The 99,794-nt window shown below is 60.3% G+C and carries 84 protein-coding genes and 5 pseudogenes; 20 read left to right on the top strand and 69 right to left on the bottom strand.

All coding sequences use genetic code 11. The features are described 5' to 3' along the window. Positions 1-619: 619 nt before the first annotated feature. Positions 620-3,697, bottom strand: coding sequence for an autotransporter outer membrane beta-barrel domain-containing protein (locus FUU19_RS20675; RefSeq protein ID WP_230490578.1), 3,078 nt, complete (start codon positions 3,695-3,697; stop codon positions 620-622). Between the two features lie 195 nt (positions 3,698-3,892). After that, positions 3,893-4,207 carry a putative periplasmic lipoprotein gene (locus tag FUU19_RS20670; protein ID WP_025303891.1) on the bottom strand — a complete coding sequence of 105 codons (315 nt, stop codon included), beginning with the start codon at positions 4,205-4,207 and terminating at the stop codon, positions 3,893-3,895. A gap of 175 nt (positions 4,208-4,382) precedes the next feature. Between FUU19_RS20670 and FUU19_RS20665 the strand changes: the two genes are divergently transcribed. Further along, entirely contained in the window at positions 4,383-5,015 is a 633-nt protein-coding gene (locus FUU19_RS20665; protein ID WP_141967240.1) for a response regulator transcription factor, read from the top strand. Further along, positions 5,012-6,793, top strand: a complete 1,782-nt coding sequence (locus FUU19_RS20660) for a hybrid sensor histidine kinase/response regulator (protein ID WP_197836267.1) — start codon at positions 5,012-5,014, stop codon at positions 6,791-6,793. Before FUU19_RS20665 ends, FUU19_RS20660 begins: the two co-directional genes overlap by 4 nt. A gap of 14 nt (positions 6,794-6,807) precedes the next feature. Here the strand turns inward: FUU19_RS20660 and FUU19_RS20655 are convergent, their stop codons facing one another. Continuing rightward, complete coding sequence (locus tag FUU19_RS20655) at positions 6,808-7,641, bottom strand: enoyl-CoA hydratase/isomerase family protein (protein ID WP_141967236.1); 834 nt, start codon at positions 7,639-7,641, stop codon at positions 6,808-6,810. Between the two features lie 122 nt (positions 7,642-7,763). Here FUU19_RS20655 and FUU19_RS20650 point away from each other — a divergent pair, with 122 nt between their 5' ends. Beyond that, positions 7,764-8,126, top strand: coding sequence for a winged helix-turn-helix transcriptional regulator (locus FUU19_RS20650; RefSeq protein ID WP_141967233.1), 363 nt, complete (start codon positions 7,764-7,766; stop codon positions 8,124-8,126). A gap of 96 nt (positions 8,127-8,222) precedes the next feature. Here the strand turns inward: FUU19_RS20650 and FUU19_RS20645 are convergent. Then, positions 8,223-8,357 (bottom strand): annotated as a pseudogene (locus FUU19_RS20645) (type II toxin-antitoxin system RelE/ParE family toxin); the annotation flags it as partial. 192 nt (positions 8,358-8,549) lie between these two features. On the opposite strand from FUU19_RS20645, the pseudogene FUU19_RS20640 reads away from it, so the two are divergent. Together FUU19_RS20640 and FUU19_RS20635 are read left to right on the top strand one after the other, a co-directional pair. Further along, positions 8,550-8,741, top strand: a pseudogene (locus tag FUU19_RS20640) (hypothetical protein); the annotation flags it as partial. Positions 8,742-8,962: 221 nt separating this feature from the next. Next, positions 8,963-10,945 carry an ORC-CDC6 family AAA ATPase gene (locus tag FUU19_RS20635; protein WP_230490576.1) on the top strand — a complete coding sequence of 661 codons (1,983 nt, stop codon included), beginning with the start codon at positions 8,963-8,965 and terminating at the stop codon, positions 10,943-10,945. Positions 10,946-11,031: 86 nt separating this feature from the next. On the opposite strand, the pseudogene FUU19_RS20630 reads toward FUU19_RS20635, so the two are convergent. The 3 genes and pseudogenes from FUU19_RS20630 to guaB all read right to left on the bottom strand — a co-directional run. After that, positions 11,032-11,169 (bottom strand): annotated as a pseudogene (locus FUU19_RS20630) (type II toxin-antitoxin system Phd/YefM family antitoxin); the annotation flags it as partial. A 226-nt stretch (positions 11,170-11,395) separates the two neighbouring features. After that, on the bottom strand, positions 11,396-12,973 hold the full coding sequence (guaA, locus tag FUU19_RS20625) for a glutamine-hydrolyzing GMP synthase (RefSeq protein ID WP_019452367.1): 1,578 nt from the start codon (positions 12,971-12,973) through the stop codon (positions 11,396-11,398). A 101-nt stretch (positions 12,974-13,074) separates the two neighbouring features. Then, entirely contained in the window at positions 13,075-14,538 is a 1,464-nt protein-coding gene (gene guaB, locus FUU19_RS20620) for an IMP dehydrogenase (RefSeq protein WP_033635581.1), read from the bottom strand. A 170-nt stretch (positions 14,539-14,708) separates the two neighbouring features. On the opposite strand from guaB, the gene xseA reads away from it, so the two are divergent. Beyond that, the gene (gene xseA, locus FUU19_RS20615) at positions 14,709-16,085 is read left to right on the top strand and encodes an exodeoxyribonuclease VII large subunit (protein ID WP_197791351.1); all 1,377 of its coding nucleotides are present in this window, start codon (positions 14,709-14,711) and stop codon (positions 16,083-16,085) included. Positions 16,086-16,090: 5 nt separating this feature from the next. On the opposite strand, the gene FUU19_RS20610 is transcribed toward xseA, so the two are convergent. Both FUU19_RS20610 and FUU19_RS20605 read right to left on the bottom strand, forming a co-directional pair. Continuing rightward, positions 16,091-18,457, bottom strand: coding sequence for a glycoside hydrolase family 31 protein (locus tag FUU19_RS20610; protein ID WP_230490575.1), 2,367 nt, complete (start codon positions 18,455-18,457; stop codon positions 16,091-16,093). Positions 18,458-18,468: 11 nt separating this feature from the next. Beyond that, complete coding sequence (locus tag FUU19_RS20605; protein WP_141967225.1) at positions 18,469-19,779, bottom strand: MFS transporter; 1,311 nt, start codon at positions 19,777-19,779, stop codon at positions 18,469-18,471. 358 nt (positions 19,780-20,137) lie between these two features. Between FUU19_RS20605 and FUU19_RS20600 the strand changes: the two genes are divergently transcribed. The 3 genes from FUU19_RS20600 to FUU19_RS20590 all read left to right on the top strand — a co-directional run bounded on the left by FUU19_RS20600 (position 20,138) and on the right by FUU19_RS20590 (position 22,649). After that, positions 20,138-21,220 carry a LacI family DNA-binding transcriptional regulator gene (locus FUU19_RS20600; RefSeq protein ID WP_230490574.1) on the top strand — a complete coding sequence of 361 codons (1,083 nt, stop codon included), beginning with the start codon at positions 20,138-20,140 and terminating at the stop codon, positions 21,218-21,220. A gap of 62 nt (positions 21,221-21,282) precedes the next feature. Then, entirely contained in the window at positions 21,283-22,308 is a 1,026-nt protein-coding gene (locus FUU19_RS20595; protein WP_230490573.1) for a M4 family metallopeptidase, read from the top strand. Beyond that, a complete protein-coding gene (locus tag FUU19_RS20590; RefSeq protein ID WP_033648911.1) occupies positions 22,308-22,649 on the top strand; it encodes a protealysin inhibitor emfourin in 342 nt (113 codons plus the stop codon). The genes FUU19_RS20595 and FUU19_RS20590 overlap by 1 nt, the downstream gene beginning before the upstream one ends. A gap of 4 nt (positions 22,650-22,653) precedes the next feature. Here FUU19_RS20590 and FUU19_RS20585 read toward each other — a convergent pair whose 3' ends face one another. The 22 genes from FUU19_RS20585 to trmJ all read right to left on the bottom strand — a co-directional run bounded on the left by FUU19_RS20585 (position 22,654) and on the right by trmJ (position 42,748). After that, positions 22,654-22,875: a zinc ribbon domain-containing protein gene (locus FUU19_RS20585; protein ID WP_230490572.1), complete on the bottom strand. Its 222-nt coding sequence runs from the start codon at positions 22,873-22,875 to the stop codon at positions 22,654-22,656. Between the two features lie 12 nt (positions 22,876-22,887). Then, positions 22,888-23,844 (bottom strand): AEC family transporter, encoded by a 957-nt coding sequence (locus FUU19_RS20580; protein WP_230490571.1) that lies wholly within the window; start codon positions 23,842-23,844, stop codon positions 22,888-22,890. A gap of 98 nt (positions 23,845-23,942) precedes the next feature. Then, positions 23,943-25,433, bottom strand: a complete 1,491-nt coding sequence (der, locus tag FUU19_RS20575) for a ribosome biogenesis GTPase Der (protein ID WP_230507337.1) — start codon at positions 25,431-25,433, stop codon at positions 23,943-23,945. A gap of 255 nt (positions 25,434-25,688) precedes the next feature. Continuing rightward, positions 25,689-26,870, bottom strand: a complete 1,182-nt coding sequence (gene bamB / locus FUU19_RS20570; RefSeq protein ID WP_141967215.1) for an outer membrane protein assembly factor BamB — start codon at positions 26,868-26,870, stop codon at positions 25,689-25,691. An 11-nt stretch (positions 26,871-26,881) separates the two neighbouring features. Then, on the bottom strand, positions 26,882-27,502 hold the full coding sequence (locus FUU19_RS20565) for a YfgM family protein (RefSeq protein WP_230490570.1): 621 nt from the start codon (positions 27,500-27,502) through the stop codon (positions 26,882-26,884). A gap of 13 nt (positions 27,503-27,515) precedes the next feature. After that, complete coding sequence (gene hisS, locus FUU19_RS20560; RefSeq protein ID WP_025159556.1) at positions 27,516-28,790, bottom strand: histidine--tRNA ligase; 1,275 nt, start codon at positions 28,788-28,790, stop codon at positions 27,516-27,518. A 139-nt stretch (positions 28,791-28,929) separates the two neighbouring features. Beyond that, on the bottom strand, positions 28,930-30,051 hold the full coding sequence (ispG, locus tag FUU19_RS20555; protein WP_016929756.1) for a flavodoxin-dependent (E)-4-hydroxy-3-methylbut-2-enyl-diphosphate synthase: 1,122 nt from the start codon (positions 30,049-30,051) through the stop codon (positions 28,930-28,932). A gap of 45 nt (positions 30,052-30,096) precedes the next feature. Further along, positions 30,097-31,071, bottom strand: coding sequence for a cytoskeleton protein RodZ (rodZ, locus tag FUU19_RS20550; protein ID WP_141967213.1), 975 nt, complete (start codon positions 31,069-31,071; stop codon positions 30,097-30,099). Continuing rightward, on the bottom strand, positions 31,061-31,810 hold the full coding sequence (gene pilW / locus FUU19_RS20545; protein WP_141967210.1) for a type IV pilus biogenesis/stability protein PilW: 750 nt from the start codon (positions 31,808-31,810) through the stop codon (positions 31,061-31,063). Before pilW ends, rodZ begins: the two co-directional genes overlap by 11 nt. Before the next feature lie 99 nt (positions 31,811-31,909). Beyond that, entirely contained in the window at positions 31,910-33,106 is a 1,197-nt protein-coding gene (rlmN, locus tag FUU19_RS20540; protein WP_004941426.1) for a dual-specificity RNA methyltransferase RlmN, read from the bottom strand. 237 nt (positions 33,107-33,343) lie between these two features. Then, the gene (gene ndk, locus FUU19_RS20535) at positions 33,344-33,769 is read right to left on the bottom strand and encodes a nucleoside-diphosphate kinase (protein WP_004941424.1); all 426 of its coding nucleotides are present in this window, start codon (positions 33,767-33,769) and stop codon (positions 33,344-33,346) included. A gap of 162 nt (positions 33,770-33,931) precedes the next feature. Next, the gene (gene sseB / locus FUU19_RS20530; RefSeq protein WP_141967208.1) at positions 33,932-34,762 is read right to left on the bottom strand and encodes an enhanced serine sensitivity protein SseB; all 831 of its coding nucleotides are present in this window, start codon (positions 34,760-34,762) and stop codon (positions 33,932-33,934) included. Positions 34,763-34,850: 88 nt separating this feature from the next. After that, complete coding sequence (pepB, locus tag FUU19_RS20525; RefSeq protein WP_185742269.1) at positions 34,851-36,146, bottom strand: aminopeptidase PepB; 1,296 nt, start codon at positions 36,144-36,146, stop codon at positions 34,851-34,853. 83 nt (positions 36,147-36,229) lie between these two features. Then, positions 36,230-36,430: a Fe-S cluster assembly protein IscX gene (gene iscX, locus FUU19_RS20520; RefSeq protein ID WP_047574017.1), complete on the bottom strand. Its 201-nt coding sequence runs from the start codon at positions 36,428-36,430 to the stop codon at positions 36,230-36,232. Between the two features lie 32 nt (positions 36,431-36,462). Continuing rightward, positions 36,463-36,798, bottom strand: a complete 336-nt coding sequence (gene fdx, locus FUU19_RS20515; RefSeq protein ID WP_004941417.1) for an ISC system 2Fe-2S type ferredoxin — start codon at positions 36,796-36,798, stop codon at positions 36,463-36,465. A 2-nt stretch (positions 36,799-36,800) separates the two neighbouring features. Then, on the bottom strand, positions 36,801-38,651 hold the full coding sequence (hscA, locus tag FUU19_RS20510) for a Fe-S protein assembly chaperone HscA (RefSeq protein ID WP_025303914.1): 1,851 nt from the start codon (positions 38,649-38,651) through the stop codon (positions 36,801-36,803). 32 nt (positions 38,652-38,683) lie between these two features. Then, entirely contained in the window at positions 38,684-39,205 is a 522-nt protein-coding gene (gene hscB, locus FUU19_RS20505) for a co-chaperone HscB (protein ID WP_060439408.1), read from the bottom strand. Positions 39,206-39,267: 62 nt separating this feature from the next. After that, entirely contained in the window at positions 39,268-39,591 is a 324-nt protein-coding gene (gene iscA, locus FUU19_RS20500) for an iron-sulfur cluster assembly protein IscA (RefSeq protein ID WP_004941410.1), read from the bottom strand. A gap of 54 nt (positions 39,592-39,645) precedes the next feature. Further along, the gene (iscU, locus tag FUU19_RS20495) at positions 39,646-40,032 is read right to left on the bottom strand and encodes a Fe-S cluster assembly scaffold IscU (RefSeq protein ID WP_033635600.1); all 387 of its coding nucleotides are present in this window, start codon (positions 40,030-40,032) and stop codon (positions 39,646-39,648) included. 24 nt (positions 40,033-40,056) lie between these two features. Then, positions 40,057-41,271, bottom strand: coding sequence for a cysteine desulfurase (iscS, locus tag FUU19_RS20490; protein ID WP_015378780.1), 1,215 nt, complete (start codon positions 41,269-41,271; stop codon positions 40,057-40,059). 54 nt (positions 41,272-41,325) lie between these two features. Further along, positions 41,326-41,820, bottom strand: coding sequence for a Fe-S cluster assembly transcriptional regulator IscR (iscR, locus tag FUU19_RS20485; RefSeq protein WP_004941404.1), 495 nt, complete (start codon positions 41,818-41,820; stop codon positions 41,326-41,328). A gap of 193 nt (positions 41,821-42,013) precedes the next feature. Continuing rightward, on the bottom strand, positions 42,014-42,748 hold the full coding sequence (trmJ, locus tag FUU19_RS20480) for a tRNA (cytosine(32)/uridine(32)-2'-O)-methyltransferase TrmJ (RefSeq protein ID WP_025303916.1): 735 nt from the start codon (positions 42,746-42,748) through the stop codon (positions 42,014-42,016). 119 nt (positions 42,749-42,867) lie between these two features. Here trmJ and suhB point away from each other — a divergent pair, with 119 nt between their 5' ends. Next, complete coding sequence (suhB, locus tag FUU19_RS20475; RefSeq protein ID WP_025303917.1) at positions 42,868-43,671, top strand: inositol-1-monophosphatase; 804 nt, start codon at positions 42,868-42,870, stop codon at positions 43,669-43,671. 56 nt (positions 43,672-43,727) lie between these two features. Here the strand turns inward: suhB and FUU19_RS20470 are convergent, their stop codons facing one another. Beyond that, a complete protein-coding gene (locus FUU19_RS20470; protein ID WP_025303918.1) occupies positions 43,728-44,750 on the bottom strand; it encodes a nickel/cobalt transporter in 1,023 nt (340 codons plus the stop codon). Continuing rightward, complete coding sequence (locus FUU19_RS20465; protein ID WP_129993525.1) at positions 44,741-45,376, bottom strand: DUF1007 family protein; 636 nt, start codon at positions 45,374-45,376, stop codon at positions 44,741-44,743. Before FUU19_RS20465 ends, FUU19_RS20470 begins: the two co-directional genes overlap by 10 nt. Positions 45,377-45,558: 182 nt before the next feature. On the opposite strand from FUU19_RS20465, the pseudogene csiE reads away from it, so the two are divergent. Then, positions 45,559-46,824: pseudogene (gene csiE / locus FUU19_RS20460) on the top strand (stationary phase inducible protein CsiE). On the opposite strand, the gene FUU19_RS20455 reads toward csiE, so the two are convergent. Together FUU19_RS20455 and glyA are read right to left on the bottom strand one after the other, a co-directional pair. Then, on the bottom strand, positions 46,825-47,970 hold the full coding sequence (locus FUU19_RS20455; protein WP_141967200.1) for a 3-phenylpropionate MFS transporter: 1,146 nt from the start codon (positions 47,968-47,970) through the stop codon (positions 46,825-46,827). It lies immediately after the preceding pseudogene. A gap of 156 nt (positions 47,971-48,126) precedes the next feature. Next, a complete protein-coding gene (gene glyA / locus FUU19_RS20450) occupies positions 48,127-49,380 on the bottom strand; it encodes a serine hydroxymethyltransferase (RefSeq protein ID WP_047570908.1) in 1,254 nt (417 codons plus the stop codon). 357 nt (positions 49,381-49,737) lie between these two features. On the opposite strand from glyA, the gene hmpA reads away from it, so the two are divergent. Next, positions 49,738-50,928 carry an NO-inducible flavohemoprotein gene (gene hmpA / locus FUU19_RS20445; RefSeq protein ID WP_230490569.1) on the top strand — a complete coding sequence of 397 codons (1,191 nt, stop codon included), beginning with the start codon at positions 49,738-49,740 and terminating at the stop codon, positions 50,926-50,928. Positions 50,929-50,965: 37 nt separating this feature from the next. On the opposite strand, the gene FUU19_RS20440 is transcribed toward hmpA, so the two are convergent. From FUU19_RS20440 to purL, 15 genes are all read right to left on the bottom strand, one after another. Then, complete coding sequence (locus FUU19_RS20440; protein ID WP_230490568.1) at positions 50,966-52,150, bottom strand: c-type cytochrome; 1,185 nt, start codon at positions 52,148-52,150, stop codon at positions 50,966-50,968. After that, positions 52,147-54,057: an NAD(P)-binding protein gene (locus tag FUU19_RS20435; RefSeq protein ID WP_197834450.1), complete on the bottom strand. Its 1,911-nt coding sequence runs from the start codon at positions 54,055-54,057 to the stop codon at positions 52,147-52,149. Before FUU19_RS20435 ends, FUU19_RS20440 begins: the two co-directional genes overlap by 4 nt. A gap of 85 nt (positions 54,058-54,142) precedes the next feature. Further along, the gene (patD, locus tag FUU19_RS20430) at positions 54,143-55,567 is read right to left on the bottom strand and encodes an aminobutyraldehyde dehydrogenase (RefSeq protein WP_230490567.1); all 1,425 of its coding nucleotides are present in this window, start codon (positions 55,565-55,567) and stop codon (positions 54,143-54,145) included. A gap of 35 nt (positions 55,568-55,602) precedes the next feature. Next, a complete protein-coding gene (locus FUU19_RS20425; RefSeq protein WP_016929774.1) occupies positions 55,603-56,409 on the bottom strand; it encodes an ABC transporter permease in 807 nt (268 codons plus the stop codon). Then, the gene (locus FUU19_RS20420; protein ID WP_033644105.1) at positions 56,399-57,343 is read right to left on the bottom strand and encodes an ABC transporter permease; all 945 of its coding nucleotides are present in this window, start codon (positions 57,341-57,343) and stop codon (positions 56,399-56,401) included. Before FUU19_RS20420 ends, FUU19_RS20425 begins: the two co-directional genes overlap by 11 nt. Before the next feature lies 1 nt (position 57,344). Next, positions 57,345-58,373 carry an ABC transporter ATP-binding protein gene (locus FUU19_RS20415; protein WP_141967188.1) on the bottom strand — a complete coding sequence of 343 codons (1,029 nt, stop codon included), beginning with the start codon at positions 58,371-58,373 and terminating at the stop codon, positions 57,345-57,347. 53 nt (positions 58,374-58,426) lie between these two features. Next, positions 58,427-59,581, bottom strand: a complete 1,155-nt coding sequence (gene ydcS / locus FUU19_RS20410; protein WP_230490566.1) for a putative ABC transporter substrate-binding protein YdcS — start codon at positions 59,579-59,581, stop codon at positions 58,427-58,429. Positions 59,582-59,654: 73 nt separating this feature from the next. After that, positions 59,655-61,118, bottom strand: coding sequence for a gamma-aminobutyraldehyde dehydrogenase (locus FUU19_RS20405; RefSeq protein ID WP_141967186.1), 1,464 nt, complete (start codon positions 61,116-61,118; stop codon positions 59,655-59,657). 115 nt (positions 61,119-61,233) lie between these two features. Further along, on the bottom strand, positions 61,234-62,157 hold the full coding sequence (locus FUU19_RS20400) for a LysR substrate-binding domain-containing protein (protein ID WP_197781160.1): 924 nt from the start codon (positions 62,155-62,157) through the stop codon (positions 61,234-61,236). Positions 62,158-62,562: 405 nt separating this feature from the next. Continuing rightward, positions 62,563-62,901 carry a nitrogen regulatory protein P-II gene (glnB, locus tag FUU19_RS20395; protein ID WP_004847623.1) on the bottom strand — a complete coding sequence of 113 codons (339 nt, stop codon included), beginning with the start codon at positions 62,899-62,901 and terminating at the stop codon, positions 62,563-62,565. Positions 62,902-62,912: 11 nt separating this feature from the next. After that, on the bottom strand, positions 62,913-64,535 hold the full coding sequence (locus tag FUU19_RS20390; protein WP_049204912.1) for an NAD+ synthase: 1,623 nt from the start codon (positions 64,533-64,535) through the stop codon (positions 62,913-62,915). A 132-nt stretch (positions 64,536-64,667) separates the two neighbouring features. Further along, a complete protein-coding gene (gene glrR, locus FUU19_RS20385) occupies positions 64,668-66,008 on the bottom strand; it encodes a two-component system response regulator GlrR (protein WP_025303931.1) in 1,341 nt (446 codons plus the stop codon). After that, entirely contained in the window at positions 66,005-66,877 is an 873-nt protein-coding gene (qseG, locus tag FUU19_RS20380) for a two-component system QseEF-associated lipoprotein QseG (RefSeq protein ID WP_230490026.1), read from the bottom strand. Before qseG ends, glrR begins: the two co-directional genes overlap by 4 nt. 3 nt (positions 66,878-66,880) lie before the next feature. After that, positions 66,881-68,317 (bottom strand): sensor histidine kinase, encoded by a 1,437-nt coding sequence (locus tag FUU19_RS20375; protein ID WP_049200747.1) that lies wholly within the window; start codon positions 68,315-68,317, stop codon positions 66,881-66,883. A gap of 887 nt (positions 68,318-69,204) precedes the next feature. Then, positions 69,205-73,098 carry a phosphoribosylformylglycinamidine synthase gene (gene purL, locus FUU19_RS20370; protein ID WP_230490342.1) on the bottom strand — a complete coding sequence of 1,298 codons (3,894 nt, stop codon included), beginning with the start codon at positions 73,096-73,098 and terminating at the stop codon, positions 69,205-69,207. A 275-nt stretch (positions 73,099-73,373) separates the two neighbouring features. Between purL and mltF the strand changes: the two genes are divergently transcribed. Next, positions 73,374-74,834 (top strand): membrane-bound lytic murein transglycosylase MltF, encoded by a 1,461-nt coding sequence (gene mltF / locus FUU19_RS20365; protein ID WP_202670462.1) that lies wholly within the window; start codon positions 73,374-73,376, stop codon positions 74,832-74,834. Here the strand turns inward: mltF and tadA are convergent, their stop codons facing one another. Next, positions 74,835-75,341 (bottom strand): tRNA adenosine(34) deaminase TadA, encoded by a 507-nt coding sequence (gene tadA / locus FUU19_RS20360; protein ID WP_015378796.1) that lies wholly within the window; start codon positions 75,339-75,341, stop codon positions 74,835-74,837. A 117-nt stretch (positions 75,342-75,458) separates the two neighbouring features. Between tadA and FUU19_RS20355 the strand changes: the two genes are divergently transcribed. Beyond that, entirely contained in the window at positions 75,459-76,511 is a 1,053-nt protein-coding gene (locus FUU19_RS20355; RefSeq protein WP_202670461.1) for a DUF2157 domain-containing protein, read from the top strand. Between the two features lie 48 nt (positions 76,512-76,559). Here the strand turns inward: FUU19_RS20355 and yfhb are convergent, their stop codons facing one another. From yfhb to murQ, 3 genes are read right to left on the bottom strand one after another with little or no spacing between them, the layout of a single operon-like run. After that, positions 76,560-77,216, bottom strand: coding sequence for a phosphatidylglycerophosphatase C (gene yfhb / locus FUU19_RS20350; protein ID WP_202670460.1), 657 nt, complete (start codon positions 77,214-77,216; stop codon positions 76,560-76,562). Between the two features lie 3 nt (positions 77,217-77,219). Beyond that, entirely contained in the window at positions 77,220-78,587 is a 1,368-nt protein-coding gene (locus FUU19_RS20345; protein WP_230490023.1) for a PTS transporter subunit EIIC, read from the bottom strand. Positions 78,588-78,605: 18 nt separating this feature from the next. Beyond that, positions 78,606-79,499, bottom strand: a complete 894-nt coding sequence (gene murQ, locus FUU19_RS20340) for an N-acetylmuramic acid 6-phosphate etherase (RefSeq protein WP_230490022.1) — start codon at positions 79,497-79,499, stop codon at positions 78,606-78,608. Positions 79,500-79,666: 167 nt separating this feature from the next. On the opposite strand from murQ, the gene FUU19_RS20335 reads away from it, so the two are divergent. From FUU19_RS20335 to FUU19_RS20325, 3 genes are all read left to right on the top strand, one after another. Beyond that, positions 79,667-80,515 (top strand): MurR/RpiR family transcriptional regulator, encoded by an 849-nt coding sequence (locus FUU19_RS20335; RefSeq protein WP_141967166.1) that lies wholly within the window; start codon positions 79,667-79,669, stop codon positions 80,513-80,515. Between the two features lie 143 nt (positions 80,516-80,658). Then, positions 80,659-82,203, top strand: a complete 1,545-nt coding sequence (locus FUU19_RS20330; protein WP_230490021.1) for a phosphoethanolamine transferase — start codon at positions 80,659-80,661, stop codon at positions 82,201-82,203. Between the two features lie 91 nt (positions 82,204-82,294). Further along, positions 82,295-82,555 carry a YfhL family 4Fe-4S dicluster ferredoxin gene (locus FUU19_RS20325; protein ID WP_060441116.1) on the top strand — a complete coding sequence of 87 codons (261 nt, stop codon included), beginning with the start codon at positions 82,295-82,297 and terminating at the stop codon, positions 82,553-82,555. Between the two features lie 45 nt (positions 82,556-82,600). Here the strand turns inward: FUU19_RS20325 and acpS are convergent, their stop codons facing one another. From acpS to lepA, 7 genes are all read right to left on the bottom strand, one after another. Further along, entirely contained in the window at positions 82,601-82,981 is a 381-nt protein-coding gene (gene acpS / locus FUU19_RS20320) for a holo-ACP synthase (RefSeq protein ID WP_019452319.1), read from the bottom strand. Then, complete coding sequence (gene pdxJ / locus FUU19_RS20315) at positions 82,981-83,712, bottom strand: pyridoxine 5'-phosphate synthase (RefSeq protein WP_025303943.1); 732 nt, start codon at positions 83,710-83,712, stop codon at positions 82,981-82,983. Before pdxJ ends, acpS begins: the two co-directional genes overlap by 1 nt. A 71-nt stretch (positions 83,713-83,783) precedes the next feature. Further along, positions 83,784-84,515 (bottom strand): DNA repair protein RecO, encoded by a 732-nt coding sequence (gene recO, locus FUU19_RS20310; protein ID WP_004929165.1) that lies wholly within the window; start codon positions 84,513-84,515, stop codon positions 83,784-83,786. A gap of 6 nt (positions 84,516-84,521) precedes the next feature. Continuing rightward, positions 84,522-85,430, bottom strand: a complete 909-nt coding sequence (gene era, locus FUU19_RS20305) for a GTPase Era (protein WP_025303944.1) — start codon at positions 85,428-85,430, stop codon at positions 84,522-84,524. Further along, positions 85,427-86,107, bottom strand: coding sequence for a ribonuclease III (rnc, locus tag FUU19_RS20300; protein WP_004929158.1), 681 nt, complete (start codon positions 86,105-86,107; stop codon positions 85,427-85,429). The genes era and rnc overlap by 4 nt, the downstream gene beginning before the upstream one ends. A gap of 235 nt (positions 86,108-86,342) precedes the next feature. After that, positions 86,343-87,320: a signal peptidase I gene (gene lepB / locus FUU19_RS20295; RefSeq protein WP_033644122.1), complete on the bottom strand. Its 978-nt coding sequence runs from the start codon at positions 87,318-87,320 to the stop codon at positions 86,343-86,345. A 32-nt stretch (positions 87,321-87,352) separates the two neighbouring features. Continuing rightward, positions 87,353-89,152: a translation elongation factor 4 gene (gene lepA / locus FUU19_RS20290; protein WP_230490020.1), complete on the bottom strand. Its 1,800-nt coding sequence runs from the start codon at positions 89,150-89,152 to the stop codon at positions 87,353-87,355. Between the two features lie 519 nt (positions 89,153-89,671). Between lepA and FUU19_RS20285 the strand changes: the two genes are divergently transcribed. Next, entirely contained in the window at positions 89,672-90,508 is an 837-nt protein-coding gene (locus tag FUU19_RS20285; protein ID WP_141967092.1) for a hypothetical protein, read from the top strand. Here the strand turns inward: FUU19_RS20285 and rseC are convergent. Genes rseC through rpoE form a run of 4 tightly spaced genes read right to left on the bottom strand, consistent with a single transcriptional unit; the run spans position 90,505 to position 93,196 of the window. After that, entirely contained in the window at positions 90,505-90,981 is a 477-nt protein-coding gene (gene rseC, locus FUU19_RS20280) for a SoxR-reducing system protein RseC (RefSeq protein WP_141967090.1), read from the bottom strand. The two genes, FUU19_RS20285 and rseC, sit on opposite strands and share 4 nt — an antisense overlap. Continuing rightward, on the bottom strand, positions 90,981-91,937 hold the full coding sequence (gene rseB, locus FUU19_RS20275; RefSeq protein WP_141967088.1) for a sigma-E factor regulatory protein RseB: 957 nt from the start codon (positions 91,935-91,937) through the stop codon (positions 90,981-90,983). Before rseB ends, rseC begins: the two co-directional genes overlap by 1 nt. Continuing rightward, positions 91,937-92,590 carry an anti-sigma-E factor RseA gene (rseA, locus tag FUU19_RS20270; protein ID WP_230490019.1) on the bottom strand — a complete coding sequence of 218 codons (654 nt, stop codon included), beginning with the start codon at positions 92,588-92,590 and terminating at the stop codon, positions 91,937-91,939. The genes rseB and rseA overlap by 1 nt, the downstream gene beginning before the upstream one ends. A gap of 30 nt (positions 92,591-92,620) precedes the next feature. Then, a complete protein-coding gene (gene rpoE, locus FUU19_RS20265; protein ID WP_004929136.1) occupies positions 92,621-93,196 on the bottom strand; it encodes an RNA polymerase sigma factor RpoE in 576 nt (191 codons plus the stop codon). Positions 93,197-93,410: 214 nt separating this feature from the next. Here rpoE and nadB point away from each other — a divergent pair, with 214 nt between their 5' ends. Continuing rightward, entirely contained in the window at positions 93,411-95,012 is a 1,602-nt protein-coding gene (gene nadB / locus FUU19_RS20260) for an L-aspartate oxidase (RefSeq protein ID WP_230490018.1), read from the top strand. Positions 95,013-95,050: 38 nt separating this feature from the next. Here nadB and trmN read toward each other — a convergent pair whose 3' ends face one another. After that, entirely contained in the window at positions 95,051-95,830 is a 780-nt protein-coding gene (gene trmN / locus FUU19_RS20255; RefSeq protein ID WP_230490017.1) for a tRNA(1)(Val) (adenine(37)-N(6))-methyltransferase TrmN, read from the bottom strand. 99 nt (positions 95,831-95,929) lie between these two features. Between trmN and srmB the strand changes: the two genes are divergently transcribed. Next, positions 95,930-97,252, top strand: a complete 1,323-nt coding sequence (gene srmB / locus FUU19_RS20250) for an ATP-dependent RNA helicase SrmB (protein ID WP_141967080.1) — start codon at positions 95,930-95,932, stop codon at positions 97,250-97,252. 51 nt (positions 97,253-97,303) lie between these two features. Here srmB and FUU19_RS20245 read toward each other — a convergent pair. The 3 genes and pseudogenes from FUU19_RS20245 to grcA all read right to left on the bottom strand — a co-directional run bounded on the left by FUU19_RS20245 (position 97,304) and on the right by grcA (position 99,582). Next, a pseudogene (locus FUU19_RS20245) lies at positions 97,304-98,060 on the bottom strand (ankyrin repeat domain-containing protein). Beyond that, positions 98,053-99,015, bottom strand: coding sequence for a Tle-like phospholipase domain-containing protein (locus tag FUU19_RS20240; RefSeq protein ID WP_025303953.1), 963 nt, complete (start codon positions 99,013-99,015; stop codon positions 98,053-98,055). Before FUU19_RS20240 ends, FUU19_RS20245 begins: the two are co-directional and overlap by 8 nt. Positions 99,016-99,198: 183 nt before the next feature. Then, positions 99,199-99,582, bottom strand: coding sequence for an autonomous glycyl radical cofactor GrcA (gene grcA / locus FUU19_RS20235; RefSeq protein ID WP_004929114.1), 384 nt, complete (start codon positions 99,580-99,582; stop codon positions 99,199-99,201). Positions 99,583-99,794: the final 212 nt, after the last annotated feature.

Below are 99,794 nucleotides of genomic sequence, written 5' to 3'. Positions count from 1 at the left end.
CCTGCGTTCGGCGTCTTCAAGGGCGCCCAACACCGCGCTCATCTCCAACTTATCTACCACAACCTCATAAGCGACAGATTTCCCGGTAGCAGCCAGCTCAGGTGTTGACCTTGGGCGCGCATCACCGGCTGCCGAGCAAGACGGCGTTGTCAGGGGCAACCGGCCAGGGAAGGCCGGTTGAGGCGAGACTAACAGGGACGTTTGTCGCAGCCGACCCGCCCGACAACGCAGACGCGGCGAGGACAAATCTGCCGGGAGCAGATTTGAACGCTGCTTGCAGCGGCCCCGAAGGGGCGAGGCCCAGGATGGGCCGAGTAATTTCCGCGTAGCGGACAGATGGTGTTAAGCGAAGGCGCGGGTGGAGGGGCCGCGCCATCGGCCCCTCCAATTGCCGTTCATATTGGCTGCAGAGAAATGCGGGACATTTACGGCAATTCCCCTGCACAGACCCCCCAGAGGCTGGATAAAAAAATGCCACTCAGGCTTAAGTGAGCGGCATTGCGCCGTTGCGCGGGCTTTTTTATCATAAAACTCAGTCGCAGGCCGCCACTGAGTTCTCACCATAAAAAAGGCCCGCATCAAGCGGGCCTGCAAGTACCAGAGAAGTCTAGAGGAAAAATCAGAACGACCAGCGCAGGTTGGCGTTGACCGAATTGACGCGGGTATCGGCGCCGAATTGCCCCTGATAGCCGACATCCAGCGTCGCGGCGCGCGACAGCTTCACGCTCACGCCGATATCGCCCACCATTACGTTGTCATCCACGGCCTGGCCCTGAGTGACGAACGCGTCGCTGCCGGCAAACGCCATGCGCGATGAGGTGTTCTTATCGCCGTAGGCGTGCTGCCAGCCGAGCGAGCCGTAAAGGCTGACATTCTTCGGCAGCTCGGTCACGCCGCGCACCCCGAGCGTAGAGTAGAAGGTATTCATCGTTTCATTGCGCACGCTCAGCGCCGCCGCGCCACCCGACTCCTGGAAGCTGTCGGTATGCAGGCGGATATAGCTCAGGTTGATGAACGGTTCGACGTTCATCTCCGGCTGGCCAAAACGGTAACCCGCTTCAGTGAACGCCAGCAGCGAGTTGGCGTCGTAGTCCGACTTCAGCCGATCCGAGAAGCCGCTGAAATCGACGTTGCGCTTGCCTTCAATCTTGTGCCAGGTGTAACCCAGCGCGCCGCGCAGCGAGAACGCATCCTGCTGCCCCGCCGCATACAGGCCGAGGTGGTAGTTGTCGGTATCGGCCTTGGAACGGCGGCTGTCGACGTCGTAGTCGCCGCGGCTGTAACCGAAGTAGCCGCCGATGCGCACGTTATGATCCGCCAGCTTTCGATCCGCCCCCAACAGGAAGCCGGTGGTGTTGCCATCCAGCTTGCCCACGTTGCCGTTGCCGCTGTTTTTGCCCCAGGAACTGAAGGTCTGCCCCCAGACACCGCTGTTTTGCGCCTGCGCCGGTTGCACCAGCGACATCGCCAACGGCGGTATCGGCAGGCTGTCATTGTCGAACAGGCGCAGCATGCGCTGGTTCAGCACGTTGAACAGCTGGGTGCTGCCGGCGATCAGGTTAGACTGCATCGACGGATAGACTTCGCCGGACAGCTGATTGAACGCCTCGCGCGCTTCCGGCGCACTCAGCAGCAGCAGCGAGTTATACAGAGCCAGCGAAGGGCCGCTCTGCACCAGAGTCGAGAGCGCACCGGCGGTATTCCACTGGTTGCTGCTCTCGGCCACCGTTTGGAAAATGCCCGGCTTGCCGCTGCCCGGGTTCTCTCCGCCCGGATTTTCACCGCCTGGGTTTTCCCCACCCGGATTCTCGCCCCCTGGATTCTCGCCCCCTGGATTCTCACCGCCTGGGTTTTCCCCACCCGGATTCTCGCCGCCCGGGTTTTCACCGCCTGGATTTTCTCCACCCGGATTCTCGCCGCCAGGGTTTTCACCGCCCGTGTCTTTCTGCGCAATGGTCAGATCCACGGCGTTGGCGCTGTGGTTCAACGCCACATCGAGGAAGGCAGACTTGGAGACCGCCGCCGCGAACTGGCCGTCAATGCCGCCGTCCGAGGTCAGAATGCGGTAGCTTTGGCCAGTTTTATAGCTGGTTTGCGGATCCAGCGCCGTCACCTGCACCTTGGCCCGATCGCTGATGGTGGTTTTGCCCGCCACCAGCAGTTGGTCGCTGCGGCCATCGCCGGCGATATCGACGTCATAGAAGGATTCGCCGATAAAATTCAGGTAGCGTTTCAGCGTCAGCGTGCCGATATTACCGTCGCCGGGCGAGATATGGCCGCCGGACTGGATCTCGGTCTGGCCCAGCGTGCCGTTGCCGCCCAGCGTGCCGCCGGCCTTGATCGATGCGGCGCTGCTGTAGCCCTGCCCGTTATTGACGTCGGCACCCGCCGTCGCATTGAGGATCAGCGTGCCGCCGTTCTCGGCGCTGAGGGTTTGGATCTCGAAGATATCGTCTTCTTTCTGGGTATTGATGTCGCTGGCGATGATGAGCTTACCGCCGCGCGCGGTGACGTTTGCCTGCAGCCCAGTGAGATCGCCGTTCAGCGTCGTGTGCCCGGCGGTGTTGATCACCTCGCCTTCGCCGCTCATCTTGTTGCTGAAGACGTAATTGCCGTCGGTATGGTTAAAGTACACATAGCTGCGGAACAATCCGCCCCGCAGGGCGATCGCCGTCTGGGCATCGATAGTGCCTGCAGCGCCCGCCGCGCCGAGCGTCGGCTCGGTCAACCCGGTGCCGGTATCCATGTTGCCGCGGCTGCCGATAATCAGCGCGCCGCGGTTAGAACCGGAACCGGTCTCGCCCAGCACCACGTCGTTGCCGCCGGCGGAGAATGTCCCGCCGTCCATGACCGCCAACACACCATTGCCGTAATCGCCGACGTTGACGCTGCTGCCGCTGGTAAACCGTGAGCCGTTGCCGGCGATCGTCAGCTCGGCGGTTTTACGCGCGCCGGAGACGCCCGCCACCTGAATATTACCGACGTTGACCGCGCCGCCGTTCAGCACGTCCAGATCGCCGTAAAGCGTGAGCGCGCGGCCAACGTTCCATTGGGAATTGGCCCCCGTGACCGTGGCTTTCGGGCTCAGCGTATCGGTCTCGCCCGGCCCGCTGCCATTACCGATGCGCGCGTCAAAGGCGGTGTTCAGCACCGCGCCGTCTTCAATCGCCAGCGTGGATCGTGCCCCTAAGTCGGTGCCGACGCTGAGAAAATTGCTGGTGACGCGAGAACCGGCGCCGGTGGCGATCAGGTGGCTGTCGTAGCCGCGGGTGGTGCCGACCACGATCTCTTTCGCGCTGGCCAGCGCGCCGTCTTCAACCCGCAAGGTGCCCCGCCCCAGATTCAGGCCGCCACGCAGCACGAACTGATCGTTCACCGCGTTCAGCTCGGCGTTCGGCCCGCGGACCGTGACTACGCTCTCATGAATTTGGCCGTTGAACATCCGGCCGATATTGATGTTATAGGCGCTGATCTTGCCATTCTCGATCAGCAGGTTGCCGCTTTGATTGCGGCCGACGTAAACGTCCCCGGTGTAGGCCAATGATTCGGTAATTTTTGAGTCGCCGTCAAAAATGGCATCGTCTGCACGAGCAATATCGGCGGGCGCCAGCATCAACAGCGGCGCAGAAAATAGAGCGAGGTAAAGTTTGGAAAGCGGTGTTTTAACCGCTAAAGGGTGCGATGTCTTGTCATTCACGGGCTATCTCCGTACTCGTTAGCGTGATGTCGCGGAATGTCTTGTTATAGGGAAACTCACTGGGCTAGAGGAGGTGTGAGGCGTTATTCCGCGCACGCCGGTTTAGTGATCGTCGAAGCAAAAGCTTATTGCCCCCCGGCGCTGGCGCTCCGACGATGGAAAACCAGGAAGCGGTAATACCGCCCCCAAAGCGAATTATTTATGCGTGACTACCGGCGTACAGGTCGGCGCACTCAGCGACGGTGAGGAACCTAAAATTCCCGGCATCATCAGCGACGAGCAATCGAAAATACGGCCTTTTTCCGTGGTGGCGCGATAAGAAAGTTTTTGGCCGCCCAGCGCATCCGGCTGTGCACCATTCACATTGGTCACGGTAATTTCGTCCGATGAACCCAGGCCCAACATTTTGGCGGTTTCCGCCTGCAGTAATGGAATGGCCTGATCGGTTTTCAGGGTGGAACAACCGGCTATCATCATCGTAACGGTTAAAGCGATAAGTGGTTTCTTCATAAATTATCCTTTATAACCAATCAGTTAAAATTACCGATTGGCTTTATGTTTTCTCTTATCCAAATCCTCGAATAATATATTTCCCTTTCCTAAACGAAAAAACCCTCCTAAAGTAGGGAGGGTTGATAATAATTCATCAGACCTATCTGATATTTGAAGGCGAAAGGAGAATCCTTTGGGGCAGGATTATGCGTTGGTCGTTGATGACCATCCATTGGTAGCTAGCGGCATCGCCAATTTTCTCAGCACGCATTGCCGATTCAAACAGGCGCATGTGGTGACCAATGAAGAGAATTGCTACCGCCATATTAGGGAAAATGGCCCACCGCGTTTACTGGTGATTGATTTTTGGCTCTCTTCCGGTACGGCGTTGAAATTACTCAAAGAAGTAAAACAACGTTATCCGCAGGTGCGCCTTTTGGTGGTCAGCGGCGACGAGAATAACGATATCTGGCAGAAAGTGAACAATGCCGGAGGGCATGGGTTCGTTTTGAAAAATGAACCGCCAGAATTATTCGCCAGGGCGGTTTTTGCGCTGAATAATAATCAGGAATGGTTCCCTGAAGGGAATGAATCTGTCATAAAAAACAACCATGAACATTTAAATAAATTTAATTTAACGCCAAGGCAATTAGACGTATTAACCATGATGCTGCGCGGCCTGCCAAATAAAAGAATTGCGACGCAACTGTCTATTTCCGAACCCACCGTCAAAGAGCATATCAGCAATATATTGAAAAAGATCGGCGTCAACAGCCGGGTGGAAGCCATCACGCTGTTGCACGGTAAACGGGATCCATCATCATGAGGTTTTTCCAGCATTTACAAAATGATGGCATCTCTCCACGCGCGCAGATCCGCCTGCTGGACAACACCTTCATGCGGCTGGTGTTCAGCTTCACCGCCGTGCCTTTCGTCGGCATCCCGTTCGCCATCTGGATTTATTTGCTGGGTGATGAACTCGGCCCAACCATTACCTGGATCATCGTTTACCTGCTATGCGCCGTGGCGATCCGAATATGGCACCGTCGCTACCTGCATGAGGCCAAGGAAAATGATGAAGACACCGTGCTGCGCCGCTGGCTGCCGCGCATTAATAAGGTGGCCTTTATTCACGGGCTGGGGATCTCATCACTCTATTTAATTACCCCACAGACCCATAACTTTGACTTTTTTCTGCTGCTCAATATCAGCATCGCCGCGATCGTCGCCGCCAACGCAACGCACCTGACGCCCGTAATCAGCACCTTTACCCGCTTTTTCTTCGCCTCCTGGGGGCTGCTGAACATCGGCATCATCTGGCGGCTGGAAGACGTGATGTTCATCGTGCTGATGCTGAACTTGCTGTACGGCTTCGCCATTTATCGCCACGCATTAACCTCGCATGCGTTCTTTATTCAGCAGGCGCTGCTCGAAGAACAAAGCTCGCGCCTGGCGGAGCAGTTCCGCCAGGCTAAAGAGGAGGCGGAACAGGCGCTGCTGGACAAGAACCAGTTCCTGACCACCGCCAGCCACGATCTGCGCCAGCCAGTGCACGCCATGGGCTTTCTGATCGAAGCCATCATCCACAAAAACCGGGACGACAGCCTGATGCCGCAGTTGCTGGATCTGCAACAAAGCGTGCGTTCGGTGCATTTGATGTTCAATTCGCTGCTCGATCTCAGCAAGATCGAATCCGGCAACGTGCGCACCGCCGCCACCCATGTGGATATCGGCGCCCTGCTCGACTCGGTTGTTACCCTGTTCCGCGAAGAGGCCAACAGCCGCGCCCTGGCGCTGCGCACCTGGCGGCCCAGACGGCGTATCAGCGTGATGGGCGATCCACTGCTGGTGCGGCAATCGCTGATCAACCTGATCCAAAACGCTCTGCGCTACACGCAACGGGGCGGCGTGCTGATCGCCATCCGCCCACGCGGCGCCGAGTGCCTGGTGGAAGTGTGGGATACCGGCGTGGGCATCGCCGATGAAGAGAAAAGCAAAATCTTCTCCCCTTACTACCGCCCCGAACTGGCGTGGAAAATCGACAGCGCCGGCCACGGGCTGGGGCTGGCGGTGGTGGCGCGCTGCGCCAAACTGATGAAGGTGAAGTACGGCATGCACTCCGTCGAAGGCAAAGGTTCGCGCTTCTGGATGCGCTTCACACAATACATCGGCGAAGACAAAGCGCCGGACACCGCGGCCGCCTACGACAACACCGCCACGCCTATCCGCTATGCGCCGCTGCGCGGCGCCTGCCTGGTGGTGGACGACGATCCCTTGGTGACCTCCGCCTGGGAGAGCCTGATGAGCACCTGGGGCATCACCGTGCGCTGCGCGGCCTCCGCCGAGGAAGCCTTCGCCATTGTCGAGGACGGTTTTACGCCGTTCGCCGTGCTGTGCGACCAGCGCCTGCGCTCCGGCGAGAGCGGTTTCGACATCCTGAAAGCGCTGTTCGAACGCCTGCCGGACGTGAGCGGCGCGATGGTCAGCGGCGAGTTCAACTCGCAGATATTGCAAGAGGCCGAGCAGGAAGGCTATCTGGTGCTGCGCAAGCCGCTGGAGCCGGCCAGGCTGCACGCGCTGCTGACGCAGTGGGGGGCCGGCTAGCGCGAGGCGGTGCCTTAGCGGGCAAGATGCCGCAGCAGGCCTTCAAGGTTGCGCTCCCCTTCCGGGGTTTGCGCACCGGCCTTCAGCCCACCGCGGATCAACCGCTCCGCGGCCGGGCGTGCGAACAATCCCGCCCAGGCGTCGTGCTCGCGATAAAAACCGGCCTGCAGATCCGGTGCAGGCATCGCCTGCTTGGCCGCCGCAATCACGCCCACAGGCAATGCCGCGATATTGCGTGCTAACCGATCGACGAAATCATCCAGCTCGGCAGCAGGCAAGGCGCGGTTAATCCAGCCATAACGTTCTGCGGTAGCGGCATCGATGAGATCGGCGCCCAGGATCACCTCCAGAGCGCGGCCACGCGTCATTCGGCTGGTCAGATACTGCGTCGCACCGCCGCCGGGCGTAATGCCCATCAAGGCCTCGCACTGGGCCAGTCCCGCAGCTTCCCGTGCAGCGAAAGCCATATCGGCCGCCGCCACAAACTCGGCGCCGCCGCCGCGCGCCAGTCCGGCCAGCTTAACGAGAGTGACCTGCGGCTGGCTGCGCAGCAGCTCGCCAAACGCCTGGAACGGATTTAGCCCCTCCGGCGCGTTGCTCGCCAGTTCGTCGAAAGCGTGCGGATCATCGATCAAGGTCATATCGACGTGAGCAATAAAGAACGCTGGGTTCGCGCTCTGGAATACCAACACCCGCGTATCCGGATCGTCACGCACCGCGAGCAATAAACGGCTGATTTCCGACATCAGCGCCACATCAAGCACGTTTACCGGTGGGTTATCGATAGCGATCGTCATCACGCCGTGCGCATGAGACAGCCTGAGCTTGCTGAAATCTGTATCTGTCATCTCAATGTCCTTTTACCTGGGGTACAAGTGCGGGTTTTTCACGCCGTGTGTCGAATGGTATACTTTGCATACCTGGCGTCAATTACGCACCTTAAGCATCCCAGGGATGCAGGAGGATACCGATGGATAAGACCGACCTTGTTTACCGCGCCGACTGCCCAAGCCGCATCGTCCTCGATCAGATTGCCGATAAATGGTCCATGATGGTGCTGGAAGTGCTGCGTGAACCGCAGCGCTTCAACGCCATCAAGCGCCGTTTGGATGGCGTCACACAACGCGTGCTGACCCAGACCCTGCGCAAGCTGGAACGCAACGGCATGGTGCATCGCAAAGTGTTGGACGGGCGGGTGCTTGGCGTCGAGTATTCGCTGACGCCGCTCGGCAAATCCCTGCAGGGGCCGTTCTCGATACTGTTCGACTGGACGTTAGGGAATATCGAGGCGATTCAGGAGTGCCAACGCAAGTATGATGAGCAGGGCGAGTGAAGCGACCTTCTCTTGCAGGTCGTATCATTGCCGGAAAACGAGGATTAGGAACCGATCGGGTTATCAGGCCGTGATCAGACGCTTAAACAACAGCAATTAGATGTCCTGCCGGTGTGACAAGATAGCATGGGCAGTCAAAGTGGCTGCTTCTACGGAATACAAAACCCGGTAACCTTCTGCGTGATTAAACTCCCGGTACTTTGCACAGCCAATCTTCAGCAGCTCAGGGCAAATCTAGCATCCCTGCGGGAACAAGCTAACGGTATTCTCAAACTGAGGGAGTATTTCCGTGATCACCGGGCAGGATTCGACGTCAACGCGACGGAGAGGGTTCGCTATTGAGTCGTCGTGTACTCAAATTCCATTGTAATCCCTTAATTCCGTCTAAAGCGCCTTAAAAACACGGCACGGGGCAAGAGCATCGAACGCCTGTCGGACGTGAGTGGCGCGATGGTCAGCGGTGAATTCAACTCGCCGATCCTGCAAGAGGCCGAGCAGGAAGGTTATCAGGTGCTGCGTAAGCCGCTGGAGCCGGCCAGGCTACATGCGCTGCTGACGCAGTGGGGGCCGGTTAAGGGTGGTTTGGCACCTCCTGAAACACTGTTTGCGTACTAATAATATAAAAACTTTATTTAATACCCACCCTGTCAATAGATTATTTTGATGTTAAATAAAAAAACAAGATATAGTTTCAAAAAAAACAATAACACTCTAACACTATAATCATTGATATTTGTAAGTAGGGAGAAAAATGATAGCTTAGATCAAATAATCATTCTACTTGCAATCTCTGACTGAGCTACGGAAAGACTATCAGATTAAAATGGCGGAAAATTATGAGAAATATCAACTCAATAATAATGAGACTAGCTAAACGAGCTGAAAAATTACAAACTGAGCATCTGATCAAATCCTTCGTTGATGTTGGCCCTACATATACATTACTTTCAAGCACAGATAATCAAATAATGTTTGGACGGAGAGGGACGGGAAAGACACACTTCTTAGCAGTGCTCAACAATGAAATATCTAATCGAGGGATTATCAGTGTACCTATTGACATGCGATTAATAGGCTCAACAGGAGGGATATTTTCAGATCAAAACATCCCCCTAAGTGAAAGGGCAACAAGACTGCTTTCAGATACTTTATGCAATATTCACGAGGTTATTCTAGATTATATATTTGAAAACGAAATAGATAAAACAACAGAGATAACGGAATTATTGAACAATTTTCTTGAACAAGCAACCGCATTAAACATAGAGGGTACATCTGAAGAGGAAATTGGTTCATCCAATAACATATCCAATAATTTCTCAATCAAATCAAATGCATCATTGAAAAGTATTTCCGCAGGAATGGAACTCACAAAAGGCACTGCCATTGGGAGCTCAGAAAGAATAAAAACCACAGGAAAAAGAACTTTAAGAATTCATTTTAACTCAATAACAAAAAAACTTAACGACATTGTTTCAATGCTACCTCATAAGGAGCTTTGGATATTAATTGATGAATGGTCAGAGATTCCTTTAGACCTTCAACCTTATCTTGCAGAACTTTTAAGAAGAATATTATACCCAATTCCTAACATTACTGTAAAAATTGCAGCTATTGCTCATAGATGCAACTTTATGGAAGTGGACATGAATACTGGTGCCAGCATTGGTATAGAATTAGGTTCAGATGCTTCATCTGTGATAAATTTAGATGAATACATGGTGTTTGATAATGATAGCGATGCTGCCAAAAACTTCTTTAAAAACCTACTTCATCGCCATGTTTGTGCTATTGATAAAAACTCAATCTGCGATCGAGAGCCTAACCTATTTATAAATGATGTATTTACTCAAACTTCGGCTTTTGACGAATATGTAAGAGCAGTTGAGGGTGTTCCAAGAGATGCCATAAATATTATTTCATTAGCTGCGCAGACTGCTTTAGCAAACAAAATATCTATTTTTCATATCCGTAACTCCGCTCAAAAATGGTTTCAGGTCAACAAGCATGCAGCCCTTAACAGCAGGCCAGAAGCCGTGTCACTACTTGACAGAATAATAAACGAAGTTATTGGACATAGAAAATCTAGGGGCTTCCTAATTAGCCATGAGAAGAATCATAAACTGATAGATTATCTATATGACATGAGAGTAATTCACGTTCTTAGGCAAGGTGTTTCCGCAAAAAATGCAGTCGGCAAAAAGTATACTTTATACACACTCGACTATGGTTGTTATGTTGAGCTAATGTCCTCTAAGAATGCACCTCTGGGACTTATTATTGAATCAGATGAAAATGATGAGTTACAGTATATAGAAGTCCCAAAATCTGATTATAGATCAGTAAGAAATTCGATATTAGACTTGGAAGAAGATAATGGTCAACTTAGGCTAAATCTTTTTACATCAACGGAACATCTTCAATTGCCAAACCATCAAAACAAAACAAAAAAATCAGTTGAAAGATCTATTAATAAAAATCTTATAAATGCAATACCAGAAAATATTGGCACACTAAAGATCTATGGAACTATATATATACCAATAATATTGGTTTCTTTAGTTCTAAGAAAAGCAAAAGGATTCAAGAAAAGCAATGCATCAGAATTAACAAAAATAATTAATGAGCATATGTCAATTAATATTAACAGGCCAAAGATATCTGCAAACAATATGTCTAGAGAATTAAGAAAGAGTAGTATCCTGAAGTTATCCTGGCTTAATTATCATGAGAATGGTAGGCAACCACTATTCTCTCTAAATGAAAAATGGAGTGAGTCCTGGGAGGAGTACTTTAATAACTCAGCACCCACAATTTAAATTTTCACTATAAAGACGCTTAGGGGGTTTTAATTAAAAAATCTATAATTGAAAAAGGAATCCCCTTAACGTTGAGTGTCCTGCGTTCAATCCGTAAGCCCATCCAACAGCGGTTCCTTCGAGAACACACGCCCTTCCGCTTTATCCTTCTCTGACAGCATCAGCAATTTCAGCAGAGCAATGGCGTTCTCTCGCTTCTGCTGCTCATAGGATTCTATCACGTAGTTGATGGTCTCTACTTTCATCGTATCCCCTGGCGCTATCAATCATACCAAGGTCTGAACATAGGCTATATTTCGACCACAAACAATAATCTGCTTTACCTATAACTTACCTCAATGACTGACAACAGGCAGAAAAGATATGGCCATATAAAGAAAAACCCTCTGTAAAAACAGAGGGTTTCAGTCACTTCGGCCTGTTTACCAACAGGCTGCGGGAAGTGTCAAATCATTCCCACTCAATCGTCGCTGGCGGCTTGCCGCTGATGTCGTACACCACGCGGGAGATGCCGTTCACTTCGTTGATGATGCGGTTAGAGACGCGGCCGAGGAAGTCATACGGCAGGTGCGCCCAGTGCGCGGTCATGAAGTCGATGGTTTCTACCGCACGCAGGGAGACCACCCAGTCGTATTTGCGGCCGTCGCCCATCACGCCGACCGAACGCACCGGCAGGAACACGGTGAACGCCTGGCTGACTTTGTTGTACAGGTCGGCTTTGTGCAGCTCTTCGATGAAGATGGCGTCGGCGCGGCGCAGCAGATCGCAGTACTCTTTCTTCACTTCGCCCAGCACGCGCACGCCCAGCCCCGGGCCCGGGAACGGGTGACGGAACAGCATGTCGTACGGCAGGCCCAGCTCCAGGCCGATCTTGCGCACTTCGTCTTTGAACAGCTCTTTCAGCGGCTCGACCAGGCCCAGCTTCATCTCTTTCGGCAGGCCGCCCACGTTGTGGTGCGACTTGATCACGTGCGCTTTGCCGGTGGCGGAAGCGGCGGATTCGATCACGTCCGGGTAGATGGTGCCCTGCGCCAGCCATTTCACCTGCTCTTGCTTGCAGGCTTCTTCATCGAACACTTCAACGAACACGCGGCCGATGATCTTGCGCTTGGCTTCCGGCTCGTCCACGCCCGCCAGTGCGGTCAGGAAGCGGTTTTCCGCCTCAACGTGCACGATGTTCAGGCCGAAGTGGTCGCCGAACATTTCCATCACCTGCTTGGCTTCGTTCAGGCGCAGCAGGCCGTTGTCGACGAACACGCAGGTCAGGCGTTTGCCGATGGCGCGGTGCAGCAGCATCGCGGTCACGGAGGAGTCGACGCCGCCGGACAGGCCGAGGATCACGTGGTCTTCACCCACCTGCTCGCGGATGCGCTCGACCGCATCTTCGATGATGGTGGCCGGGGTCCACAGGGCTTCACACTGGCAGATGTCCAGTACGAAACGCTCCAGCATGCGCTGGCCCTGACGGGTGTGGGTCACTTCCGGGTGGAACTGCACGCCGTAGAAGCGTTTTTCTTCGTTGGCCATAATGGCGAACGGGCAGGTGTCGGTGCTGGCGATGGTCACGAAGTCGGACGGGATTGCGGTCACTTTGTCGCCGTGGCTCATCCACACGTCCAGCAGCGGTTTGCCGGCCGGGCTGATGGCGTCTTCGATGTCGCGCAGCAGCGCGCTCTCTTTGACGATTTCCACCTGCGCGTAGCCGAACTCGCGTTCGTTGGAACCCTGCACATGGCCACCCAGCTGCATCGCCATGGTCTGCATGCCGTAGCACACACCCAGCACCGGCACACCGGCATTGAACACGTAGTCAGGGGCGCGCGGGCTGCCGGCTTCGGTGGTGCTTTCCGGGCCGCCGGACAGGATGATGCCGCTTGGGTTGAATTCGCGGATCTGCTCTTCGCTAACGTCCCAGGCCCACAGTTCGCAGTAAACGCCGATTTCGCGCACGCGGCGGGCGACCAGTTGGGTGTATTGCGAACCGAAGTCCAGTATCAGGATGCGATGCTTATGGATATTTTGTGTCATTGAGGCGAATTCCAGCAACAAGAGAAAAAGAGCGAAAATGTGTGTTTCGGGATGGGGCTTGGCGCCCCACCCCGGCCTCTCACTCAGGAGAGGTTAAGGCATCAGCCCATGCGGTAGTTCGGCGACTCTTTGGTGATGGTCACGTCGTGCACGTGGCTTTCCTGAATGCCGGCGCCGCTGATGCGCACGAACTCCGCCTTGGTGCGCAGATCGTCGATGGTGGCGCAGCCGGTCAGGCCCATGCAGGAGCGCAAGCCGCCCATCTGCTGGTGCACGATGGCTTTCAGCATGCCTTTATAGGCCACGCGGCCTTCGATACCTTCCGGCACCAGTTTGTCGGCGGCGTTATCGGTCTGGAAGTAACGGTCGGAAGAGCCTTTGGACATCGCGCCCAGCGAGCCCATGCCGCGGTAAGATTTGAACGAACGGCCCTGATACAGCTCGATTTCGCCCGGGGATTCTTCGGTGCCCGCCAGCATGGAGCCGACCATCACGCAGGATGCGCCCGCGGCGATCGCTTTGGCGATGTCGCCGGAGAAGCGGATGCCGCCGTCGGCGATAACCGGGATGCCAGTGCCTTCCAGCGCTTCCACCGCGTCGGCGATGGCGGTGATCTGCGGTACGCCCACGCCGGTCACGATGCGGGTGGTACAGATAGAGCCAGGGCCGATACCCACTTTCACCGCGCTCACGCCGGCTTCAGCCAGCGCTTTGGCGCCCGCTGCGGTCGCGACGTTGCCGCCGACGATCTGCAGATCCGGGTATTTGGCGCGGGTTTCGCGGATGCGCTGCAACACGCCTTCGGAGTGGCCGTGCGAGGAGTCGATCAGCAGAACGTCAACGCCTGCCGCCACCAGCGCGTCAACGCGCTCTTCGTTGCCGGCGCCGGCGCCGACCGCCGCACCCACGCGCAGACGGCCGTGCTCGTCTTTACAGGCGTTCGGCTTACGTTCCGCTTTCTGGAAGTCTTTAACGGTGATCATGCCCAGCAGGTGGAAGCTGTCGTCCACCACCAGCGCTTTTTCTACGCGCTTTTCGTGCATCTTCTGCAGCACCACGTCGCGCGCTTCACCTTCTTTCACGGTGACCAGGCGATCTTTCGGCGTCATGACCGCGGTGACCGGCTGGGTCAGATCGGTCACGAAGCGCACGTCGCGGCCGGTGATGATGCCGACCAGCTCGTTGTCTTCGGTAACGACCGGGTAACCGGCGAAGCCGTTGCGCGCGGTCAGCTCTTTCACTTCCTGCAGCGTGGTGGACGGGGTAACGGTCTGCGGGTCGGTAACTACGCCGCTTTCATGCTTCTTCACGCGGCTGACTTCTTCAGCCTGGCGTTCGATAGACATGTTTTTGTGGATGAAGCCCAGGCCGCCTTCCTGCGCCAGCGCGATGGCCAGGCCGGATTCGGTAACGGTATCCATGGCTGCGGACAGCATAGGGATGTTCAGGCGGATGGTTTTGGTCAGTTGAGTGCCGAGCTCTGCGGTGTTAGGCAGAACCGTGGAGTGGGCTGGAACCAGGAGGACGTCGTCAAACGTCAGAGCTTCTTTAGCGATACGTAGCATGGGCAATATCTCACCAGGGTGGGCTGTGAAAAAGATAAAATATTGCCGCGGCATTATACAGAGCGGAATCGGTTGCCTCCAGCACTTTCTTACAAAAAGTCTTGATTACCTTTTTCAGCCATGTAGTATCGACCAATTAAGTGATTGTTTTGAAATTTGATCTGGGTCACATGTCGCTACCTGTTTCGCCTTCCATTTTTACCGTAAGCCGCCTGAATCAGACGGTTCGCCAACTGCTGGAAATGGAAATGGGGCAGATTTGGCTCTCCGCCGAGATCTCCAACCTCTCCCAGCCCGCCTCCGGCCACTGGTATTTCACGCTGAAAGACGACCGCGCCCAGGTGCGCTGCGCGATGTTCCGCAACAGCAACCGCCGCGTCACCTTCCGGCCGCAAAACGGCCAGCAGGTCTTGGTGCGCGCCAGCATCACGCTGTATGAACCGCGCGGCGACTACCAGCTGATCGCCGAGAGCATGCAGCCCGCCGGCGACGGCCTGCTACAGCAACAGTTCGAGCAGCTGAAACAGCGCCTGAGCGCCGAAGGACTGTTCGATCAGCAATTCAAGCAGCCGCTGCCCGCCCCGGCCAAACGCGTCGGGGTGATCACCTCCGCCAGCGGCGCGGCGCTGCACGATATTCTGCAGGTATTGCAGCGGCGCGATCCGTCGCTGCCGATCGTCATCTACCCCACCTCGGTGCAGGGCGCGGAAGCGTCGATGCAGATCGTGCGCGCCATCGAGACCGCCAACCGCCGCGATGAATGCGACGTGCTGATCGTCGGCCGCGGCGGCGGTTCGCTGGAAGATCTGTGGAGCTTCAACGACGAACGCGTGGCGCGGGCGATCTTCGCCAGCCGTATTCCGATCGTCAGCGCCGTCGGCCATGAAACCGACGTCACCATCGCCGACTTCGTCGCCGATCTGCGCGCGCCGACTCCTTCCGCCGCCGCCGAACTGGTCAGCCGCAATCAGCTTGAGCTGTTGCGCCAGCTGCAGTCGCAGCAGCAGCGGCTGGAGATGGCGATGGATTACTACCTGGCGCAGCGCCAGCAGCAGTTCACCCGCATTCACCACCGTTTACAGCAGCAGCATCCGCATCTGCGCCTGGCGCGCCAGCAGACGCTGCTGTTCAAGCTGCAGCGCCGGATGGAAGACGGCATGCAGCAACAGCTGCGCCTGGCCGCCCGCCGCAGCGAACGCGCCCAGCAGCGGCTGGCACAGGTGCAGCCACAGGGCCGCATTCACCGCTACCAACAGCGCGTGCAGCAGCAGGAATACCGCCTGCAGCAGGCGATGGAGCGGCAGCTCAACGCCTACCGCCAGCGCTTCGGCGTGGCCTGCAGCCAGCTGGAAACCGTCAGCCCGCTGGCGACGCTGGCGCGCGGCTACAGCGTGACGCAAACCCCGCGCGGCGAGCTGCTGAAAACCACCAAGCAGGCGCAGGTCGGCGAACTGCTGAAAACCCGCCTGCAGGATGGCTGGGTGGAAAGCGAGGTGAAAACCATCACCGTCGCCAAAAAACCGCGCAAGAAGCGCGCGGCCGAGTAACCCTCCTACTCCAGCGTAAAACGCTCGCCCGGTTCACCGTTTACCCACAGCGCGCGCGTTTCGCCTTCCGGCAGGCTGAGCGCCAACGTGCGCCAGGCCGGGCGGAAACGCCCTTCCGTCGTGATATCCAGCATGATGCGCTGATTGTCGCAGCACATTTCCCAACGCAGCCACAGCGCATCGCCCTGACGCCAGCTGTCGCTTTCACCGTCGTCCTCAAACAACAACCCACTGCTTGCGCCGCAGCCCTTGAGCGGAAACAGCCGCAGCTCGCGCCGATCGTCGGCGGCCACGTCCACATGCGCCAGCCGCTGCGACAGCGGCAGCGCCGCCCCGGCGCGCACCAGCAGCGGCAGACGCTCCAGCGGCGCTGCCAGCGTTACCGTCTGGCCGCCGCCAAACCACTGGCCGCTGTAGAAGCAGTACCAGCCTTCGCCGTTGTCCGGCAGATACACCGAACGCCGGCGCTGCCCCGGTTCCACCACGCTGGCCACCAGCAGATCGCGGCCAATCAGAAAATCGTCGTTCTCGCCGAAGGTGCGCGCATCCAGTTCATGGTCGAGGAAGGTCGGGCGCAGCATCGGCTCGTCGTCCGCGCAGGCCTGCCACAGCAGGGTGTAGAAATACGGCAGCAGCCGGTAACGCAGGTTGATCGCCTCGCGCACCGCCGGGGTGGCGGCCGGGTACATCCAGGGCTCGTTGACCGTGGCGTCGTCGTTCCAGGAGTGGATAGTGAAACGCGGATGCATCACGCCGTTTTGCACCCAGCGCACCAGCAGCTCCGCGTCCGGTTTGTCGCCGGAGAAGCCGCCGACGTCGTGGCCGAGGTTATACAGCCCGGACAGGCTCATGCCCAGCCCCATGCGGATGTTATAGCGCAGCGTCTGCCAGCTGGTGCGGTTGTCGCCGCTCCAGGTCTGCACGTAGCGCTGCATGCCGGCGCAGCCGGAGCGCGAGATCAGGTACGGCCGCTTCTGCGGCGCGAAGCGCTGCTGGGCCTCCATCGAGGCGCGCATCATCAGCAGCGGCATCACCGGGCGGATGTGCTTGATGGCGATCGGCCGCCCGAAGCCGTGGCAGCGCGCTTCGCCGTCCCACACTTCGTACTCGTTGTTGTCGTTCCAGGTCGAGTCGATGCCCATCTCCAGCAGCTGCTGTGTGACGCCCTGCTGCCACCAGCGCACCGCCGCCGGGTTAGTGAAGTCGAGGTGCGATCCTTCGTCGTCCCAGAAGCTGGAGCGCTCGGGCGCGTCGCTTTGCGAATCGCGGATAAACAGCCCCTGTGCCGCCACCGCCTGATACTGCGGGTGATCCTGCAGCAGGCACGGCTTGATGTTGGCCGCCAGCCTGAGGCCGGCGTCGTGAAACGCCTGGCTGAGCAGCTTGGGCTGCGGCACCTTGTCGTAGTTCCAGTTGAACACGTAGCGCTTGTTGTTGATCGAGGTGTAGCCCGACGACAGCTGGAAAGAGTCGCAGGGAATGGCGTGTTGACGGCACAGCGCAATGAACTGCTGCAGCTGCTGCTGGGCGTCCGGCGCGTCGGTGTAGTGCATGGTCGAACCGCTGTAGCCCAGGCTCCACTTCGGCCCGAAGTGGGTGCGGCCGGTCAGGCGCACGAAGGCCTTGGTGACGTCCAAAACCTTCGGCCCGAGGAACAGGTAGTAATCCAGATCGCCCGCTTCGGCCTGATAGCGGCGATAGGCCACGTGGTAGTTGTCGATCTCGTTGCCCAGATCCAGCCAGCAGCTGCTCAGGTTATCGTAGAACAGGCCGAAACTCACCTCCGGCCCACGGGTAATGGTGAACGGAATGTGTTTGTACAGCGGATCGGTGCTGGCGGCGTTGTAGCCCATGGCGTCCAGATTGCGCATCTCAAAGCGGCGGCCGTTGCGTTCCAGATCGCCGGCTTTCTCCCCCAGGCCGTAATAGCGCTCATCGGCAAAACGCCGCTGGTAGTGCGCCACGCCGTCGCCGTGTGCATTGAGCAGGTAGGCGCTGGTCGGCCGATCCGCCGCCAGCGGCCGCCACTCGCCGGCGGCATTGCAATACTCCCACGCCAACCACAGCGGCTGATGCACCGTCACGCGCAGCCGCGGCGTGCTGACCACCAGCCGATCGCCCTCCTGGCGCAGCTGATAGCCCGGCAGGCTGAAACCGGCAACGCTGAGCCGATCGCGCCCCTCCCAGGGCACATCCTCCTGCGGCGCGATGCTCCAGGTGCGCTCCAGCGCCAGCTCGCCCTCACGTTTGATCAGCACGCGGAACAGCTCGTTTTCCAGCACGTACAGGCAGAAACGGTGGCGTTCATCGACCAGCAGCTCGATGTGGTCCGCATGCTGCGCCGCCAACGTCCAATTTTTCAAGGTTTTCATAAATATCCCACTTAGCTGTGTGAAGGTGTTTTCTTACCGCCGCGCTCGGCGATCAGGGCAATCAGGAACACAGCGCCGATCAGGTCGAAGAAGCCCATGGCGATAAACAGCGGGTTGAAGCCGAGGGTGTCGGACACTGCGCCGATCAGGAGCGTGAACAGGAAGCTGGCGATCCAGGCGCTGGAGCCGCGCATGCCGTTCACCGTCGCCATCTGGTTTTTATCGAACGACTCCACCACCAGCGCGCTGAGCATGCAGGAGATCACCTGATGGCCGAAGCCGCCGATCGAGATCAGCGCGATCGCCACATAGGGATCCTGGGTGATCGCGACAAACGCCAGCGACACCATCAGGAAAGCGCCGGTCACCGAGCTGGCGACCACCGAGTTAACGCGGCTGCAGCCGAACCATTTGCGGTACAGGGTGGTGAGATAGCCGCTGGCGACGCTGCCGATATCCGCCGCCAGGAACGGCAGCCAGGCAAACATCGCGATCTGTTTCAGATCCATACCGCGTTCGGTGGCCAGGTACAGCGGCACCCAGAAACTGAAGACCGCCCAGGCCGGCTCGGCGAGAAAGGCCGGGATGGCGATGCCGTAAAACTTCTTGTTCTTGCACAGGCTGGCCAGCGAGGTGAGGAACGGCAGCTTCGGCAGCACCGGCTCGTTGTCTTCGCGGATCAGATCCAGCTCTTGCTGGCTGAGGTTCGGGTGCTGCTGCGGCGAGTGGTAGAACAGCCACCACAGCACCACCCAGATCAGCGCCAACCCGCCGGAGAACAGGAAGGCCCCCTGCCAGCCGAAGGAGACGTGAGCGATGACGATGATTGGCGGCGCCAGCATGGCGCCGATGGAGAAACCGACGCCCGCCCAGCCGGCAGCGATCGGCCGTTCCTTCTTCGGGAACCAGTCGGAGATCGCCTTGGCGTTGGCCGGGGTGGCCGCCGCCTCCGCGCCCCCCATGAAGAAGCGCAGAATGGCCAGTTGCAGCCAGCTGCCGGCGCCAGCGTGCAGCATGCATACCACCGCCCAAATGCCGGCGCAGATCAGAAAGCCCATCTTCAGGCCGATAACGTCGATCAGCCAGCCGCAGATCGGCTGAAACACCGTGTAGGCCAGCTGGAACGACGCCACCACCCAGGCATATTGCTCGGTGCTCATGTTCAAGCTGGTTTTCAGCTCCGGCGCCAGAATGCCCAGCGAGTTGCGGGTGATGTAGTTGACCGTGACGCCCAGCAAGAACAGCGCCAGCATCCACCAGCGCAGCGATTTGAACTTGCGCCGGCCGCTCTGCGCGACCGCCTGATTGATCTCCACACTCATCGGTTCTCTCCCCGCAGCCGCCGGCTACGGCGCGCGCGTTTTGGTAGGGTACGTTGTGCCATCAAACACGGGAGGGTGAAAACGGGTCGGCGCCGTAGCATTGGCCGACAGACAGTCACAACCCCATGATTTATTTTTTGTTTTCTTTTTCGCACACCGTTAAAATTGGACTGACAGGTCGCTAAAATTGGTGTACCAATGCAGACTACTCAGCGATAGCGCGCAGCGAAACGGGGTTTTTTGCAAAGATTTTCACGGGCGGGTGAAAAAATAGTCATAATGGGCAGAAAAGTCGGTCAAGACGCTGAAAAACCGCGGTGAAAATATTCTCATGGACGAATTTGAAGGAGATCACAGAATGAACGGAAAGCTGAAAATTCAGGAGATCGCTCGCCAAACCGGGTTGTCGATCAGCACCGTTTCCCGCGTGCTGGCGGGTAAGGCCAACACCAGCGCCGAGGCGCGCCGCAAGGTGCTGGACTGTGCGCAGCAAAACGGCATTCTGCAGGGCATTTCCAGCGGCCGGCTGATGCTGAACAACGTGATGGTGTTCGCGCCGCAGCGCGCATTCGACGTGCGCACCGACATCTTCTACTACAAGGTCATTCAGGGTATCGCCGCCGCGCTGATGGAGCACGAGGTGCGCATCCGCTACTGCGGGCTGGAAGAGCAGCACAGCGACGGCGCGCTGTTTCTGGAAAAGATGAGCGACCCGCACACCGAAGCGGCGCTGATCATCGGCATCGACGACGAACATATCCACACTCTGGCCGCCGATCTGCACAAGCCCTGTGTGCTGATCAACTGCAGCGATCGGCAAATGCGGCTGGACAGCGTCTCGCCGGATCATCAGCTGATCGGCGACTACTCCGCCAGCTACCTGCTCCAGCAGGGGCACAGCCATATCCTCAATCTGCAGTGTCTGCGCCGCCACACCATGGAGCTGCGGCTGGCGGGCATTCGGCAGGCCTACGCCCGGCATCATCTGCCGTTCGATGACGGCCGCCATCTGGTCACCACCTCCGGCTTCGGCAGCGAAGAGGCCGAGCAGGCGCTGACCACCTATCTCGACGGCATCCACGGCCACTCCCCGCTGCCGACGGCGATCCTGGCCGGCGGCGACTACATGGCGGTCGGGGCGGTCAAGGTGCTCAACAAACGGGGCCTGAGCGTGCCGGGCGAGGTCTCGGTGATGAGCACCGACGGCTTCAATCTGGCGGAAATTCACGATGTGCCGCTGACCTCGGTACAGGTTCCGCGCGATGAGCTGGGCTACGAGGCGATCCAACTGCTGCAGCGGCGCATGCTGCGTGCCGACGCGCCGCCGTGCAATCTGCTGCTGCACGGCCGGCTGGCAGTGCGCGCCTCGGTGCGGCGCATCAGCCCGCACAAGACCGCGCCGGCGGTGAGCACGCATGACCACAGGCTTTATGACGAGTAGGCTACACTTAGGCACAGTGCATTCATTCGATGAGGTAAAATTTTTGCCTAAGGAGAGCCACTATGCCAGTCCAGCGCATGCGTTCCGTCATTCCTCCCTACATGCTGCGCCGCATCATTGAACACGGCAACGCCCCGCAGCGCGACTGCGCGCTGCACACCCTGAACCACGTGCAAAGCCTGCTCGGCAATAAGCCGCTGCGTTCGCCGACCGAGAAAAACGCCCGAGCCGGCGAAGCGCTCCGCGATATCTACGACGCGCAGAACGGCACCCAACTGCCCGGCAAACAGGTGCGTAACGAGGGCCAGCCCAGCAGCCACGACGTGGCGGTGGACGAAGCCTACGACTACCTCGGCGTCACCTACGATTTCTTCTGGCAGGCCTACCGCCGCAACTCACTGGATAACCAGGGGCTGCCGCTGGTCGGCAGCGTACATTACGGCAAGGAGTACCAAAACGCCTTCTGGAACGGCCAGCAGATGGTGTTCGGCGACGGCGACGGCGAGATCTTCAACCGTTTCACCATCGCCATCGACGTGGTCGGCCACGAGCTGGCGCACGGCGTGACCGAGAGTGAAGCCGGGCTGATCTACTACCAGCAGTCCGGGGCGCTCAATGAGTCGCTGTCTGACGTATTCGGCTCGTTGGTCAAGCAGTTCCACCTGCAGCAAACCGCGGATAAAGCCGACTGGCTGATCGGCGCCGGGCTGCTCGCCAAGGGCATCAAAGGCAACGGGCTGCGCTCGATGTCGGCACCCGGCACCGCCTATGACGATCCGCTGCTGGGCAAAGACCCGCAGCCCGCCAGCATGAAGGATTATATCCAGACCAAGGAAGACAACGGCGGCGTACACCTCAATTCCGGCATCCCCAACCGCGCCTTCTACCTGGCGGCGACGGCGCTGGGCGGCTTCGCCTGGGAGAAAGCCGGCTACGTCTGGTATGACACGGTGTGCGACAAAGCGCTGCCGCAAAACGCCGACTTCGCCACCTTCGCCCGCACCACGGTGAAACATGCGCTAGCGCGTTTCGACCAGAGCGTGGCGGACAAGGTGCAGCAAGCCTGGCATCAGGTGGGGGTGGAATAATGAAACCGCTGCCGACGCTCAATCAGGATACGGTCATTGAGCTGGCGCGCGAGGGAGGCTTCGCCTACATTCCCAAACTGGCGGGCCAGCGCCGCATCGCGCTGGCCGATATCACGCCGGAGCAGCGGCAACGCCTGAATCAGTTGCTGAACCAGACGCTGCCCTATGCGCAGGAAGAAGGCCAGCCCTCCTCCCCCGGCTGCGGCGACCAGCGCTACTACCGCGTGCAAATCAACTACACCAGCCCCACCCTGAGCACTGAGATCGTGCTGTTAATCCCGGAAAGCAGCGCGCCGCAGGCGCTGGTGGATCTGTGGAAAACCGGCCAGGTGGATGAGTGAGGGCTTACAGCGGCTGATAGCTGAAATGAACCCGTTTTTTGGAGATCAGCCCGTGCCCGTTCTGGCACAGGTAATCCACCGCCCCGCAGGCTTTCAATTCTTGCAGCGGCTGCCCGCACTCCGGGCAGCTCGCCAGCTGCTGGTAATCGCGCTGACAGGCTTCACAATAGTAGTAACCCGCTACCCACTTCATGGTCTGACTGCATTGCGGACAGTGCGCTTCCATAACGACTCCTGGTTAAATCGCGCCCCATGAGCGCAAGAAATAGATCCCCAACGCGGTGGTGAAAAACGAACCGACGGTGGTGATGGCGATAATGTTGGCCGCCAGCGTGGCGTTGCCGCCCATAGCGCGCGTCATCACATAGCTGCCTGAAGCGGTCGGCGTGGCGGAAAACAGGAAAATAATGCCCAGCGCCGCCCCCTGAAACCCGCACAGCCAGCCGGCCAGCGTCATCAGACACGGCACCAGAAACAGCTTGGCCGCCGACGACAGCGCCGCCACGTTGGACGAACGGAACATGGCGCGGAAATCCAGGCTGGCGCCGGTGCACAGCAGCGCCAGCGGCAGCGACAGCGCGGAGATATAGCTGCCGGTCTGGCGGATCACGGTCGGGATGCCCAGCCCGGTTTGCGCATACAGCAGCCCGCACACCAGGCCGATGATCAGCGGGTTGGTGACGATGCTGCGCAGCAGCGACAGGTGGCTGATTTTCTTGCCCTGCCCACCCTGCAGGCTGCGCGTGAGGGTGATAACCGACAGTATGTTGAACAGGATCACCGTCACCGTCAGGTACAGCGAGGCGAGCGCAATGCCTTCGCTGCCATAGGCGGTCATGGCGTAGGCCAAGCCGACGATGGCGGTATTGGCGCGGAAACCGCCCTGCACGAACACCCCGCGCTCACGCGGTTCTTTCACCAGCCACTTGGCCGCCAGCTCCAAGAGCAGGAAGGTCGCCAGCGTGCCTACCGCGCCGAACAGCACCAGCGGCAGGTTGCCGAGCAGCTGCGGGTGGTTGGTGGCGATGCTGAAAAACAGCAGGCACGGCAGCGCCAGATTGAACACCAGGCGGGTCGCGCCGTCGACAAAGCGGTCATCCATCAGGCGCCAATGGCGCAGCAGGATCCCCAGCAGCATCATCAGCAGATTCGGCACGGTGACGTTGAACGCAAAACTCCAGTTTTCCCAGGACATGGTGTTCCTTCAGACAGGCGAGGTAATCTTCAGATAATAAAACGATTTCGGGCCAATAAAAAAGGGCGCGGCATCACTGCCGCGCCCCTCATGAGCAATTACTTGCTCTTTTTCAGGTGGCTCATCAAGCGCTTGCGCTTACGCATCTGGGTCGGCGTCAGCAGGTTGCGTTTGCCGGCGAACGGGTTGTCGCCTTCTTTGAACTGGATACGGATCGGCGTCCCCATCACGTTCAGCGAGCGGCGGAAGTAGTTCATCAGGTAGCGCTTGTACGAATCGGCCAGATCGCTGACCTGGTTGCCGTGGATCACCACGACCGGCGGGTTGTAACCGCCGGCGTGGGCGTATTTCAGCTTCACGCGGCGGCCGCGCACCAACGGCGGCTGGTGATCGTCAACCGCCATCTGCATGATTTTGGTCAGCATCGAGGTGTTTACGCGACGGGTTGCGCACTCGTAGGCTTCCTGCACCGATTCGAACAGGTTGCCGACGCCGCTGCCGTGCAGCGCGGAAATGAAGTGCACGCGCGCGAAGTCGACGAAGCCCAGACGCAGGTCGAGCATCTCTTTCACGTGCTCGCGATCTTCTTCGCTCATGCCGTCCCACTTGTTGACCGCAATCACCAGTGAGCGCCCACTATTGAGGATAAAGCCGAGCAGCGAGAGATCCTGATCGGAGATGCCTTCACGCGCGTCGATCACCAGCAGCACCACGTTGGCGTCTTCAATCGCCTGCAGGGTCTTGATCACCGAGAACTTCTCGACGGTTTCGGTCACCTTGCCGCGTTTACGCACCCCGGCGGTGTCGATCAGCACATACTCGCGTTCGTCGCGCACCATCGGAATGTAGATGCTGTCGCGGGTGGTGCCCGGCATGTCATACACCACCACGCGCTCCTCGCCGAGGATGCGGTTAGTCAGCGTAGACTTACCAACGTTCGGGCGGCCGACGATCGCCAGCTTGATCGGCAGGTCCTGCGGGTTGAACTCTTCTTCCGGCTCTTCGTCTTCATCGCCTTCCAGCGTTTCACCGTTTTGCTCGGCCCAGTAAGCGGCATTGGCCTCTTCCTCGGTCAGCTCGACGTCTTCCGGTTTTTCCGGCACGAACGGCACCAGCACGTGTTCAATCAGCTGGGTCACACCGCGGCCGTGAGAAGCGGCGATAGCGAACACTTCACCCAGGCCGAGCGAGTAGAAATCGGCGGTGGCGGTGTCCGGATCCAGGCCGTCGGTCTTGTTGGCCACCAGGAAGGTCGCCTTCTGGCGGCTACGCAGGTGCTGGGCGATGCCCTGATCCGCCGGCATCAGGCCTGCGCGGGCGTCGACCATGAACAGCACGATGTCCGCTTCTTCGATCGCCAGCAGCGACTGACCGGCCATGCGCGTTTCAACGCCGTCTTCGGTACCGTCAATACCGCCGGTATCGACGATGATGAATTCATTGCCTTCGATTTCAGCACGACCATACTTGCGGTCACGCGTCAGCCCCGGGAAATCCGCCACCAGCGCATCACGCGTATGGGTTAAACGGTTGAATAAGGTGGATTTACCCACATTCGGGCGCCCGACCAGCGCGACGACAGGTATCATTGTTGAAGCCTCATTACTTAATAATCAATGCGTTACTGCACTGTGGATAGACACCAGCGGTGCAGCTTATAAAATACGAAACGGCCCCTGAACATTCAGGAGCCGTTTTCCCCTTCATCTTTCGCGCCACAGCGGCGTTGTCTGCGCACCTTCGCCTCGGTCACTTAGCTCACTAAGCTCCCGAGGACTCATGCACTTGCCGCCTGGCTGCAACCCGAAATCTTTCGGGCGCAAGAAGGGTCACGACGAGCGGCGTTAGCGGGTGAAAGCGTAAACTTTCCCGCCGCGAGCCTGGATGACCAGCTTGTCACTGGCCACCATCGGCGCAGACAGGAAGCCGGAGCTGTCCACTTCCTGCTGGGCGACAAAACGGCCATCGGTGGTGTTGATCCAGTGCAGATAGCCTTCGGCGTCACCGGTCACCAGATAACCATTATACATCACCGGCGGCGTCAGGTTGCGGTGCAGCAGATCGCTCTGCGTCCACACGGTCACGCCGCCTTCGGTGCTGAGCGCGACTACGCGATCGTTCTGGTCGATCAGGTAGATGCGGCCCGCGTCGACGATGAAATCATTCACCGACCCCAGCTCGCGTTTCCAGATAATCTGGCCGGAACGCAGATCCAGCGCCGTCAGGTTGCCGTTGTAACCCAGCGCGTACACCACGCCGTCAACGATCACCGGCGTTGTGTCCACGTCGTTCAGGCGATCGATTTCGGTCGCGCCGCTCGGCTGAGAGATGCGCTGTTGCCAGATAATCTGGCCCTGCTGCATCAGCACGGCGCTGACGCGGCCGTTGTCACCGCCGACGATGGCAGCGCCAAAGGCGACGGCCGGCGCGGATTCACCACGCAGCGACAGCGAAGGCATGTCCAGGTTAACCGTCCATTTTACCGCGCCGTCGGCCTCGTTCAGCGCCTGCAGCATGCCGTTGGAGGTATGCACCAACACCATGCCGTCGCTGATAACCGGACGTGAAATCGCTTCGCCGGCCACTTTGGTCTGCCAGGCGATGGCGCCGTCGGCGGTATTCAATGCGTAAACCACCGCTTTTTCGCTGCCGACGTAAACCTTGTCACCCGCGACCGTCAGGCCGCCCGACAGCAGCGCAGACAGATTGCTGGAGAAGAAGCCGGTCTTCTCGGAGAGATTGACCTTCCACTTTTCGTTGCCGCTGTCGGCATCCATCGCTTTCACGATGCCGAAGCGATCGGCGGCGTAAATGGTGCTGTCCTGATAGGCCGGGCGCAGGTGGGAGTAATACTCACCGATGCCGTCGCCCACAGAAGTGCTCCACGCCTTGTTCGGCGTAAACTGATTTTCAACTTTCGGCAACGGCGACATGGTAACCACGTCTTCTTCGCTGTTAAACAGCGAGCAACCACTCAGCAAGGCAGCGGAAACCAGTCCGACCAAGAGTGTTTTACGCAATTGCATGGGAATTCCCCTTAGCTGGACAAGTTATTCAATTTCATGCGCAGCAGAACCTGCAGCGCCTGAGAAGCGTTGGACTCAATGCCTTTGCTGTAAGCCTCGCGCGCGCCCTTGGCGTCGCCCTCCGCCAGCAGCACATCGCCGCGCACATCCTGCATCATCGCCGCCCAGCCTTCGCCTTTCACGCCATCCAGCGTTTTCAGCGCTTCATCCAGCTTTTTCTCCTGCAGCTGGACGCGCGCCAGACGCAGGTCGATCATCGCCAACAGGTTGTCGTCTTTGGTCTGGCCCTGCGCCAGCGCCAGTTGTTGTTCCGCCTTGGCGAAATCATTCTGTTCGACAAAGTGCTTGGCCAACTGCAGTGCGGCCAATACGCCGTAGCTGTTGCTGTTAGCCTGGACAAATTTCTCCGCGGCAGCCACGTCATCGGGCTTGCCGGCCGCCAGCCGATCGCTGGCTTCCTGATAGGATTGCGATGCCGCCATCATGTTGGAGTTTTCATGGCTCTGCCAGTAACGCCAGCCAACCAGGGCACCAATTCCGAGCACCACGCCCACCGCCAGCGCTTTGCCGTTCTCGGCAAAGAACCGACGCAGTGCGTCGACTTGTTCGTTTTCAGTGGTATAGACTTCCACGGTGTCCTTCTCCTTAACCTAACATCAAAGCCAGACGCGCAGCGACTTCGCTTTGCGCCAGCGTTTCTTGTTCACCACTGCGCAGGTCTTTCACCACCACCTGCTGCGCCGCCACTTCGCTCTCACCCAGGATCAGCGCGATACGCGCGCCCCATTTGTCCGCGCGGGTGATCTGCTTCTTGAAGTTGCCGCCGCCGTAATTGGTCATCAGCTTCAGCTGCGGCGCCGCATCGCGCACCTGTTCAGCCAGCTGCATCGCCGCGCTCTGGGTGCCCGCGCCGGAAGAGATGACGTACACGTCGATAGCCGACGGCGCCTTGAATTCCGGGTTAACCGCCTGCACCAGCAACACCAGGCGCTCGAGGCCCATGGCGAAACCGACCGCCGGGGTAGCACGGCCGCCCAATTGCTCGACCAAGCCGTCGTAACGGCCGCCCGCACAGACGGTGCCCTGCGCGCCCAGGCTGGTGGTCACCCACTCAAACACGGTGCGGTTGTAGTAATCCAGACCGCGCACCAGGCGCTCGTTAACGGTATATGGGATACCTGCCTGCGCCAAAAGTTCACACAGACCGGCGAAGTGAGCACGGGATTCTTCGTCCAGGTACTCGGACAGGCGCGGCGCGTCGTTCAACAGCGCCTGCACCTCAGGATTCTTGGAGTCCAGCACGCGCAGCGGATTGCTGTACATGCGGCGTTTACAGTCTTCGTCCAGCACCTCGACGTGCTGCTCCAGGAACGCCACCAGCGCGTCGCGGTAATTGGCGCGCGCCTCCAGCGAACCGATGGAGTTCAGCTCCAGCTTGACGTGCTCGGCGATGCCCAGCGCTTTCCACCAGCGGGCGGTCAGCAGGATCAGCTCGGCGTCGATGTCCGGGCCTTGCAGACCGAACACTTCCGCGCCCAGCTGATGGAACTGACGGTAGCGGCCCTTCTGCGGGCGCTCGTAGCGGAACATCGGGCCGATGTACCACAGACGCTGTTCCTGATTGTACAGCAGACCATGCTCGATACCGGCGCGCACGCAGCCGGCCGTCCCTTCCGGACGCAGCGTCAGGCTTTCGCCGTTGCGGTCTTCGAAGGTATACATCTCTTTTTCCACGACGTCGGTCACTTCGCCGATCGCGCGTTTGAATAACGGGGTCTGCTCTACAATCGGCAACCGGATTTCGCTGTAACCGTAGCTGCCCAGCACCTGCTTGAGGGTGCCTTCAATACGCTGCCATAATGCCGTTTCTTCCGGCAGGTAGTCGTTCATGCCGCGAATGGCTTGAATGTTCTTTGCCACGTGAGTTCTCTGTCCGTTGTCTGTAAAAATGAACCTGATTATAGGGACTTTGCCGCCCGCTATTCAACGCGGATACGGTTTTCTGCCCTTCAGGTTCATAAACAAGCGGGCCAACAGGCCCGCCGTGTAGCAATAACGCTTATTTTTCCAGCAGGTTGACCGTGATGCGGTTGCTTTCGTCCATCATCGCGGCCTTGGCGCGAATTTTCGCTTCCAGCTGGTCGATCATCTGTTCGTTGTCGAAACGCTCTTTCTGGCGCACGCCGTCTTCATAGAAGCCGCTCTTTTTATGGCCGCCGGTCACACCCATGGTGGACACCAGCGCTTCCCCCGGGCCGTTCACCACGCAGCCGATGATCGAAACATCCATCGGCGTGATGATGTCTTCCAGGCGCTGCTCCAGCGCGTTCACCGTGCCGATCACGTCGAATTCCTGACGCGAACAGGTCGGGCAGGCGATGAAGTTGATGCCGCGCGCGCGAATGCGCAACGACTTCAGGATATCGAAACCGACCTTCACCTCTTCAACCGGGTCCGCCGCCAGCGAGATGCGCAGGGTATCGCCGATGCCTTCAGACAGCAGCATGCCCAGGCCGATGGCCGATTTGACCGACCCGCTGCGTGCGCCGCCGGCTTCGGTGATGCCCAGATGCAGCGGCTGATCGATGCGCGACGCCAGCAGACGGTAGGATTGCACCGCCAGGAACACGTCCGACGCCTTGACGCTGACCTTGAACTGGTCGAAGTTGAGGCGATCGAGAATGTCCACGTGGCGCATGGCGGATTCCAGCAGCGCTTCCGGCGTAGGTTCGCCGTACTTTTCCTGCAGGTCTTTCTCCAGCGAGCCGCCGTTGACGCCGATGCGAATCGGGATGTTCTTGTCCCGGGCGCAGTCCACCACCGAACGAATGCGCGATTCGTTGCCGATGTTGCCCGGGTTGATACGCAGGCAGTCTACGCCGTATTCGGCAACCTGCAGCGCGATGCGATAATCGAAATGGATATCGGCGACCAGCGGCACGTTAACCTGCTGCTTGATCAGCTTGAACGCCTCGGCGGCGTCCATGGTAGGAACCGAAACGCGGACGATGTCGACGCCCACGCGCTCCAGCGCTTTGATCTGATTAACCGTTGCTTCAACATCGGTGGTACGGGTGTTGGTCATCGACTGCACGGCAATCGGCGCGCCATCACCAATAGGCACCTTGCCGACGTAAATGCGTGTAGATTTTCGACGGTTGATGGGCGCTTGGTTATGCATTACTTACTCTCCATTGCTGCTCTGACATCACGACCAGCCGCGCGATTACTGCGCGGCGACGGTCAGGCGAGCAACACGGTTTGACTTAACGAACCGGCTTAAATCAACCGGCTTACCCTGATACTGGATCTGTACTGCCGCCGGCGCGCCGATGGTCAGTTTATACGGTGCAGTGCCGGTCAGGTTCAGCTTGCCGCCCTTCTTCTGAGTGCCGCTGAACAGCGTTTTACCGCTCGCGTCGCTCACCTGCAGCCAGCAGTCGGCGGAGAAATCCATCACCAGCGCGTTAGGATCGGCCGCCGGCGCAGCCACGCCCGCATCGGCGGTCGGCAACGGCGCTTGTGCCGCCGGCGCGGTTTCCGGCAGGGTAGTCTGGCTTGGCGACACCACGGCAGGCTGCTGCTGAGCCGCGCTCGGCGCCTGGGCGGTAGCCGCCGGTGCCTGAGCCGCTGCGCCGGTATCGGCCGGCGTAGCGCTGTTGTCGACCAACGGCACGTTGGTGCCGGCGTCGGCATTGCCGTCGGTCAGCGGCACGGACTGCCCTTCGTTATTCTGTGAAAGCTGCGCCGAGGATTGATCGGCCATGGTGGCGATCTCTTCCTGCTGCGCCTTGTGGTTTTGCCACCACCAAGCGCCGGTCAGGCCGATCACCACGAACACGATAAGCCAGGTGAAGCTCATCAGCCAGCCGTCGCGTTTCTTGCGGCGCTTGCCCAGCGAGAAGCTTTGCATCGGCGCCACTTTCGCCATCTTCAACGGCGCCTGCTTGGCCAGCATCGGCAGCAGTTCGTCTTCCGGCAAATGCACCAGCTTGGCGTAGGAACGGATGTAGCCGCGCACGAAGGTGGACGCGAGGTCAGCAGACACGCTGTCTTCCTCGATATCGCGCACGGTGGACATTTTGAGACACAGGCGTTCTGCAACGGTCTGTTGGCTCAGCCCGAGTTGCTCACGGGCCTGACGCAGGCGCTGGCCCGTCGTCATGGATACGGTTTTATCTTGGGAGGCTTCAGTATTCATTAGCTAAGAACTGCTGGTACTGTTTGGATTGTGGAAAACTTCGCGCTAGCTGCTTGCCATAGCGTTGAACGCTATCCTGGCGGCCGGCTAACGCGGCGAAACGAATCTGTAACCATAAGCTGCTGGCGCTAGCCGGCAGAACATGCTGATAAACATCCAATAAAAGTTGCGACTGGGCGCGCTTCCCTTCTCCAAATTGCTTTTCGGCCTCCGCCAACAGCGGAGTGCCTTTGTCCGGATCAACCTTCAGCGCGCGGCTCAACAGCGTGCGCGCCTCATCGTTTTGTCCGGCCTTGAGAAAACAGTAACCTGCGTTTTCCAGGCTGTCGGCGACCTGGCCAAAATCGGGCGCCAGCGCCGCAGCGCTAAACTGCTGTTGCGCCGGTACATACTGCCCTAAACCGCAAAGAAACGCACCGTAATTATTCAACACGGTGCCATTGCCTGGCGCAAGTTTGAGCGCTTGCCGATAACGCTGTTCGGCCGCGGCATTTTCACCGATACGCTGCGCGTAGAGCGCCATGCCCAACTGCGTGCGGTAATCCTGTGGGGCCGCGTCCAGCGCCTTTTCCAGGTTCTGGCGCGCGGCGTCCATGTCGCCTTGCTGCAGGTACTCCAGGCCCAGTTGCAAGCGCGTCTGGCCCGCCTCAGAGACTTGTGCTTCCTTTTCCGGCGCTGAACCGGAACACCCGGCCAACAACCCGGCCGCCAGCCACACTCCCCACAGTTTCAGCTTCATGCCCGCATTCATTTCCTTATCGGCCGTCAGCTAACGCCCATTAGCGTCAATTTTTCGCATAACAGGCTGTTAGATAACAAAAAAATGGTGCTATAGGGTTCAGACCGCCCGTACGTTGATAGGTTCCCCGGCCATTTTCTTTTTCAGGGTACGCTTGGTACGGTCGATCACTTCACCCGCCAGTTGCCCGCAGGCGGCGTCGATATCGTCACCACGGGTTTTACGAACAATAGTCGTAAAGCCGTATTCCATCAACACCTTGGAGAAACGATCCACCCGGCTGTTGGAGCTGCGGCCGTACGGAGCGCCCGGGAACGGGTTCCATGGGATCAGGTTGATCTTGCACGGCGTGTCTTTCAGCACTTCCGCCAGCTGATGCGCATCGTCGGTGCTGTCGTTGATATGATCCAGCATCACGTACTCGACGGTCACGCGGCCCTGGTTGGCGTTGGATTTCTCCAGATAGCGACGCACCGCAGACAGGAAGGTCTCGATGTTGTACTTGCGGTTGATCGGCACGATCTCATCGCGGATGGTGTCGTTCGGCGCGTGCAGCGAAATCGCCAGCGCCACGTCAATCATGTCGCCCAGCTTGTCCAGCGCCGGCACCACGCCGGAGGTAGACAGGGTCACGCGGCGTTTGGACAGGCCAAAGCCGAAGTCGTCCAGCATGATTTCCATCGCCGGCACCACGTTGTTCAGGTTGAGCAGCGGCTCGCCCATGCCCATCATCACCACGTTGGTGATCGGGCGTTGGCCGGTCACCTTCAGCGCACCGATGATTTTCGCCGCGCGCCACACCTGGCCAATGATTTCCGACACGCGCAGGTTGCGGTTGAAGCCCTGCTGCGCCGTCGAACAGAATTTGCACTCCAGCGCGCAGCCTACCTGCGAGGAGACGCACAGCGTCGCACGGTCGGCTTCCGGGATGTACACGGTTTCAACCTGCTGATCGCCGACTTTAATCGCCCACTTGATGGTGCCGTCGGCCGAACGCTGTTCTTCCGCCACTTCCGGCGCGCGGATTTCAGCCACGCGCTGCAGCTTGCCGCGCAGGACTTTGTTGATGTCGGTCATCTGCTCGAAATCGTCGCAGCAGTAGTGGTAAATCCACTTCATCACCTGATCGGCGCGAAACGGTTTCTCGCCCATTTCGGCGAAGAACTCGCGCATTTGCTGGCGGTTCAGATCCAGCAGGTTGATTTTGGCCGCAGCCGGTTGCTCCACGTTAACGGAGGGGGTAGTCAGCGAATTATTTTCAGACACGGTGTGCTCGGACGTGATGGGTTCTAACATAATGATCTCTGGCCTCGTTATTACACGTTATGGCGCTAAAGAATGGACAGTAAGTTGTGCATTTCAGCCCGCATGATTCGGGTGGCGGCACTAAAAACACGCCCCTGACAAGTCGTCTTATCAGGGGCGCGGCATTGTACAAATTTTAGTAGCGGGTGGCTACGGCTGAAAGGCATTCAGGGCATTTTTATTGTTTCAGCCGGTGAATGCTGGGTTCTCAGCCAAGAAACGGCACGATTAACGTGCGCAGATTTCGCTTTCGTTGAAGAAGTAAGCGATTTCGCGCTGTGCGGATTCAACGGAGTCGGAACCGTGAACGGCGTTAGCGGTGAAGCTGTCCGCGTAGTCGGCACGCAGGGTACCGGCCAGTGCGTTGTCCGGGTTGGTTGCGCCCATGATGTCACGGTTGCGCTGCACGGCGTTTTCAGATTCCAGAACCTGCACCATGATTGGGCCGGAGGTCATGAACTCAACCAGACCGTCGAAGAATGGGCGGCCTTTGTGCTCAGCGTAGAAGCCTTCAGCTTGTTCGCGAGTCAGACGCAGCATTTTAGCGGCGATGATTTTGAAACCGGCGCGCTCGAAACGCGCGTAGATAGCGCCGATGTCGTTGTTGGCTACAGCGTTTGGTTTAACGATGGAAAAGGTACGTTCTACGGTCATGATGGCCTCTGTATGACTTCCAAAACAGGCCGGTCTGCAATGTTGCCGGCCTTCTCAAGTGGCGCAGATTATATGTGCGCCGTTAACGCTTGCCTACGGGAAAATCAACATTTCATTAAAAAAATATGATCTTCATGGGTCATTTTCGACCACGCGGCGGCGCTACTGGGTCTTGTCGGTAGACGGGATCAAATTGCGTAGCCAACTGCCCCAGCGGCGCTGATAAAACGGCTGCGTATGGGAGATCAGATAGTGGCTGATGCCGCGCTCGTTCTCCGACACCAGGCAGAAATCCACCGGTTCGTCGTTCGGCGCCGTTTCGCTGGCGACGCTGCCGGCCTCGTTGATCAGCGCCTCGATCTCCGCCGGCTCGGCGTCCACTTCCAGTCCGACCAGCAGATTCGGCTTCTCGTCCGCCGCCTGGTCATGCATCAGCGCCAGAAACGCGCGGCGCACCGGTTTGCGCTGGCTGAACAGCGTGGTCAACGCATCCACCATCGCCGACGGATATTCCTCGGGCTGCCCCAGCAGGATCTGGGTCTCTTTATCGACGTAATGCTCCACCGGTTTGACGACGCCGCCGGTCGCCAGCAGCATCGCCACCTCTTCCGGATAGAACTCTTTGCCGTACTCCGCCTTCGGGTTGAGGAACAGATCCGCGCCCTGGGTGATTTCGAACAGCACCCGCGCCGGCATGGCGATGAACGGCTGTTCGTCCTCAACGGCCTTCTGCAGTGCTTCCAGCGAGGTGAAGAACGGAATGATGCTGCCGCCGTCCTGCTTCTCCCAATGCTGGATATTGACCGGCGTATCCGCGTTCAGCGTGATGTCGCCGTCCTGCTGCACCTGTTCGCTGTCGCCGAGGATCAGCACCGTGGCCTCGAGCAGTTCACGGAAGAACGCCGGGCGGTGGGCCGGCTCCGTCACCGCCAGCTTCAGCAGGCGTTCAAGTTCGTTCTCGCTCGGGGCGGCATCGTGATGATGGGAACTCATGGCAAACTCCAGGATCAAATAGCGAGGCCCAGCATGCTGGGCCCCGAAGATAATGCGCATTCTAGCGCCCGACGCGGCGGGCGTTCAATTATTTGGCTTTGCTCAGCAGCAGATTGGCCAGGGTACGCACGCCCAGACCGGTCGCGCCGGCCGACCACTGATCCACCGCGCCTTTGCGGTAGGTGGCGGAACAGTCGATGTGCAGCCAGCCTTGCTGGTAGTTCTTGACGAAGTGCGACAGGAAGGCCGCCGCGGTGCTGGCGCCAGCGGTGTAAGCCGGGCCGGCCACGTTGTTCAGCTCGGCAAAGTTGGACGGCAGCTGGCTGCGGTGGAACTCGGCCAACGGCAGACGCCAGAACGGCTCTTGCTCGGCGGCGGCGCTGCTCAGCAGTTCCTGTGCCAGCGCATCGTCGAAGCTGAACAGGGCGTGGTAGTCGTTGCCTACCGCGGTTTTGGCCGCGCCGGTCAGGGTCGCGCAGTCGATAATCAGCTGCGGATTCTGCTCAGAAGCGTCGATCAGGCCGTCGGCCAGTACCAGGCGCCCTTCCGCATCGGTGTTCATCACCTCGACGGTTTTGCCGTTGCGGTAGCGAATGATGTCACCCAGTTTGAAGGCGTTGCCGCTGACCATGTTGTCGGCGCAGCACAGGTACAGCTTCACGCGCTGCTTCAGACCACGCGCCGCCGCCAGCGCCAGGGCGCCGGTGATGGTGGCCGCACCGCCCATGTCAGCCTTCATCGAATCCATAAAGGCGCTCTGTTTCAGGCTATAACCGCCGGTATCGAAGGTGATGCCCTTGCCGACCAGGCAAGCGAACACCGGCGCGTCCGGGTTACCGGTCGGGTTGAAGTCCAGCGCCAGCAGCACCGGCGGGCGCTCGGAGCCGCGGCCGACGGTGTGGATGCCGGCATAGTTCTGCTCACGCAGATCTTCGCCCTTGGTGATGCGGTAGCTGACGGCATCGCAGCCGACGTCGCACATCAGATCGACGGCGCGGGTCGCCAATTGCTCCGGCCCCAGCTCTTCCGCCGGCATGTTGATGGTGTCACGCACCCAGTCGACGATCTTCAGGCGCTGATCCAGCTCCTGACGCGCGGCTTCCGGCAGTTCGGCCCATTCGACGTTGCGTTGCCCTTTCGGCCCGCGGTAACCCTGCCAAAACGCCCAGCTGTTTTCCAAATCCCAACCGTCGCCGGCCAGCCTGACGTTTTTGATGCCCTGACCGTCAATTTTGCGGCCCGCACGCTGGATCGCGCCCAGCTTGTCGGCGCCGGTCAGGTGGATGGTCATCCCTTCGCCGTTGGTGCTGAGCAGCGCTTTTTCGCCCCAGCGGGCGTCGGCAGGTTGTTGCGACAGCGTAACCTGCATGAATTCTGTTGTCATAGCCTTCTTACTCCGGATTATTCTTTTATTAATCTTGTCGGATACAAAATAAACGGGCCGCCCATGGCAGCCCGTTACGCTATTTACTCCGCTTCATCTAACCAGACCAGCAGGATCGCTTCCAGTATTTTTTCGTTGGAAGCCTGCGGATCGTCATCGAACTCTTCCAGATCGCAGATCCACTGATGCAGGTCGGTAAAACGCACGGTTTTCGGATCGGTATCCGGGTATTGGTCGTACAGGGCTTCGCCGATTTCACGGCTGTCGGTCCACTTCAGTCCCATTATGATCTCCGGGTTGACGCTGCGGCTAACAATTAATGCTCACGCGCGTGGTTGACGGTGTAGCGCGGCATTTCGACCACCAGATCTTCGTCGGCGACCAGCGCCTGGCAGCTCAGACGGCTTTCCGGCTCCAGCCCCCAGGCTTTGTCCAGCATGTCGTCTTCCAGCTCGCTGCTCTCTTCCAGCGAATCGAAGCCTTCACGCACGATGCAGTGGCAGGTGGTGCAGGCACAGGATTTCTCGCAGGCATGCTCGATTTCAATGCCGTTGCGCAGCGCAACGTTGAGGATCGACTCCCCTTTTTCGGCTTCCAGAACCGCCCCTTCCGGGCAAAGGTCTTGATGGGGCAGGAAAACAATTTTAGGCATGGTTAAACCTCATCCACAGAATGGCCAGCCAGCGCGCGGCGAATGGAAGCGTCCATGCGGCGCGCGGCAAAATCTTGCGTTTGTGCATCTAATGTTTTGATGGCGTCTTCGATAGCGGCGGGGTCTTCACCCTGCGCCGCCTGCTGCAACGCCTGGGTCGCGGCGGCGATCGCCTGGCTTTCCGCCTCGCTCAGCAGCGCGGCGTCGGTGGCCAGCGCGCCCTGCAGGCTTTCCAGCACCCGCGCGGCTTCCACGCGTTGCTCCGCCAGCTTGCGCGCGCCCACGTCGCTTTGCGCGTTGGCCATCGAATCCTTGATCATGCCGGCGATTTCGCTGTCCGACAGGCCGTATGACGGCTTGACCTGGATCGAGGCCTCAACGCCGGTGGATTTCTCCATCGCGGTGACGCTCAGCAGACCATCGGCATCCACCTGGAAGGTGACGCGAATGTGCGCGCCCCCGGCAGGCAATGGCGGCAGGCCGCGCAGCGTGAAGCGCGCCAGCGAACGGCAATCCTGCACCAGCTCGCGCTCGCCCTGCAGCACGTGGATCATCATCGCGCTCTGGCCATCTTTAAAGGTGGTGAACTCCTGCGCGCGCGCCACCGGAATGGTGGTGTTGCGCGGGATCACTTTCTCCACCAGACCGCCCATGGTTTCGAGGCCCAGCGACAGCGGGATCACGTCCAGCAGCAGCATGTCGCTGTCCGGCTTGTTGCCCACCAGAATGTCGGCCTGGATCGCGGCGCCGATGGCGACCACTTTATCCGGGTCGATCGACGTCAGCGGCGTGCGGCCGAAGAAGGCGCCCACCTGCTCACGCACCAGCGGCACGCGGGTGGAACCGCCGACCATCACCGCTTCCAGCACCTCGTCGGCGGCGACGCCGGCATCTTTCAGCGCGCGGCGGCAGGCCATCAGCGTACGTTTCACCAGCGGAGCGATCAGCGCTTCGAACTGGGCGCGGGTCACCTCGCCCTGCCAGCCGGCTACCTCAACGCACACGCTGTCGGCATCGCTCAACGCGATTTTGGCGGCGATGGCGGCGTCCAGCAGTTGGCGCTGCACACCGTGATCGCTGCGATCGGCCACGCCGGCCTGCTCGCGCAACCAGTCGGCCAGCAGGTGATCGAAATCGTCGCCGCCCAGCGCGGAATCGCCGCCGGTGGCCAGCACTTCGAACACGCCGCGGCTGAGGCGCAGAATGGAGATATCAAAGGTGCCGCCGCCCAGATCGTAAACCGCGATCACCCCTTCCTGGCCGGAATCCAGCCCGTAGGCAATCGCCGCCGCGGTCGGCTCATTCAGCAGGCGCAGGACGTGCAGGCCGGCCAGACGCGCCGCGTCTTTGGTGCCCTGGCGCTGCGCGTCGTCGAAGTAAGCGGGAACGGTAATCACGACGCCATCCAGCTCGCCTTCCAGCGCCGCTTGCGCGCGCGCGGACAGAGCCCGCAGGATATCGGCGGAGACGCCAACCGGGTTAACCGGGCCGGCGGCGGTGACGATCAGCGGCAGGCCGTTGTCGCTGGCCTGAAATTGATACGGCAGGTTCGGGTAACGTTGCTGCACGTCCGCCAACGAACGGCCCATCATGCGTTTGATGGAGCTGACGGTATTGGCCGGATCCTGCGCCGCCTGTTGGCGCGCATCCCAGCCGACGCGCTGCGCGTCCGCCTGATAATGCACCACCGAAGGCAGCAAATGGCGTCCCTGATCGTCGGCCAGCGTTTCCGCTTGCCCACTGCGCACCGTGGCGACCAGCGAGTTGGTGGTGCCTAAGTCGATGCCGGCGGCCAGACGTCGCTGGTGCGGCGCGGCGCTGAGGCCAGGCTCACTAATTTGTAATAAGGCCATGTTGAAGCTTCCACAATCAGAATCAGAAGGTGTTACTCAAAACCCAGCAGTTTTTCTTCGAGTTGTTCAACCTGTTGCTGGAGTTTGTCCAAAAAGCGCAGCTTGCGCACGGTGTCGGCGGCATCCGCCCACTGTTCACTGTCCAACTGCTGCAGCATCAGCGCGCTGCGCTGCTTGATGGAGGTGGCCAGCCGCGCGCCGAAATCGGCCAGCAGACTTTCCGCTTCCGGCTTGCGCTCAATGGCATCGAGCTCTTCGCGCAGCTCCAGCTGTTCCATCAGAAAGGCGGTGTCGCGCATCGTATGCTGTTCGTTGCCCAGATCGAAGCCGTGCAAAGATAGCATATACTCCGCGCGTTTTAACGGGTGCTTCAGCGACTGGTAGGCTTCATTGATGGTCGCCGCCTGCTGCAACGCCATCAGGCGTTCGCGCTCCGGCTGGTTGGCGAAACGATCGGGGTGAAATTGGCGCTGCAGATCCTGGAAGCGGGACGCAAGCAGGCTGCCGTCCACGGTGTAGCGAACTGGCAGCCCGAATAAAGTAAAGTAATCCATAGCGTGCTCTGGGCGTTAGCGGATGAAGTTCCCCCGCCGAAACGGGGGAGCACGATGGACTGTCAGACGTTGAAACTCTCGCCGCAGCCGCATTCGCTTGAGACGTTCGGGTTGTTGAACTTGAAGCCTTCGTTCAGGCCTTCCTTAACGAAATCAAGCTCGGTGCCGTCAAGGTAGACCAGGCTCTTGCCGTCGATGATCACCTTGATGCCTTTGTCTTCAAACACGATGTCGTCATCGTTGGCTTCGTCAACAAATTCCAGCACGTAGGCCATCCCGGAGCAGCCGGAAGTTCGCACTCCCAGACGCAGGCCGAGACCCTTGCCGCGGTTCGTCAAAAACGCCTGAACACGCTGCGCAGCGCTGTCGCTCATGGTAATAGACATCACAACCTCACACTTCAAATCAAAGCCCGGCACGGCCGGGCCGACTCAGACAAATTACTCGGCGCTATGCTTGCTCTTATAGTCGGCAATCGCTGCTTTGATGGCGTCTTCAGCCAGGATCGAGCAGTGAATTTTGACCGGCGGCAATTCCAGCTCTTCGGCGATCTGGGTGTTTTTGATCGCTTCAGCCTGATCGAGCGACTTGCCTTTCATCCATTCGGTCACCAGCGAGCTGGAGGCGATGGCGGAACCGCAGCCGTAAGTTTTAAAGCGCGCGTCTTCGATGATGCCTTCATCGTTAACCTTGATTTGCAGCTTCATCACGTCGCCGCAAGCCGGTGCCCCTACCATGCCGCTGCCGACGGTAGGATCTTCGTTGTCGAAAGAACCCACGTTACGCGGGTTTTCATAATGATCGATTACTTTTTCGCTGTAAGCCATGACCTTGCTCCTGAAACCTGAGAATTAATGATGCGCCCATTCGATGCTGTTGATGTCCACGCCCTGCTTGAACATCTCCCACAGTGGGGACAGATCGCGCAGACGGCCGATGGATTTACGCACCAGTTGAATGGTGTAGTCGATCTCTTCTTCCGTGGTGAAACGCCCCAGGGAGAAACGGATCGAGCTGTGCGCCAATTCATCGCTCATGCCCAGCGCGCGCAGCACGTAGGACGGCTCGAGGCTGGCGGAGGTACAGGCTGAACCGGAAGAAACGGCCAGGTCTTTCAGCGCCATGATCAGCGACTCGCCTTCAACGTAGTTGAAGCTGACGTTCAGGATGTTCGGTGCGCCGTGCTCCAGATCGCCGTTCAGATACACTTCTTCCATATCTTTCACGCCGTTCCACAGACGATCGCGCAGGGTGCGCAGACGCGCCATCTCTTCGGTCATCTCTTCTTTGGCGATGCGGTAAGCTTCGCCCATGCCGACGATCTGGTGGACAGGCAGGGTGCCGGAACGCATGCCGCGCTCGTGACCGCCGCCGTGTACCTGCGCTTCGATGCGGATGCGCGGCTTGCGACGCACGTACAGCGCGCCGATGCCTTTCGGGCCATAGATTTTGTGGCCGGAGAACGACATCAGGTCGACTTTCAGCTTGCTCAGATCGATAGGCAGTTTGCCCACGCTCTGGGTAGCGTCAACGTGGTAGATGATACCGCGCGCACGGCACATTTCACCGATCGCTTCGATGTCCTGCACCACGCCGATCTCGTTGTTGACGTGCATGATGGAGACCAGGATGGTGTCATCGCGCATCGCCGCTTCGAGGTCCTGCAGGCTGATGATGCCGTTGCTCTGCGGCGCCAGGTAGGTCACTTCAAACCCTTCGCGCTCCAGCTGACGGCAGGTGTCCAGCACGGCTTTGTGTTCGGTTTTGCTGGTGATGATGTGCTTGCCTTTTTTCTGGTAGAAATTGGCAGCACCTTTAATCGCCAGGTTGTCGGATTCGGTCGCCCCGGAGGTGAAGACGATTTCGCGTGGGTCGGCGCCCACCAGTTCGGCGATTTGGTTACGGGCGATGTCTACCGCCTCTTCCGCCTGCCAACCGAAACGGTGGGAACGGGAAGCCGGGTTGCCAAAAGTGCCGTCCAGGGTCAAAAACTGCATCATCTTCTCAGCAACGCGCGGGTCAACCGGCGTCGTTGCTGAGTAATCCAGATAAATCGGTAATTTCATTGCTCTTGTGCTCCGTACATCACTTCCAAAAACTAAAATAATTTCGCCAGCTGCTTATGCGCGCAGATTAACGTTGATAGTTTCTTGCGGACGACCGTTGGCCGTGCGGCGCGTATCGTTGTTTTGACGATCCGCCACCACCAGCACTTCCTGGTTGTTGACCAGTTCTGCCAGCGTAATGTTGTTCAGGAACCCGCTGATGCGCTCGCTCAGATCGCGCCACAGGGCGTGGGTCAAGCAGCGATCGCCGCCCTGACAGCCTTCTTTGCCCTGGCAACGGGTTGCATCTACCGATTCATCGACGGCAGTGATGACAGCGCCAACGGCGATCTCACCCGCGTCTTTACCCAGCAGATAACCACCGCCCGGACCGCGCACGCTGGCCACCAGGCCATTCTTGCGCAGACGGGAGAATAATTGTTCCAGATAAGAGAGCGAAATACCCTGGCGTTCGGAAATGTCCGCCAGTGGTACCGGCCCTTCCTGGGAATGCAGCGCTACGTCAAGCATAGCGGTTACGGCATAACGGCCTTTGGATGTCAGTCTCATAGCTCAATGGTTACCTGTTGGTCAAATATGGCCGAAAGTCTGACATTCCTGAGTAAAACAGTCAACTATTTAACCTAGTAATTGACTCAAGTATTAGCACGTTTTGAACTTAGCAAGAACAAAGGTATATAAAATACATGTTATAACCTTTGGATAACTAATACTATTGTCGCCCACCGTTATGCCACATCAATTAATTACCTTGATGTTTATCCTGTTTCTCGATCGACGTCAGCATGCCGCGCAGGATATTCAGCTCCTGCCCTTCCGGGCGCGCGCGGGTGAACAGCCGGCGCAGGCGGCTCATCACCTGGCCCGGATGGGACGGGCGAATAAAGCCGGTGCGCTGCAGCGTCTGCTCCAGGTGCTGATAGAAACGCTCGAGGTCATCCACCAGCGGATACGGCGTCTCTTCCAGCTGCGGCGCGCCCGCCTGTTGGCGATCGAGGTAAGCCACGCGCACTTCATACGCCAGGATCTGCACCGCCATCGCCAGGTTCAGCGAGCTGTAGTCCGGGTTGGCCGGAATGGCGACGTGGTAGTGACACTTCTGCAATTCATCGTTGGTCAGCCCGACGCGTTCGCGGCCGAACACCAGCGCCACCGGCGCGTGTTCGCCTTCGTGTACCGCGCGCACGCCGCATTCACGCGGCTCCAGCATCGGCCACGGCAAGGTGCGAGAACGTGCGCTGGTGCCCACCACCAGGCTACAGCCGGCGATGGCGTCATCGAGGGTATCGACGATAGTGGCGTTGCCGATCACGTCGCTGGCGCCGGCGGCCAGGGCGATGGCCTGAGAATCGGGTTTGATCAGCGGATTAACCAGATAAAGGTTGGTTAAACCCATGGTTTTCATGGCTCTGGCGGTCGAGCCCATGTTGCCGGTATGTGAAGTCTCTACCAGAACAATGCGGATATTGTGCAGCATACAAACTCTGAGCGTGGCGGAAAATCGCAGCATCTTAACACAGCCGTAGGCAATTTGCCGAACAGCTGCTATACTTCGCGCCGTTTCCTGTTCTTTAACATCCTAGTTGGAAGATACCCATGCATCCGATGCTGACTATCGCCGTGCGCGCTGCGCGCAAGGCCGGTAACCTGATTGCCAAAAACTACGAAACCCCGGACGCTGTAGAAGCGAGCCAGAAAGGGACCAATGACTTCGTCACCAACGTCGATCGCGATGCAGAGCATCTGATCATCGACGTCATCCGCAAGTCTTATCCGCAACACAGTATCGTGAGCGAAGAACGCGGTGAGCTGATCGGCGAAGATCGCGATGTGCAATGGGTGATCGATCCACTGGATGGCACTGCAAACTTCATCAAACGTTTCCCTCATTTCTCCGTTTCCATCGCCGTACGCATCAAAGGCCGTACTGAAGTGGCCGTGGTTTACGATCCGATGCGCAACGAACTGTTCACCGCCACTCGCGGTCAGGGCGCACAGCTCAACGGCTACCGCCTGCGCGGTACCAACGCCAAAGATCTGGATGGCACCATCCTGGCGACCGGCTTCCCGTTCAAAGTCAAACAGCACGCAACGCCTTACATCAACATCGTCGGCAAGCTGTTCACCCAGTGCGCAGACTTCCGTCGCACCGGTTCCGCCGCGCTGGATCTGGCCTATGTGGCCGCCGGCCGCGTAGACGGTTTCTTCGAGATCGGCCTGAAGCCGTGGGACTTCGCCGCGGGCGAACTGCTGGTGCGTGAAGCCGGCGGCCTGGTGACCGACTTCGTCGGCGGCCACAACCACTTCAGCTCAGGTAACCTGGTCGCAGGTAACCCGCGCGTGGTGAAAGCCATGCTGGCCACCATGCGTGAAGAACTGAGCGAAGCGCTGAAGCGTTAATCGCCAGAAGCGAATCGAAAAAAAGCGCTGCCGATGCAGCGCTTTTTTTATGCCCGTTAGCGGGAGAAGGGGCGGATACCGCCGCCGAATTCCGGCTGCGCGCTGACGTACAGCAACAGCCCGGCGGCCAACAGGATCAGACCGCCGGCCAGCGCCAGCGAGCCCCAGGCCACCGCGCTCCAGGCGGCGGGCGCGCGCGAACGGCTGAGGCGCACCGCCAGCCGGCGGCTGTAATGCACCAGCAGCGCCAGCATGGAGATGGTCAACGAGGTGCCGAACGCCATCGCCAGCGCGGAGATCACGCCCCAGCCGAACACGCCGATCACCTTGGAGAACAGCAGCACTAAAATCGCCCCCGAACAGGGACGCATGCCCATCGCCAGCACGATGGCGGCCTGAGTGCGCCAGTCGCTTCCCGCCTGCAGCTCGCTGTCGCTCGGCAGATGCCGGTGGCCGCAGCCGCAATTGGCGCTGTGCACATGATCCGCCGCCAATGGCGTCAGGCTGTTGATGCGCAGCGCCGGCGCCGGGCGCATCGCCTTGATCGCCGCAAACAGGCGTTTCAGCGCGCGCCAACTCAGCAGCACGCCAAGCAGCATCACCAGAATAAAGCTGCCCTTCTCCAGCCAGAAACTGCTTTGGTGCAGCTGGCGCGAAGAGAGCTGTAACACCACCAGCATCAGCGTGACCAGCGCGATCGCCACCCCCCCCTGCACCAGCGAAGCCGCGAAGGTCAGCTTCAGGCTGCTTTTCAGCCGCGCCGGATGGGTAGCCAGATAGGTGGCGATCACCACTTTGCCGTGGCCGGGGCCGAGCGCATGCAAGACGCCATAGCCGAGGCTGAACAGCATCAGCGCCAGCCCGGCCTGCTGCGGCGCGGCCTTCACCTGCTGCAACAGCCCCGCCATCTGCTGGTGCAGCGCTTTTTGCCACACCACGCTCTGCATCAGCAGCTGCGGCCAATAGTGCCACGCCAGCAGCGCGGCGGCCGCCAGCACCAGTGTGAACGGCAGCAGCGGCCACAGGCCGAAGGCCCAGTGACGCCGGCTCGTCGTCGGTTGCGAGAGATTTAACGACATTGCAGCGTCACCCGCTGGGCGAACTGTTGCCCCAGCGCCAGGTCTTCGCCGGGCGAGTCGTTCTTGTCGAGCGACAGCGCATAGGCCTGCAGCGACGCATTCGGCTTCGGCGTCATCAGCTTGTAACTGCACAGCGGCGCCATCTCCGGCGGCAGATGCAGTGCATTTTGGTCTTTATAGGTCATATCCACGAAATAAGTCGGATCGTAAGTAGAAAGTTCGAACGGCTTGCCCGCCAGCGGCTGCGGTTCGGCCAACGGCAGCACGAACTCCAGCACCGCCTGATTGCCCTGGCGCGACAGGTGATATTCGCTTGGCAAGTTCAGATATTTCACCGGCTTGCCGTCGCGGTAAAGATCGGTGAAATAGTGCTGCCCCAGCACGTTGGCCATCACTTCCGCCGCCAGCTTTTTCCACACTTCCGAATCGCTCTTGGCGTTTTTCGCATCGTAAAGCAGATCCGCCGAGGTGATTTCATCCATCACCCACACCATTTTCAGGCCGACCAGCCGCTGGTCTTTGGCGACGAAGGTGGTATTCATGTCGATAAAGCTGTGCGGATGCGCGATCGCACCGGCGCTGAACACGGCGCCGAAAGCAGCCAAAAGACGACGTAACTTCATCATTATCCTGCCTTACCTGTATTTGTTATAACGTAACACAAATAAATACCGAACGGCCCGCCTCTCCCGGCGATATTTGTGACGAAAGTTGTAAGCCGAAGTAAAAGCTGCGCGGTAACCCTGCCGTCACAAAGCCTTTTGCTATGCTTAGGCATAATCGCAACCTTTTATGCCGGAAGGTGATAATGAGCCTGGACACCTCTCCCGTGCCCGCGCTCTCCGGACAACAACGGCGCTGCCATCTGCTGCTGATGCTGTACACGCCGGAGCCCGAGTTACAGCTGGAGACCCTAAGCCGAATCAACGGCGTTGCCCCCCCGATAACCCGGCAAGATATAGCCGAGGTGGCCAGTGAAATCCAGCGTTTCCATCACCTGGAGATCGCCGTCGATCCCGACCATGGCTACCACCTGCGGGGCAGCGCGCTCAACCAGCGTCTGTGCCTGATCCATTGGCTGCGGCGGGCACTGCGCTGCAGCCCGCAGTTTGTTGAAGGTGATTTCGCCCCGCGCCTGCGGCACGCGCTGGCGGCCGACGCCGCCCCTGCGTCTGCACTGACAGAGGCGATCGACGCCTGCGAGCCGCTGCTCAACCGCCGCTTCGATGCGCGCGACCGCTAATTCCTGCAGCATTATCTGCTCTACTGCGCTTGGCAAAATCGCCTGCAGCGCCATCCGCATTTCGACGCCGTTCAACGCGACTGGCTGCGGCAAAAGCCGGAGCAGCAAGCCGCCGCCTGGCTGCATCAGGCCTGCAACCGGCTGTTTAACCAGCCGCCGCAGGCAGACGAGCGCGATTTTTTGGCGCTGACCTTCACCATGTTGAAAAATCACAGCTACCACAGCAATGACTCGGCGCAAGAGCAGAGATTGATGGCGGCCATCGACAGCATGGTCGAGCGTTTCCAGCAGCTTTCCGGCATGGCCTTCAGCAGCAAGACGGAGCTGGTCAGCCAACTGTTCGCCCACCTGGCGCCGGCGCTGGAGCGCTGCCGTTTCGCCATCGGCATCGACAATATGCTGCTGGAAGAAGTGGTGCGCAAATACCCGCGGCTAATGCGCACCACGCAGGAAGCGCTGATACCGCTGGAACAGGAATACGGCGTGCATTTTTCCAACGAGGAGGCGGGCCTGGTGGCCATCAGCTTCGGCGCCTGGCTGATGCAGGACAACGCGCTGCAGGAAAAACAGGTGCTGCTGCTGACGCTGGATAACCCGCAGTTGGAAGAGGAAGTGGAATACCAGATCCGCGAGCTCACGCTGCTGCCGCTGAACATCAAGTACCTGCCGCTGAGCGACTATCTGCGCGGCGGGGCGCCGCAGGGCGTCATGCTGGTGATCACCCCTTATGCGGCGGTGCACAGCGATCCGCACCCGCCGCTGATCTATACCGAATTGCCGCTGGAAACTCGGCAGCGCCAGGCCATCCGCGCGCTGCTGGAAGCGCCTTAATCAGCGGCTGACGCTGACCGCCGGCGGCCGGATGAACAAGGCCGGCACCGCGACCGCCGCCATCACCCAGAATACCCCGCCCTGCCAATGTTCGAACAGGAACCCGGCAATGACCGTCATGACGGCGATACCGCCGCCCATCGCCAACGCCGAATACACCGCCTGCAGCCGGATCACCTCTTGCCCCTGGCGCGCGGCGATAAAGCGCATCGCCGCCAGATGGCAGACGGTGAAGGTGCCGCAATGCAGGATCTGGATCAGCAGCAGCCAGCCCAACTCGGTGCTGTAGGCCATCAGGCTCCAGCGCAACACGCCGCAGCAGGCGGAGAGCAACAGCAGGTTGCGCGCATTCCAGCGGCGGAACAGCACGTTGCTGCTGGCGAAAATAATCACCTCCGCCACCACGCCCAGCGACCACAGATAGCCGATGGTCGAGGCCGAATAGCCCGCCTCCTGCCAGTAAATGGAGCCGAAGCTGTAGTAGCCGGCGTGCGCCCCCTGCAGCAGCGTGACGCACAGCAGGAAGCGCCAGACCGGCCCTTCTTTCAGCAGTGCCCACAGCGAACGTTCGGTATCGCTGTGGGTGCGTGCTTCGCCCTGCGGCATGACGCTCGGCTTCAGCAACATGCCCAGCAGCATCGCCAGCACGCTGAAGATCAGGCTGTAGAGAATGGCGTTATGGCCCCACACCGCCACCAGCTGCCCGGTCAGCGCCGAGCCGATGACGAACGCCAGCGAGCCCCACAACCTTACCCGGCCGTAGTCCATACGGATCTGCTTTTGCCAGGTGCCGGCCAGCGCGTCGGTCAGCGGCACCAGCGGCGAGAAGAACAGGTTGAACCCCGCTATCACCAGCATCAGCCAGCCCCAACCGTTGCCGAAACAGAAGCCAACCGCGAAAGCCAGTGTCAGCAGCGCCAGCAGGCGCAGGGCGGAGACTAAATGAGAGGGATCTTTAACGCGGGGTGCAATCAGTAAACTGCCGAGGAAGCGGGCCACCAAACCGGCGCCGAGCAATATGCCGATGGTTTCCGGCGCGATGCCTTCGCCTTTCAGCCACACGCCCCAGAACGGTAAGAAGATGCCATAGGAAAAGAAGTAGGTGAAATAGCTGAGCGCGAGCCAACGCGTGGATTGCAGAACCATGATCCCTCCGGAGTGAGGGCAATACTTTGACAGAGCTCACACCGCCCCGCAATCTTCATTCCGCTTCAATGCGTTAGAGTGCCAAACAGCTCACAGTTTACCGCGAGCGGCCACAAAAAAACCCGCCGCAGCGGGTTTTATCAGGCAAAAGCGGGATTATGCGTAAACCGGCAGGCGGGCGCAGATATCCAGCACTTTCTTCTTGGTGCGTTCGATGGTGGCTTCATCGTTGATGTTGTCCAGCACATCGCAGATCCAACCGGCCAGTTCGCGCACGTCGGCCTCTTTGAAGCCGCGACGGGTCACGGCCGGGGTGCCGATACGCACGCCGGAGGTGACGAACGGGCTCTTCGGATCGTTCGGCACGCTGTTTTTGTTGACGGTGATGTTGGCGCGGCCCAGGGCGGCGTCCGCTTCTTTACCGGTCAGGTTTTTATCGACCAGATCCAGCAGGAACAGGTGGTTATGGGTGCCGCCGGAGACCACTTTGTAGCCGCGCTGCAGGAACACATCCACCATCGCCTTGGCGTTGACCGCCACTTGCTGCTGGTAAACCTTGAACTCAGGCTCCATCGCTTCTTTCAACGCCACCGCCTTTCCGGCGATCACGTGCATCAGCGGGCCGCCCTGGCCGCCAGGGAACACGGCGGAGTTCAGCTTCTTGTACAGATCTTCGTCGCCGCCCTTCGCCAGGATCAGGCCGCCGCGCGGACCCGCCAGGGTTTTGTGGGTGGTGGTGGTGACGATGTGTGCGTGCGGTACCGGGTTCGGGTACACGCCGGCGGCGATCAGGCCCGCCACGTGCGCCATGTCGACGAACAGGTAAGCGCCGATGCTGTCGGCGATTTCGCGCATTTTGGCCCAGTCAACCACGCCGGAGTATGCGGAGAAGCCGCCGATGATCATTTTCGGCTTGTGGGTTTGCGCCTGTTTGGCCAGATCGTCATAGTCGATTTGACCTTTGTCATCGATGCCGTAAGGCACCACGTTATACAGTTTGCCGGACAGGTTAACCGGGGAACCGTGGGTCAGGTGGCCGCCGTGCGCCAGGTTCATGCCCAGAATGGTGTCGCCCGGCTGCAGCAGCGCGGTGTACACGGCGAAGTTAGCCTGGGAACCGGAGTGCGGCTGCACGTTGGCGTAATCGGCACCGAACAATTCTTTGGCACGATCGATAGCCAGCTGCTCAACGATATCCACGTATTCGCAGCCGCCGTAGTAACGCTTGCCCGGATAGCCTTCAGCGTATTTGTTGGTCAGCTGGGAACCCTGAGCCTGCATCACGCGCGGGCTGGTGTAGTTCTCAGACGCGATCAGCTCGATGTGCTCTTCCTGACGCACCACTTCCTGCTCCATGGCACGCCACAGTTCCGCATCGTAATCGGCAATGTTCATTTCACGCTTTAACATCCGGCATCTCCTGACTTAAATCAGCTAACTAAAAAATCACCAAATAACTACCCGTTTGGGTTCTGGGCCACAGTGTAAACCGTTTCGCCCCACCGAAGATAGGTCTTGACAGAGGTTTTTACGCAAACGATTGGCATAAGGTGGCGCAAGGCTTTGATCCGCTAAATGCCGTCGTTTATCAACGGACATTTCCTCATGCGAACGATGCGCTTTTTTCATGTTCTGTGAGCGCGATCGACGCCCGAAGAACACCGCAACGAAAACAAGGGTATTTACAAGCGACGCGGAACCCAATAAGATGCATTTAAAATACATCATTACAATTATCGTCAAGATCCCAACCCAAGGAGCGCTTCCATGCTGGATAGCCAAACCATCGCCACCGTGAAATCCACCATTCCCCTGCTGGCTGCGACCGGGCCGAAGCTGACCGCCCACTTTTACGATCGCATGTTCGCGCACAACCCGGAATTGAAAGACATTTTCAACATGAGCAACCAGCGCAACGGCGATCAGCGTCAGGCGCTGTTCGACGCCATCTGCGCCTATGCTGCCAACATCGAGAACCTGGCGGCGCTGCTGCCGGCGGTGGAGCGCATCGCGCAGAAGCACACCAGCTTCAATATCCAGCCGGAGCAGTACAACATCGTCGGCGGTCACCTGCTGGCGACCCTGGACGAAATGTTCAGCCCGGGCCAGGAAGTCCTGGACGCCTGGGGCAAGGCCTACGGCGTGCTGGCCAACGTATTTATCCAGCGTGAAGAGCAGATTTATCAGCAGAGCGAAACCGACAACGGCGGCTGGCGCGATCTGCGCGCATTCCGCATCCTGAAGAAACAGCCGCAGAGCGACGTGATCTGCAGTTTCGTGCTGGCGCCGGTGGACGGCGGCCGGGTGGCGGACTTCAAACCGGGGCAATACCTGGCGGTCTACATCAAGCACGACAGCCTGGAGCATCAGGAAATTCGCCAGTACTCGCTGACCACCTCGCCAAACGGCGAGTTCTACCGCATCGCGGTGAAGCGCGAAGATCAGGGGAAAGTCTCCAACTACCTGCACCAGCAGGCGCAGGAAGGCGACGTGATCTACATCGCCCCGCCGCACGGCGACTTCTTCCTCGACGTGGCGCCGACCACGCCGGTGGCGCTGATCTCCGCCGGCGTCGGCCAAACCCCGATGCTCGGCATGCTCAACACCCTGCACGACAACCAACATCAGGCGCAGATCCACTGGCTGCACGCGGCGGAAAACGGCAGCGTGCACGCCTTTGCCGATGAGGTAGCGGATATTGCCGGGCGTATGCCGAATCTGAGCCGCCATGTATGGTACCGCGAGCCGGGTGCCGATGACGTGGAAGGCCGCGACTACCACAGCCGCGGATTGATGGATTTGAGCGCGCTGCAAGGCAGCCTGGCCGATCCGCAGATGCACTATTACTTCTGCGGCCCGGTGGCCTTCATGCAGTTCGTGGGCAAACAGCTGCTGGAGATGGGCGTAGAGGCCGAACGCATTCACTACGAATGCTTCGGCCCGCATAAGGTGCTGTAATGCTTGCGGAGCGCGGCCGTCAGACCGCGCTCCCTCTTTATTTCGCCTGCAGTTGGCGCGCGTCCTGCACCTGCTGCACCGTCACCGGCGCCGCCTGGTTGCCCCAGCTTCCCCGCAGGTAGCTCATCAGATCGGCCGCCTGCCGATCGTTCAACGCCCAGCCATAAGCCGGCATGTCAAACGCCATCGCCTGCTGCGTGATCGGCGTATGCGCCCCCTCCAGCACCACCCGCAGCGCGGTCAGCGGATTGTCCGCCGTTACCGTGGCATTGCCCGCCAGCGCCGGAATGGCGAAGTCAGTGCCCTCCCCCTTATTGCCGTGGCAGGTCGAGCAGTACATCGCATAGGTCGCCTTGCCGCCCGGGTTATCCGCCTGCGAGGCTGGCGCAGCGGCTTTGGCGGCGGTTTCCGGCGCCAGGCTGCGCAGGTACACCGCGATGGCGTTCAGATCGCCGTCGCTGAGATACTGCGTGCTGTGGGTCACCACCTCGCTCATCGGCCCGGCGACTGCCGCATGGCGGCTGCGGCCGGTTTTCAGCAGCGCCGTCACCTCTTCCGGCGGCAGGCCGCGCAGATTGGAGGCGTACCAGCCGTCCAGCTCGGCGCCGCTCAGGAATACCGGCTCCTTACCGTCCAGGCCCTTCTCCTGCATCGCCCAGCCGCGCGGCGTATGGCAGCTGCCGCAATGGCCCGCGCCCTGCACCAGATAGGCGCCGCGGTTCCACTCGGCACTTTGCTGCGGATCTGCCTGATACGGCTGGTCGTCGTGGAACAGCGAGTTCCACACCGCCAGCGGCCAGCGCATCGACAGCGGCCAGCTGATGTCGCTGTCCCGGTTGGCGACGTTTTGCGCCGGCACCTCATTCATCAGGTAGTCATACAGCGCGCGCATGTCTTCCGCGCTCATTTTGGCGTAGGAGGTGTACGGCATCGCCGGGTAGAGCCGGTGGCCGTCTTTGGCTACCCCCTGGCGCATGGCGCGATCGAACTCCTCGAACGAATAGGCGCCGATGCCGTGCAGCTTGTCCGGCGTGATGTTGGTGGCGTAGATAGCCCCGAGCGGCGTCGGAAACTTCATGCCGCCCGCCAGTTCAGCGCCGCCCGGCGCGGTGTGGCAGGCGGTGCAGTCGCCGGCTTTGGCGACGTATTCCCCGGCCGACATCGCCTGGGCCGAGCCGCCGGCCGCCAGCAGGCTCAACAGGTACAGCGAACGCAGACTCATGCTCCCTCCTTGGCGGCAACCTTGCCGTAGGCCAGTTCGTTCACCGCGCGCCACGCCTGATCGATCGCCGAGTTGGCGTACGGGCTCCAGTCGGCATCGGAGTTGGCGATAACGATCTTGCCGATCGGCTGCCGCGCCGTTTCGATGATTTTCTTGGCTTCGTCTTCGTCGTCGAACAGTCCGTTGAGGAAGTAGGAGTAACCGTGCGACCAGCGGTTGACGGTGATCGCCTGAATGTCGCGCTGATGGTCGAAACCGGCCGCGCCCAGCATGCCCTGCAGCTGCTCGCGGATCATCTGCTCGTGCACCTCGAACGGCGTGCCCAGCAGCAGCGCGCGCCCTTTGCGCGACTGCTCGCGCGGGCTGAGGCCGCTGCCCGGCAGCGTCGGCACGTAGACCATATGCAGGCCGATTGGCCGATCCGGATCGCGCGGGTGCTGGTATCCACCCATGCTCACCGGGTAGTCCAGCTTCACGCGGCTGTACGGTGCGGCCGGCGAATAAATTTCGTGCACGCCCAGCTTGATGAACGGCTGCCAGTTGCGGATCACCACCTTGCTGTACACCAGCGGTGCCTTGACGTTCTGCTTCAGCGCCTCCTGCTGCTCGTGCGACATCTCCGGCACCAGGTACGGGATCATCATGTTGTAGCCGGCCATCACTACCTGCCCGGCGCGCACCTTGGTCATCTTCTCGCCGGTCATATAGGTGACTTCCACCTTGTCGCCAACGTTGGCCGCGTGCAGCCCGGTGCTGTTCAAACGCAGCTTCACCGGCGACTCCGGCCGATCGAGCTGGCTGTAGTCGAATTTGGCCAGCACCACGTCATTCATGTCTTTGCCGGCCGGCGCCACCGCCGGGATCAGCTTGCGCACCATCAGGCGCGTCAGCGTGGCATTGCCGTCCGGGAAGTGGAACACGTAAGGATCGTCGAGATCCGCCTGCGACTCTTCGTCCAGCGGCGGCAGATTCATGCCGCCGAGGCCCGGCAGATCGCAGATGCGCGCATCGCTGCACGACGTGCCGTCGATGCCCACCGCCTGGAAGTCGTTGGTGGTCTGTTGGAAATAACGGATCGCCAGCTCGCTCAGGCCCACTTTTTCACGCAGGAACTGGGTGTAGCTGTGGGTATCGAGCCACTCGACCTTCTGCTCCAGCGTCATCTCCGGCAGATAATCTTTCTCCACCGTATGCAGTGCGATCAGCGCCTGGCGATCGCTTTCCGGCAGCGGGAAATCGCCGATGAACGCTTCATAAGAGCGGCCGTTGAGGCGATCGCGCGGAATGTCGTCCGCCACTGTGCGGCCCGGATCGCCGCTCACCACCTTGTCGACGCCGAAGTTCTTGCGATCGAAGTAAACCCCTCGGCTCAGGTTAAGATCCGGGTAGAAGGTGGTGTCAAACGCCTGCTCCAGTTGGTCGATATCGACGCCGAGCTTGTGCAGCAGCCCCATCGCCACCGGGCTGAAGTTGGAGCGCGGCGACTGCAGCGATTCACTGCCGCCGTAGCCGAGCAGCATGCCGTCGTCGGTGTTGAATTCGTTGCGCTTGGCGTGGCCGCCGAAGTCGTCATGGTTGTCGATCAGCAGAATGCGCTGCTGCTCGCCTTTCAGCTGCTGCCAGAAACAGGCGGCTGCCAACCCGCTGATGCCGGCACCGACCACCACCAGATCGAACTCTTCAACGGCGGGTACGCTGCCGAAATCAAAGGTTTTACCGTCGCGCCCCAGCTGGTGCGCATGCTCGAACGAGCCCGGATGGTTACCCCGCAGCCCGGTCAGCGCCGGCGGGTAGTACAGGGTTTGATTGGCGGTTTGCGGCGACGCGCGCAAGATTTGCAGCGGCGTCAACCCGGCGGCGATGGTGATCGCCACCCCGTTGAGAAAATCACGTCGGGTGATACCCATATAGGCTTCCTTTCAATTTTTATTATCATCGGCCGGCCGGGGCCGGCCCGAAGGCCGCGCTATTGTGCGGATAATTATTGTAAAATCAATGTTTGAACATCACATGACGAATGGCGGTGTAATCCTCCAGCCCGTACATCGACATGTCCTTGCCGTAGCCGGACAGTTTCTGGCCGCCGTGCGGCATTTCACTCACCAACATGAAGTGGGTGTTCACCCAGGTGCAGCCGTATTGCAGGCGGGCGCTTAAGCGATGCGCGCGCCCCACGTCGCGGGTCCACACGGAAGACGCCAGCCCGTAGTTGGATTCGTTCGCCCAGGCCAGCACCTGCTCTTCGTCGTCGAACGGCGTCACCGTCACCACCGGGCCGAACACCTCGCGCTGCACGATCTCATCCTCCTGGCGCGCGCCGGCCAGCAGCGTCGGCTGGAAGTAGTAACCCGGCCCTTTCACCTTCTCGCCGCCGGTCACCACCTGCACGTGCGGCAACGCTTTGGCGCGCTCGACAAAACCGGCGACCCGCTCCAGATGCTGGGCGGTAATCAACGGCCCCAGTTCGGTGCTCTCGTCGTCCGGCGCACCGATCTTCAGGCTGGCCACCGCCTCGCCCAGCCGCTTTACCAGCTCGGGATAAATGCTTTTCTGCGCGTAGATGCGGCAGGCGGCGGTGCAATCCTGCCCGGCGTTGTAGAAACCGAAGCCGCGAATGCCGTCCACCACCTGCTGCAGATCGGCGTCGTCGAACACCAGCACCGGCGCCTTGCCGCCCAGCTCCATATGGGTACGCTTAATGCCGGCGGCGGTGTGGGCGATGATGTGCTCGCCGGTGGCGATCGAGCCGGTCAGCGACACCATTCGCACCTTGTCATGCCCGGTCAGCCGATCGCCGACGCCGGCGCCGCGGCCGAACAGCACGTTGAGCACGCCCGGCGGGAACAGCCCGGCGGCCAGTTCGGCCAGTTTGAAAGTGGTCAGCGGCGTTTGCTCCGAGGGCTTAATCACCACGCAGTTGCCCGCCGCCAACGCCGGCGCCAGTTTCCAGGCCGCCATCATCAGCGGGTAGTTCCACGGCGCGATCGAGGCCACCACCCCGAGCGGATCGCGACGGATCATCGAGGTATGCCCGGCCAGATACTCGCCGGCCGCCATGCCGGTCAGGCAGCGGCTGGCTCCGGCGAAGAAGCGAAACACGTCGGCCACCGCCGGCAGCTCGTCGTTCAACACGCAGTGATAAGGCTTGCCGCAGTTGAGCGACTCCAGCTTGGCGAAGGTCTCGGCATGCTCATCGATCAGATCCGCCAGCTTGAGCAGATGCTCGGCGCGCTCCTTCGGCGTGGTCTGCCCCCAGGCGGTGAACGCGGCATCCGCCGCCAGCACCGCGCGATCGACCTGCTCCGGGCTGGCCTCCGCCACCTGCGCAATCACTTCGCCGGTCGCCGGGTTATACACCGGCTGGGTCGCGCCCTGGCCGTTCACCAGTTGGCCGTCAATCAACAGTTGGCTTTGCATAGGGTTATCCTTTTATCAGAGGTCGGGTAAGGAAATTATTTGCCGCTGCCGGCGACGCTTTCTCCACCTTTGGTCAGGTAGTAAGCGCCGAGGATCGGCAGCATGGTCAACAGCATCACCGACAGCGCCACCACGTTGGTGATCGGCACGTCGCGTGGGCGACCGAGCTGGTTCAGCAGCCACAGCGGCAGCGTGCGCTCGTGGCCGGCGGTAAAGGTGGTCACGATGATTTCATCGAACGACAGCGCGAACGCCAGCATGCCCCCGGCCAGCAGCGCCGAGCCGAGGTTCGGCAGGATCACGTAACGGAAGGTTTGCCAGCCGTCGGCGCCGAGATCCATCGACGCTTCGATCAGGCTGTACGAGGTTCGGCGGAACCGGGCGATAACGTTGTTGAACACGATCACCACGCAGAACGTCGCATGGCCGACGACGATAGTCAGGATGCCCGGTTCGATGTTCAGCGCCTTGAACGCCGCCAGCAGCGCCAGACCGGTGACGATCCCCGGCAGCGCGATCGGCAGCAGCAGCAGCAGCGAAATGCTGTCCTTGCCGAAGAAATCGCGCCGATACAGCGCCGCCGCCGCCAGCGTGCCGAGCACCAGCGCAATGGCGGTCGCCAGACAGGCGATCTGCGCCGACAGCAGCACCGCATCGATGATGTCCTGCCGCCCGGCGGCAACGTTGAACCAGTGCAGCGTGAAGCCCTTCGGCGGGAAGCTGAAGGCCGCATCCTCGGTGTTGAAGGCGTAGATGGCGATGATCGCCAACGGGAAATGCAGGAAGACAAGTCCGCCCCAGGCGGCCAGCTTCAGCCCTAAGGGCGCGCGTTCAGAGTGCATCGAAAGCCCCCAGACGTTTGACAATGGAAAGGTAGATGGCGATCAGGACGATCGGCACCAGCGTAAAGGCCGCGGCCATCGGCATATTGCCGATCGCACCCTGCTGGGCGTACACCATGCTGCCGATGAAATAGCCCGGCGGCCCCACCAGCTGCGGCACGATAAAGTCGCCCAGCGTCAGCGAGAAGGTGAAGATCGATCCGGCGGCGATGCCCGGCACCGCCAGCGGCAAAATGACGTGGCGGAAGGTCTGCGCCGGTCGCGCGCCCAGATCCGCCGAGGCATGCAGCAGCGAGGGCGGCAGGCGCTCCAGCGCCGCCTGGATCGGCAGGATCATGAACGGCAGCCAGATATAGACGAACACCAGAAAACGCCCCAGCCCCGAGGTCGACAGCGTGTTGCCGCCGACGCCGGGCACCGTCAGCAGCGAAGCCAACAGCGGTTCCAGCCCCAGGTGCTGCAGGAACCACTGCGCCACGCCGTCTTTCGCCAGCAGCAGGGTCCAGGCATAGGCTTTAACGATATAGCTGGCCCACATCGGCATCATCACCGCGATATAAAAGAACGCCTTGACGCGGCCGCTGGTGTAACGCGCCATGTAATAGGCGATCGGGAACGCCAGCGCCGCGCTGGCCAGCGACACCAGCACCGCCATGGTCAGCGTGCGCAGGATGATGTCGTAGTTGGCCGGGTTGAACAGCGCCGCGAGGTTGGCGAAGGTCAGATCCGGCGTCACCGCCATGGTGAAGTCGTCGAAGGTGTAAAAACCTTGCCACAGCAGCGTCAGCAGCGAACCGAGGTACACCGCGCCGAACCACAGCAGCGGCGGCACCAGCAGCAAAAGCAGATACAGCGTCGGCCGGCGATAAAGCCAGGTCGACAGCGCGCGCACGGTACCGCCGCGCGCCGAGGGGGAATCGATGCTCATGTCCATCTCACCTCTCCTCCAGCAGCGGCACCATCGCCGTGCGCGGCCAGCAGGCGACGATCGGCTGGCCGATCTGCCGCTGTTGCCCTGCGGCGATCCACTGCGGATTAGCCTGGCTGACCAGCAGCTTTTCGCCGCCGCTCAGCGCGATTTCATACCGCGTGGCCGCACCCTGGTAATGGATTTCCTGCAGCGTGCCCTGCACCTGGATCTCGTCCTGCGCCGGGCCGCCTTGCTCCAGCAGGCGAATATGCTCCGGCCGGATCGAGAAGGTTCGGCTTTCGCCGAGCAGGCGCTGCGCCAGTTCGCTACGCACCACGTTGGAGGTGCCGACGAACTCGGCGACGAACGGCGTCTTCGGCCGCATGTAAAGCTCGCGCGGCGTATCCACCTGTTCGATGCGGCCGTTATTGAACACCGCCACCCGATCGGACATCGACAGCGCTTCGCTTTGATCGTGGGTGACGAAGATAAAGGTGATGCCCAACTGGCGCTGCAGCTTCTTCAGCTCACCCTGCATCTGCTCGCGCAGCTTGAGATCCAGCGCGCCGAGCGGTTCGTCCAGCAGCAGCACCCGCGGCCGATTGACCAGCGCGCGCGCCAACGCCACGCGCTGCCGCTGGCCACCCGACAGGTGCGCCGGCTTGCGTTCGGCGACGAAACCGAGCGCCACGCTCTCCAGCGCCTCTTGCGCCCGCGCCAGCCGCTCGCGTTTGGCGACGCCCTTCACCATCAGGCCGTAGGCGACGTTTTCCAGCACCGACATGTGCGGGAACAGCGCGTAATCCTGAAACACGGTGTTCACGTCGCGCTGATACGGCGGCAGGTTGGCGGCTTCCTGGCCGTGGATGCGAATCGAGCCGGAAGTGAGCTGTTCAAAGCCGGCGATCAGGCGCAGGCAGGTGGTTTTGCCCGAGCCGGACGGCCCGAGCATGGAGAAGAATTCCCCGTCCTGAATGTCGATGGATACCCGATCCACGGCGCGAACATCGCCGAAAGTCCGCGAAACATCGATGAATTGCACGGCAATGGTCATTTTCTGTGCTCCATACTGATGTAATTCGGGCGCAGCGGGCTGCGCCCCGCGGCTTAGCGGCCGCCCATGATGGCGATGTAATCCTGGGTCCAGCGGCTGTACGGCACGAACTTGCCACCCTGCGCCTGCGGCGTTTTCCAGAAGGCGATTTTGTCGAACTGGTTGAAGCCGTTGGTTTCGCAGCCCTTCTCACCCAGCAGTGCGCTGGCCTTGCAGCCCGCCGGTGAAGCCGGCACCGACCCGAACCAGGCCGCCACGTCGCCCTGCACCTTCGGCTCCAGCGACCAGTTCATCCACTGGTAGGCGCAGCTCGGGTGCTTGGCGTCAGCATGCAGCATGGTGGTGTCTGCCCAGCCGGTCACGCCCTCTTTCGGGAATACGGTGGCGATCGGCTGCCCCTCGCCCTTCAGGGCGTTGGCCTGATACGGCCAGGCGCTGGAGGCCACCACACCTTCGTTTTTAAAGTCGCTCATCTGCACCGAGGTGTCGTGCCAGTAACGGTGGATCAGCGCGTGCTGGCTGCGCAGCAGCTTCAGCGCCGCCTGATACTGCTCTTCGTTGAGCTGATAAGGATCGCTGATGCCGAGCTGCGGCTGGGTGGCCTTCAGGAACAGCGCCGCATCGGCGATGTAGATCGGGCCGTCGTAAGCCTGCACCCGCCCTTGGTTGCTCTTGCCGTCCGGCAGGTTCTGCTGCTGGAAGATCACCGCCCAGCTGTCCGGCGGCGTCGGGAAGGTTTTGGTGTTGTACATCAGCAGGTTCGGCCCCCACTGGTACGGCGTGCCGTAGGTTTTGCCGTCCACGGTGTACCAGGCGCCGTTCAGCAGGCGCGGATCGATGTTCTTCCAGTTCGGGATCAGCGCGGTGTTGATCGGTTGCACCCGCTTGCCGAAGATCAGGCGCAGCGAGGCGTCGCCGGAGGCGGTCACCAGATCGTAGCCGCCCTTGGCCATCAGGCTGACCATTTCATCGGAGGTGGCGGCGGTCTTCACGTTCACCGCGCAGCCGGTTTGCTTTTCAAACTGGGTGACCCAGTCGTAGTTTTTGTCGGACTGGCCGCGTTCGATGTAGCCGGGCCAGGCGATGATATCCAGCCGGCCTTCGCCTTTGCCCAGCGACTGCGGCAGATCGGCCGCCTGGCCCAGGCCGCACAGCACGGTGAGACAGAGCGCGGAGACGGTGGTGGTGACTGCGGTAGTTTTTCTCATCGTAATTACCCCTGTGTTGCGTATCTGTGTGCGGCAGGGAACGGCTGCCGCCTGATTTTGCTTTATAGAACCGCTAGAAGCTGGCTTTGAACTTCGCCATTACGTGCCTGACAACGCTGTAATCCTGCAGCGAATCGCTGGACAGATCCTTGCCGTAGCCGGAGCGTTTCAGGCCGCCGTGCGGCATCTCGCTCGCCAAGGTGAAATGGGTGTTGATCCAGGTGCTGCCGTACTGCAGATGGGCGGCAATGTGCAGCGCCCGATCGATATTTTGCGTCCACACCGACGAAGCCAGCCCGTATTCCGAGTCGTTGGCCCACTCGACCGCCTGCTCCAGATGCTCGAAGCGCGTGACGCTGACCACCGGGCCAAACACCTCGCGCTGCACGATTTCGTCGCTTTGCAGGCAGCCCGCCAGCAGGGTCGGCTGGTAGTAGAACCCCGGCCCGGAGTGGGCCGCGGCGCCGGTGATCAATTCGATATGCGGTTGGCTGAGCGCGCGCTCGACGAAGCTGGCGACGCGATCGCGCTGGCGGCTACTTATCAACGGGCCGATCTCGTTGTCCTGATCGCGCTTGCGGGCGAAGCGCAGGCTGGCGACCGCCTCGCCCAGCGCGTCCACCAGTTTGGGATAGATGCCCGCCTGCGCGTAGATGCGGCAGGCGGCGGTGCAGTCCTGGCCGGCGTTGTAATAGCCGTAGGTACGAATGCCGTTGACCACCTCGTCGAGATCGGCGTCGTCGCAGACGATCACCGGCGCCTTGCCCCCCAGTTCCAGGTGGGTGCGCTTGACGCTTTTGGCCGCTGCCTGAAGAATTTTTTGCCCGGTGACGATATCGCCGGTGACCGACACCAGCCGCACCTGCGGGTGCCCCACCAGCTGGCTGCCGACCCCCTCCCCGCCGCCGTAGACGATATTCAGCACGCCCGGCGGCAGGATCTCCTGCAGCGCCGGCACCAGCGCCAAAATGGTCAGCGGCGTATGTTCGGACGGTTTGAACACCACGGTATTGCCCGCCGCCAGCGCCGGCGCGATTTTCCACGCCGCCATCATCAGCGGATAGTTCCAGGGGGCGATCGAGGCCACCACGCCAATGGGATCGCGGCGGATCATCGAGGTGTGGCCGGGCACATACTCGCCGGCCAGCTGCCCTTGCTGCGTGCGCACCGCGCCGGCGAAGAAGCGGAACACGTCAACCGCCGCCGGCAGATCGTCATTGAGCGCCTGATGCAGCGGTTTACCGCAGTTGAGGGCTTCCAGCTGCGCCAGCTGCGGCGCCTGCCGCTCGATGGCGTCGGCGATGCGCAGCAACAGAGCGGCGCGCTGGGCCGGCGTGGTGCGCGACCAGTGGCCGAACGCCTGCTGCGCGGCTTTCACCGCGCCGCCGACCTGCGCCGAAGAGGCTTCGGTCAGGGCGATCAGCGTCTCGCCGTTGGCCGGATTGACGATGCATTCCTGCTGGCCTTCGCCGTCGATAAGCTGACCGTTAATGAACTGCTGACAGGACAAACCCGAGAGAAACTGCACATCTGCCATCGCCTGACGCCCCTAAGTGACAAAAACGTTAACCAAATGTGAATAAGTTAGTTTTAATCAGCCTAAGCGAGCCTCTGGCGGGCAACAAATTCTAAATACTGAACGCCGCGTTCGATTAAATCGAATGCTTAAGCCCGGCGGCGTGTTTGCTGCCGTTCTCGCGCGCGATGGTAAGGAACGGCGTCACCAGCTCCGGCCGTGCGCTGCCGCGCCGCCACGCCAACCCGATGTCCAGCGGCTCCAGCAGATCGTCCAGCTTGCGCGCCTCGATCATGTTGCCCTCCAGCGACCAGGCGCGGTACGCCATGTCCGGCTGGATAGACACCCCCATCCCCGCCGCCACCAGGCTGCGCACCGCCTCAGTCGAGGCGGTCTTCATGGCGATTTCTGGTTTCAGCCCGGCGCGCGACCAAATGCGCCGCGCGTGCACGTCCATTTCATCGGCGTTGAGCTGGATCAGCGGCTGTTTGGCCACGTCCGCCAGGCTGATGCTCTCGTGCTCCAGCAGCGGGTGCAGCGGCGGCAGCCACAGGCGATACGGCGAGTGCATCAGCACCTCGGTCTGCAGCGCGTCGCGGTCTTCGATGTTCGACAGGATCAGCACGCCGATGTCGATCTCGCCGCTGACCAGCAAATGCTCGATATACGGGCGTTCGTCTTCAACCACCTGCACGGTGACGTTGGGATAGGCCGATTTAAAGCGCGTGAGCAGCTCCACCAGGAAGTAGCCGGCCACCAGACTGGTGACGCCGATGGTCAGCTTGCCGGTCAGGCTTTCGGTGCCGATCTGCAGGCTGCGCTTGGCGTTGTCCACCGTCGCCAGGATCAGATACGACTGGCGCAGAAACTGATGCCCCTGATGGGTCAGCGTCATACCCTTGGCGTGGCGATCAAACAGCCGCACGCCGATCTCGGTTTCCAGCTGCTGGATCGCGAGCGTCAGTGAAGACTGGGAGACAAACACCGCCTGGGCGCCGGCGGAGATCGACCCGGTTTCCGCCACCGCGATGAAGTGGCGGATTTGGCGTAACGTCATCATCCCCATCGCCTTTCAAGCCGCTGCGTTGTTGTCTGCGTGCTATTACGTGGCCCATCCGTAGGCCACGCCCTAACGGGCCGCTGCGAGCAGCGTTCAAATCTGCTCCCGGCAGATTTGTCCCCCCAGTCACTTACTTGAGTAAGCTCCTGGGGATGCACGCCCTTGCCGCCTAGCCGCAACTTGAAATTCATTGGGGATCACCTCAATCAAGATAGTTAGATTGATTGTAGATCCCGCGAGAAAAGCGATCGGGAAAAGTATCAAAAACGCGATAGCGTTCGCTTTTTTAGAATGCCGACGGGCAAAAAGGGGGAAACGGCGAGGCGAAGAAGCATGATGCGCGGAGGACAGAAATGACAAGGGCGCAGCACGCTGCGCCCTGATGGCCGATGATCCTGCGGAGGATCAGATCGCTTCTTCGTCCTGCTCGCCGGTACGGATGCGCACCACGCGCGCCACGTCGAAGACGAAGATTTTTCCGTCGCCGATCTTGCCGGTCTGCGCGGTCTGCATGATGGTTTCCACGCAGGTGTCGACGATATCGTCGGCAACCACGATCTCGATCTTCACCTTAGGCAAAAAGTCGACCATGTACTCGGCACCGCGGTACAGCTCGGTGTGGCCCTTCTGGCGGCCGAAGCCTTTCACTTCGGTGACCGTCATGCCGGTGATGCCCACTTCGGCCAGCGCTTCGCGGACGTCATCCAGTTTGAACGGCTTGATAATCGCGTCGATCTTTTTCATCTTCTTTCCTTTTACCAATTTTTGCGGCCAAAACCGGATGTGATGGGGTAGCGGCGGTCTTTGCCGAAGTTACGGGCGGTGATGCGCGGCCCGACGGCGGCCTGACGCCGCTTGTATTCGTTGATGTCCACCAGGCGGATCACCTTGCGCACGATCGCTTCGTCGAACCCGTCGGCCACCAGATCGGCAACCGACTTGTCGCGCTCAACGTAGCCTTCCAGGATCGCATCCAGGATATCGTACGGCGGCAGGCTGTCCTGATCGACCTGATCCGGCGCCAGCTCGGCGGACGGCGGACGATCGATCACCCGCTGCGGGATCACGTAGGAGACGGTGTTACGGTATTCGGACAGCTTGAACACCAGCGTTTTCGGCACGTCCTTCAGCACGTCGAAACCGCCGGCCATATCGCCGTACAGCGTGGCGTAACCCACCGCCATTTCGCTCTTGTTACCGGTGGTCAGCACGATGCTGCGGCGTTTGTTGGACAGCGCCATCAGCACCACCCCGCGGCAACGCGCCTGCAGGTTTTCTTCGGTGGTGTCACGCTCGGTGCCGGCGAACATCGGCGACAGCTGGCCCATAAAGGCGTCGAACATCGGTTCGATGGAGACGATATCGAACTCCACGCCGAGGATTTCCGCCTCTTCCTTGGCGTCGGCGATGCTGATATCCGCGGTATAGCGGAACGGCATCATCAGCGCCTGCACCTTGTCTTTACCCAACGCATCCACGGCGATCGCCAGCGTCAGCGCCGAGTCGATGCCGCCGGACAGCCCCAGCACCGCGCCTTTAAAGCCGTTTTTGGTCACGTAGTCGCGCACCGCCAGCACCAGCGCCTGATACACCTGCGCCAGCTGCGGCAGTTCAGCGGCCGGATCGGCCATCGGCACCACGGCCAGCTCGTTGAATTCCAGACGAGTCACCTGCTCGTCGAAGGCCGCCAGACGGTGGGTCATGGTGCCGGCGGCATCGAATACCTTGGAGCAGCCGTCGAAGATCAGCTCATCCTGGCCGCCGACCTGATTGAGATACACCAGCGGCAGCTGGGTACGCTGGCAGTGGCCGGCCATCAGCGTTTTGCGGATATACGGCTTTTCGCGGTTATACGGCGAGGCGTTGATCGACAGGATAATTTCCGCGCCGGCCGCCTTGGCGGCGTCGATCGGCTCAGGGAACCACAGATCTTCGCAAATCAGCAGCCCCAGACGGTAGCCTTTCAGCTCCACCACGCAGGTGTCGTTGCCGGCGTGGAAATAGCGCTTCTCATCAAACACGCCGTAGTTCGGCAGCTGCTGCTTGAAGTAGCGGGTCAGCAGGCGACCTTCGGCAAACAGCGACAGCGCGTTGTACAGCTTGTCGCCTTCGCGCCACGGGTGGCCGACCAGGATCGCCGTCTCGGCGGAGGCCTGCTGCAGGCGCAGCAGCTGCGCGTCGCAGCGCTGATAGAAGTCATTGCGATACAGCAGATCTTCCGGCGGGTAGCCGGACAGCGCCAGTTCGCTGAACATGACCAGATCGGCTCCCGCCTTCTGCTGCTCCTGCACGATTTGCAACATGCGTTCGGTGTTGCCTTCAATGTCGCCGACCAGCAGGTTCAACTGGGCCAGGGCGATGGAAAGTGATCTGCTCATTTGTGTACGATCCCGCTTAATACGTTCCATGGTGCTCTACGCCGGGGCGCGCCGCGGCAAAGAGAACGGAGTGTAAATCATTCCGCCGGATTTGTTGAGAACCTGCGTGGCAGGGCGCCCGGCGGCAAACTGTCATTCTTTAAAATCGTTGGCGTCCAGCTCATGGCGCGACAGCAATTTGTAAAACTCGGTGCGGTTGCGGCCCGCCATGCGCGCGGCCTGGGTCACGTTGCCCTTGGTGATCTGCAGCAGCTTGCGCAGGTAGTGCAACTCGAACTGGTTGCGCGCTTCGGCAAAGGTCGGCAGCGCGGTGTTTTCCCCTTCCAGCGCCTGCTCCACCAGCGCTTCGCTGATCACCGGCGCCGAGGTCAGCGCCACGCACTGCTCGATGACGTTGACCAGCTGACGCACGTTGCCCGGCCAGCTGGCGGTCATCAGCCGCTTCATGGCGTCGGTCGAGAAGCTGCGCACGAACGGCTTGTGCCGCTGAGCCGCCTCGCGCAACAGGTGGTTGGCCAGAAGCGGGATGTCTTCGGCCCGCTCGTTGAGCGCCGGGATCTTCAGGTTCACCACGTTGAGGCGGTAGTAAAGGTCTTCGCGGAACTCGTTCTTCGCCATCGCCTTTTGCAGATCGCGGTGGGTGGCGGAGATGATGCGCACGTCAATGTCCAGATCGCGGTTGCTGCCCAGCGGCCGCACTTTGCGCTCCTGCAGCACGCGCAGCAACTTCACCTGCAGCGACAGCGGCATATCGCCGATTTCGTCGAGGAACAGCGTGCCGCCCGCCGCCGCCTGGAACAGCCCTTCGCGGCTGCTGACCGCGCCGGTAAAGGCGCCCTTGGCGTGGCCGAACAGTTCGGACTCCAGCAGCTGCTCCGGCAGCGCGCCGCAGTTGATGGCGATGAACGCCTTGCCGGCGCGCGGGCTGGCGGCGTGGATCGCCTGCGCCACCACCTCTTTACCGGTGCCGCTCTGGCCGTTGATCAAGACGCTGACGTCGGACTGCGCCACCATTTTCACCTGCTCCAGCAGGCGCAGCATCAGCGGGCTGCGGGTAACGATGTCTTCGCGCCAGGCCTCGTCGCCGGCCGGGGTGGCCGACAGCGCAAGCGCCTCGTCGATGGCCTTGTACAGCGCATCGCGATCCACCGGTTTGGTGAGGAAGCTGAATACCCCTTGCTGGGTGGCGGCCACCGCATCGGGAATCGAACCGTGCGCGGTGAGGATGATCACCGGCATGCCCGGCTGATGCTTTTGGATCTCGGCAAACAGCGCCATGCCGTCCATCTCGTCCATTCGCAGATCGCTGATCACCAGATCGATCTGCTCGCGCGCCAGCAGGCGCAGCGCTTCCTGGCCGCTTTCGGCGGTGGTGACGTGAAAACCTTCGCTGGTCAGGCGCATGCCCAACAGCTTCAGCAGGCTGGGATCGTCATCAACCAATAACAGGTTGGCCGGTTTGCGTGCAGTCATTGCGCGTGGGACTCCTTATTGGCAGGGTGCGGCGTATAGGTGTCTTCCGGTTCAACCGGCAGCGCGGTGCCCTTTTCCGGTTCGTCCTGGGACTCAGCCCCTTTGGTGGCCACACCGTTTTTACCGGCGGATTCGCCCTTTTGCGAGCCTGCGCCGTTGTCCGGGATTTCCCCTTGCAGCTGCTTGCGCGAAGAGAGCTGGCGCTCGATATCGGTCAAGTTTTCCAGCTTGCGCGAGGTGTCCTGCAGCTGCGATTGCAGCCGCGCCTGGCTCTGGCGCAGCGAATCGATCTGGCTGTCGCTGCTCTCCTGCAGATGCTGATAGCGCGCTTTCTCATCGAACAGCGTGATCTGCAGCAATTGCTGCTGGCGCCACAGCTGCGTCAGCGGACGCAGCGAGCCGGGGAATTCCATCCGATAGCTGTTGATCCTGTCGATGATCTGGCGGCGTTCGCCGGAGGTCGGCTGTGCGCTGCCCAGCAGGATGCTCTGTTTGAAAACGCCGGACCAGCTGTCGCCAGGCACCGTTTTCGCCAGCGCGCGCGCCTGGGTCGACCCGATGCGATCGGCGCAGTCCATCGCGCGCAGCCAGTAGAGCGAGTTATCCAGCGCGTCCTTGTCGTCCAACTGCCACAGGGTATCGCAAGCCGCGGTGCGGTAATCAATCACCTTGGTATCCGGGATCGCCTCTTGCTGCTGAGGGTTCAGGCCACCGCTGACGGCGCGATCGACGCAGCCCGCCAGCAACAGCGGCATAAAGAAGACGGCGCCCAACCAGCTGATCGGGCGTTTGCCGAGCGGCGCTCTGTGCGTGGCACGCGGTGAACGTTCGGTCTGTGAAAGACGAAGGCGTTTAGACCATGTGTACATTATTTATTCATTCTCGGCGGTTAACGGCAGTTCAATGCGGAAGCAGACGTCTGCACCGGCGACCGTCGCCAGTTGCAGCTCACCGCGCATGCGACGGATACAGTCCTGAGCGATGCTCAACCCCAGTCCGCTTCCTTTTACCGCCCCTTTTCGCTGGTGACTACCCTGGAAAAAAGGCTCGAAAATCATGGCTCTTTCAGCCTCGGGGATCGGCGTGCCGGTATTGGCGACGTCGATTTGCACCCGTTGTCCAACCTGACGGCTGCGGATCCAAATGTTACCGGATTCCTTGCCGTAGTGCACCGCATTGGAGTAGAGATTATCCAGCACGCGCATTAATAGCGTAGGCTCTGCCCAGCAGATTTCCGCCTCCAGCGTAATTTCGGTGGAAATCATCTTCGCCCGCGCCGGCAAACTGTGCGCGGCGACCACCAAATCGACCATTTCGCGCAGCTCGACGTTCTCGTGTTCCGCCGGGCCATCGGCCAGTTTGCGGTTGTAATCCAACAGCTGTTCAATCAGCTGCTGCAGATGGCGGCTGCTGTTGTCGAGGATCGCCACCACCTCTTTCTGATCGGAAGTCAGCGGCCCCGCCACCTCGTCGGCCAGCAGTTCGGTGCCTTCACGCATGCTGGCCAGCGGCGTTTTCAGCTCGTGCGAAATATGGCGCAGGAACTCGTGGCGCTGCGACTCCAGCCACGCCAGCCGCTCGCTCAGCCAGATGATGCGCTGCGCCAGCGAACGCAGCTCGCGCGGCCCCTTGAACGACGCGGTGCTGCCCAGCGCACGCCCTTCTCCCAGGCGGTTGATCATTCGCTCTACGGCCTTGACCGGCCCGATGATCATGCGGGTGAACAGCACCACCAGCAGCACGCTGACCAGGAACAGCAGCAGCGCCTGCCAGCCGAAGAACTGGCCCCGCTCGGCAATGGCCTGCTGCAGCTGCTGACCGCGTGAGAACACCACCGCGCGCGTGGCCTGCACCATTTCGGCGTTGGAACGGGAGAACGACTCGAGCAAGGCGGAAGCCTCTTGGTCCGGCCCGCTGTTATGGCATTTGATCGCGGCCAGCTGGGTCAGCAACTGGCGCAGCGTTTGGTAGTAGCGCTCGTCCGGCAGGATCGGCGCGTGGGCGTCCAGCATCTGCGAATACTGCTTGCGCTGGTTCTGGTACAGCTTCTGCAGCGTAGGATCGACCAGCACGCAGTACTGACGGTAGCTGCGCTCCATCTCCAGCGCCACGCTGGTCATCGCCTCGCTGCGCCGCGCGTCCACCAGCGTGGTGCGGTTGATGTCCGCCGCCTGCGCGCTGAGGTGATCCAGACTCTGGTAGGCCTGATAGGCCAGTACCAGCAGCGGCAGCAGCACCAACAGAAAGGCCAGCAGCACCAATTGCCGCAGCGAACGGGGGAATAAACGCCATTTTTTCAACGAAATCATCTCATTCTCTCAGCTCTGTCACGATGCTAACTGACTCGCCGGAAAGAGAAAAGCCCGGCAAGGGATAATCCTGAACGCGCCAGGAAAAAACCGTGGGATCGGTGAACCGCGCCCATAGGCCTGGCCTGCCGACGACATGCGGCCCCGGCAGCATCAACCGGTGCGAAAGCGAGAGTATAGGGAGAACGTCTGCGTTCGAGGGCATAGGCAACGAAACAGGGATAAGCGCAGCGTTGAGAATTGACATCGGGGCAAGAAACTTGCCCCAACGCAAGGAAAGTGTGGATGCCCTTGAACCTCGTCCCCAGGGTGATGTAGCGCAGCGGCTGGCATCGAACAGGACGAATAGCATCCGTAAGTATCCAGGATTGATGAACCCTTCATCACAGTTGGATACAGGCGGTGCCTCACTCCACGTGTCGCCCGATGCTTGATAAAGCCGTTTGCACGGTCTGTTATCGGTTTGGTTGGACGATAGGCACCATTTCTTTGGCATCATTCGGAGGCTTATGAGGCGATTTGCCGTCTAATTACGGCGCCGTCATAAAAAGTTGAATGAGCAACTGACGAGAATAATGCACGTTGCGTGCCAACTTTGCAATTAAAATTATAAATTGATGATTTTATTAAAAAATAAAATTATATCAGCAAATTTCTTTGCGCATCACGCCCCGATGAGCGATGAAAAAAACGCCGCGCTGTCGCCAAATGCAGACAACTAAAGCCAAACCCGCTTACCACCAATAAAATCAAACGGTTAAATGTCTCCATTTAGCGACAGGGAAAATAGCGCCTGTCGCAAAATGCAGACACTGCCGCCAGTCGGCGAGCGCCGGCCATAAAAAAGGGCGCAATTGCTTGCGCCCTCTGTACGGTGGTGGCCGTTTTTAGCCCAGCTGCTTACGGGCGTTGCGGAACATGCGCATCCACGGGCTGTCCTCGCCCCACTCTTCCGGGTGCCAGGAGTTGCTCACCGTGCGGAACACGCGTTCCGGGTGCGGCATCATCACCGTGGCACGTCCGTTGGCGCTGGTCACGGCGGTAATGCCGTTCGGCGAACCGTTCGGGTTAGCCGGGTAAGCTTCCGTCACCTGACCGGCGTTGTTGACGAAACGCAGCGCCACCAAACCGTGGCTTTCCAGCGCCGCCAGATGCGCCGCATCGCGCACTTCGACATGCCCTTCACCGTGGGAAACGGCGATCGGCATGCGCGAACCGGTCATACCCTGCAGGAACAGCGACGGGCTGGCCGCCACTTCCACCAGGCTGAAGCGCGCCTCGAAGCGATCCGACAGATTGCGCACAAAGCGCGGCCAGTGTTCGGCGCCCGGGATCAGCTCGCGCAGGTTGGACATCATCTGGCAGCCGTTGCATACGCCCAGCGCCAGCGTCTGTGGACGGTGGAAGAACGCTTCGAACTCGTCGCGCACCCGCTCGTTGAACAGGATAGACTTCGCCCAGCCTTCGCCGGCGCCCAGTACGTCACCGTAAGAGAAACCGCCGCAGGCCACCAGCGTATGGAAATCCTGCAGATCGCGGCGCCCTGCCAGCAGATCGCTCATGTGCACGTCCACCGCGTCAAAGCCGGCACGGTGGAACGCCGCCGCCATTTCAACGTGGGAGTTCACCCCCTGCTCGCGCAGCACCGCCACTTTCGGGCGAGCGCCCTTGGCGATGTACGGCGCGGCGATGTCTTCCTCCGGTGCGAAGGTCAGCTTCACGTTCAGGCCGGGATCTTGTTCATCCTGTTTGGCCTGATGTTCCTGATCGGCACACGCCGGGTTGTCGCGCAGCCGCTGCATCTGCCAGGTGGTTTCCGCCCACCAGGTGCGCAGCGTATTGCGGCTTTCGCTGTACAGCGCCTTGCCGTGTTGGGTGATGACGAAACGATCGCCGGCCTGCACGCTGCCGATGTGATGCACGTTGTCGGTCAGACCGTGCTGCGCGAACGCCTGCTTCACGTCGTCGAGACGTTCAGCGCTCACCTGGATCACCGCGCCCAGCTCTTCGTTGAACAGTACCGCCAGCGCATCGTCGCCGAGGCCGTCGAGATTGACGTCTACGCCGCAGTGACCGGCGAAGGCCATCTCCGCCAGCGTCACCAGCAGACCACCGTCGGCGCGGTCGTGGTAAGCCAGCAGCGCTTGATCGGCCACCAGCTGCTGCATGGCGTTGAAGAAGCCCGCCAGCTGCGCAACGTTGCGCACGTCGGCCGGTTTGTCGCCCAGCTGGCGATAAACCTGCGCCAACGCGGTGGCGCCCAGCGCGTTATGGCCGTTGCCCAGGTCGATCAACAGCAGCGCGCTGTCGCCCTTATCGGTGCGCAGCTGCGGCGTCACGGTGTGGCGCACATCCTCCACGCGGGCGAAGGCGGTGATGACCAGCGACAGCGGCGATGTCATTTCGCGCTGTTCATTGCCTTCCTGCCAGCGGGTTTTCATCGACATGGAGTCTTTGCCCACCGGAATGGTGATGCCCAGCGCCGGGCACAGCTCTTCGCCCACCGCTTTCACCGCTTCGTACAGGCCGGCGTCTTCGCCCGGGTGGCCGGCGGCGGCCATCCAGTTGGCGGACAGCTTCACGCGCTTCAGGCTGCCGATTTCCGTGGCGGCCAGGTTGGTCAGCGCTTCCCCGACCGCCAGGCGGCCGGAGGCGGCGAAGTCCAGCAGCGCCACCGGCGCACGTTCGCCGAGCGACATCGCTTCGCCGTAGTAGCTGTCCAGGCTGGCGGTGGTCACCGCGCAGTCGGCTACCGGGATCTGCCACGGGCCGACCATCTGGTCACGCGCCACCATGCCGGTAACGGTGCGATCGCCGATGGTGATCAGGAAGGTTTTCTCCGCAACGGCCGGCAGATGCAGCACGCGTTTCACCGCGTCGGCCAGCGTGATGTTCTCACGCTGCACCGCCTCGCCATGCGCCTGCAGGCGGGTAACGTCGCGGGTCATTTTCGGCGTCTTGCCGAGCAGCACGTCCAGCGGCATGTCGATCGGCTGGTTGTCGAAGTGGCGGTCGTTCAGCGTCAGGTGCTGTTCTTCGGTCGCTTCGCCGATCACCGCATAAGGTGCGCGCTCGCGGCGGCAGATCTCGTCGAACTGCGCCATCTGCGCCGGGGCAATCGCCATCACGTAACGTTCCTGCGATTCGTTGCACCACACTTCCAGCGGGCTCATGCCCGGCTCGTCGTTGAGGATATCGCGCAGCTCGAAGCGGCCGCCGCGGCCGCCGTCGCTCACCAGCTCCGGCATGGCGTTGGACAGGCCGCCAGCGCCGACGTCATGGATAAACAGGATCGGGTTCTGGTCACCCAACTGCCAGCAGCGGTCGATCACTTCCTGACAGCGGCGCTCCATTTCCGGGTTGTCGCGCTGCACCGAAGCGAAGTCCAGATCGGCATCGGACTGACCTGACGCCATCGACGAGGCCGCGCCGCCGCCCAGGCCGATATTCATCGCCGGGCCGCCCAGCACCACCAGCTTGGCGCCGACGGTGATTTCCCCTTTCTGCACGTGATCGGCACGGATGTTGCCGATGCCGCCCGCCAGCATGATCGGTTTGTGGTAGCCGCGCAGCTCAACGCCGTTGTGGCTGTTGACGCGCTCTTCATAGGTACGGAAGTAGCCCAGCAGCGCCGGACGACCGAATTCGTTGTTGAACGCCGCGCCGCCCAGCGGGCCTTCGGTCATGATATCCAGCGCGGTGACGATGCGTTCCGGCTTGCCGAAATCCTGCTCCCACGGCTGTTCAAAGCCGGGAATGCGCAGGTTGGACACCGAGAAGCCGACCAGGCCGGCCTTCGGCTTGGCGCCGCGGCCGGTAGCCCCCTCGTCGCGGATCTCGCCGCCGGAGCCGGTCGCGGCGCCCGGCCACGGTGAGATCGCCGTCGGGTGGTTGTGGGTTTCCACTTTCATCAGGATGTGCGCGTCTTCCTGATGGTAATCATACGTGCCGTTGTCCGGCGCGGCGAAGAAGCGACCGACCTGCGAACCTTCCATCACGGCGGCGTTGTCTTTATACGCCGACAGCACATAGTCCGGCGTCTGCTCATAGGTGTTCTTGATCATCTTGAACAACGATTTAGGCTGCTGTTCGCCGTCGATGATCCAATCGGCATTGAAAATCTTGTGGCGGCAGTGCTCAGAGTTGGCCTGCGCGAACATATAAAGTTCGATATCCGTCGGGTTGCGCCCCAAACCGGTAAAGGCATTCAGCAGGTAGTCGATCTCGTCCTGCGCCAGCGCCAGGCCGAGCCGGAGGTTGGCCTGCTCCAGCGCGGTGCGCCCTGCACCCAGCACGTCGACCGACTGATACGGCGCCGGCTGATGGTGCGCGAACAGCTGTTCGGCCTGTTGCAGCTCGCTAAAGACGGTTTCCATCATGCGATCGTGCAGCAGCGCGGCAAGCTGGCGCCACTGGGTTTCCGTCAGCTCGGGTGCCTTGACGTAGAACGCCAGGCCGCGCTCCAGGCGCACCACCTGCTGCAGACCGCAGTTGTGGGCGATGTCGGTGGCTTTGGAAGACCAGGGAGAAATGGTGCCCGGACGCGGCGTGACCAGCAACAACCGACCTTCGGGAGCGTGTTCGGCGAGAGAAGGACCGTACTTGAGCAGCCGCTGAAGTTTGGCGTGTTCTTCGGCACTCAGCGGTGCGCTGACATCGGCAAAGTGGACGTACTCGGCGTAGATATCACTGACGGGCAGGTGAGCGTCCTGGCAGCGGGACAGCAGTTTGGTAATGCGAAAAGCCGATAAAGCGGGCGAACCACGCAGAATTTCCATAATCAAAGTTCTCTCGTCTTCGAAGCGACGGATAAGACGCTTCATTGGGCGCAACAGGGGAAAACGCGCGTCATTATAGAGAATCCTCGCCGCCGACGAAACCGTTTGCGTAGGGATTATTGATAAAAGCGTGCCGCACCGTCGAATTGTCATAACGTGTCAATAAAGTTGCACACTGGCGTTTTGTTGCGCAAAATGCCCCCCGCACTGGTGATTTAACCATGAGAAAAGTCGCGGTTGTCGTCGCCGGTGTACCTGTGCCACCACTGGATAACTATTTGAAACGTCTTAAAATAAACTACATCCTCATCGGCGTTGTCACCCTGCTTCTGGCTCTCGCGCTGTGGCCCAATATTACCTGGCGCAGCGGCCAGGGCGGGCAACTCCAGGAGATCATCTCCCGCGGCGAGTTGCGTATCAGCACGCTGAATTCACCGCTGACCTATTTCAACACCAAGCAAGGGCCGGGTGGGCTCGACTACGAACTGGCCAAGCGCTTCGCCAACTACCTCGGGGTAAAGCTGGTGGTGATCCCCCATCAGAACATCAATGACCTGTTCGACGATCTGGACGACGATGACGCCGACCTGCTGGCGGCAGGCCTTATCTACAACCAGGAGCGCCTCAGCCGCGCACGCACCGGCCCCGCCTACTACTCCGTTTCCCAACAGCTGGTGTACCGGCTGGGCACCCCGCGGCCAAAAGGCTTCGCCGACATTAAAGGCAAGCTGGCGGTCGCCTCCGGTTCTGCGCACGTCAGCACGCTAAAGCAGCTCAAACAGGATAAATACCCGGATCTCGCCTGGGAAGCCTCCAGCGATCTCACCTCCAAAGAGCTGCTGGAGCGGGTTGCCGACGGCAAGCTGGACTACACCCTCGGCGATTCGGTGACCATCGCGCTGCTGCAGCGCATCCATCCGCAGTTGGCGGTGGCGTTCGACGTCACCGACGAAGAGCCGGTCACCTGGTATCTGAAACGCGACGGCGACGACAGCCTGTACGCGGCGATGCTGGACTTCTACAGCCAGATGGTAGACGACGGCACCCTGGCGCGGCTGGAAGAGAAGTACCTTGGCCACGTCGGCAGCTTCGACTATGTGGACACCAAAACCTTCCTGTCGGCCATCGATTCGGTGCTGCCCAACTTCCGCCCGCTGTTCGAGAAGCACGCCAACGAGATCGACTGGAAGCTGCTGGCGGCCATCGCCTATCAGGAATCGCACTGGAATCCGCAGGCCACCTCGCCCACCGGCGTGCGCGGCCTGATGATGCTGACCCGCGCCACCGCCGACGGCCTGGGGGTCAACGACCGCCTCGATCCGGAAGAGAGCGTTCAGGGCGGCGCCCTTTACCTGCAGCGGCTGATGGCCAAGGTGCCGGACAGCGTGCCGGAAGACGAGCGCATCTGGTTCTCGCTGGCGGCCTACAACATGGGCTGGGGCCACATGCTGGACGCGCGCAAGCTGACCAAGACGCAAAAAGGCAATCCGGACAGTTGGGTCGACGTCAAACAGCGCCTGCCGATGCTCAGCCAAAAACGCTACTACCCGCAGTTGACCTACGGCTATGCGCGCGGGCGTGAAGCCTACAACTATGTAGAAAATATCCGCCGCTACCAGGTCAGCCTGGTGGGCTATCTGCAGGAAAAAGAGAGAAAGGCGACGCAAGCGGCCGCCGAGCAGGAGGCGTTGGGGAAAGGCTATCCGACGGTGATGCCGGAACTGGCGCTCAACTACTGATTATTCCGGCTTATCCGCCGCCCGCTGCGCCAGCCTGAGCGCTTTTTTTTGTTCGCGGCGCAGGCGGAAGAAATTGCTCAGGGTGGCGGCGCATTCGTCCGCCAGCACGCCCGAGACGATCTCCACCTGATGGTTCATGCCCGGATGGCGCAGAATGTCCACCAGCGAACCGGCCGCGCCGGTTTTCTCGTCGGCGGCGCCATACACCAACCGACGGATACGGCTGTGCACCATCGCACCGGCGCACATCACGCAGGGCTCCAGCGTGACGTACAGCGTGGCATTCAGCAGGCGGTAGTTTTGCAGCACCGCGCCGCCCTGGCGCAGCGCCATGATCTCGGCGTGTGCGGTAGGATCGTGTCGGCCAATCGGGCGGTTCCAGCCCTCGCCGATGACCTGATTGTCCAGCACCAGCAGCGCACCCACCGGCACCTCGCCCTCTTCCTGCGCGCGCAGGGCCAGCTGCAATGCCTGACGCATCCAGTACTCATCATTATATTCAGTCATCGCATAATTCCTCGTGCGCTTTTGCGGCGGGCATTATACACACTAGCCTCCCTTTGTCGTAGCCGCCCGCCAATGGCTATACTGGCCAAATCAGCGTGTGATTCAGGGACAAGAAGCATGAAACTCAGTAAAAAGAACGCCACCGTGGTGCGCAAGGCGCTGGACGGCTGGGTTGGGGAAGGCGCCTTGACGCCCGAACAACGGCAGCAACTGCTGCAGCATGTGGACGTGCAGCCTTTCGACTGGCGGCGGCTGGCGCGCTATGCGTTTCTCGCCGCGCTGGCCTCGCTGCTGATCGCCGTCACCAGCCTGTTCGCCGACAGCGAACTGCTTGCATGGCTCAGCGGACTGTTCCGCTTCGACGCGCCGGTGCGCATGGCGATCGCCGGCGTACTGGCGGCGCTGGCCTACGTCTGGGCGCTGCGTCGCCGCCGGCGCCACCCGGAAAAACGCTACGGCAACGAGGCGGCGCTGTTTGTCGCCGTGTTGCTTACCGCCTGCGCCTTATGGCAGTTGGGGGTCTGGCTGGATAACGGCAGCGGCCGGGTTTCCGTGCTGCTGCTGTTCGCCGCGCTGCTGTACGGCGCGATCGGCTGGTTCAGCCGCTCCGGGCTGGTGTGGTGGTTCGCCCTGCTGTCGCTCGGCAACGCCTTCGGCGCCGAGACCGGTTACCTGTCCGGTTGGGGGGCCTACTGGCTCGGCATGAGCTACCCGATTCGCTTTATCGCCTTTGGTGCAGTGCTGATCGCCGCCGCGTTGCTGCTGCGGCCGCTGTTGGCGCAGCGCGGTCTGCAGCGGGTGTCGCTGGCGATGGGCCTGCTGTACCTGTTTATCGCCCTGTGGCTGCTGTCTATCTTCGGCAACTACGGCGATCTCGACAGCTGGTACAGCGCGCGCCAGATCGAGCTGTTCCACTGGAGCCTGCTGTTCGGGCTGGCTGCCCTCGCCGCCATCTGGCTGGGGTTGAAGCATGACGACACCATGCTGCGCGGCTTCGGGCTGACCTTCCTCGGCATTAACCTGTATACCCGTCTGTTCGAGTTTTTCTGGGACAGCATGCCGAAGGCGGTTTTCTTCGTGCTGCTCGGCCTGAGCCTGTGGGCGCTGGGGCATTATGCGGAGAAGATTTGGCAGCTGGGGCGCAAGCCGCACGACGTGACCGACGACTGATCGCGGTACCGACAAAAAGCAATAAGGGCGGGATCCCCCGCCCTTGATTTATTCCAGCTGTTGCAGCTCGCCCTGCTTGCTTACCCGCCAGCGGTGCTCGCAAAAGAACAGCAGCGGATTATCCTGCTTACTGTCGCTGTAACCGCTGTATAGCTTCAGCGGCGCACCGAGCCGTTGCTCCAGCTGCACCACTTTCTGCTCCCCCAGGCAACGCAGGGTCAAGACCCAACCGCCGCAGCGGCGCGTGATGCGACTGCCGATCAACCGCACCCGCGGCAGAAACGCCGAATCGCGATACACCTGCTCCACCAGCCGTTCCGGCGAGCCGGTAATCAGCCACACTTCGGCATCGTGCTCCTCCAGGTACTGCCGCAACCGCATTTGCACCACCGGAAATGCGGTCACCTTCTGGCGAAAGGCCTCGATAAACTGCCGCTCCAACGCCTTCAGCGTCGCTTCGGAACGCCCGAAAGTGATCGCCCACAGCAGCAGGCTCATCGGCCAACGCGCGGCGCGCCCCAGCAGCAGCAGCGCCAGGCCGATCGGCAGCAGCAGCGGTATCACCAGCAACAGGTTCAGCGGCAAACGGCGCAGCAGAAAGCGCAAGAAACTGCCGAACATATCCTCCTGATGCAGGGTGCCGTCCAGATCGAAAAAGACCACGCGGCGCCCCTCTGCGGCCGATGGTTGCTGCTTGTCGCTCAAACGCTACTCCTCGGGATCGTTGAACCCCATCATCCAGGTGAAGAGAAAACCGGCGATAATCGTAATCAGCATCCCCGCCAGATACAACATCACCTTACCTGAGACGATGGTCAACGCCAAAGGCAGTCCCGAAATGCCGAAGGTGATGACCGTCGCCACCTTCCAGTAGCTGATGAGCGCACCGCCGACCGCACCGCCGAGGCAGGCGCCGATAAACGGCCGGCCCAGCGGCAGCGTCACCCCGAAGATCAGCGGCTCGCCGATGCCGAGAATGCCGACCGGCAACGCCCCTTTGATCACCTTCTTCAGCCGCGCGTTGCGGGTTTTCAACAGCACCGCCAGCGCCGCCCCCACTTGACCGACGCCGGCCATCGCCAGGATCGGCAGCAGCGGGTTGGAACCGTGCGCCTGCACCAGCTCGACGTGGATCGGCACCAGCCCCTGATGCAGGCCGGAGAGCACCAGCGGCAGGAACAGCCCCGAGAGCAGCGCTCCCACCAGCAGCCCGCCCTTGTCGATCGCCAGATTGGCGCCGTGGGCGATGGCGTCGGAAATAATCCCCCCGATCGGCTGCAGAATCAGGATCGCCAGCGAGGCGGTGACCAGCGTGGTCAGCAGAGGGTTAAGGATCAGTTCGACCGACTCCGGCAGCAGCGTGCGCAGGCGTTTCTCCACCCAGCACATCAACGCCACCACCAGCAGCACGGCGATCACTCCGCCGCGCCCCGGCTGCAACGCCTCGCCGAACAAGGTAATCTGCGCCAGCGCCGGGCTGGAGAGAATGCCGGCCATCACGCCGCCCATCGCCTGAGAACCGCCGAATACCCGCGCGGCGTTGACCCCGACCAAAATGTTCATGATGGCGAACACCGCGCTGCCGAAGATTGCCAACAGCCCCAGCACGTTCGGGTAGTCCACCGCCAGCTGGCCGGCGATGTCAGGCCGTTTCAGCAGGTTAATGATGCCGGTGATCAGCCCCGAGGCGATAAACGCCGGGATCAGCGGAATAAAGACATCGGCCAGCTTTTTCAGCGCGCCGCTCATCGGCGCAGCGTATTTTTGCTTGGCCTGCGCCTTGGTGCGCGCCGCATCACCGACGGCGACGACGGGCTGCGCGCTGCCGCTCAGCAAGGCGCGCATGGCGTCCACCACCTTGGCGGCGGCGCCTGGGCCGACGATAAACTGATGCTGCTCACCCTGTTTGATATAGCCTTTCACGCCGGGCAGCTGCTTGAGGGCGGTCAGATCCAGACGCTGCTCGTCGCTGACCTCGACGCGCACCCGCGTCATGCAGTTCTCCAGTTTGAGGATATTGCCCTCGCCCCCCACACCCGCCAGGATCTGTGTCGCCAATGCCGTTGTCTTGTCCATCGCCGCCCCCACCGTGAATTAACGCGCCAGCGCCGCGCGCAGGTAGCCATCGTGCCGCTGCAGCCGCTGCTGCGCCTCTTCGGCGCTGACGCCGGCCAAAATCATCAGGATCGCCGGTTTAACCTCAAAGTCGGTCTGCGCCAGCGCCGCCTCCGCCTGAGCGCGTTCGGCACCGGTGGCCTCCACCACGATGCGGCAGGCGCGATCCACCAGTTTGACGTTGGTGGCCTTCACATCCACCATCAGGTTCTGGTAGACCTTGCCCAGCTTGACCATCGCGCCGGTCGACAGCATGTTGAGCACCAGTTTCTGTGCGGTGCCGGATTTCAGGCGCGTCGAGCCGGTCAGGGCCTCCGGCCCCACCACCGGCGAGATCGCCACCTGCGCTTCATGCGCGATCGGCGAATCCGGGTTGCAGGAGATGGCCGCCGTCGGGCAGCCCAGCCCGCGCGCATAGCGCAGTGCGCCAATCACATAAGGCGTGCGCCCGGAGGCCGCCAGCCCCACCACCATATCGACGGCGGTGAGGTTCAGCGCCCGGAGATCGGCTTCGCCCAGGGCATCGTCGTCTTCCGCCCCCTCCACCGCTTTGAGCAGCGCGCCCGGCCCGCCGGCGATCAGCCCCACCACCACGCCGTGCGGCACGCCGAAGGTCGGCGGGCACTCGGAAGCATCCAGCACGCCCAGGCGGCCGCTGGTACCGGCGCCCAGATAAATCAGCCGCCCACCGGCCTTCAACGCCGCCGCAGCCAAATCGACCGCCTGCGCAATCGCCGGCAGCACCTTTTCAATCGCCTCCGGCACCTTGCGGTCTTCCTGGTTAAAGCAGCGGACCATGTCCAGCGTCGACATCTCATCCAGCCCCATGGTGGCCGGGTTGCGGGTTTCCGATACCAGTGCGCCTAAGTTCATCTGTTCACCTTTGAATTTTTAATTCACAAAATTAAATCAATATTTGAATATTTTATTCAACAAAGCGAGCGCTATTTGTTATTTTAACGACGAGCTCACAAAAATTTTCACCGCGCGTTTTCGCCCTCTGCGTGGCAAAATAGCCGCTGGTTTCCAGGGAAAGAACAATGAGTACCCTTCTGCGCATTCGCCAGATGTATCCGACACTGGCGCAAAACGACCGCAAACTGGCGGATTTTCTGCTGAATAACGCCGAGCAGGCGCGCCATCTCAGCTCACAAAAGCTGGCCCAGCTGGCCGGCATCAGCCAGTCGAGCGTGGTCAAGTTCGCCCAAAAGCTGGGCTATAAAGGTTTCCCGGCGCTGAAGCTGGCGCTGAGCGAGACGCTGGCCCAGCCGCAGGCCGAACCGGTAGTGACCGTTCACAACCACATCCTCAGCAGCGACACGCTGAAAATCGTCGGTGAAAAACTGCTGGCGGAAAAGCAGGCGGCGCTGCGCGCGACGCTGGACATCAACAGCGAAGAGCGGCTGCATCAGGCGCTGGACATGCTGCGTCAGGCGCGCCGGGTGATGCTGATCGGCATCGGCGCTTCCGGGTTGGTGGCCAAGGATTTTTCCTTCAAACTGCTGAAAATCGGCGTGATGGCGGTGGCCGAAGCGGACATGCACGTTCAGCTGGCGGCGGTGCAGGCGCTGGATAAGCGCGATCTGCTGCTGGCTATCTCCTTCAGCGGCGAACGGCGTGAAATCAATCTGGCGGCGGAAGAGGCGCGCCAGGCCGGCGCCAGAGTGCTGGCGCTGACCAGCTTCTCTCCCAACGGCCTGCAGCAGCGCGCGGACCACTGCCTCTATACCATCGCCGAAGAGCCCCACACCCGCAGCGCGGCCATCTCTTCCAGCACGGCCCAGTACGCTCTCACCGATCTGCTGTTTATGGCGCTGATCCAACACGATCTCGATCATGCCCGCGACCGCATCAAGCACAGCGAACAGTTAATGAAAAAGTTGGTTTGAGGCGTATAATGGCGGCCGATAAAACGCCGCCAGTTCAATTATTTCCCTTCTTTGCATTCGAAAAGTAATGTACGGGTGGTGACCTGCTCAATTATCGATCAACAATTGAGCGTGCATGGACAGCATTATTTAACGATACCATTATGAATACACACACTGTTATTTTAGATAAGTTGCGATATTCCGTGACTCATCCGACTTTGCGTGCCTTTTTGCTCTATGTCATTACTGCATTGATTCTAATCAAGGCGATGGGATACAGCGGTGGAAAAGGCATTGATATTCTTTTTATTGCACTTATTTTACTATTATTATCTATCCATTCGGTTACCCGATACGGCCTGATTATTCCGTTTATTCTGCTGTGTGCGTTGTATGCGCCGGTCGGAGCTATTTACGGCACCCCTTCCGCTGCCGTGATGTCCGCCCTGTTGCAAACCAACCTCATAGAAGCGACGGAGTTCTTGCAGACCCTGCCGACCAGTTGTTATCTGCTGCCTGCCGCCATTCTGGTTATGCTGGCCATTCTCAGCCTATTTATTTGGCGGCAAGCCATTTCAAAACAAACCATACTTCCCATGCTAGCCCTGCTCATGGTTATCATTATCGTCAGAACCTTCAATGGCGGCGTGGCGAATCTTAAATTGCCTGACTTCTTTTTATCCATCTACTCAGCTTACCATCAATACCAACAGCAGGTTGATGAATTAAGTGCCGGCGCTTCAGCACCGGACACTTGGTCAATAACCGCAAGCGCACCGACGAATGAAAACTATGTCATTATCGTCGGCGAAAGTATGCGCAGGGATCATATGTCCTTATTTGGTTATCCGGTGTCCACTACACCGTTTTTGGATAATGCCAAAGGGCGGTTTTACAGCAATTATATTTCCACCGCGCCGAATACGTTCGAATCGCTCCCCCGCACGCTGGCTTTAAGCAACGGCCACAGCATTGCCCTCGGGGATAATCTCATCACGCTGGCAAAAGCCGCCGGCCTCAATACCCACTGGCTGTCCAATCAGGGCATGTTCGGGCAATTCGATACGCCGGTATCAAAAATCGCCATGTTCAGCGATAGCTATTACTTCCTGAAGAAAGGCGACTATCAATCGCGCAACACCGATGATGATGCGCTGCTGCCGATATTTGACCAACTATTGAGCCGCCAGGGGCAAGGCAACCTGTATGTGCTGCATCTGATGGGCTCGCACGCCGACTTTTGCGAGCGGCTTAACGGCGAACCGCCGAGCGTCGAGTCGCCGAATAAGGAGCTGGCCTGCTACCTCTCTACCTATCGCAAGACTGACCGTTTTATCGAGCAGGTTTATCACAGTCTGAAACAGACCGGCGCGCCGTTTAAACTGTTCTATTTCTCCGATCACGGTCTTTCCCATAAGGATATCGGCGGCATACGTTCTCTGCGCCACAGCGGCGATACCCGGCAGAATTACCAGGTGCCGTTGCTGGTACTGAGCGATCGCGACCAACAGCACCAGATCATTGATGATCCCTTGAGCGCGTTCGATTTTATCGGGCTGTTTGCTCAAGAGGCGGGAATACGGGTTGCCTATCCGGATATGATGCCCACCCTGCGCATGGCGGATACAGACAAGCGCTGGGTGTTTGATGGGCAAAGAATGGTTGATTTCGATCAGTTGGCTGACGACCCGCCTGAGTTACCCTAAGCGGTAAGATGACGAAAAAACGCCCGTTGCGCGGCGATTCTATGATAGATTGCGCGCCAGCCCGAGCACACCGATGGAAAGATAACTGACAATGGCACTGCTGATTACCAAGAAATGCATCAACTGCGACATGTGCGAGCCGGAATGCCCGAACCAGGCGATTTCGATGGGCGATGAGATTTATCAGATCGATACCGATCGCTGTACCGAGTGCATCGGCCATTATGATACGCCGACCTGTCAGCAGGTTTGCCCGATCGACAATACCATCATCACCGATCCGCAGCATCGCGAGAGCAACGAACAGCTGTGGGACAAGTTCGTGGTGCTGCACCACGCCGATCGTATTTAATCCGCCGCAGGACTGACAAGGGCGCCACAGGCGCCCTTTCTATTTTCAGCTTTCGACGATCACCGTCGCGCAGGCGTAGCGCCGTTCGTCGGCCAGCGAAACGTGGATCGCGGCGACCCCCATCTCCCCGGCCAGCTCGGCGGCGCGGCCGTGCAAACGAATATTCGGCTTGCCCAACGCATCGTTGAACACTTCGAACTGATTGAACGCCAGGCCGTTGCGAATGCCGGTGCCGAACGCCTTGGCGGCGGCCTCTTTCACGGCGAAACGTTTGGCCAGAAAGCGAATCGGCTGCTGGTGCTGCTGATACAGCGCCCACTCGGCGTCGCTCAGCACGCGGCGCGCCAGACGATCGCCGCTGCGCTCAACCACCGCTTCGATACGCGCCATCTCGACGATGTCGGTACCCAGCCCGAGCACCGCCATTACCGGCGCGCTTCCCGCATCAGCACTTTCATGTCGGCAACCGCGGCCGGCAGCCCGCTCATCACCGCCTGGCCGATAATCGCATGGCCGATGTTCAGCTCGTGCATTTCCGGCAGCGCGGCAATCGGCTGCACGTTGTGGTAGGTCAGGCCGTGGCCGGCGTTGACCTTCAGCCCCTTCTCGGCCGCGTAGGCGGCGGCTACCGCGATGCGGCGCAGCTCGGCCTGTACCGCCAGCTCGCCCTGCGCTTCGGCGTAGGCACCGGTGTGGATCTCGATATAAGGGGCGCCCACCGCCACCGCCGCGTCGATCTGGCGATGATCGGGATCGATGAACAGCGAGACCAGAATGCCCGCCTGCGCCAGGCGCTCAACCGCCACGCTCATTTTGTCCAGCTGGCCGGCGACGTCCAGGCCGCCTTCGGTGGTCACTTCTTCGCGCTTTTCCGGCACCAGGCAGCAGAAATGCGGCTTCAGCTCAATGGCGATATCCAGCATCTCGTCGGTCACCGCCATCTCCAGATTCATACGCGTCTGGATGGTCTGGCGCAGCAGGCGCACGTCGCGGTCGGTGATGTGGCGGCGGTCTTCGCGCAGATGCACGGTAATGCCGTCGGCCCCCGCCTGTTCGGCAATGAATGCCGCCTGAACCGGATCCGGGTATTGGGTTCCGCGCGCGTTACGTAACGTGGCGATGTGATCGATATTGACGCCCAGCAGCAAATCAGCCATGACAACCTCTAAATACGATTTTCAGTGCCAGCAGTTTACACGCGGGCGCAGGGCGGCAAAAGGGGAAAAGGTCAGGCGTCGTCGACCGGCGTATTCGGCTGTTTGCGCACGAACTGGCGGAACAGTTCGCGGCTCTTCAACGGCTTGCCGCCGAGGTAGGGTTTCAGCGCCATGCGGGTGAAACGCTTGGCGGCGCGCAGCGTCTCGGCATCGGGAAACTGCCGCTCCGCCAGCGCGCGCAGTTCGCGCCCGGTGAAGCTGTAGTGATCCACCACCAGGCTGGCGATAAAGCCTTTCTCTTCGCGGTAACGATAGGTCATGGCATCATCCACCGGCAGGCCGCTGCCGGCGCAGTGCAGGAAATCGAGGCCGTAACCCAGGTGGTGCAGCAAGGCCAGCTCGAACTGACGCAGCGCCTGTTCCGGCGAGCTGTCTTCCGCCGCCAGCGCCTGCAGGCATTGCAGATAGTCGAAGAACAGCACCGAGTAGTTGGTTTCCTGCTCCAGCACGCGCGCCAGCAGTTCGTTCACGTACAGGCCGCTGTAAAGCATCATGCCGCTGAGGGGTAAACCGAGAGAGACCGCTTCGGCGTTGCGCAGCGTTTTCACTTCGCCGCGGCCGCCCCAGCGCACTAACAGGGGGGTAAAGGGCTGCAGGCAACCCTTCAGATTGGAGCGGCGGCTGCGCGCGCCTTTCGCCAGCAAGCGCACCCGCCCATGACCTTCGGTAAACAGATCCAGCATCAGACTGGTTTCACTGTACGGCCGCCCATGCAGGACGAAAGCGCGCTCCCAGCCGTCCACGGATCGTTACTTCAGATCGTCAACATAGCCCAGGCTGCGCAGCGCACGTTCGTCGTCCGCCCAACCGGATTTCACTTTCACCCACAGCTCCAGATGCACTTTGGCGTCGAACATTTTTTCCATGTCCTGGCGCGCTTCAATGCCGATGGTTTTGATCTTGGCGCCTTTGTTGCCGATGACCATTTTCTTCTGGCCTTCGCGTTCGACCAGGATCAGGCCGTGCACATCGTAGCCACCGCGATCGTTAGCCACGAACTGTTCGATTTCTACCGTCACCGAATAGGGCAGCTCTTCACCCAGGAAACGCATCAGCTTCTCACGGATGATCTCGGAGGCCATAAAGCGCTGGGAGCGATCGGTGATGTAGTCTTCCGGGAAGTGGTGCTCAGCTTCCGGCAGCAGCTTGCGCACGATGCCGGCGATGGTGTCAACGTTCATCCCTTTCTCGGCGGAGATAGGCACCACGTCGAGGAAATTCATCTGCTGGCTGAGGAACGCGATGTGCGGCAACAGCTTGGATTTGTCGGTGACGTTATCGACCTTGTTGATCGCCAGCAATACCGGGCAGCGCAGGCTGCGCAGCTTGTTGACCACCATTTCGTCGTCGGCGGTCCAGTTGGTGCCTTCGACCACGAAGATCACCAGTTCGACGTCGCCGATCGAGCTGCTGGCCGCGCGGTTCATCAAACGGTTGATGGCGCGTTTTTCTTCGATGTGCAGCCCAGGGGTGTCGACGTAGATCGCCTGATAAGCGCCATCGGTGTCGATGCCCATGATGCGGTGACGGGTCGTCTGCGGCTTACGCGACGTAATGGAAACCTTCTGCCCCAGCAGTTGGTTCAGCAACGTCGATTTGCCCACGTTCGGGCGGCCGACGATGGCGATAAAACCGCAGTGTTGTTTTACTTCACTCATTCAAGCTCCAGCTTTTTCAGCGCTTGTTCCGCTGCCGCCTGCTCGGCTTTACGGCGGCTCGAGCCGGTGCCCACCACGGGCTCGCTCAAACCACTCACCTGGCAGTGGATGGTAAACTCTTGGTCGTGCGCTTCACCGCGAACCTGCACCACCAAATAAGAAGGCAACGGCAGATGACGCCCCTGCAAAAATTCCTGCAAACGGGTTTTCGGGTCTTTCTGCTTATCACCGGGGCTGATTTCGTCCAACCGGCTTCGATACCAGTCCAAAATCAGCCGCTCGACGGTCTGGATGTCGCTATCCAGGAACACGCCGCCGATCAATGCCTCCACCGTATCCGCCAGGATTGACTCGCGGCGGAACCCACCACTTTTCAATTCGCCTGGCCCAAGCCGCAGACATTCGCCCAGGTCAAACTCGCGCGCCATCTCCGCCAGCGTGTTGCCGCGCACCAGCGTGGCGCGCATGCGGCTCATATCGCCCTCGTCTACGCGAGGAAAGCGATGATAGAGCGCATTGGCGATGACAAAGCTCAGAATCGAGTCACCCAGAAACTCAAGACGTTCATTGTGTTTACTGCTGGCGCTGCGGTGAGTCAAAGCCTGCAGTAAAAGCTCCTGCTGTTGAAAAGTGTAGCCCAGCTTCCGCTGCAGCCTGTTTATTACGATGGGGTTCATGAGTTACCAATAGATCAAGAATGCGTCAAAAACTTGCAGCATACGGAACAGGCCTGCTTCGCCGAAAGCCGATCCAAAGCTGTTTCGTTTGCAGTGGCTCCCAGCAGGAGCCAACTTTTTATCGCTCGAGAAAGTATTCTACAACGAGTGGAAACATAATGCTGTGTTTATATCCCCTTAATCTTTCACGCCGCAGTAGGCTGCGGCGTGAAATAGACAGAGAATAAGTCAGCGATTAATGAATGCCGCCGATCCGGCTGAAACGTACGCCGGTAGGCCACTCACCTTCCTGCTTTTCAAAGCTCATCCAGATGGCCGTGGCTTTACCCACCAGATTCTTCTCCGGCACAAAGCCCCAGTAACGGCTGTCCGCGCTGTTGTCGCGGTTGTCGCCCATCATGAAGTAATGCCCGGCCGGCACCACCCACTCCGCCAGCGGTTTGCCCGGCTGTTGGTAGTAAGCGCCCACCTGATCCTGCGTACCCGGCACGGTCAGGATACGGTGCGTCACGTTGCCCAGGCTCTCCTGACGCTCACGCAGACGAATGCCGCCTTGAGGCACGTTGTCGTTCAGCGGGATCTGGTAGAAGCCGTTGCTGGCCTCGCCCATGCCGCTACGGCTGAACAACTGCACGAAGTCGCTCGGCTGCGCGTCCGCGTAGGTCACCGCCAACGCGGTATCGCAGGACTGCCCGCTGTTGCAGGACGGCTGCACCGTAACGCGCTTATTCACTGGATCGTAAGTAATACGATCGCCCGGTAGGCCAATCACGCGCTTGATATAATCCAGTTTCGGATCCAGCGGATATTTAAATACCGCAATATCGCCGCGCTTCGGATGGCCGGTTTCAATGAGCGTGGTCTGGGTAATCGGATCTTTAATGCCGTAGGCATATTTCTCCACCAGAATGAAATCGCCAATCAACAGCGTCGGCATCATTGATCCGGACGGGATCTGGAACGGTTCGTAAATAAACGAACGCACCACAAAGACCAGCAACAGCACCGGGAACACCGATGCGCCAGTCTCTACCCAACCAGGCTGCTTTGCCACTTTCGCCAGCGTTTTATCGTCTACGGCGCCCGCGGTCTGTTCGTTGACCGCCGCGATCTTCGCGCGGCGGGCCGGCGCCCATTTAAAGCGCTCGAAGCACCAGATGATCCCGGTGACCAGGGTGGCCAACGCCAGGATCAGGGCAAACATATTCGCCATGCAAACTCCCTCGTTTCGCGAACTCGTCGCGGTTACTTGCCGTCTTTACCGACGTGCAGAATGGCCAGGAACGCTTCCTGCGGCAGCTCGACGTTGCCGACCTGCTTCATGCGTTTCTTACCGTCTTTCTGTTTCTGCAGCAGCTTTTTCTTACGGCTGACGTCACCGCCGTAGCATTTCGCCAGCACGTTTTTACGCAATTGCTTCACGGTGGAACGCGCGATGATGTGCGTGCCGATCGCCGCCTGAATCGCGATGTCGAACTGCTGACGCGGGATCAGCTCTTTCATCTTCTCCACCAGCTCACGGCCGCGGTACTGCGAATTATCGCGGTGGGTGATCAGCGCCAGCGCATCCACGCGCTCGTTGTTGATCAGCACGTCCACGCGCACCATGTCGGAAGCCTGGAAGCGCTTGAAGTTGTAATCCAGCGACGCATAGCCGCGCGACGTGGACTTCAGGCGGTCGAAGAAGTCGAGCACCACTTCCGCCATCGGGATTTCATAGGTCAACGCCACCTGGTTGCCGTGGTAAACCATGTTGGTCTGCACGCCGCGTTTCTCAACGCACAGGGTGATGACGTTGCCCAGGTATTCCTGCGGCATCAGCATGTGACATTCGGCGATCGGCTCGCGCAGTTCCTGGATGTTGTTCAGCGGCGGCAGCTTGGACGGGCTGTCGACGTAGATCACTTCTTTGCCGGTGGTTTCCACTTCGTAGACTACCGTCGGCGCGGTGGTGATCAGATCCAGATCGTATTCACGCTCCAGACGTTCCTGAATGATCTCCATGTGCAGCAGACCGAGGAAGCCGCAGCGGAAGCCGAAGCCCAACGCGGTGGAGCTTTCCGGCTCGTAGAACAGGGACGCGTCGTTAAGGCTCAGCTTGCCCAGCGCATCACGGAAAGATTCATAGTCGTCGGAGCTGATTGGGAACAGACCGGCGTACACCTGCGGCTTCACTTTCTTAAAGCCCGGCAGCGCTTTATCCGCCGGCTGACGCGCCTGCGTCAGGGTATCGCCCACCGGCGCGCCGAGGATGTCTTTGATCGCACAGACCAGCCAGCCCACTTCGCCGCAGTTCAGCACGTCGCGATCGACCTGCTTCGGCGTGAAGATACCCAAACGATCGGCGTTATACACCTGGCCGGTGCTCATGACCTTGATCTTTTCGCCCTTGCGCAGCGTGCCGTTCTTGACGCGCACCAGAGACACGACGCCCAGGTAGTTATCGAACCAGGAGTCGATGATCAGCGCCTGCAGCGGCGCATCCGGATCGCCCTGCGGCGCAGGAATGTCGCGCACCAGACGCTCCAGTACCTCGGGCACGCCGACGCCGGTTTTGGCCGAGCAGCGCACCGCATCGGTAGCGTCGATGCCGACGATGTCTTCAATTTCCTGCGCGGCGCGATCCGGATCGGCGGCCGGCAGGTCGATTTTGTTCAACACCGGCACCACTTCCAGATCCATTTCGATCGCGGTGTAGCAGTTGGCCAGCGTCTGGGCTTCTACGCCCTGACCGGCGTCCACCACCAGCAGCGCGCCTTCGCAGGCCGCCAGCGAGCGGGAGACTTCATAGGAGAAGTCAACGTGGCCAGGGGTGTCGATAAAGTTAAGCTGATAGGTCTGCCCATCCAGCGCTTTATAATCCAGCGTTACGCTCTGCGCCTTGATGGTGATGCCGCGCTCGCGCTCCAGATCCATGGAATCGAGCACCTGCGCAGCCATTTCACGGTCGGACAAGCCACCGCAGATTTGGATAATGCGGTCAGACAGCGTCGACTTACCGTGGTCAATATGGGCAATAATGGAGAAATTTCGTATATGCTTCATTATAAAAGTTTTTCTGCCTTGGTATTTCTGAATTACTCGCCTATAGAAACCCGCATGGACCTAAAGCGACAGTGAATGGGTGAGGCCGTCTTGCACCTGAATCGCTGCATTCTACATGCCACACCACTGAAAACCTAGCGATCGGTGCAGTGAAGGCATTCTATTATGCGCCGCTAAATGTTACAGGTCGCCCCGGCGGGTGAAAACAGATGTTAACGCGGACAATACAGCCTGAACCCGAGGCTTGCCGGTGCTCCGTGGCCATCAAACTCCGGTGCTAATACATAACCGGCCGCAGCGCAATAAACCCCTTCTGAAATTATCGAAAAAGAATATTTGGATCAACCTCTTAGAATTCCATTTTGCCTCACTTCCTTTAGGAAAAACCCCATATACGCCACCACCTCGCCTCGGATAGAAAGGACATGAACTCCGCGACAAAACATTATTCAGGGCACAACATCGGCAGCCCACCGGGGTTCACCAGCATATCTGCGTACGTTGATTGGAAGGTGCATTATGATCGATAAAGGGCAAATGCTGAGCCGGCACGATTTTTCGAAGGTCAACTGGGGCATTCTGGCGGCGGCGGCGCTGCTGTTTAGCGTGGGGGCCGCGCTGTTGGTGCTGCCGCTGCTGAGCAGCATTGACGAGAGCGAGGTCATCACGCTGTTGCAGGCCGGCGCAGGCACGATTTTACTCGGCTGTACGCTACTGGCGCTGCGGCATTATCTGCGCCCGACGCTAACCTATCGCCTGTACGAGCACGGCGTGCGGGTCTTTGACGACCATCATCACAAAGAGCGTTTCATCCCGTTTGAGAAAATTGGCGATATCTATCGCTTTCGTGGCGGTAAGGCTTTTGGCGGGCTGTTTGACGTTACGGCGTTCCGCGCCGGCGCAGATCAGCCCTGGTGCACGGTTTTCAGCAATGTCGCCCATTCCTGGCGGCTGGCGGACGTGATCGTCGATCAACAGCTGCAGCAACGCGGGCCATTGGCGTTGAATGCACTCTATCAAGGGGAAACGGTGTCGTTTCACACCGTTGAGGGCAATGCACGCTGGCTCTGGCAGCTGCTGCTGGGCAAGCGGCAAGGCACGCCGACGGAAACGCTGCGGCTGAGCGCCACCTTGCTGACCACTGAACGGGGAAACGTACCCATCGAACAGATCCGCGCATTGGAAAATCATCCACAGCGCGGCATCCGCTTGCTCGACGGCCAGGGAAATGTGCTGTTCGCCATCAGCGACGATTCGCTGCTCAGCGCCGATCTGTTCATCGCGCTGTTGGAGCATATGATCCACAACCGCATCCCCGCCTATCACAACCCGGCGATGACGCGGCCGTCGGTTTAAATCAGCGGGGAGTTTTCCGCCTGCATGCGCATCGCGGTAGGCGGCAACCCAATCTGCAGCACCACCGGCTGGTAATCGGCCTGCTCGCCCAAATGCCGGGCCAACCGGCGCGCCAGCATAAAGGCCACCCCGCCGCCCAGCACGGCGCCGATCGCCGCCGAGGCGTCGCTGCCGAAACAATATTGCAGCAAGGTGCCGCCCAACATCATGCCCAGCAGCGGCGTCAGGTAAACCAGCATGGCGGAGCGCAGCAGGCTGCCTTCCGCGATGCCGACCTCGACGCGCTGCCCCGGTTCGAGCGGCTGATCGATATGCACCTGCAGCTGATGCTCGGTTTCCGGCACCAGTTCGTTCAACGCGCGTGCGCCGCAGCCGGAGCGTGCGGTGCAGCTGCCGCAGCCGGCCTTGGGTTCACAGCGCAGCAGCGCTACGCCCTGTTGCCACGAAACCACCGTGGCCCACTCTTTCATCATTACGGCGATACCTTGAAAGAAATGCTGTCGGCGATGCGCTTGGCCGTAGCCGGCGGCAATTCGCCCACAATAGTGATTTCGTTGCCCGCGCGCACTTCGGTCTGAATGGTGCGGCGCCCCTGACGGTAGTACTGCTGCCCGGCTCCGCTGCCCGCCGGGCTAACGTTGACCGAGAAGCTGAACAGGCCGTCGCTGTAGAGCCGGGATTCGACCGGCACGGCAACGTTTGGTAATTTGCGGCGATTGCGCGCCACCTCGTCCACCCCGGCCGGCAGCCAGCCGGTGCTCCAGCTCAGTTGGACGTTTTCCACCGCCGGCAGCGACAGCAGCGGTGGCAAGTTGGCTTTGAGCAGCCCCTGCATCGCGCCCTGCACGTCAGCACCGACCGCGAAGGAGATCACCCGATACTGCTCCAGCGTTTCACCGTCGCGATCGAGCAGATCCACCCGCAGCGGCAGCTTGGTGTCCTCGTCCATCCAGACGATGTAGCTGTAGCGTGAACCGTCGCGCGCCACCACGCGCAGCACTTCACACGGCCGATCGGCAATGCGGGTGCTGCCCACGGAGATGAAGTCGTAATACTTGGCCAGACGGGTGAAATCGGCATAGACGATCGCCGGCAGCGCATCGACGATGTGATCGCCGGTAAGCGTGAACGGCTCCAGGCCAGGCTCGAAGTAGCTGATCCCGCCGCCGCGCTGCAACACTTCGCGGCGCGGGCCGTCCATATGCAACAGCTGGCCGAGCGGCACGTTGCCGATCACCGCATGGCGATAGCGCAACGACTCGATTCCCTGCTTGCTGATGCTGATGTAGGCGAGCTCGTAATTGAGAGAACGGCTGGCGCTGCTCATCTGTTGCAATAACGCCCCGGACGCAGTTGGCTGCGCCGGGGCGATGCTGGAATAGAGCAGGCTGCCCGTCAATAAACAAACGGAGAACCAGATTGGCTTCATTACTGCTGTTGCATTCCTAAAGACTGAGTTCCGGGAACCTGAATGGCAGCCTGTTGCGGGTTGCTTTGCTCAAGCTGCAGCTGATCCGAATGCAGGCGACGTTGCAGTTCATAGTCCTGCAGCATGGCGTTGATACGCTTGCGCTGTTCCTGTACCTGCTGCTGTTGGCCGCTGCCGGTGGAGAAGCTGTCGGCCGGAACGCCCAGGCTGACCGGTGAGGCCTGGCCCATGATCGGCAGCGTGGTAAAGGCCGGCGATTCGGAGGCATTCAATTGCGCAGCGGGCTGGTTGTAGTGCTGTACGCCGACGATCACCGCCAGCGACACGCAGGCCGCCATACCGATTTGCGTAATCTGGCTCGCCCAAGGACGCACTTTGTCCCAGAACGGCATTTTCTGCCAGGTGTGAGGCTGCGGCTGAGATTCCTGAACGGCAGAAGGCACCAGCCGGGCAGGTTCTTTCTCAAGTGCAGCGGCTACGCGATCGGTGATGTCGAGATGCATCACTTGCCCGACATCACCTCGCAGTGTGTCACGTATCAGGTGATAGCTCTGCCAGCTTTGTTGAAGCGTTCGATCTTGCGACAGAGAACTCAACAGCTCGCTGTCGAACGATTCACCATCCATCAGAGCGGAAAGCTTTTCTTTCTGCATGCCTAAGTACCCTTCCTGTGCCCGCCATTGCTAACGCTGGATCAGCGGTTGAACTTTATTATCGATAGCTTCCCGGGCGCGGAAAATACGCGAACGTACGGTTCCGACCGGGCAATCCATGATGGCGGCTATCTCTTCGTAGCTTAGCCCATCCAACTCCCGCAGAGTAATCGCCATGCGAAGATCCTCAGGGAGCGACTCAATGGTACGGAAAACTATCTGTCTCAGCTCTTCTGACAACATTAAGTTCTCAGGGTTCGAAATTTCTTTCAGTGCGCCCGCACTTTCGTAATTTTCCGCATCGTTGGCGTCCACATCACTGGATGGCGGACGGCGCCCCTGAGCAACCAGATAATTCTTTGCCGTGTTCACGGCGATTCGATACAACCAGGTATAAAAAGCGCTGTCGCCACGGAACGATTCCAGTGCGCGATAGGCCTTGATAAACGACTCCTGCACCACATCGGGCACATCGCCCTGCGGCACATAGCGGGAAACGAGACTCGCCACCTTATGCTGATAGCGCACTACCAGTAGGTTAAACGATTTCTGATCGCCCTTTTGGACCCGCTCGACCAGAACTTGATCCGTTAACTGCTCGCTCATCCGAGGTAAACTCTCCCCAAATCCGTCTCCACGCGTAAAATTGTACTGCCAGCCATACATTATTTTCCTGAGCAAGCACTCGCTTGGAGTTCATATAGAACACGAAGTTCCATATCGCCATTGTTTTTTCTGTTGATGTCACCCTATCCGTGGCTTTTGCCCGGACAGTTAGGCTAACATGAAATTCACTCTTCTTCTGCACACATCATACGTTATGCAACCATCATCTGAACATGTTAGCGATGTACTGATCGTCGGCAGCGGCGCTGCGGGCCTGTCACTGGCGCTGCGCCTGGCGCAGCATTGCAAGGTTACCGTTCTCAGCAAGGGGCCGCTCAGCGAGGGCGCCACCTTTTACGCCCAGGGCGGGATCGCCGCGGTGTTCGATGAGACGGACAGCATTGCCTCACACGTTGATGACACTTTGATTGCCGGTGCCGGCCTGTGTGACAAAGAGGCCGTCGAATTCATCGCCGGCAACGCGCGCCACTGCGTGCAGTGGCTGATCGATCAGGGCGTGCTGTTCGACACCGAGATCAACGCGCAGGGCGAGGCGCATTATCACCTCACGCGCGAAGGCGGCCACAGCCATCGCCGCATCCTGCACGCCGCGGACGCGACCGGTAAGGAAGTAGAGACCACGCTGGTGGGGAAAGCAAGCGCTCACCCCAATATTTGCGTGATGGAGCGCCGCAACGCGGTTGACCTTATCACCTCGAATAAAATCGGCCTGCCGGGCACCCGCCGAGTAGTGGGCGTTTACGTCTGGAACCGCGAGCTGGAGCGGGTGGAAACCTACCGCGCCAAAACGGTGGTGCTGGCGACCGGCGGCGCGGCCAAGGTGTATCAATACACCACCAACCCCGATATCTCCTCCGGCGACGGCATCGCCATGGCCTGGCGCGCCGGCTGCCGGGTCGCCAACCTGGAGTTCAACCAGTTCCACCCGACCTGCCTGTTCCATCCGCAGGCGCGCAACTTTTTGCTGACCGAAGCGCTGCGCGGCGAAGGGGCTTACCTGAAGCGCCCGGACGGCAGCCGCTTTATGCCGGATGTCGACCCGCGCGGCGAACTGGCCCCGCGCGATATCGTCGCCCGCGCCATCGACCATGAAATGAAGCGCCTGGGTGCCGACTGCATGTATCTGGATATCAGCCACAAGCCGGCGGAATTCATCACCCAGCACTTCCCGATGATCCACGAGAAGCTGCTGACGCTGGGCTTCGATCTGACCCGGCAGCCGATCCCGATCGTCCCGGCGGCGCACTACACCTGCGGCGGCGTGATGGTCGATCAGCACGGCCGCACCGATCTCGACGGGCTGTACGCCATCGGCGAAGTCAGCTATACCGGCCTGCACGGCGCCAACCGCATGGCGTCGAATTCGCTGCTGGAGTGCCTGGTGTACGGTTGGTCGGCAGCGGAAGACATTCTGCAGCGCCTGCCATTCATCCAGCAGGCCAAACAGGTGCCGCACTGGGATGAAAGCCGGGTGGATGATGCGGACGAACGGGTGGTGATTCAGCACAACTGGCACGAGCTGCGGCTGTTCATGTGGGATTACGTCGGCATCGTGCGCACCACCAAGCGGCTGGAGCGCGCCCTGCGCCGCATCAACACGCTGCAGGCGGAAATCGACGAGTACTACGCGCACTTCCGCATCTCCAACAACCTGCTGGAGCTGCGCAATCTGGTGCAGGTGGCCGAGCTTATCGTGCGCAGCGCCATGGCGCGCAAAGAGAGCCGCGGCCTGCACTACACGCTGGACTACCCGGATTTGCTGCCGGAAGCGCTGCCGACCATTTTGCAGCCTTAAATTCTGCGACAGGGCGCCTTATCGGCGCCCTTTTCTTTTCAGTAAAACAGGTAGAAGTCGGTGATCAATCGGCGGAAATCGTCGGTATAGCTGCCATCGGCCTGTTTGATCGCCAGCGCCTGCTCCTGCAGCGGCGTTTCCCGCCGCGTCAGCGCCAGCAGCACCCGGTGCAGCGGCGTATCGGCCCGGTCGCTGACGTTCACTTTCGCCGCCGTATGCCAGCCGCTTTGCAGCGCCAGGCGTTCGAATTCGGCGCCAACGTCGTGCGGCAGCACCACGCAGAACGTCCCCTGTTCCGCCAGCAGCTGCGCCGCGCAGGCCAACAGCGCATCGTGCGTCAGGGTTTCGGTGTAGCGCGCGTTGTGGCGCGCCTGGTCACGGCAGGCCACCGCCGGCTCGAAATAAGGCGGATTACTGACGATCAGATCATACTCAGCGGCATGTTGCTGCGCATAATGATGAATATCCTGCGCATGCACGCGGATGCGCTGCGGCCACGGCGATTCCGCCGCGTTTTCGCGCGCCTGGCCGGCGGCGGCCTCGTCCAGCTCCACCGCGTCGACCGTCACCTCGTCGCCGCTGCGCTGCGCCAGCATCAGCGCGATCAGCCCGCTGCCGCTGCCGATGTCCAGCACCCGGCGCCCCTGCCCCAGCGGCGCCCAGGCGCCGAGCAACACCCCGTCGGTGCCCACTTTCATGGCGCAACGATCGTGGGCGACAAAGAATTGTTTAAAGGTAAAACCCCCGCGACGCGGGGTAAAATCGGCTTTCGATCGCTTGCTCACACTCACCACCTGGCTATAAAACTGGCGTAGCATAAGGCAATCTGATCGACGGGAAAAGAGCGGCTTTCCGCTTAAATAGGTGAAGATCGCGGCCAACCCGTCTATAATCGGCGCCCCAAGTAGAGGTAGACCATGACAGCAACCACTTTTTCCGAACTCGAACTCGATGATCGCCTGATCGACGCGCTGCGCGACAAAGGCTACGATCGCCCCACCGCTATTCAGGCCGAAGCGATCCCGCCGGCAATGGACGGGCGCGACGTCTTAGGTTCGGCTCCGACCGGCACCGGCAAAACCGCCGCCTTCCTGCTGCCCGTGTTGCAGCACCTGCTGGACTTTCCACGCAAAAAATCCGGCCCGCCGCGCGTACTGATCCTGACGCCAACGCGGGAACTGGCGATGCAGGTCGCCGACCAGGCGCGTGAACTGGCTGCTCATACCTCGCTGGATATCGCCACCATCACCGGCGGCGTCGCTTACATGAACCACGCGGAAGTGTTCAGCGAAAACCAGGACGTGGTGGTCGCCACCACCGGCCGTTTGCTGCAATACATTAAAGAAGAGAACTTCGACTGCCGCGCGGTGGAAACCCTGATCCTCGACGAAGCCGACCGCATGCTCGACATGGGCTTCGCGCAGGACATCGAAACCATCTCCGCCGAAACCCGCTGGCGCAACCAGACGCTGCTGTTCTCCGCCACGCTGGAAGGCGAAGCGATCCGCGAATTCGCCGAGCGCATCCTGAAAGAGCCGGTGGAAGTGGAAGCCGATCCGTCGCGCCGCGAACGCAAAAAGATCCTGCAGTGGTACTACCGCGCCGATGACGTGCAGCACAAAACCGCGCTGCTGATCCACCTGCTGCAGCAGCCGGACGTGCAGAAATCGGTGATCTTCGTGCGCAAACGCGAGCGCGTGCACGAGCTGGCCACCTGGCTGCGCGAAGCGGGCATCAACACCTGCTATCTCGAAGGCGAAATGGTGCAGGCCAAACGCAACGAGGCGGTCAAACGCATGATGGATGGCCGGGTTAACGTGCTGGTCGCCACCGACGTTGCCGCACGCGGCCTGGATATCCTCGATATCACCCACGTGTTCAACTTCGACATGCCGCGCACGGCGGACACCTACCTGCACCGCATCGGCCGTACCGGCCGCGCCGGGCGCAAAGGCACCGCCATTTCACTGGTGGAAGCGCACGACCATCTGCTGCTGGGCAAAGTGGGCCGTTACCTGAACGAGCCGCTGAAAGCACGCGTGATCGACGAGCTGCGGCCGAAAACCAAGGTGCCGAACGAGAAGAGCAACGGCAAGCCCTCGAAGAAAGTGCTGGCCAAACGCGCGGAAGATAAAGCGAAGAACAAAGAAAAGGCCAAGGTGAAAGTGCGCCATCGCGACGCCAAAAACGTCGGCAAACGCCGTCAGGCGAAGGCCAAACCGGCCGGCGACGCGGAATAACCACCGCTGCCTAAGAAAAACCGCCTTTACAGGCGGTTTTTTTATGGGCGTTTACTGCTGCGCGTAGTGCGTGGCCAGGCGATGCCCCTGCAGCCATTTGTCCAGCTCGCGGAACTGCACCTTCAGCTCGTCATTCTGCAAATGCGCCGGCGTTTGCGAGAAATAAAACTGGAACACGACGCCCTGCTGGTTGCGTGCCCGGGCATCGGCCCCGGCCTGCAACCAGCAGCAGCGCCAGGTGCGGCGCGTTAATCTTCGCCGCCAGATGCAGCGGGGTATCCCCCAGCCGGTCGCTCAAGGTGGTGTCCGCCCCGGCCGCCAGCAACAGCCGCAGTTGCTCTTCGCGCCCGGCCAGCACCGCCGCCGCAAGCGGCGTGGCGCCGGTAACGGCATTACGCACGTTCACCTGCGCCCCTTCGGCCAGCAACAGCCGCAGGTACTGCGCGTCTTGCAGCATCGCCGCGGTGTGCAGCGCACTGTTGCCGTCCAGCCCCGCCGCCGCCGGGTCGGCGCCGAGATCCAGCAACGCCTGCACGCTACCCGGCTGCAGCGAAAGCACCGCCCACTGCAACATCGTGACCTGTCGATCGCCCCGTTCGCGCAAGCGATCCTGCGTGGCCTGTGCACGGATACCCTGCGTATCGCCACGCGCCACCGCCTGAGCCAGCGCCAGATTGCTGCGGCCGTCAAACGGCGAAATCTCCTGCCCCATCTGTTGCTCCTTAGCCATCATCAGTAAACCGGTCACCGCGACCAGCGCCAGTAAGGCTATCGCCAGCGCCCGCCGCAAGCGACGCCCTTCAGGCATTGGCCTTCGCCTCCCACGGCTTTTGTTCCGCCATCGAGCTTATCACCTTGTCGATGCCGTGCGCCGTCAGGCTGCGATCCAGATGCTTGCTCGGCCGCCAGTCATCGATACCGGTCAGGGTATCGTTGTTGGCCAGGGTGATGTTGTGGCCGATGGCGTCCGGGATCAGCGAGGTCGACTCCTGGGTGCTGGTCAGCATGTCATATTGCTCGCTGTAGCGGCGAATGCCGCCGGCTTCGGCATCTTTCTTCGCCGCCGCCGGATCGATACCCAGGCGATTCAGGGTGTAATCCGAGACCCCAGCCGCGTTGAAGGTGACCGCGACGGTACCGGTCGCCAGCGCAGCCGTGGCCGCCAGACCACCGCCAAGCGAATGGCCGGCGATCACCAGCGCATCGCCGAAGGCCGCCTTGGCGCTTTTGGCAGCGGCAACCGCCTGATTGTACTGCACATCGTCATAGCCCGTCGCCTGCCGCACGTTGCTCAGCCAGTCGCGCCAGTCGTTGGTGCCGGCGAACGCCAACACATACTGCTTGTCGTTGCTGTAAACCCCGGCCTGGAAACCGCTGCCCGCGTCGTGCAGGCTGGCGGGATCGATGCCGAAACCGAGCAGCGCGCTGTCGCTCAGGCGGTTGAACCCGGCAGCGCCCTGGCCGTTCAGTGAATAAACGTCCTTGGCCAACAGCGCCAACGCATAATCACCTTCCTGCGATTGTTGCCCCCGGGTCACGCCCGGCGCTGCCGCCGCCGTCGGGGCCGCCGCTGAAATATCGCCGACCAGCGTATTCAACAGATTCTGCGCATTGAGCGTGTTCTGAGAAGGGGTGGCCACCGGCGCCGGATTTGCCGGCGCTGCCGCAGGCTGCGCCGCCGTCGCCGTCTCGGCAGCGGCGCGAGGTGTAGGGATCGCGGCCACCGGGGATACTGCAGAGGTAAAACTTAAAGGCATACTCATGCCGACTCCTTGTCGATAGACTTTTTATTGAGCACCTGAATAGGTGCTGATTTAGCTATCGGCAGGTCGGATGAGTTCTGTATTAGAAATGCTTATCTTTGTACAGAATGTGATCCGCGTTCGGTTTTCGGCCGCCAAACGCAGAAAAGGGAGCCGAAGCTCCCTGATTGACTGCGCCGCAAATTACAGGCTTTCGGTAAAGGTGCGGGCGATAACGTCGCGCTGCTGTTCCGGCGTCAGAGAGTTGAAGCGCACCGCATAACCGGACACGCGGATGGTCAGCTGCGGGTATTTTTCCGGGTGCTTGACCGCGTCTTCCAGAGTTTCGCGACGCAGCACGTTAACGTTCAGGTGCTGACCGCCTTCCACGCGCACGGTCGGCTGCATTTCCAGCGGCACTTCACGGTATTCGATCTGGCCCAGGTCGCTCACCGCGACAACCTGATCTTCCGCGTAGTTGGCCTTGGCGCACACGCAGCGAGCTTCCGCTTTTTCATCATCCAGCAGCCAGAAAGAATTCACCAGCGCCTGGTCGTTCGCTTTGGTAATTTGAATACCGGTAATCATTATGTTGCCTCCGTACAAGGGCGTAAAAATTCACGTCGTGAGAAAACCCAATTCTGGTTTCGGCCATTTGGTAAAACCATTGTTGTCTTGTTGTTCTGTATACCAGCCTGACCGGGCCAGTTCCTTGATTAAAGTCAATTTTTACCGGGTAGGCACAGGGCGTGAAGGGGCAAATTTATGTTTTATATCAATTTTCCCGCTGCGGCAAAAAC

The organism is Serratia montpellierensis, assembly GCF_020858655.1.
GTDB lineage: Bacteria > Pseudomonadota > Gammaproteobacteria > Enterobacterales > Enterobacteriaceae > Serratia > Serratia montpellierensis.
This window is presented reverse-complemented; position numbering and strand designations above follow the sequence as displayed.

Coding starts and splice junctions, on each gene's coding strand:
- FUU19_RS20670 (WP_025303891.1), bottom strand. CDS start 4,207: ATGAAGAAACCACTTATCGCTTTAACCGTTACGATGATGATAGCCGGT.
- acpS (WP_019452319.1), bottom strand. CDS start 82,981: ATGGCGGTGCTCGGGCTGGGTACCGACATCGTCGAGATGGCGCGTATC.
- rlmN (WP_004941426.1), bottom strand. CDS start 33,106: ATGTTAGAACCCATCACGTCCGAGCACACCGTGTCTGAAAATAATTCG.
- FUU19_RS20455 (WP_141967200.1), bottom strand. CDS start 47,970: ATGGTTCTGCAATCCACGCGTTGGCTCGCGCTCAGCTATTTCACCTAC.
- nadB (WP_230490018.1), top strand. CDS start 93,411: ATGCAACCATCATCTGAACATGTTAGCGATGTACTGATCGTCGGCAGC.
- guaB (WP_033635581.1), bottom strand. CDS start 14,538: ATGCTACGTATCGCTAAAGAAGCTCTGACGTTTGACGACGTCCTCCTG.
- lepB (WP_033644122.1), bottom strand. CDS start 87,320: ATGGCGAATATGTTTGCCCTGATCCTGGCGTTGGCCACCCTGGTCACC.
- grcA (WP_004929114.1), bottom strand. CDS start 99,582: ATGATTACCGGTATTCAAATTACCAAAGCGAACGACCAGGCGCTGGTG.
- hscB (WP_060439408.1), bottom strand. CDS start 39,205: ATGGATTACTTTACTTTATTCGGGCTGCCAGTTCGCTACACCGTGGAC.
- suhB (WP_025303917.1), top strand. CDS start 42,868: ATGCATCCGATGCTGACTATCGCCGTGCGCGCTGCGCGCAAGGCCGGT.
- rodZ (WP_141967213.1), bottom strand. CDS start 31,071: ATGAATACTGAAGCCTCCCAAGATAAAACCGTATCCATGACGACGGGC.
- FUU19_RS20635 (WP_230490576.1), top strand. CDS start 8,963: ATGAGAAATATCAACTCAATAATAATGAGACTAGCTAAACGAGCTGAA.
- FUU19_RS20590 (WP_033648911.1), top strand. CDS start 22,308: ATGAAACCGCTGCCGACGCTCAATCAGGATACGGTCATTGAGCTGGCG.
- FUU19_RS20420 (WP_033644105.1), bottom strand. CDS start 57,343: ATGGACATGAGCATCGATTCCCCCTCGGCGCGCGGCGGTACCGTGCGC.
- rpoE (WP_004929136.1), bottom strand. CDS start 93,196: ATGAGCGAGCAGTTAACGGATCAAGTTCTGGTCGAGCGGGTCCAAAAG.
- FUU19_RS20425 (WP_016929774.1), bottom strand. CDS start 56,409: ATGCACTCTGAACGCGCGCCCTTAGGGCTGAAGCTGGCCGCCTGGGGC.
- murQ (WP_230490022.1), bottom strand. CDS start 79,499: ATGAACTTAGGCGCACTGGTATCGGAAACCCGCAACCCGGCCACCATG.
- ydcS (WP_230490566.1), bottom strand. CDS start 59,581: ATGAGAAAAACTACCGCAGTCACCACCACCGTCTCCGCGCTCTGTCTC.
- rseA (WP_230490019.1), bottom strand. CDS start 92,590: ATGCAGAAAGAAAAGCTTTCCGCTCTGATGGATGGTGAATCGTTCGAC.
- rseB (WP_141967088.1), bottom strand. CDS start 91,937: ATGAAGCCAATCTGGTTCTCCGTTTGTTTATTGACGGGCAGCCTGCTC.
- ispG (WP_016929756.1), bottom strand. CDS start 30,051: ATGCATAACCAAGCGCCCATCAACCGTCGAAAATCTACACGCATTTAC.
- FUU19_RS20435 (WP_197834450.1), bottom strand. CDS start 54,057: ATGGGTATCACCCGACGTGATTTTCTCAACGGGGTGGCGATCACCATC.
- trmN (WP_230490017.1), bottom strand. CDS start 95,830: ATGCTACGCCAGTTTTATAGCCAGGTGGTGAGTGTGAGCAAGCGATCG.
- FUU19_RS20285 (WP_141967092.1), top strand. CDS start 89,672: ATGATCGATAAAGGGCAAATGCTGAGCCGGCACGATTTTTCGAAGGTC.
- FUU19_RS20470 (WP_025303918.1), bottom strand. CDS start 44,750: ATGTCGTTAAATCTCTCGCAACCGACGACGAGCCGGCGTCACTGGGCC.
- trmJ (WP_025303916.1), bottom strand. CDS start 42,748: ATGCTGCACAATATCCGCATTGTTCTGGTAGAGACTTCACATACCGGC.
- iscX (WP_047574017.1), bottom strand. CDS start 36,430: ATGGGACTGAAGTGGACCGACAGCCGTGAAATCGGCGAAGCCCTGTAC.
- patD (WP_230490567.1), bottom strand. CDS start 55,567: ATGCAAAGCCAACTGTTGATTGACGGCCAACTGGTGAACGGCCAGGGC.
- FUU19_RS20605 (WP_141967225.1), bottom strand. CDS start 19,779: ATGAGTGTGGAGATCAATCAGGCGGTCGCGCAGAGCGGCCGGCGCAAG.
- glrR (WP_025303931.1), bottom strand. CDS start 66,008: ATGACTGCACGCAAACCGGCCAACCTGTTATTGGTTGATGACGATCCC.
- guaA (WP_019452367.1), bottom strand. CDS start 12,973: ATGACACAAAATATCCATAAGCATCGCATCCTGATACTGGACTTCGGT.
- FUU19_RS20465 (WP_129993525.1), bottom strand. CDS start 45,376: ATGATGAAGTTACGTCGTCTTTTGGCTGCTTTCGGCGCCGTGTTCAGC.
- FUU19_RS20580 (WP_230490571.1), bottom strand. CDS start 23,844: ATGTCCTGGGAAAACTGGAGTTTTGCGTTCAACGTCACCGTGCCGAAT.
- FUU19_RS20325 (WP_060441116.1), top strand. CDS start 82,295: ATGGCACTGCTGATTACCAAGAAATGCATCAACTGCGACATGTGCGAG.
- bamB (WP_141967215.1), bottom strand. CDS start 26,870: ATGCAATTGCGTAAAACACTCTTGGTCGGACTGGTTTCCGCTGCCTTG.
- hscA (WP_025303914.1), bottom strand. CDS start 38,651: ATGGCCTTATTACAAATTAGTGAGCCTGGCCTCAGCGCCGCGCCGCAC.
- sseB (WP_141967208.1), bottom strand. CDS start 34,762: ATGAGTTCCCATCATCACGATGCCGCCCCGAGCGAGAACGAACTTGAA.
- glnB (WP_004847623.1), bottom strand. CDS start 62,901: ATGAAAAAGATCGACGCGATTATCAAGCCGTTCAAACTGGATGACGTC.
- FUU19_RS20335 (WP_141967166.1), top strand. CDS start 79,667: ATGAGTACCCTTCTGCGCATTCGCCAGATGTATCCGACACTGGCGCAA.
- qseG (WP_230490026.1), bottom strand. CDS start 66,877: ATGTACACATGGTCTAAACGCCTTCGTCTTTCACAGACCGAACGTTCA.
- tadA (WP_015378796.1), bottom strand. CDS start 75,341: ATGACTGAATATAATGATGAGTACTGGATGCGTCAGGCATTGCAGCTG.
- FUU19_RS20585 (WP_230490572.1), bottom strand. CDS start 22,875: ATGGAAGCGCACTGTCCGCAATGCAGTCAGACCATGAAGTGGGTAGCG.
- der (WP_230507337.1), bottom strand. CDS start 25,433: ATGATACCTGTCGTCGCGCTGGTCGGGCGCCCGAATGTGGGTAAATCC.
- iscS (WP_015378780.1), bottom strand. CDS start 41,271: ATGAAATTACCGATTTATCTGGATTACTCAGCAACGACGCCGGTTGAC.
- FUU19_RS20400 (WP_197781160.1), bottom strand. CDS start 62,157: ATGATGACGTTACGCCAAATCCGCCACTTCATCGCGGTGGCGGAAACC.
- FUU19_RS20655 (WP_141967236.1), bottom strand. CDS start 7,641: ATGACAGATACAGATTTCAGCAAGCTCAGGCTGTCTCATGCGCACGGC.
- FUU19_RS20240 (WP_025303953.1), bottom strand. CDS start 99,015: ATGAGTATGCCTTTAAGTTTTACCTCTGCAGTATCCCCGGTGGCCGCG.
- FUU19_RS20415 (WP_141967188.1), bottom strand. CDS start 58,373: ATGACCATTGCCGTGCAATTCATCGATGTTTCGCGGACTTTCGGCGAT.
- FUU19_RS20330 (WP_230490021.1), top strand. CDS start 80,659: ATGAATACACACACTGTTATTTTAGATAAGTTGCGATATTCCGTGACT.
- rseC (WP_141967090.1), bottom strand. CDS start 90,981: ATGATGAAAGAGTGGGCCACGGTGGTTTCGTGGCAACAGGGCGTAGCG.
- FUU19_RS20390 (WP_049204912.1), bottom strand. CDS start 64,535: ATGAGCAGATCACTTTCCATCGCCCTGGCCCAGTTGAACCTGCTGGTC.
- FUU19_RS20440 (WP_230490568.1), bottom strand. CDS start 52,150: ATGAGTCTGCGTTCGCTGTACCTGTTGAGCCTGCTGGCGGCCGGCGGC.
- pepB (WP_185742269.1), bottom strand. CDS start 36,146: ATGACAACAGAATTCATGCAGGTTACGCTGTCGCAACAACCTGCCGAC.
- lepA (WP_230490020.1), bottom strand. CDS start 89,152: ATGAAGCATATACGAAATTTCTCCATTATTGCCCATATTGACCACGGT.
- xseA (WP_197791351.1), top strand. CDS start 14,709: ATGTCGCTACCTGTTTCGCCTTCCATTTTTACCGTAAGCCGCCTGAAT.
- pilW (WP_141967210.1), bottom strand. CDS start 31,810: ATGAAGCTGAAACTGTGGGGAGTGTGGCTGGCGGCCGGGTTGTTGGCC.
- iscA (WP_004941410.1), bottom strand. CDS start 39,591: ATGTCTATTACCATGAGCGACAGCGCTGCGCAGCGTGTTCAGGCGTTT.
- iscU (WP_033635600.1), bottom strand. CDS start 40,032: ATGGCTTACAGCGAAAAAGTAATCGATCATTATGAAAACCCGCGTAAC.
- FUU19_RS20600 (WP_230490574.1), top strand. CDS start 20,138: ATGAACGGAAAGCTGAAAATTCAGGAGATCGCTCGCCAAACCGGGTTG.
- pdxJ (WP_025303943.1), bottom strand. CDS start 83,712: ATGGCTGATTTGCTGCTGGGCGTCAATATCGATCACATCGCCACGTTA.
- FUU19_RS20355 (WP_202670461.1), top strand. CDS start 75,459: ATGAAACTCAGTAAAAAGAACGCCACCGTGGTGCGCAAGGCGCTGGAC.
- FUU19_RS20660 (WP_197836267.1), top strand. CDS start 5,012: ATGAGGTTTTTCCAGCATTTACAAAATGATGGCATCTCTCCACGCGCG.
- FUU19_RS20375 (WP_049200747.1), bottom strand. CDS start 68,317: ATGATTTCGTTGAAAAAATGGCGTTTATTCCCCCGTTCGCTGCGGCAA.
- FUU19_RS20345 (WP_230490023.1), bottom strand. CDS start 78,587: ATGGACAAGACAACGGCATTGGCGACACAGATCCTGGCGGGTGTGGGG.
- hmpA (WP_230490569.1), top strand. CDS start 49,738: ATGCTGGATAGCCAAACCATCGCCACCGTGAAATCCACCATTCCCCTG.
- era (WP_025303944.1), bottom strand. CDS start 85,430: ATGAGTGAAGTAAAACAACACTGCGGTTTTATCGCCATCGTCGGCCGC.
- ndk (WP_004941424.1), bottom strand. CDS start 33,769: ATGACCGTAGAACGTACCTTTTCCATCGTTAAACCAAACGCTGTAGCC.
- srmB (WP_141967080.1), top strand. CDS start 95,930: ATGACAGCAACCACTTTTTCCGAACTCGAACTCGATGATCGCCTGATC.
- FUU19_RS20405 (WP_141967186.1), bottom strand. CDS start 61,118: ATGGCAGATGTGCAGTTTCTCTCGGGTTTGTCCTGTCAGCAGTTCATT.
- fdx (WP_004941417.1), bottom strand. CDS start 36,798: ATGCCTAAAATTGTTTTCCTGCCCCATCAAGACCTTTGCCCGGAAGGG.
- FUU19_RS20595 (WP_230490573.1), top strand. CDS start 21,283: ATGCCAGTCCAGCGCATGCGTTCCGTCATTCCTCCCTACATGCTGCGC.
- glyA (WP_047570908.1), bottom strand. CDS start 49,380: ATGTTAAAGCGTGAAATGAACATTGCCGATTACGATGCGGAACTGTGG.
- FUU19_RS20650 (WP_141967233.1), top strand. CDS start 7,764: ATGGATAAGACCGACCTTGTTTACCGCGCCGACTGCCCAAGCCGCATC.
- rnc (WP_004929158.1), bottom strand. CDS start 86,107: ATGAACCCCATCGTAATAAACAGGCTGCAGCGGAAGCTGGGCTACACT.
- FUU19_RS20610 (WP_230490575.1), bottom strand. CDS start 18,457: ATGAAAACCTTGAAAAATTGGACGTTGGCGGCGCAGCATGCGGACCAC.
- iscR (WP_004941404.1), bottom strand. CDS start 41,820: ATGAGACTGACATCCAAAGGCCGTTATGCCGTAACCGCTATGCTTGAC.